Source organism: Duganella sp. (assembly GCF_039595735.1).
In the GTDB taxonomy this organism is placed as follows: Bacteria; Pseudomonadota; Gammaproteobacteria; order Burkholderiales; family Burkholderiaceae_D; genus Rugamonas.
On sequence record NZ_JBCNLB010000003.1, the window covers coordinates 1 to 115,343 of the forward strand.

A 115,343-nucleotide genomic window follows, 5' to 3' on the forward strand; every position below is an offset into this window, starting at 1 on the left:
CGTCCGCGGCAAACGCCTCGACCAGCAAGCCGCCCGCGCCGAGGTCGGCGCCACCGTCGCCATCCAAGGTCAATTCATACAAACGGGTAGCGCTGGAAAACTGGGCCAGGGCGGTGGTGATTTGTTCGATCAGCGCGGTGCTCATGATTCGGCAGCAGTTTTCACCGCCACCGGCTGCTGTTTGCACTCAGGTTCCTTGCGGGCGGTGGTCGCGCACAGGTGCTCGCGGCACTGGGCGGCGCCGGCGTCGTTCATCCGGCTGCATTGCTTGAGCTGGTAGGCCGGCGTCGATGGTTCCTTGGATGGTTTGGCGGACTGGACGTGGGTCATCAGCGCGGCCAGCAGGGCAACATCATTATCCTGCGGCGCTTTCGGCTTGGTCTCGGCCTTCTTCGCCACTTGCACGGGCTTTCTGGCTGGCTTCTCCGCTTTCTTGTGCTCCGCCAGCTTAGGCTTGGCCGGCGCCGCGTGCGGTTTTTCCAGCGCGGCGGTCAGCTCATCTTTCGGCGGTTTGGGCGGCGTGTCGTTCAGCACTTCCTTCAGGGAGCGGGTATCGTTGATCGGCACGCTGACGGCGGTGGTTTCTTCAACGATGGTGGCGGCCGGGGCCACAGCAGGTGCTGCCGCAGCCACCACTGCACGCTCTGCGGCCGGCGCAACGGCGTGGCTGGCTGGCGGCAAGCTCAGCGGCGGATTGGATTCCAGACTGAGCCAGGCAATCACGCCCGCGCCCAGAGCCAGCGCACCGACGATGGCGCCTCGCAGCGCCAGTTTATTGCGTCCACGCTTCTTGGCCGTCGCGGCCGCGGCGGCCGGATGGCGCTCCAACCCGTCCAGAATGCTGGGCCGGGCGGCATCGGCCTGTGGTTCCGCCGACAGCAGACTCGGGCGACCACTGGACGATGGGCGTTTTTCTTCACCTTGCAAAATTAGCTCCCTTATTAATTTCGCATCACTTTACGACATTCAAAGAAATCATGCCGCACGGCTAGTTTCAATCGTGCGCAGGCTTGTCATAACTCTAATATATACTCCAAAGCAATGCTTTTTAGACATTTAATGACTTTGAGGGCAATGTGTTCCTACTGGCGGTAACTCTGTATTTCTTGCTGGCTTGCCTCATCAGTTGGATGGTGCTGTTCCCGTCCGGGCGCGAGTTTGTGCTGGCTGCGCTGGCCGGCGCCGGCGCGCGCCTGCAGCAGAAACTGGGGCGCGCCGCCGAACGTCAGCGCAGCGGCATCGATGCGCTGCGCCGCTCGGGCAATGCCACCGCCGGCAGTCTGCGCGACTTTTTTGGCGAGCACTATCTGCTGTGTCTGGGCGGTCTCGCGCTGCTGTGCCTGCCGCCTTTGGCCGCATTCCTGCTGGCTGGCAAACCGACGTTGAACGGTTACGAAGCCTCCACCCGCGAGGTCAACACGCAGGTGGCCGGACTGTTGGCCGGCGAGCAGCTGGTGCCGCCGCCTGCCCTGCCGCCGCTGGTGTTCACCACTGCCGAAGTCCAGCTGGAGCGCCCGATGCTGGTATCGGCCAGCCGTGACTGGGCGCTGCTGGACAGCGTCTACGCGCAGCGGCTGCTGATGGCCTTCCGCATCATGAAAGAAAAATATGGCTATGAGATGGCGCTGCTGGAAGGCTACCGCAGCCCCGAGCGCCAGAACACGCTGGCCGCGATGGGTTCGGGCGTGACCAATGCCGCTGCCTTCCAGAGCTGGCATCAGTACGGTCTGGCCGCCGACTGCGCTTTCCTGCGCGACGGCAAGCTGGTGATTTCGGAGCGCGACCCTTGGGCCATGCGCGGCTATCAGCTGTACGGCGAGGTTGCCGAGTCGCTCGGCCTGACCTGGGGCGGGCGCTGGAAGATGATGGATTTCGGGCACACGGAACTGCGCCGGCCCGGCGTGATGAAACAATAGGAGAACATGGAGTGATGCTCTGGTTGCGTAATATAGCCCTGACCACCGCCGCGTTCGGCGGCAGTTGGGGCGGCGCGATCTGGTTCTGGCGCGAGACCAACCGCATGCCGGCCACCAGTGAACTGGTACTGTACCTGCTGGTACTGCCGGTGCTGCTGCTATCGTCCTGGTGGCTGGCGCGCAAGGCGTGGGCGCGCGTGACCGCGCCAGCGACGCCGGCGGCGCCGGACGCCGCTGCGGGCACTGGCGCGCAGGCTGCCGACGCCAATGCCCATGCGCCTTTGCCGCCGGGCCTGACCATCGCCGCCAGCGCTGTGCGCGCGCCGCATGGCAGCAGCGTGGCCGAATTGCGCGCAGCGCTGGCCGCCAATCAGGCGCGTCCCAGCCTGGATCGTGAGCTGTACGATGACGACGGCTATCCCATCCTCAGCGCCCGCATGCCGGACGCCGGCGATGCCGCGCTGCGCGAAGAACTCGACCTGTGGCGCCGCGCGCGCCAGCTGGACGATCCGCGCTTCGACCTGGCGCAATGGCGCGCCCTCGCCGCCGCCAGCGCCGTGACGGCGGAACTGGCGGCGCAAGCCACCATGCACGCCGACTTGAGCGCGTGGGAAGAACAACAGCAAGCGCGCCAGCAAGGCCGTCTCGCACCGAATGCAGTCGTCGCGCCAGCGCCGCCGCCGCTGCATCTGCTGCCGCTTTGGGCCGAGGACTTCAAGCCGCAGCAGCGCGAACTCGCAGCACAATGGCTGCGGCATGTCGCCATCGAAGCGGGCTGGCCGCAAGCGCTGCTCGCGCCGGTCGCGCAAACCGTTGGCGCCACACCGGCTGACAGCGAGGCGGGCGCCGTGCTGGCCGCCCTGCTACAGCAATGCGGCGACGCTGCGCGCCCTTGTCTCGCGCTGCTGGTGGCTGCTGGCTCGCATTTGAGCGATGCCGCCATCAGCCGCCTGTCCAATCAAAACGCGCTGTACACCGCCAGCAGCCCGCAAGGCCGCATTCCCGGCGAAGGCGCGGCCGGCGTGCTGCTGGCCGATGCCAGCACTGCCACGGCACTTGGCGTTGAAGGCGCTGTGCTGCAAGCCCTGCACCAGGGTCGCCGCCACGCTTCCGCCGACGAAGTCCGTCGCGATACCGATTCCTGCCTGACCGACGCTGTCCACCACGCGCTGCAAGCAGCGCAAGTGAACGGCGACGCCATTGCCCTGGTGGCCGCCGACACCGGCCACCGCACCAGCCGTGTCACCGAGTTAATGCACGTGGTTACAGCCGCCGCGCCGCAACTCGATCCCGGCGCGGATGTCATCAGTGTCGGCGCCAGCTGCGGCAGCTGCGGCGCCGTCACCTGGCTGACCGCGCTGGCCGTGGCCGGCGCCGAAGCGCAGGAACGTGCAGCACCGGTGCTCTGCATCAGCAACGAAGATCCTTACCGCCGCTACGCCGCGCTCCTGCGCCCGGCGCATGCGGCCTGACACACTTTAGTAACCGAGTCCTATCATGATGCAAAAATTCTGGCTGTTTCTGACCCAACGCCGCACGCTGATTGTCATCGGCTGGCTGGCGTTTGCCGCGCTGCTCTTCGTCACCAGCGCCCTGCTGCAGTGGCCCGCTTCCGTGCCGTGGACGGTGCTGGTGGTGGCGCTGCTGTTTGGCGCCGCCGTCTGGTACTGGCGTTACCGCAAGACCCAGCGCGCCGCCGGCCACCTGGGCGACATGCTGGAACAGCAGGCCAACAAGCCGGTGAAAGCGGATCCGGCCACGCGCCAGGAAACCGAGGCGCTGCGCACGCGCATGCTGGAAGCCATCGGCACCATCAAGAATTCCAAGCTGGGTCAGACCTCCGGCAACGCCGCGTTGTACGAACTGCCGTGGTACATGATCATCGGGAATCCGGCGGCGGGCAAAAGTACGGCCATCGCCAGCTCCGGCCTGCAGTTCCCCTTCGCGGACAGCAAAATCGTGCAAGGCGTGGGCGGCACCCGCAACTGCGACTGGTTCTTCACCACCGACGGCATCCTGCTTGATACCGCCGGCCGTTACTCGGTGGTCGATGACGACCGCGCCGAGTGGTTCGGGTTCCTCGACCTGCTGAAAAAATACCGCAAGAAGGCGCCGATCAACGGCATCATCATCGCCGTCAGCGTGGCGGAGCTGACGCGCAACCGGCCGGAGTTCGCCATCAATCTGGCCAAGAACCTGCGCCAGCGTGTGCAGGAACTGACCGAGCGCCTGGAAGTGCACGCGCCGGTCTACGTGCTGTTCACCAAGGCCGACCTGATCACCGGCTTCAACGAATTTTTCCAGGACGCCGAGCGCGGTGAGCGCGACAAGGTCTGGGGCGCCACCCTGCCCTACAGCCGCAATACCAGCGGCGAGGAAGTGCTGAACCAGTTCGACGCCCGCTTCGACGAGTTGTACGAGGGTCTGAAGGACCTGAGCGCGGCCAACATGGCGCTGCAATGGCGCGAGCGCATGCCGCCCGGCGTGTTCACCTTCCCGCTGGAATTCAGCTCGGTCAAGCCATCGCTGCGCACCTTCATCGCCACGCTGTTTGAAGAAAACCCGTTCCAGTTCAAGCCTGTATTCCGCGGCTTCTACTTCACCAGCGCGCTGCAGGAAGGCGAAACCGTGTCCGCCTCGTCGCAACGCGTGGCGCAGCGCTTCGACTTGCAACTGAAACCGTCCGAGCACGAGGAAGCCCACCAGCAGCAAGGCTACTTCCTGCTTAACCTGTTCCGCAAAGTGATCTTCGCGGACAAGGATCTGGTGGCGCAATACGCCAGCCCGGCCAAGATGCGCATGCGCTATATCGCCTTCTTCGCCGCCACGGCCTTTGCCGGCCTGGCGCTGGCCGGCTGGAGCTGGTCCTACATGAACAACCGCCAGTTGGTGGCCAATGTGCAGGCGGACCTGGACCAGGCCATCAAGGTGCAGGAAAAATCCATGGATCTGCAATCGCGCTTTGCCGCGCTGGAGATCCTGCAGGACCGCATCGAGCAGCTGGATAAATATGAAGAGGACCGGCCGTTGTCGCTGAGTCTTGGCCTGTACCAGGGCACGCTGCTCGATCGCAAGCTGCGCGAGGAATACTTCAACGGTGTGCGCGAAGTGATGCTCAAGCCCGTCGGCCAGACGCTGGAAGCCTTCCTTGCGGAAGTCAACAACAACGCCGCGCAGCTGCAGCCGATGTCCCGCCCGGTGAGCGCCTCCCCCGGCAGCACCTCGGTACCGCCTAACGCCACGCGGGACGAGGCAGCGGCAGCCATCAACAACAGCGCGCAGCAATTCAAGGATGCGTCGCCGACCGATGCCGAAGATGCCTACAATGCGCTGAAGACCTACCTGATGCTGGGCGATAAATCGCGCGCCGAAGCCGGCCACCTCAACGACCAGATCACCCGCTACTGGCGCGTGTGGCTGGACACCAACCGTGGCAGCATGCCGCGCGAGCAGCTGATCCGCAGCGCCGAGCGCATGATTTCGTTCTACCTCGCGCAGGTCAACGACACTTCGTGGCCGCAGATCGACAACCGCCTGACGCTGGTCGACCAGACCCGCGACAACCTGCGCCGCGTGGTGCGTGGCATGCCGGCGCGTGAACGCGTGTATGCCGACGTCAAGGCGCGCGCCGCTACCCGCTTCCCGGCGGTGACGGTGGCCTCCATTGTGGGCGATCAGGACAAGGAGCTGGTGCTGGGCAGCTACGCCGTACCGGGCAGCTTTACCCGCGCCGCCTGGCAGGGCTTCGTGCAGGACGCCTTCCGCGAAGCGGCCAATCGCGAGCTGCAAAGCGCGGACTGGGTGCTGAAAACCTCGTCCAAGGATGATCTGACGCTGGAAGGCAGCCCGGAACAAATCCAGAAATCGCTGGTGGACCTGTACAAGAACGACTACGCGCGTGAATGGCAGAAGTTCGTGCAGGGCGTGACGGTACGTGATCTGTCCAGCTTCGACCAGGCCGCAAATGCCATGAACCGCTTGGGCGATCCGCAAACTTCGCCGTTGAACAAGCTGATGAACAGCGTCTACGAGCAAACCTCGTGGGACAATCCGTCGCTGCTGGACGCCGGCCTGCAACGCGCCCAGCGCGGCGTGGCCGGCTGGTTCAAGGAGACCATCCTGCGCCAGAAACCGTCGCAGGTGAATATCAACGTCAGCGGCGGCAGCGTGCAGAACGCCGCCCTGCCGCTCGGTCCCGTGGGCCGCGAGTTCTCCGGTGTGGCGCGCCTGGTGGTGGCCAAGGACAAGGATGCGTCGCTGATGCGCGGCTACATGGAGCAGTTGGCCAAGCTGCGCGGCCGCTTCAACCAGATCAAGAACCAGGGCGATCCCGGCCCCGGCGCCAAACAGCTGATGCAGCAAACGCTGGATGGCAGCGGCTCCGAGCTGGCCGACGCGCTGAAATACGTGGACGAGCAAATGCTGACCGGGATGACCGATGCGCAGAAAGCCGCCATCCGTCCGCTGCTGGTGCGTCCGCTGATCCAGAGCTTTGCCGTGATCGTGCAGCCGACCGAGGTGGAGATCAACAAGGTGTGGGCGGCGCAGGTGCTGCAACCATTCCGCCAGACCCTGGCCATGAAATATCCGTTCGCCACCGAGTCCAAGGCGGAAGCCAGCAACGCCGAAATCGGCGTGGTGTTCGGCCCGGATGGCGCCATCGCCAAGTTCTTCAACACCACGCTTGGTCCGCTGGTGGTGCGCCGTGGCGACACGGTCAGCGCGCGCACCTGGGCCAACATGGGCATCAACCTGGCGCCACCGGTGGTGGCCAGCTTCCCTGGCTGGGTTGCGCCGCTGGCCGCCAATGGCGTCGCCAATGCGGCAGCTTCCAGCGGCGGCGAAGGCCAGACCAACTTCGATTTGCAGGCGTTGGGCGCGGTCAGTGCGACCGAATTCACCATCGAGATCGATGGCCAGGCCCTGCGCTGGCGCGGCCAGCCGCAGCCTTGGGTGCACATGGCGTGGCCGAATCCTGCCGGCGTACCGGGCGCGAAGATCACCGCCATTACACCGGAAGGCCGCAGCGTGGTGATCTTCAACGAGCCGGGTCACTTCGGCCTGAAGAAAATGATCGATGCGGCCAAGCGCAAACGCAAGGACAATGGCGCGTTCGAGCTGACCTGGGATAACGCCGGCGTGGCGGTGACGGCCAACCTGAAAATCGTCGGCACCACGGCGCCGCCGGTGCAGGCACAAGCTGCGCCGGCATCGGCCGGCTTCAAGCGACTGCGCCTGCCGGACATGGTGACGGTCGCCGCGCCGCAACCCGCACCCGCGCTGGCCGATCCGGCCACGCCTGCCGCCCCGGCAGCAGTGCCGTCCACGCTTGGCGCGGCGCCGGCCGCGCCCGCACCAGGCAACGCCGCAGGGACGCCAAGGCCGGCAACGGGTACAGCGCCAGGCGCGGTCGCACCGGGCACGCCTGCGCCAGTCCGCCCGCCAACACCGCCATCCGGCCCGGCCCCGGCCACCATGCCGGTGCCGCCAGCCACGAACCCAATCCGCACCGCAGGAGCACAACCATGAGCCGCGGCGCCACCACAGCCAACATCGGCTACTTCGGCAAGGTGCCGGGACGCGGCGACTTCGTCAAAGGCGGCGACAGCCCCGCCCTCATCAAGGTCCTGGATGACTGGCTGGCCCAGGCCATGGACCTGATGAGCGCCGACGCCCGCTGGAAGCTCAATTACGACGCCGTCGCGCCGCTGCACTTCGCCTTCGTCGGCCCACGCCGCCGACATGCGATCGCTGGCCACATCGTCGCCAGCAGCGACCAATCGTCGCGCCGCTTCCCCTTCCTGATGACCAGCAGCGTGGAAGTGCCGGAACCATCGACCTTCGTCGCCAGCGCGCCGATGGTGTTCAACCGCCTGTGGAACCGGCTGGCGACGCTGAGCACCAGCGTGGTCGCCGCCGGCGATCCCACTGTGCCGCTGCAACTGGCGGCCAGCGAGGCGATCGAACTGGATCTGCGCAGCGCTGCCTATCAGGCCAGCTTCGACGACTTCCTTGAACTGCAAACCGTCGGCGGCCTGGATGCCATGTTGGCGCAGGCCGGCTTCAAAGGCTCGTCGCGGCAAGTCCTGCTGGCATTGGGCATGCTGCTGCAGCCGGTATTGGCCAGCAGTTCCAGCCGCCTCGATAAAACCCTGCTGCTGCCGCTGCCGCAAGACCCGATGTACCGCAACCTGGTGGCCTCGTTCTGGCTGCAGCTGATCACGCCTTTCCTGGCGCGCGCCGACTTTGAACTAGCGCTGTTCCTCACGCGCCTGCACGAACAACCGGTGCTGCTGGTGGGCTTCAGCGGCGCCTCGCCGGCAACGCTGCACGGCATCATGGACCCGCACGCGGCGCAGGACCGGCAAATCGCGTTTGAACAACTGGACTGGGTGGAAGAACAAGCGGACAGCGACTACGCCGTCAAAAAGCTATCGACCTACTTGTCGCAACCTTCCCTGTCACTCAAATCCGCGCTGGACTCGGTCAGCGCGGCATTTATCGGAACTTGAATCATGCGTACTCTCATTTTTACCAGTTTGCTGCTGGCAGCCGGCGCCGCAAGCGCACAGGCCAACGCACCGCAACCGGGTCAGGTGCTGGCTGCCGGCACCCTGCCCGATGAGGCCAGCAAAGCCGCCGTGCTGGCCAAGCTGCGCGAAGTCTACGGCGCCGACAAGGTGGTGGACCAGATCTCGATCGACAAGGTGGCCACGCCAGCCAACTGGAACAGCTACGTGCAAAAGCTGATCACGCCGGATCTGAAGCAGATCAGCCGCGGCCAGCTCAAGATCGACGGCAGCACCGTCAGCCTACGCGGCGAAGTGGGCAACGAGGCGGTACGCCAACGTATCGCCAGCAATATCGCCACCAGCCTGAATCCGACCTACACGGTCAATAACGGCTTGCGCGTCTCGGCCGCCGATCAGGGCGTGCTGGATAGCGCGCTGGCCAACCGCATCGTCGAATTCGAAAGCGGAAAAGCGGAGCTGACGCCAACCGGCAAAGCCATTCTCGATGAAATGGTGGTGGCCCTGCGCAAGCTGAATAACCGCAAGGTCGATATCATCGGTCACACCGACAGCGCCGGCCTGCGCGCCACCAACCAGGGACTGAGCCAGGCGCGCGCGGAGGCGGTCAAAGCCTATCTGGCCAGCCATGGCATCAACGGCGACCTGCTGACGGCCAGCGGCCAGGGACCGGACCGGCCTATCGCCAGCAACGACACCGCTGAAGGCCGAGCGCGCAACCGCCGCATCGAATTCCGCATGGCGCAGTAAGAGGACACTATGTATTCCGCACAAGAGCTTTTAGAACCGATTTCCGACAGCCAGCCCGCTGGCAGCGACCTGTCCTTTTCCCCTGAACTGGACGCTATCGCGCAGGCGCGCAAGTTTGACGATCCATCGCTGGACCAGGGCGAATGGGTGACTGAATTGAAGGAGGCCGACTGGCCATTCGTGGTTGACCGCTGCGCGCATTTGCTGAAAACCGCCAGCAAGGATTTGCGTCTGGGCGTCTGGCTGACCGAGGCCGGCGCACGCGTGCACCAACTACGCGGGCTGGGCGAAGGCTATCTGCTGCTGGCCGGTCTGTGCGACCAGTATTGGGATCGCGGCTTGTACCCGCAGGCGGAGGATGGCGACAACGACCAGCGCATCGGCAACCTGAGCTGGATACTGGCGCGCACGCCGGCGCTGGTGCGCGAGATCGGCCTGACCGAGAACGGCGACTATTCCACCATCGACTTTGAAGAAGCGCGCAAGCGTGCATCCAGCGGCGACGAAGCCCTGCAGAACCGCGCGCCACGGCTGGCGGATCTGGAAACCGCGAAACGCAATAACTCGACCCAGTTCGCGTCGACGTTCCGCGCCGATGCGCAGTTCTGCATCGAGGCGCTGGAACAGCTGGAGCGCGTGGCTGACGCCCACCTGGGCAATGACAGTCCCGGCTTCGCCGCTGCGCGAGACGCGGTGAAATCGATGCTGCACGTGATGCCGGCGCCGCAGCAGGCGGCCGGCAGCGCGAACGCCCATGGCAATGCAGGCGCAGGCGCCACTAACGCTGGAGCTTGGGGAGCGGACGGCCAGACTGCGGGCGGCGGGACTGGCCAAACCGGTGGCGCAGCCGACGGATATGGTACGCTGGGTGGCGCGGCGCTGGGTCAACCGGGCGTCATCAGCAATCGCGCGCAAGCGGTAGCGCAGTTGCGGGCGGTGGCGGAATTTTTCCGTCGCAGCGAGCCGCACAGCCCTGCATCCTACTTTGCCGACAAAGCCGCGGCGGCGGCGGAACAAGACCTGCACACATGGCTGCGTTCTGTCGTCAAAGACCAGGCCTCGCTGGCGCACATCGAAGAACTGTTAGGCGTTCCGCCAACGGAATAGCCGTCATTTGAAAGAGCTGTCCATGCGTTTGTCTGTCTTCTGGCTGGTATGTATTCTGTTGATCAGCAGTGTTACGGCAAATGCCCAAATTTGGCAGCCGGCACAGGGGCAGATTCAGGTTGCGATCTGGCCCGGGGCGGTGCCCGACGCGATATCGGCTTCGAAGGCTGAATCGCTTGCTTTTGCTGAAGGTCACGGAGGATGGGCGCAGGTCCGTGATGTCAGCCAGCCTACCATGACGGTGTACGCGCCCAAAGGCGAGAATACCGGTGCGGCGGTCGTGGTATTCCCCGGCGGCGGTTTCAAGGTCCTGGCCATGGATCTGGAGGGCTCTGAAATATGCGACTGGCTCACCTCACGCGGCATTACCTGCGTGCTGCTCAAGTATCGCGTCCCGAAAGGGAACCACTACTGGGACGAGAAATGCCAATGCCACGTCACGCCGAAGATTCCACGTGCGTTGCAGGACGCGCAAAGAACCATTCGGCTGGTCCGTTCGAAGGCAAGTGAACTGAATATCGATGCCGGTAAAATCGGCGTGATCGGGTTCTCTGCGGGCGGCTATCTGGTTGCCCAGACCAGCAATATTTTTACGTTGACTTACAAGCCTGTCGATGCGATCGACAAGTTAAGCAGCCGCCCTGACTTTGCCATTGCGCTTTACCCCGGCCACCTGTGCCGCGCTGGCGGCACGCTCGATCGCAGCATTCACGTCACGAAGCAAACGCCGCCGACATTCCTTTTGCAGGCCTGGAATGACCCCGTCGATCCAGTCTGCAATAGCACGCTCTACGCACAGGCACTTGATCAAGCAGGCGTGCCGGCCGAGGTTCATCTCTTTGCCAAAGGCGGGCACGCTTTCGGTCTGAGGGACAAGGAGCACCCTGTTTCGGCATGGCCAACGCTGGTTGAAAACTGGCTCAAGGAGATCGGAGTCCTGCCAACTCCGATTCCCTGATCGCCCGCTGCCGAGGCTTATTTGACGGTGTACTTGAACTGGCCCTGCTTGTTGGCGCTCACCTTGATCTTGCTGATCGCCGCGCCTTCCGCCATGCGCGCCAGGACCGACTCCGCGATCTCCGGCAGCAGCGTGCCGTTCAAGATGTTGTCCACGTTGCGGGCGCCAGAATCCACCTCCGTGCAGCGCGCCAGCACCGCTTCCACCAGCGCTTCGTCGTAGCTGAATTCCGCTTTGTGATTGACGGAGATGCGGCGCTCGATCTTGCCCAGTTTGAGCTTGATGATCTCCACCAGCACATCGTCCGGAATCGGATAGAACGGAATCACTTTCAAGCGACCCAGGAAGGCTGGCTTGAATTGCTTCATCAGCGCTGGACGGATCAGCTGTTCCAGTTCTTCCACTGACGGCAGTTCTTCCGGTGATTTGTTCAGGCAGGCCTGCATCATCGTGCCCGAAGCGACGTTGGAGGTGAGGATGATGATGGTGTTCTTGAAGTCGATCTCGCGCCCTTCCGCGTCGTCCATCACGCCCTTGTCAAAGACCTGGAAGAACAGCTCCATCACGTCCGGGTGGGCTTTCTCGACTTCATCCAGCAGCACCACGCTATAAGGATTGCGGCGCACGGCTTCGGTCAACACGCCGCCTTCGCCGTAGCCCACGTAACCCGGCGGCGAGCCTTTCAGGCCCGAGACGCTGTGCGCCTCCTGGTACTCGCTCATGTTGATGGTGATGAGTTTTCGTTCGCCGCCGTACAGCGTATCGGCCAGCGCCAATGCGGTCTCGGTCTTGCCGATACCGGACGGGCCGACGAACAGGAAAACGCCTTTCGGTTTGTTCGGGTCGTCCAGGTTGGCGCGCGACGTGCGCACGCGCTGCGCCACCGCTTCAATGGCATGCGGCTGGCCCAGCACGCGCTGCTCCAGGCTCTCCGTCAGGCGCAGCACGGTCTTGATTTCGTCCTTGACCATTTTGCCGAGCGGGATGCCAGTCCAGCCGGCGACGATCTCCGCCACCACGTGGCCATCCACCTGTACCGGCACCATTGGCGTTTCGCCTTGCAGTTCGCGCAGCTCGGCCACCATGGCTTGAATATCGCGGCTTTGGCCGCCACGCGGGCTGCCCTCCGCAGCCTCGCCGCCTTCCGCCGGCGCCACCGCGGCTGCGCGGGCGGCAATGATCTCGGCAGTCAGCGCTTTCTCGCGCTCCCAGCGTTCCGACAGCGCCTTAAGCTGCTCATCCGCCGAAGCGCGCGACTCGCGCAACTCTTGCAGGCGCGCGGTCGGTGCGGCCCCGCCTTCGGCCTGCTCGCGCTCCAGCGCTGCCGCCTCGGCGTCGATGCGCTCGATCTGGCGCGAGAGCGACTCGATGCGGGCCGGTGTCGCGTTCTGTCCCAGCGCCACCTTGGCGCACGCCGTATCCAGCACGCTGATCGCCTTGTCCGGCAGCTGACGCCCCATGATGTAGCGATGCGACAGGCGCACCGCCTCGGTGATGGCCTCGTCGTACACCCGCACGCCAAAGTGCTTTTCCATCAGTGGCGCCATGCCGCGCAACATGGCGCACGCCAGCTCCTCGCTCGGCTCTTCCACTTTCACGACCTGGAAGCGGCGCGCCAGGGCGGCGTCTTTTTCAAAATACTTCTTGTACTCGCCCCAGGTGGTGGCGGCGATGGTACGCAATTCTCCGCGCGCCAAGGCAGGCTTGAGCAGGTTGGCAGCATCGTTCTGGCCTGCCTGACCACCGGCGCCGATCATGGTGTGTGCCTCGTCGATGAACAGGATGATCGCGTGCGGGCTTTTCTTCACCTCGTCGATGACGTTCTTCAGGCGGTTTTCAAATTCGCCCTTGACGCTGGCACCGGCCTGCAGCAAACCCATGTCCAGCGTGTGAATCTCCACGCCCTTCAGCACATCCGGCACGTCGTTCTGCGCGATGCGCAGCGCCAGGCCCTCCACGACGGCGGTCTTGCCGACGCCGGCCTCGCCGGTCAGGATAGGATTGTTCTGGCGGCGGCGCATCAGAATATCGATGGCCTGGCGAATTTCCAGATCGCGGCCGATCACAGGATCGACCTTGCCGTCGCGCGCGCGCTGCGTCAGGTTGGTGGTGAACTGGTCCAGTGCAGGCGTCTTGCTGGCGGCGCGCGCTTGCAGTTCACCGACCGGATCGCCCCCCTCGCCCGCTGCCGCAGCCGGCTTGGCCACCGGCGTTTCCTCCGAGCCCGCAGTGATCTTGTCCAGATTGTGCTTGATCTGTTCCAGGTCAAAGCGCGCAAACAGCTTGGAGCTGCGTGCCGCCAGCTGCGACAACTCGGTATCCGTCAGCAGCGCCTGCAGCAGATGGCCGCTTCGGATCTGCGCCTGGGTATCGTCCTGCAAATCCAGCGAGGCAATCAGCCAGGCATTTTCAAACAGCTTGGGCAAGCGCGCCGAGAACACCGGCGTGCGCGTATTGCCGTTCTTGAAGCGCCCCACTTCCGCGCGCAGATCGGCCTCCAGCTGGCTGATGCTGATGTCGCACTGGCGCGCGATGACCGCCACGTCGCTCTTGGGCTGCTCCAGCAGCGCCAGGAACAAATGTTCGATGTCGACCTCATACTGGCCCAGCGACACGCACAGGCTGGCAGCGCGCGTGGCGGCGGCGCGGCTGGTGTCGTTCAATTTGCCGATCAGCGTTTTCAGATTGATGCTCATATTGTTATCCTTTTTATGATGTGTGTATCTCGTAGCGGACATCGCTGCGGTCGTGCCGCTGCGCCTCGGTCACCAGGAAACTGTCCCAGCCCAGGCGCCCGCCGCAGCAGTCTTCATCCAGCCGCGCGCCCTGCACGTCTTCGGCGCGCAGCACCAGCTGCACCTCATATTCCAGCGACACGCCGGTGAACATGGTCAACATGCTCTCCAGGGCGCGCGCCGCTTTCCCGCCGGGCAGGAAGGATTCGTAGCCTTCCAGGTCCAGCGGGCCTATCACCAGCCGCATGCGCAGATCGCGCTGCCACACGCGCGCGCCGGCCATGGCGCCGCCGCCCAGCACCGCGTTGGCCATGCCCAGCATGGTCTGCTGGCCGTCCGGGACGTCATACCAGGCGCCGATGAACTGCTCGGCGCGCACCGGCTGACAGAAATACTCCGACAGCACGCGCGCGATCTGCACCGCCGATGCCGGCCGCTGGCGCATGGCGGTGGCAAAGTACGCCACCGATTCATCCAGCACGCCGTCGCCGCCATCCGACAGGCGCCTGCGCAACGACGGGTTATGCATGCCTGCCAGCGACAACAGCAGCGGCAGGAATTCATCCTTGCCGCGCACCTGATACTTCAGCTCCAGCCGGTACTTGCGCCACGCCTCGTAGAACAGCGCCAGCGCGCGGTTGGAAAAGGTATCAAGGAAGGCACGCGGCCCCTCGTCCTTCTGATACAGCGTGTGCGCGGCGATGCGCTCGGTGTAGTGCGCCGGCAGCGTGCCGCTGCTGCCCAAAAAGCCCATGAAGGCCGGCGTGATGCGGATGTAACGCAGCTGCGCCGACTTCAGGGCCTCGCCAAGGCTACGCGCATCGGTGGCCATGTCACGCGGCTCCGGCTGCAGCGTTTCCAGCTGGCTGGCCGGGAAGCTGAGCGAGGTCGAATTCTGGAAGCGCAGAAAGTTGGCCACCGCGCCCTCGTCCGGCACACCATGCCGCTTGAGCCACAGCTCCAGCATGCGCACGGCCTGGAAGTATTCGAAACGCTGCGGCTGGGCGAACAGGCGCTCGATTACAGCAGGCTCAAATCGCCGCTTCGTGGCAAGCATCGCAGCAGTTCCTCTCCGTTTTTATTCGATTTGATGACCAGCTGCGTGAAGCTGTTGGCGTGCACGTACAGCCCAAGGAAGCGCTCGACGATCTGCGCAAAGGCGTGAATGCCGCTGCCCACGAAGGCTTCCTCGTCCACCGTCAGCGTCACCTCGACGCCGCGCACCAGACAGGCGAAGGGATTCCCCGGCAGCCAGGTGTTGGCAGCCTTGCGCGACACGGCGACGATGCCGCCGATCTGCCGCTGCGACGCTGGTGAACGCGGCAGGTCGTACAGCGTGAGCATCTCACGGAAAGCGTCGATGCCACCGCCGGTCAGCGACAGATGGTTGAGCGACAGGTGCGAAATCAAACGCCAGTGCGCACCACGTCCGCGGGCGAAGCGGTACGACGGCGTCGGCTTGCGCAGGAAGCTGATGGCACGCACGCTCGAACCGCCTTCCAGGAACAGATCGCCGCCGCGCATGCCGTAGGTCAGCGAGGCTGGCAGGTCGCGGTTGGTGCAGGTCAGTTCCAGGCTCAGAGTATCGGTTTCCACCTCGGCCGGGTCGAAGTCGATATCGACGATGGAAATCTGCGTTTCGTAGCCGGGACTTTTCTCGGCGATGTCCTCGTCGCGCCGCGCGACCCAGTAGTGGCCATGCTTTTCCGGCGTCTGGCCGTGGCGCAGCGAGTAAAACGGGCGGAATTCCTGCACCGATTCGCCCTGCGGCGTTTGCCGCACCAGCTTGACCGACTCGATCGACTGCACCGCATAGGCAAACGCCCGGCGCGCATCGGCCAGCACCGGATAGCTGGCGCTGGCATGGGTCAGGCGTATCGGCTCGCCACGCTGGCGGAACAGGTTGACCACCGGCGTGCAGCCCAGCAGCACGTTGTTGGTGCTGAGCGTGGCCAGCATGCGCGCCAGGTCGGAATCGGTGCGCATGCCGGACAGCGCCAGATGCAGCGTGACCGACCTGCAACCCACCGGCAGCGCGCCGCTCATGGCATGCAGGTCAATGTCGAAGAAGTTGAATTTTTCAGGAAAGCAGAAATACTCGGTCAGCAAACGGTAGGCCGTGTGCGAGCGGGCCGAAAAATCGATCAGCGCTTCATCCTCGCCAAAGCCCGCCGGCGACACCGGGATCTTGTGCAACTGGCTCCAGCGGCCATTGCCGTCGGCTTCCACGTAGGCGGCCAGCGCGCGCGTGAACAGCGCATCGCGCAGCGCGGCGCAGAACGAGGGCTCGCCGTCGATGAACACGCGCAGCTTGCCGAGGCCCAGTTGCGCCAGCGTCACCTGCTCCGCCGTGCACGACAAGGTCAGGCTGATGCTGGAGGTGGCTTGCGGCGGCGGACGCACCGCTTCCGGCGCGGAGATGATGGGTGCAAAGCTGGCGCCATCCAGCGCCAGCGGCGCCACCGTCACTGGATAAGCGGTGCGGAAGGTACAGGTGGCGCCGCGCACCGGGCGCGTGGTCAGCTGCGTGCCGCGCGCGATTTCGCTTGCGGTGGTCAGCTGCGCGGCGGCGCCGCTGAAGTCCATGCGCGCGATCGAGCACGATGGAAAAGGCCGCAGGTAGTGCGGGTACAGCACTTCAAACAGCGCTTCGGTAAATTCGGGATAATCGTCATCGAGCCGCTTGGCGATGCGGGAATTCAGCAGCGCGAAGGACTCGATCATGCGTTCGATGTGCGGGTCTTCGCACACCTCGCCGCCGATCAGCAAGCGGCCGGCGATTTTAGGATAGCGCTCCGAGAACTCGCGCGAATAGCGACGCAGGAATCCCAGTTCACGCTCGTAGTACGGCAGTAGTTGTTCCAATTTCTCAAACTCCCAGCGGCGTCGGGGTCAGGCGGCGCGCCTTGCTGATGGTGTAATGCAGGCTTGAGGGCTGCAGGACTGCGTCAAAATTGACAGGTTCATGAGCGCTGTGGACCACCAGCAGCGCCGTTATAGCGAAGTTCAAACGGTTGACGGCGTCCGCCCGCAGCTCCAGCGACGCCTGCACATTGCGCAGGCGCGGCTCGTGGCGGGCGATTGCCTTTTCCAGGCTGCGGCAGATGAAAGCACGATCGTCTGTGCTCGACAGCGACAGGCCGGCAAAGTCATTCAGGCCGTAAGTCGCGATCGACCGGCCGCATTCCGGAAAACGTTTCAGGAGATCCTCCGGGATCACGGCCCGCGTGTTCAGCAGCGCTTCCAGGTCGCGCGCCACCGAATCCTTCAAGTCCTCAATGGACAAGCGCGACACCGCGCCGCTGTTGCCGTTGCTGCCGTTGGGTGGCCCGTCCATCAGACGGTCGAACAAACCCGGAGTAAATCCCTTCATTGCAAATTAAGCCGTCTTGTTGGAGGCCAGATCCCAGCCGCCGGAGGTGTTGCCGCCCGAACCGCCGCCCACTTTCTGCTGGGTGTACTTCCACTTGACCTTCGAATATTTCAGGGCCACGTCTTCGGTCAGGATGTTGCCTGGTTCAACGGCTGGCGCCACGCTGGAGATCAGCACGTTTTCCAGTTCGATTTCGAAGTACTTCACGCGGTCGCCCTGGCCGTCGGCGCGCAGGAATTCCAGCTTGGCCTTAGGCAAGGTTTTGCCCGACGAGCAGTTTTGCAGCAGCAGCGGCGTGGCCAGGTCGGCCAGCTTGCTCACCACAATGTCTTTGTGCTCGGTGCGTTCAGCGGTGTGACCGCCGCCGGTCGACGCGGTGGCCGATTTCGGCTGCAGCACTTCCCACTGTACCGATTTCACTTCGATCCAGTCTTTGTGGGTGGTGTCTGCCGATTCGCCTTTGATGCCGTCGATTTGCAGGTAGACGTCGATTGCCATGGTATTCCTTTCAATGAAAAATAAAAAATAAAGCGAGTTACTTAAGTCTTGGTCGATGCTGGAAGCTCCGCGACCAAACGGAGGGAAACGGACAGCTCATCGAGCTGGAAGTGCGGACGCAGGAAGGACACCGCGCGGTACACGCCCGGACGGCCCGGCACTTCCGACACCTGCACCGACGCTTCGCGCAGCGGGAACTGCGCCTTCTGTTCCTGGCTGGCGTTATCGTCCAACAGCACGTACTGGGTCAGCCAGCGGTTCAGGAAGTCTTCCACGTTGGAGGCGGCGGCAAAGCTGCCGATTTTGTCGCGCATCATGGCCTTCATGTAGTGGGCGATGCGCGATACCGCGAAGATGTACTGCAGCTGGGCCGACAGCACGGCGTTGGCATTGGCGGCATCGTTGGCGTATTTTTTGGCCTTCTGGGCCGATTGCGCGCCGAAGAAGGCGGCGTAGTCGGTGTTTTTGCAATGGACCAGCGAGATGAAACCGAGGTCGCTCAGCTCTTTCTCGCGGCGGTCGGTGATGGCGATTTCGGTCGGGCACTTGAGCGCCACTTCGCCTTCGTCGGTCTTGAAGGTGTGGGTCGGCAGGTCTTCCACCAGGCCGCCGCCTTCCACGCCGCGGATCGCCGCGCACCAGCCGTAATCCTCAAAGGCCGCGGTCAGCTTGGTGCCGAAGGCGTAGGCGGCGTTACACCACAGGTATTTCTGGTGATCGGTGCCGTCCACGTCTTCCACGAAGTTGAAGCCCTCGACGGTGGCGCCATCGGCCGGGTTGAACGGCAGACGGCCCAGGAAGCGCGGCAGAGTCAGGCCGACGTAGCGCGAATCCTCGGACTCGCGGAACGACTTCCACTTGGCGTATTCCACCGTGTCGAACACTTTCGACAGGTCGCGCGGCTTGCCCAGCTCACTGTAGCTTTCCAGGCCGAACAGCTCCGGCGAGGCAGCGGTGATGAACGGCGCATGCGCGGCCGCGGCCACGTGCGACATCTGCTCGATGAAGTACATGTCTTCCGGCTGGCGGGTGATTTCGAAATCGCCAATCAGGGCGCCAAACGGCGCGCCGCCGAAGGTGCCGAATTCTTCTTCGTAGACCTTGCGGAACATGGTGCTCTGGTCGAATTCCAGCGCCGACTGGAAGTCCTTCACCAATTCCTTCTTGGTGGCGTTGAGCATCTTGATCTTCAGGTTCTGGCCGGTGGCGCTGTGCTTGACCAGATATTGCAGGCCGGTCCAGCTGCTTTCCAGCTTCTGGAACTCGGGCGCGTGCAGCACGGCCGACAGCTGGGCCGAAATCAGGCGGTCCAGTTCCGCCACGCGGGCGTCGATGGTCGCGGCCAGGTTGTCGGACACCACTACCGTGCCTTCCATCACCTGATTCACCAGTTCGGTGATCAGATCCTTGGCGCGGGCATGCTCGGTGCTCGACTTGGCGACCTTGCTCTGCTCGACGATCTGGTCCAGCAGCGCCACTTCGGTGGCGGCAGGAGCGCCGCCGGGAGTCAGTTGTGCGGACATGATCAGTCCTCCTTCTTGTCGGCGGTTTGCTGGCCCAGCACGGCCAGTTTCTCGGTGCTGTGCAGCACGTCGTTGAGGATGTCTTCCAGCTTGTCGTTGCCGGCCAGCTTGTTGCGCAGGTCGGCCAGCTTGGTGCGCGCCTCCAGCAGCTTGCGCAGCGGCTCAACCTGCTGCACCACCGCTTCCGGACGGAAGTCGTCCATCGACTTGAACTTCAGATCGACGGCAAACTCGCCGCCTTCCGCGCCCAGCTCGTTCTTCACGCGGAAGTTGGCGCGCGGCTCCACGCCCTTCAGCACCTCGTCGAAATTGTCGCGGTCGATGTTGACGAACTTGCGCTCCTTGAGGCGCTTCTGCTCGACTTCCGAATTGCCGCCGAAATCGCCCACCACGCCCATCACGAACGGCAGTTCCTTGTTCTCGATGGCGTCGCCGATCTCGACGTCGTAAGTCATTTGCACCCGTGGCGGGCGGATTTTCTGCAGTTTCTTCTGCACGCTGGAATTCTTGGACATGGCTATCCCCTCTTCGGTTATTTCAGGGCGCCGAACGGATCGGCGCTGGATTCTTCTTGCTGCCTGGCCTTGGCGGCCTTCTTGCCACTGGCCTTGCGCGCCGGCGTGGCGGCCTGCTGCACCGGCGCCGGGGCCGGCGGCACCAGCACGGTTTCGCCCAGGCTCTCGCGCAGCAGCTTGGCCAGGTCTTGCGACTCGGTGCGGATCGAACCGGACAGATTGTTCTGGCGGCTCAGGTCCGCCAGCGAACGGGTCGACAAGCGCAGGCCGCTGATGGCGATGATGCTGTTGGCCAGCGTGTCGTTGGGGTCGCGCACCAGCACTTCCTGGGCATTGACGATGGCTTCGCCGTACTGCCCGGCTTCGTAACGGGTCTGGGCAATGCTCAGCCACGGCGATTTGTCGGACGGATAGGCTTCCGCCGCCTGCTGCCACAGCTTCACGGCTTGTTCCTTCTGGCCGGTGCTGGACGCGGTGCCGGCCTGCGCCAGCATGGATTGGAGACTGGGCTTGGCGGCCACCGGTGGCGCCACGGGTGTGGTGGTACAGGCGCTCAGCGCTACCACCGAGACGATGGCTCCAGCCAGTTGCGCGGCCCGAGCAAAGGACAGTACGGTTGTCATGCTTACCTCAATTTCGATATCAAAAAAGAATACTTAAAAAACAATTTCTGCAACTGGGCGCCACGTTATCAGAAATTTATTATTGACCGCGTTCAATTGAACTCAACCGTGCGCACCCTTTAAAAAAAGAAATGTTATTGTTCTGCTACTTTCAAAAAAGGCATAGCAAATGAGCAGCAAAATTCTCTGGGGCGAGGGTCTGTTCCTCCGCCCGCAGCACTTCCAACAGCAGGACCGCTACCACGAGCAGCGCCTGCATCAGAGCGTGCTGGCGCTGCACCCTTATGCCTGGGGTGTGAACCAGTTGCAGGTCGACCGCGACGCGTTGGCCAACCACAGCCTGCGCGTGCTGGAGCTGTCGCTGCGCTTCCAGGACGGCGAGTTTTACGACGCGCCCGGCGCCGACGACCTGCCGGATGCGGTGGACCTGAGCCAGTTGCCGCAGTCGCAGCAAAGCGTCACCTACTACGCGGCGCTGCCGGCGTTCAAGCCGTTCGGCGGCAATTTCGGGGACAACGGCTCGGTGCGCTACCTGCAGCACAACCAGGACACGCCGGACCTGTACACCCACGCGGCGCCGGCCCAGCTGAGCTATCTGAAAAAAACCCTGCGGCTGGTGGCGGAATTTGAACCGCGCGACTCGTACACGCACTTCCCGCTGCTGCGCCTGCGCCGCGCGGCCACCGGCGGCTTTGAGCTGGACGCCGCCTTCGTGCCGCCCAGCCTGTCCGTGCGCAGCGCGCCGCTGCTGTTCCTGCAACTGCGCCGCCTGCTGGACGCGCTGCAGGCCAAGGTCAGCGCGCTGTACGGCCACCACCGCGAGCCGAGCAAGCACGTGATCGAATTCCGCTCGGGCGACATGTCCTCGTTCTGGCTGCTGCACACGGCCAGTTCGGCCTTCGCCTCGCTGACGCACTACTTCCAGCATCCGGCGCTGCATCCGGAACGGCTGTATGAACAGCTGCTGGGCCTGGCCGGCGCGCTGATGACCTTCTCCAAAAGCTGGAGCCTGGCCGACCTGCCGCCCTACTCGCACACCGATCCCGGCCCCGGCTTTGCCACCCTGCACCAGATCATCCGCGAGCTGCTGGACACCGTGATCTCGTCGCGCTACTTCGCCATTGCGCTGCGCGAGGTCAAGCCGTCCTACCACCACGGCATGCTCGACTCGGGCAAGATCGACGACAAAACCACCTTCTACATCGCGGTCTCGGCGGCCATGCCGGCCAGCGAACTGGTGGAGGTGGTGCCGCTGCGCTTCAAGGTCGGCGCGCCGGACGACGTCGACAAATTCGTGCTGTCGGCCATGCCGGGCGTGCGCCTGCAGCACGCGCCGCAGGTGCCGGCTGCGGTGCCGGTACGGCCCGACGCGCTGTACTTCTCGATCGAGGCCAAAGGCCAGATGTATGAGCGCATGCTGCAAGCGCAATCGATCTCCATCTATGTTCCCGGCGGCATACACGACCTGCAACTGGAGCTGGTCGCCGTCACATCCTGAGGTGTTGCACCATGAATACCGTTACCGCCCCCTCCCTGATCGGCGCCGCGCCGGCGCCTGCTGCCAGTCAGGCGCCGCAAACCCTGCTGGACCTGATGTATGACGGCTTCTACGCCTTGTTCATGCTCAAGAACGGCAACGGCCCGCAGGAAAACGCCGAGTTTGCGCACAAGATGACGCAGTTCCTCGACGATTTCGGCCGCGCCGCCCGCAAACATGGCGCCTCGCCCGACGATATCGACGCCGCCAAGTACGCCTTCTGCGCGGCGGTGGACGAAATCATCCTGCGCTCACCGTTCGCCATCCGCGACACCTGGGAACGCCGGCCGTTGCAACTGGCGCTGTTTGGCGAGCAGCTGGCCGGGGAAAACTTCTTCAACCGGCTGGAAGCGCTGCGCGCGCGCGGCAGCGCCCATCTGCAGGCGCTGGAAGTGTTCCATATGTGCCTGCTGCTGGGCTTCCAGGGCCGCTACATCCTGGAAGGATCGGAAAAGCTGAACTACCTGACTGCGCGTCTGGGCGATGAAATCGCCCATATGAAAGGCAAGCGCGGCGGTTTTGCCCCGCATGCGGAACGGCCCGACCAGGTGGTCCACAAGCTGCGCAGCGATCTACCGCTGTGGGTGCTGTGTTCCGTGTTCGGGCTGGTGTGCGTGCTGGGCTACATCGGCCTGCGTACCTCGCTGGACCGCAACACCGAGCAGCAGGTGGCGGCTTATAACGATGTCGTTAAATTGGCGCCGCGCCAGGCCAACCTGACCATCACCCTGCCGTAATGGATATCGCCTCGCTCATCCCCTCGGCACTGGGGCTGTTCGGCACCGGTCTGAGCCAGCACGCGCGCCTGCTGACGCTGGCCAGCGCGCAGGACGCGTCGCTGCCGGAAGCGCTGGTGCCTGAGCGCTTTTCCGGGCGCGAAGGCGTCAACGAACTGTATGCGTTTGAAGTGGACGCTCTCAGCACCTCCACCAATCTGGACCTGAATCAGTTCATCGGTGAGGAACTGACCGTCACCCTGCTGCAGGCCGACGGCAGCCGCCGCGCCTGGCACGGCATCTGCACCGAGGCCGCGTGGCTGGGCGCCGATGGCGGCACCGCGCGCTACCGCCTGCTGCTGGAACCGGCGCTGGCGCTGCTGCGGCTGCGGCGCGACAGCTACATCTTCCAGGACAAGAACGCACAGGACATCGTCACCGAACTGCTGGCTGATTACCCGCAGCTGCGCTTTGAATTCGACGTCACCCAAACGCTGGCACCGCGTGCGATTTGCACCCAGTACCGCGAAAGCGACCTGGAGTTTTTGCAACGTCTGTTGGCCTCGGAAGGCCTGAGCTGGCGTTTTGAACACGACCAGCCGGAGGCAGAATCTGCCGATGGCCAGGCCAAACACAAACTGGTGATCTTCGACAGCAAGGCCAAGGCGCCCGAGATGCCGGGCGGCGCCGAGATCCGCTTCCACGGCGTGCGCGCCACCGACAGCGCCGATGCCATCGACCAGTTCGCCGCGCGGCGGCAAGTGCAGGCCAATGCCGTCAGCATCAGCAGCTGGGACCCGGCGCAATTGCTGGCGCCGGGCGCCGAGCAGCTGTCCTCGCTGGATGCCGGCGAACTGCCGGCATTGGCCGTGTACGACGGCGGCGGCGAACGGATCGCCAGCGCCAGCGGCCAGCCCGAACAAATCAGCCAGCTGATGCTGCAAGCGCTGGAACTGGACAACAAGGTGTTCGAAGGCGAAGGCGCCGTGCGCCAACTGGCTGCCGGTCACGCCTTCACGCTGACCCAGCACGAGCGCTACGCCGGGGACAACCGCTTCACCGTGCTGTGGGTGCGGCACGAAGCGCGCAACAACGTGCCGTCGCAAGTGAAGAAACCCGGTGACCTCATCGAGGCCGGCACCTACCGCAACAGCTTTGGCTGCGTGCGCGAGGCGGTGGCCATCGTGCCGCGCGCGATCGCCGCACCGCAGGCGGCCACCGCACTGGGGCCGCAGACCGCCATCGTGGTCGGCGCACCGGGCGCGGTGGCGACTACCACGCGCGATCACCAGGTGCGCATCCAGTTTGCGTGGCAGCGCGGCCAGGGCGCCAATCCCGGCGGCATCGCCCACGACACCGACGCCAAGGGCAGCGCCCCCGGCGACGACAGCAGCGGCACCTGGGTGCGCGTGGCCGAGGCGCTGGCCGGCCCCAACTGGGGCTCGCAATTCACGCCGCGCATCGGCACCGAGGTGCTGGTCGATTTCATCGACAACGACATGGACCGGCCGCTGGTGGTGGCGCAGCTGTACACCGGCGCCGACCAGCCGCCGTATGCGGCCGGCGTGGAGTCGGGCGCCAATCACGGCGGCACGCTGTCCGGCATCCACAGCCACAACTTCGACGGCGGCGGCTACAACCAGTGGCAGCTGGACGACACGCCGGGCCAGGTGCGCACGCGGCTGGCAAGCAGCAGCGCGGCAACGCAGCTCAATCTCGGCTACCTGATTCATCAGGCGCCCTCCTCGTCGCAGCGCGGCGCCTATCGCGGCGCCGGCTTTGAACTGCGCACCGACGCCTGGGCCGTGGTGCGCGGCGCCGAGGGCGTGCTGCTGACCACCAGCGCGCGCGGCGCCCAAGGCAGCGGCGTGGCGTCGACGCAAATGGACGCGGCCGAAGCGGTCGGCGCGCTGCAGGCAGCGCAGGAACTGGGCAAGGTACTGGGCGACGTCGCCACCAAGCAGCAGGCGCTGACCAGCGCGGCTGCAGCCAAGGCGCAACAGGAACTGCTGTCGCACATCGATCCCAAGGATAAGGGCAAGCACGATGGCGCGGTCAACGGCCAGCAAGCGCATAAAGCGCAATCCGGCGCGCGCGATCTGGATGCGAGCAAGCCGGTGGAAAAATTTGCCGAGCCGCTGGTGCTGCTCGACGCGCCATCGAGCATCAACTGGGCCACGCCAGCATCGACCGTGCTGTTTGCGGGCGAGCAGCTGCACTGGACCTCGCAGGCCGACCTGCACATGACGGCGGCGCATACCCTGTCGTCGGTAGCGGCCAACGCGGCCGGCTACTTCAGCCAGAACGGCGGCATCCAGGCCATCGCCGCCAACGGCCCGGTGTCGCTGCAGGCGCATACCGACCAGCTGGAGATCTTGGCCGACAAAGAGGTCAAAGTCATCTCGGTCAACGACAGCATCGAGATCAAGGCCAACCAGAAAATCGTGCTGCAGGCCGGCCAATCTTCCATCACGCTCGACGGCGGCGACATCACCTTCGCCTGCCCCGGCAATTTCACGGTCAAGGGCGGGCAGCATGTGTTTGATGGTGCTGGCCGGCAGAGTGCCAACGTACCCGCGCTGCCGGGAGCGCTCGCGACACAAACCGACTGGATCGCACTGCACTATCTTGAGCCGGAAAGCGCGCTCGGCATCGCAGGCGCTGAATATGAAATTCATTTTGATGGCGGCTCAGTAGTCAATGGCAAGCTGGACGATCAGGGCAAAGCACGTCACGACAACGTAGAACACAAACCTGTGAAAAAAGTAGTCTATAAACCACGCACACCCGAAAAGGAAAAGCCAGCCCCTCCGTTGGAGGAACTGAGCAATGGCTGAAATTAATTCAACCCAGATGCGCGACGCGCTGGCCTGGGCCACCAATGACCGGGCCAAGGCCGAGGAACCCAGCACCAATCCCTTCGTCTGGTTCTGGGAGGCGATGCAGGGCGACTTCAACGAGGACCGTTCGACCGGCCAGTTAGTGATCGACGCTGCAATCTCCATGATTCCGCTAGTCGATCAGGTGTGCGACGTGCGCGACCTGATCGCCAATTGCAACAAACTGCGCAAGGACATCAAGGATACCTGGGCCTGGGTAGCGCTGGCACTGACGCTGATCGGCCTGTTTCCTACGCTCGGCTCACTGGTCAAGGGCGTGCTCAAAATCTTTTTCGGCTTCGTGCGCCGGCTGGGTGGCGACGCCATGATCAAGGCGGTCGAAATGGCCATGACCTGGGTCATCACGTTCCTGCGCCGGCGCGACGTGCAGAAATACCTGCGCCTGCATAAGGTCGATGAAGTCTTCAAATGGCTGGCGGTAGAGATCAAGGCCGTACGCGGCAAGGTCAATGTCGGCGCTTTACTGGCGGCCTTCGATCGCGGCATCAAGGTGCTCGAAGGTCTGGCCAACAAGGTATCTTACGTGCCGAAGATCGGCGCCAAGGCCAAGGCCGCTTTGGAGGAGATGCGCCACATCCGCCAAGTGGCGGACCAATACTTGGGTAAGGCGCTGAAGCCGGTGCAGGATGCACTCGACACCATCGTGATGCGACTGGAGCGCGAATCGCTCCAGCGCCAGCGCGGCATCCTCAATGCCAACAACATTCACTATCGCGGCGCACTGCCCGAGGCATCCGCAGTCACCCTGATGCGCAACGCCAAGCCGCCGCCGTCGTGGCTAAGCATCGGCAAGAATGCCGAGTTTCCACAACTAAAATACGCATCCTACAAAGCGCTGGTGGAATTCAAGGCCAAGCGAGGCTGGCCGATGCTGAGCCAGCAAAACGTCGAGTCGTTCGCCAGCCTGGTCGCGGCCGAGTTTAAGGGGCCGGCGCGCCTGTACCGCGTTCTCTCGCCTAACAGCCGCGCGATGAGCGATTGCTGGGTGACAGAGGAAGTGTTCAAACGATTGCAGGCGCAGGCCGATCCGCGCGCAGCATGGCGTAAGCACTTGGCGGTGTGGCCCGACTGGAACGTTAACGGTCAGTTCGTGGTGTACGACGTTAAGCCCGGCGAAACACTGAAGGTCTGGCGCGGCAAAGCTTCGACCCAGTTCAAGGACAATCTGCCGGATCGTCACCTGGAAGGTGGTTGGGAACAGATCGTCTTCAATGTTGCGCGCGCTGATCGCCGCAACGATACAATGCGCTACTACACGCTAAACGGCGGTAAAGCCAACCGACTGCAGAACGCCATCAGCCAGGATCAATACAATAAGCTGGGCAAGGCTGAGCAGCGCCGCTACGTCGGCATCCGCGAGTCCATCAACCACCCGAATATCAGCGGGCCTTTCGACACGGGCTGGGGCTACTCCGACTTTGGCGGCGCAGGCCTGGGCGAACGCATCGGCCTGCCTTCATTGCCGGGACAAACCACCAAAATGATCAAATGACTATGCAGAACGCACCGTTTCAACTGACCACCACGCAAAAAGAACAGGTGAGTCTGCTGTACCACTTCGCGTCGCTGGAATATCTGAAGGGATTGCAGCAACGCCTGCATGCGCTACTGGCTTCCATCGATCCCACATTGGACTTGGCCAAGCTGCAAAACCGGGACGAGTTGCTGGCCGATCCGCGCTGGGGCACGCGCAACACCGCCGATAACTGGGGCAACAATGGCTGGCCCTTCCTGGCCGACTTTGAATTGTCCATCGCCACCGATATTGCCAAACGCGCCTTTGAAAGCTACTCAGTGACCGGCGCCAATCAATGTGTACGCGGCCTGGCCGAATTATCGCTGGACTGGATGACCCCGGAGGAAGAGGATGACTTCCAGGCGCGCCTTGAGCAAATCTCGGTATATGCCGGCAACATCGACAGCACCATGTATCAACACGAGGCCAGCGGTCGCTGGGACGACTTCACGCTTACCGTCACCTTGCAGGAAATGCCCGAGGTGCTGCAATCTGCGCCAGCTTTGCGCTTGCGCCCCGACGTCATCGGCAACACCGGCCAGACGCCGGTGCGTACGGGTGTTTACCTGCCGCTGGATGATCCGCACGGCACGCCGCAGTTCTGCTGGACCGGACCACCAGCGGGCAAACTATTGGAGTGCAATACATTCAACGACCTCGGGTTGGCGGCACTGGCTGCGCTCGGGCGCCGCCAGCTGTGGCGGGATACGCGGGCGATGCAGGCATTCGCCCAGTCCCATGCCAAGGACCCGCGTCTGGCACAGGACCCTTTTCTTGCCGACAGCCTACCCGAGCCAGAGCTGACCCCCAGCCTGGTGGGGCGCCATGCCTTCACAACTCGGCCTTGCAGCTGGATTTATGTGGAGCAGCTGCACGGCCAGCCAATGGACTGGCAGGATAGTAGCGAGACGGCAACGCCAACCGGCGGCCCACGCGTGGACGCCGGCGCACCTTGCCCGCAAGCAGGCTACTACTTCACGCCTGCCAAGTCTGATTCTCGGCGCCATTTCGTTGTCGGTGAAACCATGCCGGAAGTTGGCGGCCAGTATGGCTACACCATCTGGCAATGGGATAGCAACCAGGAAGACACCAAATAGTTAAACGAGGATGGAGGCTACGCCGCGTCAAATTATCGAAGTAAATAGCATGGGTACACCATTAATACCGCACGATGAAACCATCAAGCATCAACGATGTCGTAAAGCTGCCATCTGAACTAGAGCGACAGCAAATTTTTTACTGGCTGAAGAAGCTCAGCTCACTCACCGCTTGGCGGCGTATTTTTGAATACTATCAAGCTTGGGCAGAGGTCACTGAAAAGAGCGTCCGTCAAGCCGATAATAACGGCATAGGTGATGACACGTCTCTCCCTTTGACCGAATATGCACTCATCCTGAAGTGTCTGGCTCACTGCGAAGAAGGAGTCATCCTTTTGTCCAAAGGCGACAAGCGCATCTTTAAGTTCGATTCGAACGGCGAATTTATCATGGCGATGCGAATGCTGACCCATTGGTCCCAGATGCTCCAACGCATTGAGCTGGGCGAAAATGGTATCAAAAAAGGCACTCCCTGCTGGGTGGATTTTTGCGAAGCGCTCACTGCACTCGCTGAAGCATGGGGCGAGTGCGGCCCGCAAATTCTTGAAGCACGTTACCTTGAAGACCCTGCCCCCACGTTGTATGGGCAGTGGCTTCAAAACGAACTTGCCAAGACCCCGTTTCCTGCACAGCTTGCGCCCGTTCCTGACCCGGTTGACAACGTTTTTGTCCGCACCGGCAAACAGCTGCCATGTTCGGGCATCTGGGAACCTGTCGGGATTCCCAAACCTTCTATACTCAACTTACTTACGCGCCCGCCGAAACCGCAACCACCTTTCGCTATCCAAGGCTGCATGAATTATCTACACGCCGGATCGAATGCGCCAAAGATGACTATAGTGGACCCCGAATTTGAGACGGTGGTTTAAGCTGTCGTCCGTGAAAGGATGATAGCGCATGAGTGAAGGCAAAAAACGCAGGGTGCACACGTCGGAGTTCAAAGCCAAGGTCGGCCTGGAGGCGGTACGCGGAGTGAAGACGGTGACGGAGATCGCGCAGGAGTACGGCGTGCATCCGGTGCTTGTCGGGCAGTGGAAAAAGGAGATCCTCGAAAACGCCGGGGCGCTGTTCGACGTCAAGCGCGGCCCCAAACCGGTCGATGAAAGCAGCCCGGAGGACAAGCTGTATGGCGAGATTGGGCGGCTGAAGATGCAGGTGGATTGGCTCAAAAAAAAGCTCGGGGAATGAGCCCGGCCGAACGGGTGCAGTGGATTGATCGCGGCGATGAGGTGCCGTTGGCGATGCAGTGCGAGCTAGCAGCCGTGCCGCGCTCCACGGTCTACCGGCGACTGGAAGCGGCAGCGCGCCAGCCATTGATAGACGAGGAAGATGGCCAGCTGCGGGCGCTGATCGACGAGGAGTACACCAATCGGCCGTTCTACGGTAGTCGGCGTATGGTGGTGTTTCTGCGCGGGCGAGGCCACCGCGTCAACCGTAAGCGCGTGCAGCGCCTGATGCGGGGGATGGGCCTGGCCGGCATGGCGCCGGGCCCCAACACGAGCAAGGCGCAGCCAGGGCACAAGGTCTATCCTTACCTGCTGCGCGGTGTGGCGGTAACGCGGCCCAACCAGGTGTGGTCGACGGATATCACGTACATCCGCCTGGCGAAGGGCTTTGCCTATCTGGTGGCGATCATCGACTGGTACAGCCGCAAGGTGCTGTCCTGGCGCATCAGCAACAGCATGGACGCCGCGTTCTGCGTGGACTGCCTGGAAGACGCTATACGTCACCATGGCAAGCCCGAGGTCTTCAATAGCGACCAGGGCTCACAGTTCACCAGCAGCGCCTTCACCGGTGTACTCAAACGTGAAGGCGTGGCGATCAGCATGGATGGGCGCAGACGGGCTTTGGACAACATCTTTGTGGAGCGCCTGTGGCGCAACGTGAAGTATGAGGATGTGTATTTGAAGGGCTACGCCAACATGGCCGAGTTGATGGTGGGGCTGGCGCAATACTTCGCGTTCTACAACGCCGAGCGCCCACATCAGGCATTGGGCTACGAGACGCCAGATCGGGTCTACAGCGCGGGTATCGGCGGCGGTGCGATGATCGTCGACAAATTCGGCGACGCAGACCAGAAGCTGCAAAAAATCAGCGGTACGGGGCAGCGCCGGGCAGCTGCGGAAGTGGAAACGGACACAGCTTAAATTAACCGGCTGAGTGTCTTGACTGACGGGTCCACTTTATTGGTCAGCGCACAGCGTGTCATCGACAAGGGTGGCGAGCACGTGCTGGTATTGAGCCGGAAGTCCGGGCCGTCGCCGTCCAAGCCGGCCGGGCGCGAGGAATATCACGAGCTGAACGCGGTGTACTACGGGCGCCAGGACGGACGCTGGAAAACCGAGTGGACCGTGCGCGATATGGTGGACTGCCCTACCCTGGATTCTGCCGCGGAATTCTTCACGAGCGCGGTCACCGTTACCGACCTGAATGGCGACGGCCGCAGCGAAGTCACCATTCCCTATCGCCTGTTTTGCAGTGGCGGCATCGATTACTCGACCGTTAAGGTGATCCTGCGCGAAGGCGGCACCAAGCTGGCGATACGCGGCGAACTGGAAATGTATCAAGCTGGCGGCAGGCCTGCCGTACAAGGTAAGAAGCAATACGATGCAGTGTTGGCTCAGCAGGCCAATAACGCGTATAAACAGCACCTGGACGCCGTCTGGGCGCGCATCAGGTTAATCCGAAAGTAAGATGAAACCATTTCTTGGAATTGCGCTGGTCTTGTTTGCCAGCCTGGCCGCAGCAGCGGATCAGGCGCAACAGGCAAGGCGGTTGCTGGAGCGTTTTCGCGTGACGCATGATGTCGCGGCCTTGAATCAGGCTATCGAGTTGGCGGCGCAATTGCCGAAGCCACAGGCTGGGGAGCAGCGCGCGCTGTGGCGTGCCATCGGCAGCGCTATCGATCACGAAATGCATCCTGAGGATGGCGATTTGCCGCAGTTGAACCTGGCGCCGCCGCCGGAGACTGGGCTGCCGGCTGGCGTGGCGCCGGATAGCATCAAGGATCCGGCGCTGCGTCAGGCTTACGAACGGGCGATTGAGGAAAACAAGCGCAAAGTTCAGCGTGCGCACTATCAGCATGCTCTACAATTGGCGCAGGAGCGCACCAGAGCGCTAATGTCCGAAAGCGAACAACGCTAACGTTCATTTTCGTACAGTTTGAAGCCGAAACCGGCGTGGCACGGGAGTTGCACTGAGCATTGCATTCACACTGCGGAGGTCACAACATGGCGGAACTCACACTGGGCGCGCGCGGCGCGGAACAAAGCATCGCGGTCGATATCAATGCCCGCGGGCAGATGGTCGGCGTTATCGAGGAGGATGATGGCCGTCAGCGCGCCATCCTGTACGACAAGCGGCCGATCGAGCTGGGCACGCTGGGCGGCAGCGACGGCTTCACCCGCGATATCAACAATGAAGGCGATGTAGTCGGCACAGCGCAGAATGCCAGCGGCTACTGGCGCGCCTTTGTGGTACGCCATGGCGAGCGGATGCAGGATCTCGGCACGCTGGGCGGCAACAGCAGCTACGGCGCCGCCATCAACGACCAAGGCCAGGTGGTCGGCTTTGCCGATACCAGCGACGGCTATTACCGCGCCTTCCTCAGCGATGGCGAGCATGCACCGCGCGATCTGGGCACCCTGGGCGGCAAGATCAGTTACGCGGCGGGCATCAACAACCTGGGCGACGTGGTCGGCACCGCCGCCCTGCCCGACGGCTATCGCCGCGCCTTTCTGTACAAGGATGGCAGCATGCAGGATATCGGCACGCTCGGTGGACGCTCCAGCAGCGCCAGCGCGATCAACGACAAGGGTGTGGTGGTGGGCGCGTCCGAAACACCGGCACGGCGCTGGCACGCCTTCGTCTGGGATCAGGGCAAGATGACCGATCTGGGCGCGCTGATCGGCTATGGCGACAGCTTTGCCACCGCCATCAACGACGCCGGTCATGTGGTGGGCAGCATCCGCGTTGGCGATGAGCGCCGCTCGTTTGTGTATCGCGATGGGAAAATGACCGTGCATCCGGGCGGGTACGGCCTGTACCTGGTCAACGCCATCAACAACCAGGAACTGGTGATCGGGGCCAAATACGCCGGCAAGAAATTCAGTGCCTCGACCATGATCTCCAGCCAGCCGGCAGTGGTCACGCACGGCGGTCAGGACCTGCTGACCATGATTGCCGTGGTGCTGATCGCCACCGCCGGCGTGGTGGTCTACCGCCGCCGCTATCGCGGTCTGCGGATCTCCAGCCTGGCCCTCTGAGACAAAAAAGCCCGCGCTCGGCGGGCTTGCTCGTCTCTGGCAAGGCCAGATCAGCTGCGGCGTTTGCGGCGCGCCGCCACACCCAGCAGGGCCAGGCCGCCGGCCAGCATGCCGTAGGTGGCTGGCTCAGGCACTGGCGCCATCGTGACGTTGATCACGCCGGAATAGCTGCCGCCGTTGGAAGTGCCGGACACCGTCAGGACCAGCGGGCCACTGATGTCGGGCACATAGACGCCACCCTGAGCGAACGGAACGCTGTTGATGATGCTGAACGGGGTGCCATTCAGATCCGCCGCGGTAAACAGAATCTGCAGGTTCGGATCGAAATGGCCCTGGCCGGTCAACGAGAAGTTGAGGAAGTAGGCCGACGCACTGCTGCCTGGCGCCAGGCCAGGTGTGAAGGTGAATACATCGGTAAAGCTGCCCAGAACCGGAGTATCACCAAACGAGGCGGTGAGGTGATTCGGCGTGGTCGGATTCAAGACAACCGTAAAGGCGGCTGCCGAGGCGACGAAAGAAGAGGCGGCCAATACAAGGCCCAATGCCAACGAGCGAAGTTTCATTTTATTGTCCGATCAGGATGTAGAAAAGAACAAGTCCACTATCAAATAAACAACATGCCAAGCATACAGGCTTATAAAATTGACATCAACAAATAATTTCCTATCCACATTCTAATTGCCATAGATCAGACCTATTTTCCGCCATAAAATTGCTGAGCACCAATAAAAACGGCATGCCGCAGCATGCCGTTTACCTGGCTCCGAAGTGCTTTACAGGGCCGAGAAGTCCAGCTTGACGCCGGAGGCGGCCTGGATCTGGTCCTTGGTCACGCCCGGCGCCAGCTCGGTCACTTTCAGGCCGGCTTCGGTTACTTCCATTACACCGAGGTCGGTGATGACCAGGTCCACCACGCCTACGCCGGTCAGTGGCAGGTCGCATTTCGGCAGCAGCTTGTGCGAGGTGGTGCCGTCCTTGGCGGTGGCCACGTGCTCCATCAGCACCACCACTTTTTTCACGCCGGCCACCAGGTCCATGGCGCCGCCCATGCCTTTGACCATTTTGCCCGGGATCATCCAGTTGGCCAGGTCGCCCTTTTCCGAGACCTGCATTGCGCCCAGGATCGCCAGGTTGATCTTGCCGCCGCGGATCATGCCAAACGAGTCGGCCGAGCTGAAGTAGGCGGCGCCCGGCAGCGCGGTCACGGTCTGCTTGCCGGCGTTGATCAGGTCGGCGTCGATTTCCTCTTCGGTCGGGAACGGGCCGATACCCAGCAGGCCGTTTTCCGACTGCAGGAACACTTCCATGCCCGAAGGGACGTAGTTGGCCACCAGGGTCGGCAAGCCAATGCCGAGGTTCACGTAGAAACCGTCTTGCAGTTCCTTGGCCGCGCGCGCGGCCATTTCATCACGAGTCCATGCCATAGTAATCTCCGTTATTCCTGGTTGGCGGCGCGGATGGTGCGCTGCTCGATGCGTTTTTCCGGCGTGGCGTTGACCACGATGCGATGCACGAAGATGCTGGGCAGGTGCACCTGGTCCGGGTCGATCTCGCCGGTTTCCACCAGTTGCTCGACTTCAACGATGCAGATCTTGCCGGCCATGGCGGCGTTCGGATTGAAGTTACGCGCGGTTTTGCGGAACACCAGGTTGCCGGCCTTGTCGGCCTTCCAGGCCTTGACCAGCGAGACATCGGCCACCAGGCTGCGTTCCATCACGTACTGCTCACCGTCGAATTCGCGGATTTCCTTGCCGTCGGCGACGATGGTGCCGACGCCGGTCTTGGTGAAGAAGGCCGGGATGCCGGCGCCGCCGGCGCGCAGCTTCTCGGCCAGCGTGCCTTGCGGGGTGAATTCCAGCTCCAGTTCGCCGGCCAGGTACTGGCGCGCGAATTCCTTGTTTTCACCGACGTAGGAAGCGATCATCTTCTTGATCTGGCGGGTTTCCAGCAGCTGGCCAAGGCCGAAACCATCGACGCCGGCGTTGTTGGAAATGGCGGTCAGGCCGGTGACGCCGGAATCGCGCAGCGCGCCGATCAGCGCCTCCGGGATGCCGCACAGGCCGAAGCCGCCGACGGCGATGGTTTGGCCGTTTTGGACCACGCCAGCCAAGGCACTGGCGGCGTCCGGATAGATCTTGTTCATAGGTGTCCCTTTATGATTTGTGTTGCGTGTGCATAGCCAACGTTGTTAAATGCGTTAGCAATACGGCGATCCAGCATAGAATACGCACATCAAAAGTTCAATACCGTAGAAATACCTGCCAGAACATATGAGCGTTCAGCCTGTCATTAATTATGAATCCATTTTCCTGCACGCGCCGGTCGGCATGTGCATCTCGGAAAACCGCATCATCCAGTCGTCCAACGAGGCGCTGGCCGCCATGTTTGGCTATACCCGGGCCGAGCTGGACGGCCTGTCATTTCGTGCCCTCTACCCAACGATGGATGAGTTCCTGCGCACCGGCGACCGCATCATTCCCATCATGAACGCCAAGGGCCGCTATTCGGACGAGCGCATCATGCGCCGCTCGAACGGCGAACTGTTCTGGTGCCACGTCACCGGCCACGCCATGCAATCCAGCGCACCGCTCGGCCCCGGCATCTGGACCTTTGAAGATGTCAGCGAAAAACGCCCGGTCACCGCCGAGCTGACGCCGCGCGAGCGCGAAATCGCCGCGCTGCTGGTGGAAGGCAAGACCAGCAAGACCATCGCCCGCCAGGTCGACCTCAGCCCGCGCACCGTGGAAATGCACCGCGCCAAGCTGATGCGCAAATTCTCGGCTGCCACCTCCTCGGAACTGGTGCACAAGCTGGTTGGCGTACAGCTCTGAGCCGCGCAGGCTCAGCATGGGTACCGGCTTTCGCCGGTACGACGCGCTTACATCGCGGTCATGCCGTCGTCGGCGCTGATCACGGCGCCGTTGATGAAGTTGGAGTCCTCGCCGGCCAGCAGCAACAGCAGGCCGTCCAGGTCTTCCGGTTTGCCGGGGCGCTTGCGCGGCAGCATCTCGATCAGCTTCTGGCCCTGCTCGGTGGCGAAATATTCTTCATTGATTTCGGTCGAAATATAGCCGGGGCAGATGGCGTTGGTGTTGATGCCATACTTGCCCCACTCCACCGCCATGGCCTTGGTCATCTGCACCACGCCGGCCTTACTCATGCAGTACACGCCGATCTGCGGCAGCACCCGCAAGCCGGCCACCGAGGCGATGTTGATGATGCGGTGCTTCTTGGTCGGATCGCCCTTGGCGCGCGCGATCATGCGCTTGGCGGTCTGCTGGGCAACAAAGAAAGCGCCGCGCAGATTGGTGTCCATCACGAAGTTGTAGTCTTCCGGCGTGACGTCCACCAGCCGCTGGGTGGTGGACACGCCCGAGTTGTTGACCAGGATGTCGATCGGCCCGGCCTCGGTCTCGGCGTGGGCAATGGCCGACTTGATGCTGGCGTAATCGGTCACGTCCAGGCTGACCACATGGGCGGCGCCGCCGTCGGCCTCGATCTCGGCGCGCAATTCCTTCAGGCGCTCGGTGCGGCGCGAGGCCAGCACCACCTGCGCCCCCGCCTGGGCCAGCACTTTGGCAAACCGGGCTCCCAGACCGCTGGAGGCGCCAGTGATCAGCGCAATTTTTCCCTCAAAGTTGACTTCGATGCCCACGGCGACTCCCTGATGTTGGTGATTAAATGTAATGATTACACAAATTCCCAGTATTAGATTGCGGTGTCTAATAATGTCGCGGAAAATGGCGTCAATCCAATCAAAAAAGAAGCACGTTCGTGCTAAAATTTTCTCATTCCTCACAATCACTATAACAACAGACTATGACTCAGCCACAAAACCTCGTAGAACAATATGGCCCGCGCGACGCGATGGAGTATGACGTCGTTATCGTCGGCGGCGGCCCCGCAGGCTTGTCGGCAGCGATCAAGATCAAGCAGCTGGCCGCCGAGAAAGGCCAGGAAGTGTCGGTCGTCGTGCTGGAAAAAGGCGGCGAGCTGGGCGCCCATATCCTGTCCGGCGCCGTGATGGACCCGCGCGCCCTGACCGAACTGATCCCGGACTGGAAAGAAAAAGGCGCGCCGCTGAACACCGCCGTCACCGAAGACCGCGTGCTGTTCCTGACCGAAACCAAGGCCTACAAGACCCCTAACCTGCTGCTGCCGAAGTGCTTTGAAAACCACGGCAACTATGTGATTTCGCTCGGTAACGTGGTGCGCTGGCTGGGTCAGCAGGCCGAGGCGCTGGGGGTGGAAATCTTCCCCGGCTTCGCTGCAGCCGAAGTGCTGTACAACGACGATGGCTCGGTCAAGGGTGTGGCGACCGGCAATATGGGCGTCAAGCGTGACGGCGAGGCGGGTCCGGACTTCCAGCTGGGCATGGAACTGCACGGTAAGTACACCCTGTTTGCCGAAGGCGCGCGCGGCCACCTGGGCAAGCAGCTGATCGCCAAGTACGACCTGAACAAGGGCAAAGACCCGCAATCCTACGGCATCGGGATTAAAGAGCTGTGGGAAATCGATCCGGCCAAGCACCAGCCCGGCCTGGTGATCCACACCACCGGCTGGCCGCTGGACAGCAAGACTTACGGCGGCTCCTTCCTGTACCACCTGGAAAACAACCAGGTGGTGGTCGGCTACGTGGTGGGCCTGAACTACGAGAATCCTTACCTGTCGCCGTACGAGGAATTCCAGCGCTACAAGACCCACCCGGAAATCCGCACCTTCTTTGAAGGCGCCAAGCGCATCTCCTACGGCGCGCGCGCGATTGCCGCCGGCGGCCTGCAATGCCTGCCGAAACTGGTGTTCCCGGGCGGCGCGCTGATCGGCTGCGACGCCGGCTTCCTGAACATGAGCCGCATCAAAGGTTCGCACGCCGCCATCAAATCCGGCATGCTGGCCGCCGTATCGGTGTTCGAGGCGCTGGGCGCCGGCCGCCAGGGCGACGAACTGGCCGCCTACCCGACCGCCTTCGAGCAATCCTGGCTGCACGAGGAACTGCATGTGGCGCGCAACGTCAAGCCATGGCTGAACAAGGGCCTGTACCTGGGTTCGGTGATGGCCGGCATCGACCAGATCATCTTCCGCGGCAAAGCGCCATGGACCCTGCACCACACGCACGCCGACCACGAATGCCTGAAACCGGCGTCGCAGTTCGCGCCGATTAATTACCCTAAACCGGATGGCAAGCTGACGTTCGACCGCCTGTCCTCGGTATTCATCTCGAATACCAACCACGCGGAAGACCAGCCGATCCACCTGACGCTGAAGAATCCGAGCGTGCCGGTGGACGTCAACCTGAAGCAGTATGCCGGTCCGGAAGCGCGCTACTGCCCGGCCGGGGTGTATGAATTTGTCAAGACCGACGACGGCGCCGACCGCCTGCAGATCAACGCCCAGAACTGCGTGCACTGCAAAACCTGCGATATCAAGGACCCGACCCAGAACATTGTCTGGATCACGCCGGAAGGCGGCGGCGGCCCGAACTATCCGAATATGTAAAAAAGCAACACTTTAAGCACAGCGCGGCGCCCCACCGCGCTGTTTCTTTTTTGGCCCAGGGCAGGAATTCTTGCCCCAGCCTGCCAATCGGCCCATAATCGGCGGGTGGAAACAGGCGGCAGAACGCTACTTTGCAGCTGAGTAAAAATTTTTTTTAGAAATTTCCACAAAGCATTTAATGTCCTTCCAGATACGGTCGTCTTGTACTTGGGAGAGCACAAAGGATCCGTTGCTCCGAACTGAATCCACCTACCAGGAGTTATTTCATGCTGAGCCTTCACACCAATTCTGCGGCCCTTTCCGCACAGAACTCGATCGGTCGCACCCAGTCGCAACTGTCGACTTCGCAGACCCGCCTGAGCACCGGCTTCCGTGTCAATTCGGCCATGGACGATGCTGCAGGCCTGCAAATCGCCACCCGTCTGAAAGCACAGACCAGCGGTATGGCCATGGCCATGCGCAACACCCAGAACTCGATCTCGATGCTGCAAACCGCCGAAGGCGCGTTTGACGAAGTGACCACCATGCTGACCCGCATGAAAGACCTGGCCACCCAGGCAGCTGACGCATCGTCGACCGCAAAAGACCAGGCCGCCCTGCAGTCGGAATTCGACGCGCTGGGTTCGGAACTGAACAACATCATGAAGAACTCCACCTTCGGCGGCGCCAAGCTGCTGGACGGCGGCACCATCGCTGCGGCCATGACCTTCCAGATCGGCGCCAGCAAGAGCGAAACCATGAGCATGGACCTGTCGGCCGCCATGACCACCCTGACCACCACCCTGGGCACCGTGAGCGCACGTTACGCTGCCGGCGGCGCCGCTGTGGGCACCGAAATCTCGGACGGTACCGACGGTACCGCCAGCGCCTCGAACGCTGCTGGCCAGACCGCTGCAAACAACACCATCGACACCATCTCGACCGCCATCGACCAGGTTGGCTCGGTACGTTCGTCGCTGGGTGCTACCGCCAACCGTCTGGACCACGTGTACAACAACCTGTCGAACATCTCGACCAACACCAAGGCCGCTACCGGCCGTATCATGGACACCGACTTCGCGACCGAATCGTCGAACATGACCTCGGCTCAGATGCTGCTGCAAGCCGGCACCGCGATGCTGAAGCAGTCGAACAGCACCTCGTCGCTGGTTATGTCCCTGCTGCAGTAATCGTAGTAATATCCGGACATGTCAACATGTCCGGGTTGCTAAAAGGGCCAACCGGAGCTTTTCGGTTGGCTTTTTTTATACACGCAAGATGAGAAAGCGAGCCTGATGGCTGTAGACCGTATCGGACCCACCTTGCGCCCCTGGGGCGTGCCGGACCGCCAGCCTGCGCAGCAGCCTGGCCCGGTGGCGCGCGCGCCCGGTGCCGACGGTCCGCTCGATATCGATTTCCCGGTCGGCCCGCTGCTGCCCGGCGGCCCCAATGGCACCGGCGGCCCGAATGCGGTGGGCGCCATCCTTGACGGCCCGGACCAGCAAACCCTGCCGCCTTCGCACGCCGAGGCGCTGGCCGCCGCCCTGGCCGACATGCCGGACGCCGGCGATCCGGCCGCGATGCGCCCCAACCAGGTGTTTTTATCGCGCCAGCTGGTCTGGCAGCCGCCCGACACCAGCGCCATGGCCGCCTCCTGGCAGGTGATGGTGCGTACCTATGGCGAACAGCGCGCCGCCTGGCTGGAGCAAGCCACCGGCCAGCATCTGCCGGCCAGCCTGTTCATGACCGACCACACGCCCTCCTCCATGCGCGACGGCCGCCCCGGCACGCCGCTGGTGACCGAGATGGAACCGTGGCGCTTTGCCGTCTACGCCTGGGGCGCCGAGCGGCTGGTGCTGAAAGTGGTGGTCAAGGATGACGAAGAGTACGACCGCAACCGCCGCCGCCGCACCCGCGTGGCGCTGCGGCTGGAACTGATGCTGCCCGGTGTCGGCCGGGTGGTGATCCAGATGGAACCGGCCAGCGGCAACGGCGTGGTGCTGGAGGTGGGCGCGGCGCAGACCGCCGCCATGCAGCACATGCGCGACATGCTGCCGCAACTGGCGACCGTGGTCAGCCGTGCCGGCCTGAGCATTCTGCGCTGCCGCCTGCGGCGCGAACTGCCCGCCTCCAGCGGCGAGCATTCCTATCCGAGCCGCCTGCACACCGCGGCCCTGACCCAGGCCCTGTTCCGCTCCATGGCCGAAGTGGCGGTGCTGCTGTCCACCCCCACCGTGCCGGACGACCTGTTCTCCGAGTCCGCATGACGGCCGAACGGCCGGCCCATCCCAGCTTCGCCCAGGCCTTTGCCTACTGGCTCAAACTCGGCTTCATCAGTTTTGGCGGCCCGGCCGGCCAGATCGCCATCATGCACCAGGAACTGGTGGAGCGGCGGCGCTGGATCTCCGAGCAGCGCTTCCTGCACGCCCTCAACTACTGCATGCTGCTGCCCGGTCCGGAAGCACAGCAGCTGGCCACCTACATCGGCTGGCTGCTGCACCGCACGCGCGGCGGCATCGCGGCCGGCGTGCTGTTCGTGCTGCCATCGCTATTCATTCTGATCGGCTTGTCGTGGCTGTACATGGCCTGGGGCAGCGTGCCGCTGGTGGCCGGCCTGTTCTACGGCATCAAGCCGGCGGTGACCGCGCTGGTGCTGCACGCCGCCTGGCGCGTCGGTTCGCGCGCGCTGCGCAACCGCTGGCAGTGGGCCGTGGCCGCGCTGGCGTTTGTCGCCATCTTCGCGCTGCAGGCGCCATTTCCGCTGATCGTGCTGGCGGCCGCCCTCACCGGCTGGCTGGCGCCGCAGCGCTTCCACAGCAGCGGCGGCCACGGCAAGGCCGGCGGCGCCCACCTGCCGGCGCTGATCGACGACGACACGCCGGCGCCAGCCCACGCCCGCTTTCGCTGGCCGCGCTTCTGGCTGGTGCTGGGTGCGCATCTGATCCTGTGGCTGGGGGCGATGGCGCTGCTGCTGGCCATGTTTGGCCAGCAAGGCGTGCTGGCGCAGATGGCCTGGTTCTTCAGCAAGGCTGCCATGCTGACCTTTGGCGGCGCCTACGCGGTGCTGCCGTACGTGTTCCAGGGCGCGGTCGAGCAACATCAGTGGCTGAGCGCGGCGCAGATGATGGACGGCCTGGCGCTGGGCGAAACCACGCCCGGGCCATTGATCATGGTGGTGTCGTATGTCGGCTTTGCCGGCGGCTGGAATACCGCCTTCCTCGGCCCGCACGCGCTGCTGCTGGCGGGGGCGCTGGCGGCAGCGGTGGTGACCTACTTCACCTTCCTGCCTTCGTTCCTGTTCATCCTGCTGGGCGGGCCGTTCATTGAATCGACCCACGGCAAGCTGCAATTTACCGCGCCGCTGACCGCTATCACGGCAGCGGTGGTGGGCGTGATCCTGAATCTGGCGCTGTTCTTTGCCTGGCACACCCTGTGGCCGGGCGGCTGGCAGGGGCGCTTTGAATGGCTGGCGGCACTGATCGCGCTGGCCGCCGCCGTGGCCCTGTTCCGCTACCAGCGCGGCGTGATCCCGGTCATCCTGGCCAGCGGCCTGGCCGGCCTGCTTAGCCTACTGTTCCAATAATGCTGACTTCGCGGTTCTCCGGGATCTCGTTGTAGGACAGCACATGCAGGCCGGGCGCAAACAGGCGCGCATAGCGCGCCAGCAGCGGACGGATCTGCGGCAGCACCAGCAACAGCGGCGGCGTCGCCTGCTGCTTCATCTGCTCGCGCGCCACCGGCATGTTGACCTGCAGCTGCGCCAGCAGATGCGGATCGATCGGATAGTTGTCCAGCACCACCTTGCCGCTCTGGCGCGCCTGGTTCAGCGAACCGAGCAGCATGTTTTCCAGGTCGCCGCCCAGATTGAAGGCCTGCATCTCGGTCTTCTGGCCAAACAGGCTGGTGACGATCTGACGGCGCAGCGCGCAGCGCACCTCGGCCGCCAGCAAAATCGGGTCCTTGGTGGTTTCCGAGCTGTCCACCAGGGTGGTGGCGATCGGCACGATGTCCTTCAGCGAGACGTTTTCCGCCAGCAGTACGCGGAACACGCGCAGCAGCTGGGTATGGGTCAGCGCCTTGTCCAGCGCGGCGGCCAGCTTGGGCGAGATGGCCGTCAGGCGCTCCATCAGCGCCGGCACGTCTTCATGGCGGAACAGCTCCGGCAGGTATTCGCGGATCAGCTTGGACAAGTGGGTGGCAATCGCGCTGGGCGCTTCCACCACCTGGTAGCCCAGGCCCAGCGCGTTGGCCTTTTCACTGGTTTCAATCCAGGTCACCGGCATGCCGTAGGCCGGCTCGATGCCGGGGATGCCGTCGATCTGGCCGTACACATTGGGCGAGGCGATCGCCATCAGGCGGTCGGCAAACACCTCGGCCTGCGCCACCACGCTGCCCGACAACAGCACCGAATACTGGGTCGGCTTCAGGCCCAGGTCGTCGCGCACGGCGATCGGCGGCAGCAGCAGGCCCATGGCTTCCGACAGGCTCTGGCGCACGCCCTTGACGCGCTTGGTCAGGGGCTCGCCGTGGGCTTTGTCGATCAGGCTGACCAGCTTGTAGCCGACCGCGATCTGCAGCGGCTGCACGGCCGGCAGGCTGTACCAGTCGAGCTCGGGCGCGCGGTCTTCGCGCAGCGCGGCCTCGATGGCGTCCAGATTGCTGGTCTCGGGCTTTTGCACCCGGTTCAGCAGTTTCCAGCCGACATAGGCCAGCACCAGCGCAAACGGACCGAACATCTGCCACGGCATGCCCGGCACCATGGCCAGCACGATCATCATGCCGGCCGCGCTGAACATCACCTGCGGCGAGGTCAGCACCTGGCTGCCCACCTGCTGTTCGAAGTCGCCGGAATCCGAGATACGGGTCACCAGAATGGCGGCCGCGGCCGATAGCAGCAGCGCCGGGATCTGCGCCACCAGGCCGTCACCGATGGTCAGCAGCGCGTATTGCTTGAAGGCGTCGCCAAACGACATGTCCTGCATCAGCGCGCCAATCGCCACGCCGCCGACCATGTTGATGATCAGAATCAGGATCGAGGCCACGGCATCGCCGCGCACGAACTTGGAGGCGCCGTCCATGGCGCCGTAGAAGTCAGCCTCGGAGGCCACTTCCAGGCGGCGCTGCTGGGCTTTTTCTTGATTGATGAGGCCGGCGTTGAGGTCGGCGTCAATCGCCATCTGCTTGCCCGGCAAGGCGTCCAGCGTGAAGCGCGCCGACACTTCCGAAATACGCTCGGCGCCCTTGGTCACCACCATGAAGTTGATGATCATCAGGATCACGAACACCACGATACCGACCACGTAGTTACCGCCCACCACCACATTACCGAAGGCCTCGATCACATGACCGGCGGCGGCCGTGCCCTCATGGCCGTGCAGCAGCACCACCCGGGTCGAGGCCACGTTCAGCGTCAGGCGCAGCATGGTGGTGGCCAGCAGCACGGTCGGGAACACCGAGAAGTCCAGCGGCCGGCGCACCGACACCGAGCCGAGGATCACAATCAGCGCCAGCACGATATTGAACGTGAACATCACGTCCAGCAATATCGGCGGCAGCGGCAGCATGATCATCGCCAGGATAATCAACAGGAATGCCGGGGTGGCAAACTTGTGTCGACGGATCTCCGCTAGCATCGTCTGTAAAAAATTCACTGCTTAACCTCGCTCATGGATGTGGGCACAACAACTTCTTTTGGACGTTCCGGTTCGGCCGCGCGCCGTCCGGTACGGAATGCCTGCAACTGCAGCACATAGTTCAGCACCTGCGAGACCGCCTGGTACAGCTGCACCGGGATCTGCTGGTTGACCTGGCTGGTGTTGTAGATGGCGCGCGCCAGCGGCGGCAGCTCCATCACTTCGATCTTGAATTCCAGCGCCAGCTGGCGGATGTACAGCGCCATCTCGTCGACGCCCTTGGCCACCACAAACGGCGCTTCCGCCTTGCTGAGGTCGTACTTGAGCGCGACCGCGTAGTGCTCCGGGTTGACGATCACCACGTCGGCGCTGGGCACGCTCTTGCGCGCGCTGCGCCGCGCCAGCGCGCGCTGCAGCTGGCGGATGCGGCCCTTGACCTCGGGCCGGCCCTCGGTCGACTTGTGTTCTTCCTTCAGATCCTGCTTGGACATGCGCTGGTTCTTGGCGAAGAACCAGGCCTGGGCCGGGACGTCGATCAGGGCGAAGATCACGAACACCGCCACCATCGCCATCAGGCCGTCCAGCATCAGGCCGGAGCCGTGCAGCATGGCCTGGCCGATCGGCATCAGCTGCAGCTGGGTGTAGTCGGCCACGCTGGAACGGGCCACGTGAATCAGCACGGCAATCAGCACGCCGGCCTTGCCGACCGAGATGGCCAGCTCGAACGCATGCTTGCCGCTGAACAGGCGGCCGATATTCGACATCGGGCTCATGCGCGACAGCTTGGGCTCCCAGTGCTTGGTCGAGACCACCCAGCCGCCCGGCACCATGGCGCCCAGCATGATGAACAGCGGCACCACGAACAGCGGCAGCACCATCTTGATCAGCAACACCATCGAGCTGCTGAACACGGTGGACATGGCGTTGTCGATGGCGCCGTCGCTGTCCAGCGGGGCAAAGCTCTGGTGGAAGATTTCATTGAATTCCATCAGGTAGCCGGGCAGCAGGTAGACAAACAGCTTGAGGCTGACCAGGATGCCGATCGCGGTGGACAGATCGCGCGAGCGGACCACCTGCCCTTCCTGGCGCGATTTCTTCAGCTTCTGTTGTGAAGCCTTCTCTGTTTTATCGCCAGTGCTGTCGTCAGCCATGGGCCACCTGCATCTGCTGGCGGATCAGCTCCAGCACCATATTGGTCATGCGCACGTAGTGCTCGGGGATGAAGCGCACCACCTGCGCCAGCATCAGCAGGCCAAAGATGGTGATCACGGAAAAGCCCAGCGCAAACAGGTTGAGGCTGGGCGCGACACGGTTCAGGAAGCCAAAGCCCAGCTGCACCACCAGCGTGGAAAACACCACCGGGATCGCCAGCAGCATGGCCGCCGAAAAGATCCAGGCGACGTTGTAGGCCACCGCCTCCAGCAGATGGTTGCCGAAACCCTGCCCCAGCGGCCAGGCCTTGAAGCTCTGGCCGATCACATTGGCAATCACCAAATGACCGTCGATGGCAAAGAACACGATGATGGCCAGGGTCGACAGCAACGCCGAGGTGACGTCGGACGATTGGCCGTTGAGCGGGTCGTTCATCACCGCCATCGACAAGCCCATCTGCGACGACACCATGAAGCCCAGCACGCCGATGACCGACATGGCAAAGTGAAACGCCAGCCCCAGCACGAAGCCGATGATGGCTTGCTCGATGGTGGCCACCACGCCGTGCAGCGAAAACGGGTTGATCGCGGCCGGTCCCCAGTCCACGCCGGACGTCAGCGGCAGCATCAGGATGGCCAGCACCAGCGCGATCAGGATACGCACCGTGGTCGGCGTGACCGCCTCGCCCAGCACCGGCGCGCCGATGAACATCGCCAGGATGCGGCAGAACGGCCACCAGACGGCGGTCAGCAGCGGCAGCAACTGGGCGAGGACGGGTTCCATGGCGGAAGGCTAGCCGACCAGGGTGGCGGCGCGGGTGAAGATGGAAACGCAGAAGTCCATCAGCAGGGTCGACATCCAGCGCCCGGCCAGGATGATGGCCAGCAGCGTGATCAGCAACCGCGGCAGGAAGCTCAGCGTCTGTTCATTGATCTGGGTGGCGGCCTGGAACAGCGCCACCAGCAGGCCGGTGATCAGGCCGGGCACCACCAGAATCACCACCAGCAGCATGACGATGTGCAGCGACTCAACCACCAGGTCGACGGCAATTTCAGGAGTCAGCATAGGGTGCGCCTTTTCAGTAGGCCTGCACGCTGGTCACCAGCGTATTGACGGTCAGGGTCCAGCCATCCACCAGCACAAACAGCAGCAGCTTGAACGGCAGCGAAATCACCAGCGGCGACAGCATCATCATGCCCATCGCCATCAGCACCGAAGACACCACCAGGTCGATCACCAGGAAGGGAATGAACAGCATGCAGCCGATCTGGAACGCGGTCTTCAGCTCGGACAGCACAAACGCCGCCAGCTTGACGGTGAAGGCGTGCTGCGACGGCTCGGTGATCTTGTCCTCGCCGGCCAGGTGGGCGATCTGCTGCAGCGCGGCCTTGCTGGTTTGCGCCAGCATGAAGCGCGAGACCGGCTTTTCAGCGATCTGCAGCGCGGTTTCCAGGCCAATCTTGTCCTGGTCGTAGGGTACGAAGGCGTCGCGCCAGATCTCGTTGCCGATCGGCCGCATCACCAGCAGGGTCAGGATCAGCGCCACCCCGGTGATTACCCGGTTGGGCAAGCCCTGCTGCAGGCCCAGCGCCTGGCGCAGCAGCGACAGCACGATCACGAAACGGGTGAAGCTGGTCATCATCATGACCATCACCGGGAGCAAGCCCAGCAACGTCATGATGATCAGGATTTGCATCTTGACCGTCAGTTCGGTCTTGGCCCCCGGCACCACGTTGGCCAGCAGGTCGACCGCGTGGGCCGGCATGGCCGCCAGCCCGAGGCCCAACAAGGCAGCCAGCGGCGCGCTCGCCAGCAGGCGCCGCCGCCACTGCGCATTCATGCTCCAGGTCATGGAGTCATCATGTCCAGATTCAGGCCGTCGAGGTCGATCACTTTGAGGCCGTAGTTTTCGCCCGCCACCACCACTTCGGCGCGGCCGATGGCAGTGCCGTTGACCTTGATCACCAGCGGCTCGCCGGCCAGCACGTCCAGTTCCACCACGCTGTCCGGACCGATGTTCATCAGGTCCTGCAGCGAGATGCGGGCCGACCCCACTTCCAGCGTCAAGGTCACCGGGATCTTGCGCATCATGGCTGGCAGGTCGCGGCGCGGCGTGGCGGCCGGGAGGTCGGTCAGCTCATTGCCGGGCTGGTCGATAATCATCTCTTCCGACAGGTCTTCCAGCAGGGCGTCGCTAGGGTTGGCTACGTTCATGTTCATCATTATTCGGCGTCTTCAAAAGAGGTTAAACAGAGTTTGCCTTTGTGCTCGGTGACCGCGGCCGTAAACAGGCGGGAATCTTCGAGCAAGACGTCTGCTCTGGACAGGCTGATCGGGATCACATCCCCCACCTGCAAATCGTACAGGGTGCCCAGCGTGACCTCCTTGCTGGCCAGGCGGCCGACCAGGCCGACCTGCAGGCGCTGGGCCAGCGGGGCCGCGGCCTTGGATTTCTTGCCGCTGTCGCGGTCGCGCAGCAGGCCGCGCAGCACGCTGGCCATCAGTTGCTTGTCGAGCGCAAACCAGAACTGGCCGGTGGCGCCGCCGGCGGTCTCGGCCACGGTGACCGTGATCACCCAGGTGCCCTTGGGCGGATGCGAGCCGGGCGCCGGCTTGAATTCGGTCTCGCCGCCCTCCTCGGCCTCCCCTTCGGCCAGGGCCGGCTTCTCGATCACCGGCAGGTTGAGTTCGATCCGGCCGGCCAGGGTGCCGGCCAACTGTTGCCCCAGCACCACAGCCAGCCGCTCCTCGGTGGCGGTCACGCGCACCGTGGCCTCGTCCACCACGGCCGGGGTATCGGCCTTGGCGCCGCTGCCATAGCGGTAATTGAGCACGCTGAGCAGCACCTTGCGCTCCAGCGAGAAGGCGATCTGGCCGGCCGGCGCGGCAAAACTGAGCCAGCGGCTGCGGATCTCGTTGCCTTCCAGGCGGCTGAACGCCACGTCCTGCACCGTGAAACCGCCCCAGTAACGGCGGTTCATGTTCAGGCGCATGGACTGCGCCAGATCGTCGCGCAACTGGGCCGCAAAGATCGGCAGCAGGTGTACCGGACGGCCCAGCAGGCTGGGGTCCAGCACTTGATGTTGCGTCTGTTTTGTCGTTGTCATGTGTTGGCCATGGCGGTTAATTCTTTCCCACTCCTCCATCATCGCACTATCCAGCTAAAAACTGGTTGTTTCCAGCGCAAAATTTGGTTTAGTGCTTAATCGTAACGTAAAGTGGGACGATCCCGGTAGCAGCATACCTCAAAATTCACATTATTGCTAATAAACAATATTCGACCAAATAATTTCCACTGGGATAAATAGCGCTTTACAAGAATGTTGCTAGCCGGTAAGCTTAAACCACTTGATCAGCAACTTTGATTACTTCAACAACCGGCGCTTAGTGAATGATTTATAACGACATTTGCCCAAAACAAATTGTTAAAACCGGCGTGATCACGTTTGGCACGACGATTTCTCCCGGTTAAGGTTTCGCGCCGCTCCAACTTTCCGCATCCCGCTTCCCGCCACCTGCTTACACTATCTTTTTTACAAGACTGTGACACGGCGCAACGGATGTGTAGCACGTTTGGTATCGCGCACCACAATATCTTCCACATGGGCTTGCTGCTTTTCGGCAATCTCGCTAAGGTAGTCATCTGGATTCAATGCAGCAAAAAAACGCGGCAAACACGGGGGTAGCACCATGAGCAACGGATTCTCCAGCCTGATTCAGGCCGACCTGGCTGCGCTGACCAGCGCAGCGCACAATATGGCCAACAGCGGCCAGCAGACCATCGCTGCCGCCAACCAGTACGGGGCCCACGAGCCCCAGGCCGCCTTCTCGTTCGCCCAGTCCATGCAAAGCGCCATCGACAAGGTCAACACCCAGGACGTCGAGGCCGGCCAGAAGATGGCGGACGTGGATTCCGGCAAGAGCGACGACCTGGTCGGCGCCATGCTGTCCAGCCAGGAAGCCAGCCTGTCCTTCTCGATGTTGATGCAAGTGCGCAACAAGGTGATGGGCGGCCTCGACGAACTTATCAAATTACCGCTGTAAGCCTCTGCGAAAGCATTCAACGTGATTAACACCATCAAGTCCGCCTTTGAGCGCTGGCGCGCCAATCCGTCGGCGGCTGCCCCGGCGCTGTCTCCCAACCTGCTGAAAACCCTGTACCCGCTGCTGATCCTGGCCATCGGCCTGACGGCGCTGGTGCTGATGTACATGTGGAGCAACCAGGCCAGCTACAAGCCGGTGTTTGGCGCGCGCGAAAAAGTGTCGGCGCCGGACATGATGAACGTGCTCGACACCGAACACATCCCCTACCGCGTCCACCCGGAGAGCGGCCAGGTGCTGGTGCCCGACTCCATGCTGGGCAAGGTGCGCATGCTGCTGGCCGCCAAGGGCGTGACCGCGCAGCTGCCGGCCGGGCTGGAGCTGATGGACAAGAACGACCCGCTGGGCGTGTCGCAGTTCGTGCAGGACGTGCGCTTCCGCCGCGGCCTGGAGGGCGAGCTGGCGCAATCGATCATGACGCTGGACGCGATCTCGCACGCGCGCGTGCACCTGTCGATCGCCAAGTCGACCTCGTTCGTGTCGTCGGACGGCGAGAAATCCTCGGCCTCGGTGGTGGTGCAGCTGAAACCGGGCCGCACGCTGGCGCCGGAAGCGATTGCCGCCGTGGTCAACATGGTGGCCGGCAGCGTGGCCAGCCTGGCGCCGGCGCGCGTCAGCCTGGTGGACCAGGCCGGCAACCTGCTGTCGGCCCATATCGACCTGGCCGACGGCTTTGACGCCGGCACCAGCGGCAACGACGCCAGCAAGCGCTACGCCGACGAGGTGAAAGCCAACATCAAGGGCCTGCTGGGTCCGGTGATTGGCGACGACAACTACCGCATGTCGGTGGCGGCCGCGGTCGACAACGACCGCGTCGAGGAAACCGTGGAAAAATACGGCGCCGACCCGAAAGTCACCAGCGAAGCCATGCGCGAAGAGCAGGACCGCAACCGCATGGTGATGGGCGTGCCGGGCACCCTGTCCAACCGTCCGCCGCCAGCCGCCGCCAATCCGGCCGCCGCCAACCAGCAGACCGCCGGCGGCGCCACCGACCCCAATACCGCGCCGGCCGATGGCACCGCGCGCAAGAACGCCACCACCCGCCAGTATGCGTATGACCGCAGCATCACCCAGACCAAGCGCAGCCGCGGCCGCCTGGAAAAACTGAGCGTGGCGGTGGTGCTGGCGCAAGCCGCCTCGCCCACCCCGAAGACCGGCTGGAGCGCAGCCGAAATCGCCAATATCGACAAGATCCTGCGCAACGGCCTGGGCATCAACGCCGAACGCGGCGACCAGCTGGTGGTGTCGGCCATGAACTTCCCAGCCAAGGCCGCTCCGGTGCAGTGGTGGGAAGAGCGCGACAACATCGTCGACATCAGCAAGTACGCGATCTATGCCGTGGCCGCCCTGCTTGGCTACCTGTTGCTGCTGCGTCCGATCATGCGCCTGATCACCGTGCGCTTCACCCCGGATCCGAAGGAAGCGGCGCGCATTGCCGCCGAACGCCGCGCCGCCGAGCAGGCCGCCGTGGCCGCCGCCAGGGAAGCCAAGGAAGCGGCCGCCAAGGAACAGGCTGCGCTGGCCGGCACCGCGGCGCCGGGCACACCGGGCGCCGCCCCGGCGCTGGGCGGCATGGCGGCCCAGCCGGGCATGCCGGTGGTGCCGCTGCTGGAAAACTACGATCTGCCACCGCCGGGCTCGGCAGTGGACGTGATGGTCGACCACCTGAAAGTGCTGGCCGCGAAGGAACCGGAACGCGTAGCCGAAGTCGTCAAACAATGGATGCAGAAAAATGGCCGAACTCAATAACATGGATGATGATGGCGGCGAATACGCCATCCCGACCAAGCTGACCCCGGTCGAGCAGGCCGCCATCGTGCTGCTCAGCATCGGCGAAGAGCCGGCCGCGGCCGTGCTGCGCTGCCTGTCGCGCGAGGAATTGCTGGAAGTGACGCAGGTGATGTCGCGCATGAGCGGCATCAAGGTGGAATCGGTCAAGAACGCGATGCAAAAGTTCTTCGACGATTACCGCGAGCAGTCGGGCGTGCATGGCGCCTCGCGCTCCTACCTGAAGCGCTCGCTGGACCTGGCGCTGGGCGGCGACCTCGCCAACACCGTGCTGAACAACATTTACGGCGATGAACTGCGGCCGAAGATGGCGCGCCTGCAGTGGGCCTCGCCCAAATGGCTGGCCGAGTACATTTCCAACGAGCACGTGCAGATGCAGGCGGTGTTTCTGGCCTTCCTGCCGGCCGCGCTGGCCGGCCAGATCATCGACGGCCTGCCGCAGGACAGCCGCGACCTGGTGCTGCTCAACCTGGCGCGCATGGAAGAAATCGACAGCGACCTGCTGAAGGAGCTGGACGAGCTGGTGGACCGCTGCCTGAGCTCCTTCGATTCGCAGGGCACCAGCGTGGAAGGCATCCGCCAGACCGCCGAGATCCTCAACCGCCTGCCGAGCAACCGCGCGCAGATGGTGGAACTGTTGCGCGCGCACGACCCGGAGGTGGTGTCCAAGATCGAACTGTCGATGTACGACTTCTTCATCCTTGGCAACCAGACCGAACAGGCCATCACCCGCATCCTGGAAGACGTGCCGCTGGAACAGTGGGCCATCGCGCTCAAGGGCGCCGACATTTCGGTGCGCGACGCCATCTTGAAAACGATGCCGAAACGTCAGGCCCAGGCTTTCGAGGACATGATGCGGCGCGCCGGACCGGTGCCGATGTCGCGCATCGAACAGACCCGTCAGGAAATCATGGCCACCGTCAAGGCGCTGGCCGACGCCGGCGAAGTCGAGATCCAGCTGTTTGCCGAACAGGTGGTGGAATGAAGCAATTCCGCGCTTACCGCTTCCCGCCGCTGGCGCAGTTCACCACCCAGCGCGCGGCCGCGGCCGCCGCCCAGGGCCATGGCCACGGCCATGGCGGCGATGGCGGCGCCCAGTGGGCGGCCTCGGTCAGCGAGGGCTTTGAACAAGGCCAGCGCGACGGTTACGAGATCGGCCTGGCGCGCGGTCAGGAAGACGGCTTCGAGGCCGGCCGCCTGGCCGGCCAGGAACAGGGCCGCGAGGAAGGCCGCCACGAAACCCTGGTGGCCTACGACCAGATGGCGCGCCCGGTGGACGCCATGCTGAAAAGCCTGAAGAAGCTGCGCTCCGACTACCGCGCCGCCCAGCGCAAGGAAGTGGTGGACCTGGTGGCCAAGGTGGCGCGCCAGGTGATCCGCGCCGAACTGGCCTTGCAGCCGGTGCAACTGATGGCCCTGGTGGAAGAAACCCTGGCCTCGATGCCGCCGACCCGCGATGAAATCGATGTCTACCTGAATCCGGAAGAGCTCAAGCGTATTGCCGAGCTCGATCCGAAGCGTTCCAAGCGCTGGAACCTGATCCCGGACGCCCGTCTGGAGGTGGGGGAATGCCGCATCAAGGCTGGCGATAATGAAGTCGATGCCGGCTGTCATCAACGGCTTGCGGCGGTCATGGAACAGGTCGATAATCAACTACAGATCGCCGACAGCGGCGATGAACCGGAGATCGAAGAGTGATCGCAGATGCCTTACGCAATCTGGAACTGGGTTCGGTACCCATGGCGACCCCGACGGGGCGCCTGGTGGGCGCGTCCGGTTTGTTGCTTGAGGCCGTGGGTTGCCCCTTGCACACCGGCCAGCGTTGCCAGATAGAGACAGTCAACGGCGAGTGGCTGGACGCGCAAGTGGTGGGTTTCCGCGACAAACTGTCGTTCCTGATGCCGTTCAAGAAAGCCGTGGGCCTGACCACCGGCGCCCGGGTGCTGCCCTCGCCGGAAAAAATCAGCCTGCAGATCGGCTCCGGCTGGCTGGGCCGCATGGTCAACGGGCTGGGCGAGCCGATTGACGGCCTGGGCAAGTTGAGCGGCGATTTCCCGCTCGACTCGCAGCCGCCGCGCATCCATCCGCTGAAGAAAAAACCGGTCACCGAGCCGCTTGACGTGGGCGTGCGCGCCATCAATTCCATGCTGACCCTGGGCAAGGGCCAACGGGTCGGCCTGATGGCCGGCTCCGGCGTCGGCAAGTCCGTGCTGCTGGGCCTGATGACCCGCCAGACCGTGGCCGACGTGGTGGTGGTGGGCCTGATCGGCGAGCGTTCGCGCGAGGTGCGCGAGTTTGTCGACATGTCGCTGGGCAAGGATGGTTTGCAGAAAGCCGTGCTGGTGATCGCGCCGGCCGACGAAAGCCCGCTGATGCGCGTCATGGCGACCGAACTGTGCCACTCGATCGCGGCGCACTACCGCGACCAGGGCAAGAACGTGCTGCTGCTGGTCGATTCGCTGACCCGCTACGCCATGGCGCTGCGCGAAGTGGCGCTGGCGCTGGGCGAGCCGCCGGCCACCAAGGGCTATCCGCCGTCGGTGTTTTCCAACCTGCCGCAACTGGTGGAATCGGCCGGCAACGGCGAAAACCAGTCTGGCAGCATGAGCGCCATCTACACCGTGCTGGCCGAGGGCGACGACCACCAGGACCCGGTGGTGGACACCGCGCGCGCGATTCTGGACGGCCACATCGTCATGACGCGCGAGCTGGCCGAGCGCGGCCACTACCCGGCGATCGATATTGCCGCCTCGATCAGCCGCTGCATGGCGCAGGTGATCGATCACGGCCACATGATGGCGGCGCGCGCGCTGAAAGCCAGCATGGCGCGCCACGAACGCGTGCGCGACCTGATTCCGCTGGGCGCCTATGTGCCCGGCGCCGACCCGATTACCGACAAGGCGGTGCAGCTGCACCCGAAAGTCGAGGACTTCCTGTGCCAGGGCACCAAGGAAGAAGCGCCGATCGCCCAGTGCATTGCCCAACTTGAAAAGCTGATGACATCATGAGCCAACAGAAAATCCGCAATCTGACCACCCTGGTGGCTCTGCGCAACACGGAAGTCGAGCGCCTGCAGACGGAAATGGCGGAAAAGGCCAGTGTGCGCGAGCGTTATCAGAAAAACCTCGAACGCCTGACCAGCCTGTACACCAACAGCGGCGCCAGTGGCAACCTGCACCCTGCCCTGGCCGGCAACTGCGGCGACTACAAGCAGGCGGTGATGGCGATGGCCGACAGCCACCGGCTCGACCTGCACATGCACGAGGCCGACATGGCGGTGTCGCAACAGGCGCTGAACAAGGCCTGGGCCAAGCGCGAAGTGATGGACATGGTGTTGACCAAGGAGCAAAAGGTCTACAACCAGCAAAAAAACGTCAAGGAACGCAAACAGCATGACGATCTGGCAACGCAACTGTGGCTGCGCGGCCAAAAATAAGCGCGTTACAAAATTTTGTTAGAAATATTTTCATACGGAAACGATTAAGGTCGCCCTATCTCGGGGTACACTTCACTTATCCTTTCCAGGAGCACGATCATGGCAACATCCGTCATCAGCAGCCCGACTTACGATCCGAAAACCACGGCCGAAGGCCTGGCCAACGCCTACGTGGCGGGCACCAAGGCCATCCTCGACAGCCGCGACGCCAAGGCGACCGCGACGGCCAAGGCGCTGACGACCCTGGGCTCGGCGCTGAGCGCCTTCCAGAGCACGATGGCCTCGCTGGCCAGCGGCACCAAGTCGGTCACCGCCAACTCGGCCACCTTCAGCAACACCGCGGTGGCCAGCGCCACCGCCAATTCGAAGGCTGTGGCCGGCACCTATTCGTTCTACGTCGAACAGCTGGCCACCGCCGGCCAGGTGTCGTACAACGTCAATGACAGCGTGGCCACCAACGCCGGCGCCATGAATGTGGTGCTGGCCGACGGTTCCACCTTCCAGGTCGACCTGGCCAATGCCGACAACAATATGGATGGCGTGCTGAGCGCCAAGGAAGTGGCGGCCGCCATCAACTCGGCGGCCACCAATAATTCGCGCGTGACCGCCTCCACCATGACGGTCAACGGCCAGACCAGGCTGGTGCTCACCTCCAGCCAGACCGGCGCCGACAATGCCGTCGCCTCGATCGACGTCAGCGGCCTGGGCGACGCCAATCTGCAGAACGCCCTGAGCGCCCAGACCGTCGTGCGCGCGGCCAGCAACGCCATCATCCACATTGGCGACGCCGCCGGCGAAGCGGTCGAGCAGGCCTCCAACACCTTCAAGGTGGTGGACGGGGTGGAATTCACCGTGACCCAGGCCCAGGCTGCGGGCGCCAGCCCGGTGACCATGACGGTGGCGGCCGACAAGAGCGGCACCGCCGCCAATGTGCAAGCCTTCATCACCGCCTATAACACCCTGCTGTCGACCATCAACACCCTGACCGCCGCCGGCGACCATACCGTGGTCGAGCCAACCGACGGCAGCGCGCCGGCGCCCACCGCGGCCGATGCGGCGTTCCATAACGATGCCGGCGTGATGACCTTGCGCGACCGCCTGAACGGGATACTGCGCAGCGCCACCGGCGGCCTGTCGCTGATCAGCTTTGGCATCAGCGCCGCCAAGGATGGTTCGCTGACGCTCGACAGCGATCGGCTGGACAAGGTGGCCGCCGCCAATCCCGGCGCGCTGGACAGTCTGTTCGGCCGCGCCGGCGTCGGCGTCGACAGCGGCGTGCTGGGCGCCATGAACAAGCTGACCAGCGCCTGGACCAACAGCGCCAACGGCTATATCGGCAGCCGCCGCACGGCGGTCGAGAAGGCCCAGGCCGACATCAGCGACCGCCAGACCGTGCTGACCAACCAGTTCAACAACGCCTACAAGCGGTATCTGGTGCAATTCACCACGCTGCAGCAGCTGCAGGCGTCGATGACCACCACCTCGAACATGTTTACCGCCCTGTTCTCAAGCGACAGCAATAGCTAACGTAACAACCCTGCACTTTTTTTGACCCGTACGGTGAATACCATGTTGAACCAGGAAGCCTATAGCAGTTACCACTCCACCAACCTCGACGCCCAGGTGGCCCGGGCCTCGCCGGTGGAACTCGTGCTGGTGCTGACCGACGGCCTGCTTGAGGAGCTGGCGCGTGCGCGCGGCCACATCGTCGGCAAGCGCTACGAGCTCAAGGCCAAGAGCCTGAACAAATGCACCGACATCATCAACGGCCTGTCGAGCTCGCTGGACTTCGACAACGGCGGCGAAGTGGTGGAAAACCTGGGCCGCCTGTACGACTATTGCGCCGGCCGCCTGTACACGGCCGGCGTCAGCCTCGACCCGACGATTATTGATGAAGTCACCACCCTGTTGACCACGATTAAAAAAGGATGGCTGGGCGTGCAGGCGAAAACCAATGGATAGGCAGCGCACCTTGCTGCAGATGGCGCAGAAAATGAGCGCCGCCATCGCTTCCGAGGACTGGAAGACGCTGGCGGCGATTAACACGTTAATGGGAACCGTGCTGCCGCAAATGGCGGCGCAAGGCCAGTGGAGCGGGGCCGAAAAGGCCGCCCTGTCGGCGCTGCGCCAGATGCACAACGAAGCAGTCAGACGCTGCAACCGCGCCACCGAGGAACTGGGGCAGCGCTTGCACGACATGCAGGCCAATCAGGAGGGCTGGCTGGCCTATGCCCTCGAAAACGAACAAGCAGAAAACGGAATCCAAGCATGACCACGACACTCTCCAGCGCAACGGCAGCGGCGCGCGCCGCGCAAGCCGAACTGACCGCCCCGGTGGCTGCCAACAATACCGCTGTCAGCAGCGGCAAGGGCAAGACTGGCGCCGCCAGGACGGCCGCCGACACCGGGAGTGACAGCAAGCCGGCCGCCAGGCCGGCGCCCGCCCCCGCCAGCCAGAACAACCAGAACAGCCCGGCCAGCCAGGCCAGCGCCGGCCGCCAGAGCGCGCCGGCCGCCAACCAGGCCGACGCCCGCGGCAGCGCCGACGCCGGCACCGCCGCTGCGGCTGCGGCCGCCGCTGCCGCCCAGGCCGCAGCCGACGCCGCACCGGTGGTGGCGCCGCTGTTCTCGCAGTTGCTGAACCTGGCCGACGTGGCCGCCAGCGACGACGGCAGCGACCACGCCGCCGACAGCGGCGACGCCAGCGGTTCCGGCACGGCCGCCGCCGGCAGCGTGCTGCCGGCCATGGTCAGCTCGCTGCTGAACGTTACGCCCGCGCCAGCCCCGGCCGCGCCTGCCGACAGCGCCGACAGCGCCAGCAGCGGCGTCGACGCCATCAGCGCCGCCGCCACCCTGAACACCAGCGCCACCCGCCTCAACCTGGCCGCCGCCAGCGTGGCCGTGACGCCGGCCGCGGCCAACGCCGGCGCCGTCGATGACGCCGCCGCCAACGCGGCAGTCCAGGCCACCGCTGCCGCAGCAGCAGCCACGGCCGCAGCGGCCACTGCGGCCGCCCAGGCCGGCGCCGCCCAAACCAACACCAGCACGCTGGCCGCCGTGGCCGCGCGCCAGTCCGAGACCGACGGCGCCGCCCCGGCCGGGCAACAGGCGCCGGTGGCCGCCGCCGACGCCGTGCCGCTGCCGGCCAACACCGCTGCCGCGCCGCTGCGCGAAGCCTGGGTCAACGGCGTGCGCATCGTCACCCGCGCCGCCGAGAACAGCACCTCCAGTGCCGCCGCCAACGGCGCCGCCAGCGCCAGCGCCACGGCGGTCATCGCCGGCGCCAAGAGCGACGAGCATGGCTTCACGCTCAACAGCAATGGCGCCAATGCCGCCACTGTGGCAGCCGCCGGCCAGGCCGGCGCCAGCGCCGCCAACGGCAGCAGCACGGTCACTCTGAGCGGCACACCGGAACAATGGCAGCAACCGCTGCGCCAGGCGCTGGGCGACCGCCTGCAGCTGCAATTGCAGCGCAACAGCGAGCAGGCGGTGATCCGCCTGGAACCGCCCAATATGGGCAGCATCGAGATTTCGATCCGCCACAGCGCCGGCGCGCTGCAGGTCAACCTGACGGCCAACAACAGCGAAGTGCTGCGCCAGCTCAACACCATCGGCGACAGCGTGCGCCAGGACTTGTCGACCCGCCAGTTCACCGACGTGGCGGTGACCGTATCGTCGTCGCGCGCCCAGGCGCAAGCCGACCAGGGCGGCCGCAATGGCCAGCAGCGTGGTCAGGACGATGGCCGCACGCCAGGCCGCGCCCTGAACGACGATGACAGCACCGCTACCTTTGCCATGACCGGGGAGTAATTCGCGCAATGAACAAAAAAGTCATCATCATTTTTGCCGCGGTGGCCGTGCTGGCCGCCGGGGTTGCCGGCGGCGCCGTCTGGTACATGTCCAGGGGCGGCGAGGACCACGCGACCGAGGAAAAAGACGCCAAGAAAAAGCCCAAGAAGGAAGAAAAGAAATCGGAACTGCCGCCCAAGTACCTGACTGTGGACAAGGTGGTGGTCATGCTCAAGCACGAGCCCAACGATACCGTCACGCATTACCTGTCGGCGGACCTGGTGGTGGCCACCGACGCCAAGCGCGAGAAGGAAACCAAGGAAAACCTGCCCATGCTGCGCAGCGTGGCGGTGAAAACCCTGTCCAACCTGCCGATGGCCAGCGCCCGTGTGATGACCATCGACCAGTTTGCCGCAGAACTGAACAAGGCCTTCGACCATGAGTTCGAACAGGAAGGCCGCGAAAAGCCGTTTGACGAAGTCATGATAGGCAAGCTCATTGTCGAGTAAGCCAAGGCAGCATGAACACAAGTGGAGCGGGCATGGGATACGTAGAGGAATTTGCCGAGACTTATGCCGAAAGCTACGGTGAGCACGGCGCAGCGCCGCTCACGCACAGCGTAGCCGACGAGCAAAAGCACCTGCTGGCGTATGCGCCACTGGTCAAGCGCATCGTGCGTCAGCTCAATTCGCAGATCGCCGGCGCCATCGACCGCGACGACATGGAACAGATCGGCCTGATGGGCCTGCTGGAAGCGCTGCGCCGTTACGGCGAGCCGGACGGCGCGTTTGGCAGCTATGCCAGCCTGCGCATCCGCGGCGCCATCCTGGATGAATTGCGGCGCCAGGACTGGCGCCCGCGCGCGGTGCGCCAGCAAAGCCACAAGCTGCGCGACGGCGTGCGCGCCCTGACCCGCAAGCTGGGGCGCGAACCGAGCGAGCACGAGATCATGGAAGCGCTGGCCCTGACGCCGGAAGGCTACCAGGCTTACCTGATGGATGAAAACGCCGAACTGATCGCCAGCTTCGATGAAGTCCTGCAGGAAAGCGTCAGCAACGACAGCGCGCCCAGCCCGGAAGACCAGCTGGTGGTGCGGCGCAGCCTGGAGCAGGCGCTGCGCGGGCTGGACGAGCGCGAACAGCGCGTGGTGCAGATGTACTACGAGTTCGAGCTGAGCTACAAGGAAATCGCCGCCGTGCTGGACCTGACCGACGCCCGCGTCTGTCAGCTCAACAAGGCGGCGCTCAACAAAATGAAAGCAGTACTGCAAAACGCCTGAAGCACGGCGCAATGCGGCCAGGGATTAGAAAAATGACGCGGAAAGGCGAATCATCATGCAGCAAATAGTCGGTCTCCTCATAGTTTTAGGCAGCGTCTTCGGCGGCTTCTTCATGATGGGCGGCGCCTTCCATCAGATCTGGCAGCCGATCGAGCTGATCGTGATCGCCGGCGCCGGCATCGGCGCGCTCGTGATCGGCAATCCCAGCCACGTGCTCAAGGAGATGATGACGCAGATTAAAAAAATCATCACCAAGAAAAAATACGACTCGGAATTCCAGCGCCAGTTGCTGCTGCTGATGTACGAACTGCTGCAGCTGGCCGCCGGCGGCCTGAAAGCGCTGGATGCCCACGTCGAAGCGCCCAAGGACAGCCCGCTGTTCCAGCGTTATCCGCGCGTGCTGGAAGAACCGAAACTGCTGGCCTTCATCGTCGACAACTTCCGCCTGATGGCGATGGGCAAGATCAACGCGCACGAGCTGGAAGGCGTGCTGGAGCAGGAACTGGAAGCCATCCACACCGAACTGGAGCAGCCGGCCAAGTCGCTTGGCAAGATCGGCGAGGCGATGCCGGGCTTCGGTATTCTGGCCGCCGTGCTGGGCATCGTGATCACCATGAACACCGTGAACGAAGGCGCCACCTCGGGCGAAATTGCCGAGCACGTGGGCGCGGCGATGGTGGGGACGTTCATCGGTATTTTCTTTTGCTACGGCCTGATCGACCCGCTGTGCAATATGATGAAGCAGCTGATCAACGCCGAAGCGTCCAACAAGGAAACCGTCAAGGTGGTGCTGGTCACCCACGTGGCCGGCAAGCCGCCGCTGCTGGCGATTGACGCCGGCCGCCGCCTGGTGGCGCTCAACATCAAGCCTAGTTTCGCCCAGCTGGAGCGCTGGATCAACGATCTGGAAGGCCGCGACAGCGCGCCGGCCGATGACAGCTCGCGTCGTGGAGGCCGTGGTGCTAAAGCCGCATGACAAGGGGCATGACCAGACCATCGTCAAGCGCGGTGGCGGCAAGCACAAGCACGACGACCACGGCGGCGCCTGGAAGGTAGCGTTTGCCGACTTTTGTCTGGCGCTGATGTGCCTGTTCCTGGTGCTGTGGCTGATGGCCGCCCGCAATACCGAAGCGCTGGAACAGGTGCTGACCGAGGCTGACGGCGCCAAGACCGACCAGGGCAAGGGCGTCATGCCGGAGCAGGTGGGCGGCCCGCGCGGCAGCCTGATCGACCGCTTCCCGATGCCGCACTTTGGCACCTCGGAGGCCGAGGGCAAACAAAAAGCCATGGCGGAAACCGCCGACGAGCCGGCCCAGCCCTCCTCCAAGGTCAAGTATGACAGCCCGGACGACCTGGCCGCGCTGTCGCGCGCGCTGACCAAGCTGAGCGCCGAGTTCGGCCTGTCCAGCAACCTGGAATCCATCGTCACGCCTTACGGCTTGCGCGTGATGCTGCACGACACCGACCGCCAGGGCATGTTCGTGCGCGGCAGCGCGGTGCCGACCGACAAGTTCCGCGCCCTGCTGCGCAAGATGGGGCCGCTGTTCCAGCAAATGGAAAACCAGATGCTGATCGTCGGCCACACCGATTCGCTGCAGTACGCCGACACCAGCTATGCCGCCTTCTCCAACTGGACGCTGTCGGCCAACCGCGCCATGTCGGCCCGCTCGCAGCTGCTGGCCGGCGGCATGAACCGCGAATCGGTGCTGCAGGTGGTGGGCATGGCCGACCGCGCCCCGCTCGATACCAAGCGGGCCGACGCCGGCGTCAACCGCCGCATAGAATTGCTGATATTGACCACGGCGCAGGCCAAGACCATTGCCACCATGTTTGGCATGCCGGATGCGACCGACCCGCTGATCCACGATGTCAACACCGCCCTGCCGGACGCCACGCTGCTGCAGCAGCTGCGCAGCAAGCTCGGCGGCGACAGTCCGCTGCGTGATCCGCGCCGCAACAAATAAGAGTTCGTATGGAAACCAAGCCAACACGAGGCACACGTATGAGAATTACGACTTCGACCCCGGACGGGATGGCCGTCCAGCGCGTGGCCGACAGCGCTCCGGTGGAAGCACCGGAAGCGCTGGCCGCGCCAGCCCCGGCGCCGCTGCAATCGGCAGTGCTGCAACCGGCCCTGCAAGCGATGCGCGAGATGCCGGAAATCGACCAGGAAAAAGTCGACATGCTGCGCGACGCCCTGGCCAAGGGCGAGCTGCCATTCGATCCCGGCAAGCTGGCCGGCCTGATCCAGCGCTTCCACGGGAGCGAGCAGTGAGCGCAGTCAGCCAACTGTCCCGCCAGGACGCCATGCGTCAGCTGCTGGCCGGGATTGCGGAAGATTTGCAGGCTTACCAGACCTTGCAGGACCTGTTGCAGCAACAATTCCAGGCCGCGCTGCGCCACAAGGCGGCCGAGCTGGCGCCGGTGGCGCAAGCCATTTCTGATCTGGTTGACATCATGCAGGCGCGCCGCGCCCTGCGCGTGGCGCTGGTACAACGCCTGGTGGGGCCGCAAGGCACCATGTTGCAGGCTTTTGCCTTGCTGAAAAATGCGGCACGGGAGAAAATGGAGGCGGACTGGAACACACTGGAACAGGCCGTTATCGCATGCAAGGCACTGAGCAAGCGCAATGGCGACCTGCTGGTCGAGCAATACAGCATCATGCAGCGCGTGCTGCATGGCGAGGAGCAGATTTATGCGCCAGCTTGATGGGGCGATGCAAGCCACCGCACCCACTGCCGCAACCGTATCGAACATGACTGCCAGCCGCCCGACCGCGGCGACTGGCGGCTTTGCCGCATCCGGCAGCTTTAACACCACCTTCCAGCAGGTGCAGGCCGACGTCGCCGCCTATATCGCGCGCGGCGACAGCGGCGTGCGCAGCGAGACCCAGCCCTCCTCGCAAGCGATGAGCCTGCAAGCCATGGCGCTGCGCAACCGCGCCGGCGGCGCCATCGAGGAAGACGGCAACGGCGTCGACAGCGCGCTGCAGCAGCAATTCCTGGCCTCGATCAAGCCCTGGGCCGAAGAAACCGCCGGCAAGCTGGGGGTGTCGCCGGAACTGGTGGCCGCGCACGCCGCGCTGGAATCGGGCTGGGGCAAGCAGCCGCTGAAGAACGGCGCCGCCAACGCCAACAACCTGTTTGGCGTCAAGGCCGGCGGCAACTGGCAGGGCGACGTGACGCTGGCCAGCACCACCGAATACGAACATGGCGCCATGCTGCGCAAGACCGAGCGTTTCCGCAGCTATCCCGACACCGCCAGCGCCTTCCGCGATTACGCCAGCCTGCTGAGCAGCAATCCGCGCTACGCGGCGGCCCTCAACACCGGCAGCGATGCGCGCGCCTTTGCCAGCGGACTGGCCAAGGCCGGCTATGCCACCGATCCCAACTATGCAGACAAGCTGAGCAAAGTGGCCGCGCAACTGCAACGCAGCGGCGGCCTAGCCGGCATCACTCCGACGGGGAATTAGCTGTGACCGGCGCCGAGACAGGTTCCACCGTGGCAGCGCCGGTGACGCGGGCGCGGATCACTGTGCCATTGGCATTGCGCACCCTCACCGTGTCGCCGCGGGCGCCGGCGTCCAGCGCCTCGCCGGCCATGCTGACTTCGATCTGCTCGCGGCGCGCGACGATGCGCACCGGTTCGCCCCGCTTGACCATGGTCGGCGAACTCAGCAAACCCTTGCGCAACACCTCCCCGGCACGCAGCGTGCGCTTGCCGCTCATGCCGACGGCGTCGGCCGGATCGCTGATGCTGTCGGCGATTGCCGAGATGTCGTGGCGCTCCAGCAACACATCTTCATCTGCCAGTACTTTCCCTGCAGCCAAGTCGCTTGCCATCACTGCAATGCGGGCCGAGACCTGGGCGCGCACGATGAACTCGTACCGCCAGCCGCCGGCGCCGGCGCAGGTGGCGATGAAACGCATGCGGCTGGGCAGCCGCGTATCGGCGCCCTGCACTGTCACCGCTTGGCTGCAAGCGGCCAGCGGCCTGGTTCCCGGCACCACCGTGACGGCATATTGCGGCTCGCTCAAGCCGGCCGCCTCGCCCCAACGCTCGATGTATTTGCGTGCAGCCGCTTCAACCAGACCGGGTACCTGCTCCGCCGCCACCGGCACCGGTGCAGAAAATACCGCAGAAAGTGGAATGCAAACCAGCAACACTCCGGCCGAAACAGTTACAATACATTTGTTGAACATGAGCAATACCTCTACTATGATGCGGGAGGTCATTCTACATGGCTCGACACGGTTTACAGCAACGTCTTCAACAGGGGAAGAACATGGGCATTAACTTCAAAGATGCGGCAGGCGTGCATGCCGACGCGCTGGCCCTGCGTGCCGAGCGCACGCGCATCCTGGCGGCCAACATCGCCAATGAGAACACGCCCGGCTTCCAGGCCCAGGACATGGATTTCAGTGCCACGCTGGCCAATGTGCAGGCGGTCGGCGAGGGCGACCTGGGCGACGGCGGCGACAGCGCGCTGATGTACCGCGTGCCCTACCACCCGACGCGCGACGGCAACACCGTCGAGATCGGCGTGGAGCAGGCGGCCTTCTCGCAGAACGCCACCGACTTTGCCACCAGCCTGACCTTCGTCAACATGAAACTCAAGGGCCTGGCGAAAGCCATCAACGGCCAGTAACACAGCGATAACCCAGCAGGAGCGCCAGCATGTCGTTCAAGAATATTTCAGAGATCGCCGGGTCGGCCATGGCGGCGCAATCGGTGCGCCTGAATACCATTGCCTCCAACCTGGCCAACGCCGATTCCGTGGCCGGCACCGAGGCCGACACCTACCGCGCGCGCAAGCCGGTGTTTGCCGCCGTCATGAGCGACGGCCCGGACGGCATGGCCAGCGCCGGCGGCAAGGTGCAGGTGCTGGACGTGGTGCAGTCGGACGAGCCGCTGCGCCAGGTGTACGAGCCAGGCAACCCGATGGCCAACGCCGAGGGCATGGTGTTCTACCCCAACGTCAACCAGGTGGCCGAGATGACCGACATGATGTCGGCCTCGCGCGCGTTTGAAACCAATGTCGAAGTGCTCGGCCGCATCCGCACGATGCAGCAATCCCTCCTTAAACTCGGTGAAGGCTAAGTCATGACCGTCAGTCTCCTCAACAACAACGGCAGCGGCACGTCCGGTTCGTCGAACAGCAGCATCATTGGCAACACCGCCAGCGAAACTTCGGACATGTTCACCAAGCTGCTGGTGGCGCAGATCCAGAACCAGGACCCGCTGTCGCCGACCGACCCGGCCCAGTTCGTCCAGCAGCTGACCCAGCTGTCGCAGACCGAGTCGCTGCAAAACCTGACCAACATCACCTCGGCCAGCGCCAGCGCGCTGTCCAGCCTGCAGGTGATGGCGCTCGGCGCCCAGGTCGGCTCCGACCTGCTGGTCAGCACCAAGAACGTGCAACTGGACGGCAGCACCAAGGTCAGCGGCCAGACCACGCTGGCGGCCAGCAGCAGCAAGACCACGCTGGTGCTGACCGGCGAGGATGGCGTGCGCCACGAGGTGGCGCTCGGCACGCAGCCGCCCGGCACGCTGCAGTTCAGCATCGACCCGGCCAAGCTGGGCCTGCCGGCCGGCAGCTACAGCGTGGCCGTCCAGACCAGCAGCAAGGAAACCCCGTCGATCGATATCCAGGGCCGCCTGAACAGCGTGCGCCTGCTGTCGAACGGCAGCGTACAGCTGAATGTCGCCAACATCGGCGACACCGGCTCCGACGCGATTACCGCATTTGCCGGCAAAGCCGCCACTCAAACTACGCTCTAAACCACAGGAAGGTATCCGCCATGAGTTTCGATATCGCATTGTCCGGCATCCAGGCCATCAACGATTCGCTGGACGTCACCAGCCACAACATCGCCAATGCCGGCACCTATGGCTACAAGGCCAGCCGCGCCAACTTCTCCACCCTGGTGGCCGGCACCCAGGTCACCGGCGTGAAGGTCGGCTCGACCACCCAGAACATCGGCCTGCAGGGCGGCATCCTGAGCACCGGCCGCGCGCTGGACGCCTCGATCAACGGCCGCGGCTTCTTCATCACCCGCAATGCCTCCACCAACGAGACCGAATACACCCGCGTCGGCATCTTTGACGCCTCCAAGGATGGCTTCCTGGTCGACGCCTCCGGCCGCAAGGTGCAGGGCTACCCGGTCAACAGCGCCACCGGCACGCTGGGCGCGCTGGGCGACGTCGCCATCCCGACCGGCGCCATCCCGGCCGTGGCTTCGGAAAAAGTCACCTACGTCGGCAACCTGTCGGCCGACTGGGAAGCGCCAAGCGCCGCCTGGGCCGCGCCAGCCACCGCCGCCGACGCGCCGGACACCGCCACCTTCAACATGTCCAAGGCCTCGGTCATCTACGACAGCCTGGGCGGCAAGCACACCCTGACCCAGTACTTCGCCCGCACCGGCGGCGGCAGCGGCGCCTCGACCCCGAACTCGGTCGACGTGCACTACGTGCTGGACGGCCTGGAAGTCGGCACCCCGACCACCATGACGTTTGACCCGGCCACCGGCCAGATGCTGACGCCCGATCCGGCCGCAGACGCCGGCAGCATCACCATCGGCTTGGCCGGCACCGCCACCTCCAACGGCGGCGTGCTGAACGACATCGTCATCAATTACACCGGCACCACCGGCTTCTCCGGCGAAGCCACCACCTCGACCAACAACGCCGACGGCTACGCTTCGGGCACCTACAGCGGCCTGACCCTGGGCGAGGACGGTTCGGTGATCGCCAGCTACACCAACGGCCAGAAGCAGACTGTCGGCCGTCTGGCGCTGGCCACCTTCCCGGACGAAGGCGCGCTGACCGCGGTCAGCGACACCAGCTGGGTGACCTCGATCGCTTCCGGCGAACCGCTGGTCAACGCCCCGGGCGTGGGCATGGGCGGCACCATCAACGTCAGCACGCTGGAACAGTCCAACGTCGACATCACCTCGGAACTGGTGGGCCTGATGACCTCGCAGCGCAACTACCAGGCCAACTCCAAGGTGATCCAGACCGAGTCGACCATGCTGCAATCGCTGATGCAGGCCATCTAAGGACCGCTGACACATGGACGCGCTGATCTACACCGCCATGAGCGGGGCCGAACGAGCCCTGCGCGGGCAACAGGTGCACGCCAACAACCTGGCCAACATCGACACCGGCGGCTTCCGCGCCAACATGGAGCTGTCCGCAGCCCAGGCCGTCAACGGCTATGGCTATGACGACCGCCACATGTCGCAGCTGCAGGCCAACGCCGTGTCGACCAAGCCGGGCACCATGAAAAGCACCGGCCGCGACCTCGACGTGGCGATTGCCGGCAACGGCTTCCTGACCGTGCAAAGCGCCGGCGGCGAAGCCTACACCCGCGCCGGCGCCATGGTGCTGGATGAAAACGGCACTCTGCGCGTCAACGGCGACGTGGTGCTGGGCGAAGGCGGCCCGATCACCCTGCCCGAGTACACCAAGATTGCCATCGGCAACGACGGCACCATCTCGATCCAGGCGCCGGGCACCACCACCATGCAGGTGATCGACAAGCTGCGCCTGGTGAAGGCGGAAGCGTCCGAACTGACCAAGAACACCCAGGGCCTGCTGGTGGCGCGCGACGGCAACCCGCTGGCCACCGATCCGACCGTGGTGCTGCGCCCCGGCCACCTGGAAGGGAGCAATGTCTCGGCGGTCGAGGAAATGGTGTCGGTCATGAGCCTGAACCGCACGTTTGAAGTCCAGATGAAATTGTATTCCGCCACCGATTCGATGGCGCAAGCCGGCAACCGCCTGATCAGCGGCAGCTAATCCACCACCACTACAGGGAGAAAACCATGAATCCAGCAATGTGGATCAGCAAAACCGGCGTGCAAGCCCAGGACCAGAAACTGCAGGCCATCGCCAACAACCTGGCCAACGCCAACACCGTCGGCTTCAAGCGCGACCGCGTGGTGTTCGAAGACCTGTTCTACTCGGTGGAACAGCAGCCCGGCGCCCAGCGCGCCGACAACAACACCCTGACCCCGTCCGGCGTGCAGCTGGGTAACGGCGTGCACATGGTGGGCACCCAGAAAGTGTTCACCCAGGGCGTGCTGCAAACCACCAGCCGCGAGCTGGACATTTCGGTGATGGGCAACGGCTTCCTGTCGGTGCGCCAGCCGGACGGCACCACCGCCTACACCCGCGCCGGCCAGCTGCAGGTCGACGCCAACGGCATCCTGGTCAACGCCAGCGGCCTGCCGCTGATTCCGCAGATCACCGTGCCGGCCAACGCCACCGCGCTGAGCATCGGCGAGGACGGCACCGTGTCGGCCAAGATCGCCGACAACGTCACGCCGCAGCAACTGGGCCAGCTGACCCTGACCTCCTTCATCAACCCGACCGGCCTGCTGGCCCTGGGGGAAAACCTGTTTGCCGAAACGCCGTCGTCGGGCACGCCGACCGAAGGCACGCCGGGCACCGCCCAGTGGGGCAAGATCAAGCAGGGCACGCTGGAAGGCTCCAACGTGCAGGTGGTGGAAGAGATGGTCGACATGATCGCTGCCCAGCGCACCTACGAGATGAACACCAAGGTACTGTCGGCGGCCGACAACATGCTGCAGTACCTGTCGCAGGCAGCACGCTGATGAAAACCGCACTGCCTGCCCTGCTCGCGCTGCTTGCGCTGGCCGGCTGTGCCTCGCTGCAGCCGCCGGCGGTGCGCCCCGGCCCATTGGACGAACCGCCCACCGTGGCGCGCAATACGGCGCCGCGCGGCGTCTCGGGCGGCGTGTTCAGCCCCGACCTGGGCATGTCGCTGACCTCGGACAGCCGCGCGTTCCGGGTGGGCGACATCGTCACCATCATCCTGCAGGAAACCACCCAGGCCAGCAAGAAGGCCGGCACCAGCTTCTCCAAGCAGTCGGCCGACAACATCAACGCGCCCAACCTGCTGGGCAAGACCTTCGGCAAGGCGGCGATCGGCCTGGGCGCGTCCAACAACTTTGCCGGCGATGCCACCAGCACCCAGCAAAACGCCCTGACCGGCGCCATCACCGTGATCGTGCAGGAAGTGCTGCCGAACGGCCTGCTGCGCGTGTCCGGCGAAAAAACCCTGACCCTGAACAACGGCGAAGAATTCGTGCGCCTGCGCGGCTACCTGCGCGCGGCCGATATCGACGCCGACAACCAGGTGTCGTCGCAACGCATTGCCAACGCCCGCATCGCCTACTCGGCGCAGGGCACGCTGGCCGACGCGCAGCAACCGGGCTGGCTGACGCGCTTCTTCAACGGCCCGCTGATGCCGTTCTAAGTTTAGATTGACACGGGTGACCCCATGAATTTCCGCAAGCTCCTCCTGGCCCTGCCCCTGGCGCTCTCGCTGGCCATGCCGGCGCACGCCGCGCAGGCGCTGCGCAACCTGGTCGCCATCGAAGGCGTGCGCGACAATCCGCTGGTGGGTTACGGCCTGGTGGTCGGCCTGAACGGCAGCGGCGACTCGACCCAGGTGAAATTTTCCAGCCAGTCGGTGATCAACATGCTCAAGCAGTTTGGCGTGAAAGTGCCGGACGGCACCGACGCCAAGTCGAAAAACGTCGCCACCGTGATGGTGTCGGCGGTGTTCCCGCCCGGCTACCGCAAGGGCCAGTCGATCGACGTGGTGGTGTCGTCGATGGGCGACGCCAAGAGCCTGCGCGGCGGCGCCCTGCTGCTGACCCCGCTGCGCGCGGCCGACGGCGAAGTGTACGCGCTGGCCCAGGGCAATGTGGTGGTGGGCGGCTTCAGCGCCCAGGGCAAGTCCGGTTCCTCGATCACGGTCAACACCCCGACTTCGGGCCGCATTCCGAGCGGCGCCAACATCGAACGTGAAATCCCCACCGATTTCACCACCAAGCCGACCGTGCGCCTGTCGCTGCGCCATCCGCACTTCCAGACCGCGATCAACATCGTCGACTCGATCAACAAGCGGTTTGGCGACATTGCCACCGCCAGCGACGCCACCAGCGTCGATGTGGTGGCGCCCGCCAACCCGACCCAGCGCGTGGCCTTCATGGCCAAGCTGGAAGCGATGAATATCGATGTGGGCGAAGATGCGCCGAAAGTGGTGTTCAACTCGCGCACCGGCACCGTGGTGATTGCCGAGGGCTTGCGCGTGCGCGCGGCCGCGGTCACCCACGGCTCGCTCAAGGTGGTGATTTCCGAATCGACCAAGGTCAGCCAGCCGAACGCGCTGGCCGGCGGCCAGACCGTGGCATCGCCGCAGTCGCAGGTGACCGCCGACCAGGGTCCGGCGCAAATGTTCAAGTGGCCGGCCGGCGCCAAGCTGCAATCGATCATCGACGTGGTCAACAGCCTGGGCGCCACCCCGGACGACATCATGGCCATCTTGCAGGCTCTCGACCAGGCTGGCGCCATCGAGGGCGAGCTGGTGGTGATTTAAGGACAGCCCATGGACAGCACCCGCTTCGACCCCACCCGCCTGCTGGCCAACGGCACCGCCGGCCAGCTGAGCAGCACCCACGTGGCGCCGCAGCCGGCCCAGGCCGGCGACACGGTGGACCCGCTGTACCGCGCCAAGGCCACCGAGGCCGCGGTCAAGTTCGAAAGTTTCTTCATCGGCCACATGCTGCACCAGATGCGCGCCGGCACCCGCGCGCTGGCCGCCGAGGACAGCCCGGGCAAAAGCCGCATCAACGATGACATGCTGGACATGGCCGACAACCTGGTGGCCGACCAGATGGCCGGCAAGCGCGCCTTTGGCGTGGCCGACGCCATCCTGCGCCAGCTGTTGCCGCCGGCCCAGCCGCCCGCGCCCGCCATGGCTGCCGGCAATGTTTCCGAATCGCAAAAAATTAACACGCCGCTTAATCAGCAGCAATAAACGGTCGCCCGTTACTGATATCGGACCGGTGGGGCGACGCCGCCACTGGCCCCACGGACTTCACCAGGAAAGACCCCGCTACAATGACCATCACCTACAACGCACTGTCGGGCGCCCTGGCCGCCCAGGCTGCCCTGAACACCGTCAGTCAGAATATTGCCAACTCGCAAACCAAGGGTTACACCCGCCAGGGCGTGTTGTTGCAGGCGACCGCTTCTGACCCCGGCACCAAGTCGGCCGGCAATGGCGTGCAGATCGGCTCGCTGTTGCGTTTCAGTGACTCCTACAAGTCGCAGCAGCTGTGGCGTTCCAACTCGGAGCTGGGCGCCCTGTCGCAGGTGCAGCCTTACCTGACCCAGATGGAAACGGTGATGAGCGACGACAAGTCGAGCCTGAGCTATGGCATCGACAACTTCTTCAAGGCGCTGAACGCGGCCGGCGTCGATCCGACCTCGACCCCGCTGCGCCAGCAGGTGATTACCGCCGCCGATTCCATGTCGCAGCAGTTCAACTCGATCTACAACGTCACCGCCGCCCAGGTGGTGTCGGTGCAGCAGCAACAGCAGGCCATCCTGCCGCAGCTGAACGAGTCGCTGGCCAGCATTGCCGCCCTCAACCAGCAGATCGTGGCGGTCAGCGGCGCCGGTACCAACACCTCGGCGCTGCAGGACAAGCGCGAGCAGCTGATCGACAGCGTGGCCTCGCAGGTCGGCGTGGAAGTGATCAACAACCCGGACGGCACCGCCAGCGTGTCGCTCAAGAGCGGCCAGCCGCTGGTGGTCAGCAATATGGCGGCCTCGCTGGATTACGTGACCACCTCGGGCGCCTCGACCCTGACCCTGACCTTTGCCAAGAGCAAGTTCAAGCTGGACGACACCAAGGTCGGCGGCCAGCTGGGCGGCCTCGGCAATTACAAGCAGAACACCCTGCTGCCGCTGCAAAAATCGATCTCCGAAATCGCCGGCCAGATGGCGCAAATGGTCAACGACCAGTTCAGCGCCGGCTTCAAGAGCGACGGCACGGCCGGCGAGCCGCTGCTGGAATTCAACCCATCCAGCGCCACCGGCCTGCTGCAGATTGCCGACGGCTTCCAGACCACCGACCTGGCCTTCTCCAGCGACGGCACCCCGGGCGACAGCGGCAACCTGCAAAAGCTGGTCGGCATCAAGGGCCAGCCGATCACCCTGACCAGCTTGGGCACGGTGCTGCTGGGCGACGCCGACACCCAGATCGTCGGCAAGCTGGGCATCGACAGCCAGCAAAACCAGTCGCAGCTGAAGACCGCCACCACCATCCGCACCCAGGCCGAGGATGACTGGAAATCGACCAGCGCGGTGAACACCGACGAGGAGGCCATCAACCTGGTGGAATTCCAGAATATGTACCAAGCGAACATGAAGGTGATTGCCGTGGCCAACACCCTGTTCGACTCGACGCTGCAAATGTTCGGTTAAGGAGAGCCTGAATGCGTATCGCCACCAGCCAGTTCCAGGCCACCATGAACCGCGGCCTGCAAGACAACCAGAGCGCGCTCGCCTCGCTGACCGCGCGCATGGCCAGCGGCAAGAAGCTGCAAGTGCCGTCGGACGATCCGGTCACCGCGGTGCGCCTGTCGCGCCTGACGCGCGAGGAAGCCATTGTCGGCCAGTACCGCGACAATATCGCCGCCATCAAGATCCGCCTGTCGACCAACGAGACCTATCTGCAGTCGATGGTCAACGACATCACCCAAAGCCACGACCTGCTGGTGTGGGCCGCCGACGCCAGCAACACCGGCGACGACCTGAAGTCGATGACCACCACCATGACCTCGCTGCGCGACAGCCTCTTTTACTCCGCCAACGAGAAGGACCAGGAAGGCCGCTACATCTTTTCCGGCACCCTGACCAACACCCAGGCCATCACCTACGACGCCAACGCCCCGGTCGGCTCGCGCTACACCTTTACCGGCAACACCAGCCAGCAAAAGTCGGTGGTGGGCAACGGCATCACCCAGACCGTCAACGTCGACGTCTCCGGGCTGGAAACGCTGCTGAACCAGATGGACAGCACCATCAATGAGCTGCAGCAGCCTGGCATCACGCCAGCCACGCCATCGCTGCGTGCGGCGATCACCGCCAATATGGACGGCGCCAGCAGCACGCTGGATCTGATCGCATCCAAGATCGCCGACTTCGGCGGCGCGCAAAACGTCATGGAAACCCTGGATGGCAACCATGCCAACGTCAGCCTGTCGAACAAGACCGCCCTGCTCGACCTCGGCTCGCTGGACATGGGCGAAGCCGCCACCGAACTGAACGGCTACAACCTGGCGCTGCAAGCCTCGTACAAGGCTTACTCCAAGATCACCAATCTGTCGCTGTTCAACGTCCTGTAACCTTTTAGCTCGGCCAGCGTATGCAAATCACATCCACCTCCACACCCCAGGTCATTGTCCCCGGCGCCAATGCCGGCAATGCCAGCGCGGTGGATGGCACCGCGCTCGGCCTGAACGGCGAAAACGCCGCCACGCAGACGCCGGTCACGCCGACGCCCAACTCGGCGGCGCCGCTGCGCCGTGGCCTGAACAATTGGGACCAGCCGCTGCAGGGCGACATTTCCGGCGCCCAGCAGGCGCTCGATTTCCTGGAACAAAGCGCGGCCCAGCTGCGCAACCTCAAGGCTGACCTGAGCGCCCGCCTGGCCAACCGCCAGCGTGCCGACGGCACGCTGGAAGCGCGCGTGCGCCAGTTCAGCAACAGCTGGCGCAACCGCAGCAACGCTTCCGGCGGCACGCTGGACGCCCAGCTCAAATTCAGCAGCAAGGGCACCACTACCAGCTTCACCGTGCGCGGCATGAACCTGGCCAATTTGCGCAACGGCGGCCGCGAGGTGCTGGCGATTTCCGTCGGCGGCGGCCAGAATGTGCGTTCGGTGGTGCTGGAGCCCGGCCTGTCGGACGCCCAGATCGCCCAGCGCTTTGACGAGGCGCTGGCGCCGGCCGGCGTGCGCGCGCAAATCAGCGATGACGGCCAGCTGACCTTTTCCACCACCGAAGCGCAGTGGAGCAATGTGCGCGACACCATTGCCGTGCAAGGCAACGGCATCCGCTTCCCGACCGGCCAGCTGAACCGTGTGAAAGCCGAAGCCGCGGCGCCGGAAGTCGATCCGGACAGCTGGAACACCGCCGACCTGGACGGCATCCGCAGCACCCTGCAGCAAGTGGTGCAGGCGCTGGCCAAGGTGGAAGCCTCGATCGCCTCGGTGCATCAGGCGCTGGCGCAAGTGGCCGCACGGGTGCGCAACGCGGCGCCCTCGGCCAGCGCCAACGGCATGGACCAGGTGGCGCAGAATTTCGTGTCCACCACCCGCCAGCCCGGCTACCAGTCGCTGCTGTCGATCACCTCGGCCCTGGCCGGCATCAGCCGCGAACGCGTGATTTCGCTGCTGCGCCTGCGCTAATTCAGCAGGCTGACGCCGCGCTGCGCCAGCGCGGCCAGTTCCGGCGCCGGCAGCGCGCCGGCATACGCATAGCCCTGGGCATAATCGCAGCCAGCCATGGCCAGCAAGCCGCTTTGCGCTGCCGTTTCCACGCCCTCCGCCACCACCCGCAAACCCAGCTTGTGGGCCATCACAATCAAGGCTTCGCACATGGCCAGATCGCCGCTGTCGTTGGCCAGGTGCTGGATGAAGCTGCGGTCCAGCTTGAGCAGGTCGATGCCAAAATGCTTGAGGTGGGACAGCGAGGAATAACCGGTGCCGAAATTATCCAGCGCCACCTGCAAGCCCATTTCGCGCAGTTCGCGCAGGCGCTCGCTGACGTGGCCGGCGCCGTCCAGCAGCGCGCCCTCGGTAATTTCCAGTACGATGCTGCGCGGCGGCAGGCCCAGCCTTGCAGCCAGCTGCAGCCAGTCGACGTACAGCGCGGTGGCGCCGCGCAGCTGGGCCGGCGACTGGTTGATGCTGACCTGGAAGCCGCTGCCCAGCTCATCCTGCCAGCGGCGCGCCTGCTGGGCGGCCTGGCGGAACACCCAGTCGCCAATTTCCAGCATCATGCCGCCGGATTCGGCAAACGGCAGGAATTCCGCCGGCGCCAGCAGGCCGCGCTGCGGATGGCGCCAGCGCAGCAGGGCTTCGGCCCGTTCGACCTTGCCGGTCTGCAGATTGACGATGGGCTGGTAGTGCAGCTCCAGCTGCTCCTGCGCCAGCGCCGCGCGCAAGTCCAGCGTCACCTGCTGACGCGCCTGCGCGGCCAGTTGCAGGTCGGCGGTGAAATAGCTGTAGCGGTTGCGGCCGCCCTGCTTGGCGGCGTACATGGCCTGATCGGCGCAGCGCAGCAAGTCTTCCGGCGTGCCGGCGTCATCCGGGAACAGGGCGATGCCGACGCTGCCCGAGATCGACGGCTGCGCGCCTTCCAGCTGGATCGGCCGGGCCAGCAGCGCCAGCACGCCCTGGGCGATGCGGTCGATGCTGTCCGCCTGCGCCAGTCCCGGCAGGATGACGGTGAACTCGTCGCCGCCCAGGCGCGCCACGGTATCGCTGCTGCGTACGCACAGGCCGATGCGGTGCGCCGCTTCCACCAGCACGCGGTCGCCCTGCTGGTGGCCCAGCGTGTCGTTGACTTGCTTGAAGTCGTCCAGATCGATGAACAGCAGCGCCAGCCGGGTATTGTCGCGCCGCGCCTTCTTGATTTCCTGGCCCAGCCGGTCCTGGAACATGTGGCGGTTGGGCAGCGCGGTCAGCTCGTCGAAATTGGCCTGGTGCCAGATCAGGTCGGCCGAGGCGCGGCTGGCGGTGACATCGGTCACCAGCGCCAGCGCGCCGCGGTAGCTGCCGTCGGCGTCAAAGATGGGATTGGTGGCCAGCGTGGCCCACAGCTCGCTGCCATCCTTGCGCAGGAACTTGAATTCGTGGCGCTCGGACACGCCCTGCTGGCGGCGCGCGATATTGCGTTCGAGGATGATGCGGCCCTCCTCGTCCATGAACGCCATCAGCGGCTGCTCCAGCATTTCCTCGATGCTGTAGCCCAGCATCTGCGCCATCTTCGGATTGACAAAGCTGGTGCGGGCGGCGGCATCGATTTCCCAGATGCCTTCCTCGGCGTTGTGGACGATGCGGCGGAAGCGCTCCTCGCTGCGCTCCAGCACCGGCAGCTTGCCTTCGGCCGGCTCCAGCACCACGCGGATGGCCTGGCCGCTGCTGTCGACGCTGGCGCGCAGCGAGACCGGGAAGCCCTGCTGGTTGCGGTGGCGCTGCATCTGCAGGTTGCACTGCTCGGCCTGCGCGGTGTTGATGGCGCGCCGCAGGAAGCGGTCGAAATCGTCGTGGAAGCGCGGCGCCACGAACTGGCGGAATGGCAGCCGCCCGGCATCGCCGCGCTGCAGGCCCAGCAAGTCGGCCCCCACCACGTTCATCTGCAAGATGGTGGAGTCAAACGCCAGCACGAAATAGCCGACCGGCGCCAGCAGGTAAATATCATTGAAATAGGCTTGCTCGGCGCTGGTGGCGGCATCGGCGTAAGTCGCCATCGCGGCCTGTTCGGCAAGGACCGCGAGCCCGGGCAGCTCAGTGTGCATAGTCTTATCCATACACCCCCTACAGTGATGTTTTCAGACTAACATTTCGTGCCGGCGATGTCGAGCGTCAGCCTTACCGTGAGTGGTGCGCGCGGTTCAAGCGTTGTTCCGCGCGCCGTTGCAGCGCTTCAAACAGCAAACTCAGCAGCCAGTAGATGGCGGCCGCGGCCAGATACAGCGGCAGCGGCTGGAAGGTGGTGGCAATCACTTCCTTGGTCGACAGCATCAGCTCGGTCAGGGTGATGACCGACACCAGCGAGGTATCCTTGATCAGGCTGATCAGCGTGTTGCTCATGGCCGGCACCGCCACCCGCAGCGCTTGCGGCAGCACCACGTAGTACAGCGTCGACCAATAGCCCAGGCCGAGGCTGTAGCTGGCCGCCCACTGGCCCTGGCTGATCGAGGCGATGGCGCCGCGCAGGCTTTCAGACAGGAAGGCGCCGGAGTTCAGGCTGAGCGCCAGGATGCCGGCCGTCACCGGCGTGAATTCAATGCCGACGCTGGGCAGGCCGTAGTAAATCACGAACATCTGCACCAGCAGCGGGGTGCCGCGCATCAGGCTGACATAAACGCTGGCCGGCCATGCCAGCAGGCGGTAGGGCAGCAGGCGCAGCACCGCCACCGGGAAGCCGATCAGCAGACCGCCGATCATGGCGGCCAGCGCAAACAGCACCGTGTAGCCGGCGCCGCGCAGCATCACCGGCGCGGCTTCGCGCAGCAGCTCCAGCCACGCCATCGCTTACGGCGCCTTGCTGACGTCAACCCCAAACCATTTCACGGAAATGGCTTTCAGGCTGCCGTCGGCGGCCGCATCGCTCAGCGCCTTGTTGAGCGCCTGCTTGAACCCGGGATTGCCCTTCTTGAATGGAATGCCCATGCGCTCGACCGCGCCCACCTGCGCGCCAGCCTTGATCGGCAGTTTGGAGATCTTCAGCAGATAGGCCGACATCAGGCTGTCGTTGAGTGCGGCGTCGATGCGGCCGGAAGCCAGATCGGCCATGGTGTCCGGCGCGGCCGCGTAACTGCGCACGTCGATGCCCGGCACCGCCCTGGCTTGCTGCTCGTAGACGCTGCCCTGCCCCACGCCCAGCTTCTTGCCCTTGAGGTCGGTCAGCGCCTTGTAGCTGGCGGTGTCGTTGTTGCGCACGATCAGCTGCGGCATCGAGTAGATGTAGGGCTGGGAGAAATCGAAGGCCTGCTCGCGCTTGGGATTGATGCCCACCTGGGAAATGATCACATCATATTTGTTGGCGGCCAGCCCGGCCAGGATGCTGGCCCACTCGCTGCTGACGAATTCCACCTTCAGGCCCAGCTTGCTGGCCAGCAGCCTGGCGACATCGACGTCGTAGCCGGCCAGCGCGCCGTTTTTTTCCTTGTAATTGAATGGCGGATAAGTGCCTTCCAGCGCCACCTTGAGCGTGCCGCGCGCCTTGACGGTGGCCAGCAGGTCAGCCGCCGTGGCGGGCAAGGCCAGCGCGGCGGCCAGCACGATGAGGAAATGACGTTTCAGCATGAAGCTCCTTGTTACCACGCGCCCATGCGGCGGCGCAGTCCGAAATTGTGGCCGACGACCAGGATGGAACTGGCGATCAGGCCGCTCAGTCCGATCATCAACTGTACCAGCTTATCGTCCGGCAGGACCCACAGCCGGCCCGGCGGCGCTTCCTGCAGGCGCGCGGCGGCCATGATCAGGGGCGCCACCCATTCCGCTTCCGGCGTAACATCCAGAACCAGCGCCCCATCCTGGGTGGTCTGCATGTAGATCTCGCCGCCTTCGGCCAGTGTGAAGCAGACGCCATAGCCGGTTTCATGTTTGCCGATGTGCTGCTGCAAAGCCTGGTTATGCTCTTCTATCCACAGGTCGACATCGGCGGGCGTTTCCAGTCCACTCCACGGCACCGGCTTGAAACGCGGCGGTTCATTGGGGTCTTGCATAACTATCCTGTTGGCTGACTAAGCCGCCAGTGTAAACGAACGGAGGACAAACCATGAAGCACAAAAATTACGTCTCGGAGTTTGAGCAGTTCCTGAACGGCTACCTGAACCAGCACCCGGATATCGGGCGCGACCAGCTGATGGGCTGGCGCATCTGGTGGGAGCGCCCGCCCGTGCCGCCGCAGGAACTGACGCGCGAGCAGGCCTCGCACCTGCCGCGCTCATCCTATTACTACGACTAGCCTTTCCAGGTGCGCTGCAGGCCGGTATCGGCGTGGATCCAGCCGCCTCGCGGGCCGGCGCGGTAATAGAAGCCGACGCCGCCCTGGCGGAAGCTCTTGACCAGCCCGCCCAGCACTTCCGCGTTCAGATTGGCGATGCGGATATCGGCGGCGCGGCCGACCATGTGCAGCGACTGGCGCGCGGCCGGCACGCCGGCTTCGCGCAGTTTCTGGTTGGAGGCCGGGGTGCGGTAGCCAGACAGGATTTCCAGCGGCGCGTCAATGCCGTAGCGCTGCACGAACGCTTGCGTGCCCCACAGGGTTTCGAACAGCTTGGGATCGATGTTGCGGGTCTCGTTGCCGCCATTGACGTCGCGCATCAAGTGACACAAGTCCTGGTACGCCGATTCAATGATTTCGCCGTCCTTCCAGTACAGCAGCTTGGCGCGCTCCTTGCTGGCCGGCCGCACCACCTCGATGGTGCGCGGCCGCAGCCAGAATTCCAGGTCCAGCGCCTGGGCGTCAAAGATGTCCGGCGGCGGCTCCATCATGCCGCCGCCACTGCCGGACGGCGCCGATTGTTCGGAAGCATGCGCCATGCTGCTGGCTGCGGCCGGCGCCGGCGCCGGCTTTGCTGCTGGATGAGCAATGCTGCTGTGCCGCATCGGCACGCTGGAAGCGCAGCCGATCAGCGGCACCGACAAGAAGCTGGCTGCCGTCAGCCCTAGAAATTCCCTGCGCGATGCCATAAGTCTACCCGTACCGTAAAAAGCAATATTGTTACTATAGCCTATGCGGAGGGAAAGAAAAACCGTCCTAACTTTCGTTTAAGAAATGATACAACTGCCTGACTGATACAGGAATTGTGTATCAGAAACGTTTATGTCCCCAGTGATATTCTCACGGCTTATGGCTGGCATTCCAACAATAAAGTATTCATATATGATGCGGCGCGGTATAGTTCATCCATCGAATAAATGTTTTCCCGTTGAACTTACTTACTGGAGCCCATCATGATCATCCGTTCTATCGCCGCCATCGCCCTGATTTCCCTGTCGACCATCAACCCAGCCAGCGCCGCCGCTCCTGCCGGCCGCCTGAACAACGCTGACTGCGACGTGCCGAACTACCGCACCTCGTGGCAAGACGAAGAACTGTCGGGCAACGTCAAGCTGGCTGTGCTGGTGGACGCCAAAGGCAACGTGCAAGAAACCAAAGTGATCTCGTCGAGCGGCTCGCTGGCCCTGGACAAAGCTTCGCAGCGCGCCAGCACCAGCTGCAAATTCAAGCCAGCCAGCAACGGCGCCGAGCCAGTCTGGGCACAAGTGCAATACAACTGGGTGCTGAACTAATCTGGCAGCTCAAGCGGCTTGCCGCGCCGGCGCTTGCAAGAGCGTGGCGCGCGGCTCGTCCAGCAGATACCCCTGCACCTGCAATGGCACACCTGCGGCCGCGCTCAGTTCGCGCAAGGCCGACAGGTGTTGCGGCGTTTCCAGCCGCTTGAACACCACCTCCACCTTGGCCGCAGCGCAACGCTGCAGCAACTGCTCCAGGCCAGCCTTATCCTGCAATTCCCGCGCGTCCAGCTTGAACACATCCGGCCGCAAACGCTCCAGCACGCCCAGACCATCGCGCGCACTGTTCACATTGACGGCAAAGCGGAAGCCATTGCGCCGATAGTTATCCGACACATAGTTCAACAGCCAGCCCTGCTGCGGCGTGGCGGCCGGCAATTGCAGCACCACCCGTTCCAGCGGCAATTCCAGCGCATCCAGTATGCGGCGGAAAGCGTGGCCGTGGTTGCTGCTGACCGCGCTCAGCAGGCGGTCATGCACATTCAGGTACAGATCGGCATGGGTAGTGCCGGCCTGACGGAAGAAATTTATCGAATGCAGCATGCGGCACAGCCGGTCCAGCTCGATCGATTCATCGTCGCTGGCGGCGTGATCGAGCAGCTTCCACAGCGACAGGCCCTGGTCCTGTGCCGATACGCTGCGCGCCAGACCTTCATAAGCCAGCACCGCGCCGCTGTCCAGCGCGCGGATAGGCTGGAACGCACTGCTCATGGTGCAATTGAAAAACCGCCCTTGCGCCTTGCCCTCGTGATCGAGCCAGATGCTGGAAGCAGCGCCGGTGGCGTCGGATAGACGCGCCAGATACTTTTGCAGGATGGGGAATGACATGGAACTCCTCTAGGGGTACTGACAATGTCGACAGCGTATTCGCGCAGCCGCGAAAGCAGAACGAATGCTTTCAGCTATGGATATGCCAAAACATTCGTTCCGCCCCGGCAGTGGCGCCGCTATCGTGAGGTCATCGTTTAACTATGCCGTGACACCATGTGCCAATTACTCGCGATGAGCAGCAACAAACCCGCCGCCGTGGACTTTTCCTTTGCCGGCTTTGCCGAACGCGGCGGCCGCACCGGTGAACATAAGGATGGCTGGGGCATCGCCCTGCACACGCCCACCGGCTGCCGCCTGTACACCGATTACCTGCCCTCGATCCACTCGCCGCTGGCGGCGCAGTTCAAGCAAAACCCGATCAAGGCGCGCAGCGTGGTGGCCCACATCCGCAAGGCCACCCAGGGCCGCGCCTCGCTGGAGAACAGCCATCCCTTCACGCGTGAGCTATGGGGCCAGACCTGGTCTTTCGCCCACAACGGCGACCTGAAACTGTTCGATCCCAATCCCAGCCTGTACGCGCCATGGGGCGACACTGACAGCGAGCGCGCCTTCTGTCATTTGCTGTCCGGGCTGGCGCTGCGCTTTGAACAGCCGCCGCCGCGCCACCTGCTGTACGCGGCGCTGGAGACCCTGGCCGGCGAGATTGCCGACTACGGCAGCTTCAATTTCATCCTGTCGAATGGCGACCTGCTGTTCGCCCATTGCAGCACCGAGCTGCACCTGGTGGTGCGTGAATATCCGTTCTCGGTGGCGCACCTGATCGATTGCGACCTCAGCATCGACTTCAGCCGCCACAACCATCTGGACGACCGCATCGCCGTGATCGCCACCCAGCCGCTCACCTCCAACGAGCATTGGACGCGCTTTGCCGCTGGCGAGCTGAAGTTGTTCGCCGGTGGCGTGGAGGTGGGATCGGTGCCGGAGCGGCAGGAGAGCTTGCGGGTAGCGTATTAGGCGGAATTGCAGTTGCAGAATTTTTTGCGCTTGGGCGCATTCGGGCAGGTGGCGTCTTCATCCAGCTGCTTCCAGAAGAACACCGTCTCCACACCATACGGCGAGCGCACCTTGCCGGCATCGGTGTAGCCGCGCTGGGCAAAGAAGTCCTTGCCGCTGGCCGTGCTGTGCAGCTGCAGCGCTTTCACGCCCCAGCTGCAGGCCTGCTCCTCCACCCTGGTCAGCAGCGCCTTGCCGATGCCCCGGCGTTGCGCCTCCGGCAGCAGATAGCACAGCGCCAGCTTGCCGGCGCCGGTGAGCAAGGCGACGCCGACGACAGCGCCTTCGCTGAGCGCGACCAGCGAATAATTGGTGGGCGAGCTGAACCAGTTCGCCACCATCTGCGGAGTTTTATTGCCTAGCCACGCATCAAGGATGGCGGGATCGTTCTTATGATCCAACTCGCAGCATTCCTTGATCGAACGGCGCAATACATTGCACGCTGCCTCCGCATCCGTCGAAGCAGCAATACGAATTTCAAGACTCATGTACGCTCACAAAACATTACTAAGGGCGACTATACACCAAGCTGGATAAGGCCGTCGGATGCTGCCAGACTAGAGCGCGCCTCCTTGTTTGCCCACTAATGTTTTCAAAAATCCATATGCGTTTTCTAGTGAACTTCTAAGCATATAACGAAAAATTCGTATCTTTTCCGGGCGAAATTTTACACCATGGACGCCTGTTATTACGAAAGCTCATTATGACCACTAAAAATACTGCTCGCCGCGTTGTCATCTCCTCGTTCCTGGCCGCGTCGGCCGTCCTGCTGGGCCTGCCGATGCAGGCGCATGCCGCCGATACCGTGCTGCTGAACGCGGCCTACGACGTCACCCGCGAACTGTTCAAGGAAATCAATCCGGCCTTCAGCGCCCAGTGGAAGAAGACCACCGGCGAGAGCGTGGATGTGAACCAGTCGCACGGCGGCTCGTCCAAGCAGGCGCGCTCGGTGGCGGACGGCATGGAAGCGGCGATCGTGACCATGAACCAGGCCAACGACATCGACATCCTGGTCGAGCGCGGCGTGGTGGCGGAGGATTGGGCCAAGAAATTCCCGAACAACTCGTCGCCGTTCTACTCGACCATGGTGTTCCTGACCCGCAAGGGCAATCCCAAGCAGATCAAGGACTGGGGCGACCTGGCCAAGCCGGGCGTGAAAGTCATCATTCCGCATCCTAAGACGTCCGGCAACGGCCGCTACACCTATCTGGCGGCCTGGGGTTCGGTGGTCAAGAAAGGCGGCAACGAAGCGCAGGCGCGCGACCTGGTCGGCAAGATCTTCAAGAACGTGCCGGTGCTGGACGCCGGCGGCCGCGGCGCCACCACCACCTTCACCCAGCGAGAGATCGGCGACGTGCTGGTGACCTTTGAAAACGAGGTAAACCTGGTGCGCGAAGAATTTGGCGACAAATTCGACGTGGTCTACCCGTCGATCTCCATCCTGGCCGAATCGCCGGTGGCGGTGGTGGACAAGGTGGTCGACAAGCGCAACCTGCGCAAGCAGGCCACCGGCTATGTCAACTTCCTGTACAGCGAAGCAGGCCAGGAGATCATCGCCAAGCACTCGCTGCGCCCACGCTCGGAGAAAGCCTTCAAGAAGTACAACGCCAACTTCAAGCAAGTCAATCTGTTCACCATCGATGACGTGTTTGGCGGCTGGAAGGCAGCCCAGGCCAAGCACTTTGCCGACGGCGGCGAATTCGACAAGATTTATAACAAATAACAATATTCAAAAGCATTCGTTCTCAAATGGCCATCGTGGCCGTAATCTGGAACCGTCGTAATCAACCCAGACAGAGGAAGCACGATGGCCATTTCTGAAATTAATGTACGCAACCAATTCCGTGGCAAGATCAAGGAAATCATCTTTGGCCCGGTCGTTTCGGAAGTCGATGTGGAAACCCAGCACGGTATCGTCACCTCGGTGATTACCTCGCGCTCGATCCAGGACCTGGACCTGAAAGTCGGCAGCGAAGTGATCGCCCTAGTGAAATCCACCGAGGTGTCCATCGCCAAGATCGGCAACTGATCAAGCCCCGTCCCGGCTGCCGCCGCGGCCGGTGCACGGAAAAAAGCCCTGGGCGCCCCCGTCCCAGGGCTTTTTTTGTTTCTAATCCGATACTTACGTACAATAGACGAGAAGCGACTTTAATGTTATTGTCTATCCTTAGAGAATATTGCCGTATAGCTAGACTTTTTACGCGCGCCACGTCCCCCAGACGTGTCCGATAGACTCCTTTTCCCTTTTTGATTACCGATATGCTCAAGAAAATTGTTGCTGTATTGCTGACGTCGTTTACCGCGGCCGCCTTTGCCGCCGTACCGCTCGGCTCGCAGTCGGTGCTGGTGGTCGAAGACGACACCGGCAAAGTACTGCTGGAAAAGAACGCCAACGCCCAGGTGCCGATCGCCTCGCTGACCAAGCTGATGACCGCCATGGTGGTGCTGGATGCCAAACAAGACATGAACGAAAAGATCGCCATCGATCGTTCCGACGTGGACATGCTGAAACACAGCGCCTCGCGCGTACCGGTCGGCGCCGAGATTTCGCGCGGCGATGTGTTGCAGCTGGCGCTGATGTCGTCAGACAACCGCGCCGCTGCCTCGCTAGGCCGGACCTATCCTGGCGGCATGCCAGCTTTCCGTGCGGCAGTCAAATCCAAGATCCGCGCACTCGGCTTGACCCAGACCGTGATCGAGGAGCCGACCGGTTTGTCGCCGCATAATATGTCCACCGCAACCGAACTGGTCAAGATTGCAACGGCCGCCTCGGCCTATCCGGACATCCGCCGCATCACCACCGACACCAAGGATGTGATCAACATCAAGGGCCGCAAGGTCGAGTACCACAACACCAACCGCCTGGTGGGCGCCAAGGGCTGGGATGTCGGCTTGTCCAAGACCGGCTACACCGAAGAAGCTGGCCGCTGCCTGATCATGCGTTTCCGGACCGGTGGCAAGAACAACACCCTGGTGCTGCTGAACGCCGGCGCCAGCTCGGTGCGCAACATGGATGCGGTCAAGATCCGCCGCCTGATTGCCGGCCCGGATGAGAAACCAAAAGTCATGAAAGCTTCGGCCAAGAGCAAGAAGAAAGCCGTCAAGCAAAGCAAACGCACGCGCCGCGCGATGTAAGCAGCGCAATCGTGCCGCTCACAAGCCGGACCCGAGGGTCCGGCTTTTTTACGTCTGCAGCCCGCATTCCGCCGTGGCCACGCGCCAGAAATTGGTTCCAACATGCTAATTTTTAGCTTAAATTGGACAAAGAAAAGGCCGCGCCGGGTGGGCGCGGCCTGACGGCGCAGGCTAGCTGCCGAGCAAATCACGCAGGCCGCTGGCGCGTTGCGTGCGCTGGCCGATGGCGTCCAGCAGCACCTGGCCGTTCGGCGTCAGTAACGTAAAGTAGTCGCGGGCGCGGGTAATGCCGGTGTAGATCAGTTCCCGGGCCAGCATGCCGCCGCCCTCTTTCGGCAGCACCATGGCGGTATGCAGGAACTCCGAACCTTGCGATTTATGCACGGTCATGGCAAACGCGGTTTCGACGTTTCTTAATCTTGTGGCAAGCACGCTGCGCACGGTTTCGCCTTCGGAGAAGTACACGCGCAAGGCGCCCGGACGCGCCGGATCGGGCAGGGTCAGGCCGATATCGCCGTTGAATACCCCGGTCGCGTAGTCGTTGCGTGTGACCATGACCGGGCGGCCGACATACCATTCGCCGCTGCGCTTGAGCAAACCCGCTGATTGCAATCTTTGCTCAATTACATCGTTCAAGCCGGAGACGCCCCACTCGCCTTCGCGCACGGCACACAAAATCCGGAAGCTTTCAAAGCTTCTCAGAATAGCAAGTCGTATGATGTCATCGGGCTCCAGCGGCATATTCTTAATTAATTGCAAATACCCACGATAGCCCGACAAGGCCAGTTGCAGCAGGTCGGCTGACTGCGCGAGGTCGGTCCACACCACTTTTCCATCTTGCCCGGAACGCAGTATTTCAACCGCCCGCGCCGCGTCGCCAGCGTTCACCGCCAACGCCAGCGCCCCGATCGGTCCGCCGAAACGCCGGCTTTCACGCAACATCACGGTCTGCTGGGCAATCGGTCCGCCGTGGCCGGCAAAGTGGTCGGGAATCTGCTGGCCGCTGCTGGCATGTACATATGACAAGGTTTCAGGCAGGTATTCTCCCGCCTCGGCGTTGTGGCACAGGTCGCCCAACACGGCGCCCGCCTCTACCGAGGCCAGCTGGTCTTTGTCGCCCAGCAAGATCAGCGTCGCCGTCTGCGGCAAGGCGGCCAGCAGCGCTGACATCATTTCCAGGTGAATCATGGACGCTTCATCAACAATCAGCACATCGACGTCCAGCTGGTTGCCGGCGTGGTGCTGGAAGGCGCGCGTGTCCGGCCGCGCCCCGAGCAGGCTGTGCAGCGTGCGCGCCGCGCCCATGCGGGCGGCAAGTTCGCGCAGCGGCAAGGCTGCGCCGACTTTTTCCGCCAGTTCGTCCAGCGCGACGTCGATCGATTGCTTGAGGCGCGCGGCCGCCTTGCCGGTCGGTGCCGCCAGCGCCACCCGCAAGCCAGCCTGGCGCTGGCCGGCGGTGGCGAACAGCAAGGCCAGCAGGCGCGCCACGGTATAGGTCTTGCCGGTGCCGGGGCCGCCGGTGATGATGCCCAGCTTGCCACGCATGGCTACCGCGCAGGCGATTTTTTGCCAGTCGACGCCACCGCCGCGCGGCGCGTGCGGGAACAGAATGTCCAGCCAGCGGCGGATGTCGGCGGTTTCCGCGTCCGCGTCAGCCGCCAGCACCCCGCCCAGGGCGCGCGCCCGCACCGCGCCGGCCACGTGGGTTTCGTCTTGCCAGTAGCGGCGCAGGTAGAGGCGGTCGCCATCCAGCACCAGCGGCTGATGGATATCGTCGCCGCCGACTGGCCACACCTGGCGGCAATCGGCCAGCAGCGCGCGCCAGTCTGCCACGCTGTCCGGCCAGGGATCGACCGTGGCGCGCAGGTCGCGCCATTCGTCGCCGCTCCAGCCGAGCAGCGCGGCCGGATCGGCGTTCAATTCACTCAACAGCAGGCAGCTGTGGCCGCGCCCTTCCAGCTCGGACAGCAGCACGCACGCCGCCATCAGCTGCGGCGGGCTGTCGCCCACCGAGGCGATGAAGCGGGCGAAGGCGCCGCTCAGGCGGCGCAGCTGGCCGGCCTCGGTCAGCGCATCGACTTGCGCGAAAAATGCTTCACTCATGAGATACACCCAGCAGGCGGTCCAGCCCGTCCAGTAATTCAGGATCCGGCTCGATCCGGTAACAACCGCGCGTTTGCGCGTTGCCGATGCCGCGCAAGAACATGAAGATGGCGCCACCCAGCTGTTCGGCCGGGTCGTAGGCGTCCCCCAGGCGGCTTTGCAGCAACCGGTGCAGCGCCAGCATATAGATGGCGCCCTGGATATCGTAGCGATGCTCGGCCATGGCGCCGATCAGCGCCGGCTCGTGATAGGCCGCATCGCCGCCGCCCAGCGCATTCGATTTGTAGTCCAGCACCCAATAGCGGCCTTCGTGTTCGAACACCAGATCGCAGAAGCCTTTCAGCATGCCGTGCAGTTCACGCTCCGGCAGCGCGGGACGGGAAGCGCCGCCCAGCAGATGCGCAGCACACAACCGGTCCAGCGCCCCCGTGCCCAGCCGCTCGCTGGGGAACCAGAACTCCATCTCCGGCAGCGGCGCGGCGATATGGCTCAGCGGCGCGTTCAGATACGGCAGCGGCGTGCTGGCGATTTCGCGCAGCCAGGCCAGCGTGTCGTCCAGGCGATTGGCCCAGCCGGCGCGCTCCACGCGGCGCGTCAAACGCGATTCGAACGTCTCGTGATCAACGATGGCAAAGCCCTCCTGCCCCATCCACTCCAGTTGCTCGTGCAGGAAGTTGCCGGGCACCGAGCCACGCGGGAAGCGGTGCCACGGCGCGTCTTCCACCCGCGTGGGCTGAACCATGGCCGGCAGATCTGCGCCTTCCAGCAGCTTTTCCTGCTGGGCGTCGCGCGGCACCGGGCCGGCGGCGCTGATGGTGCCGGTAGGGCCGGTGCGGCGCGCCAGCGAGCTGAAACTGCCGACCGACCAGTCACGCTCGAAATGCCCGCCGTAATGCTGGGTATCCAGCAACGGCGGGCGTTGTTCGACGCGGTTCAGGCGCGTCGGCGTCTGGGTGTTCATCGGCAGCGTGGTGATGCCAATGGCAGCGCAGCCCTGACAGGCGTGCTGCCAGCGTTCCATCATCAGGTCCGATGGCAGCGGCACACCGCCAGTCAGCAGATAACCGAGCGCCGATTCGTGCAGCGTGTTGTCGCCGGCCTTGCGCGCCGACAGCGCCGTCACGCCCAGCCACAGGAAGTGGCGCGCGCGCGTCAACGCCACGTACATCAGGCGCAGGTCTTCCTGCAGGCGCGCCCGCTCCACCAGTTCCATCGCGGTGTCGGTCAGCGCCATGTCGATGCGGCGCACGCCGTCGTCGTCGCTGAATTCAAAGAAGCTGCGGTTGCGCCGCTCCACCTTGCGTGCGGTGACGGCAAACGGCAGGTACACCAGCGGATACTCCAGGCCCTTGGACTTGTGGACCGTGACCACCTTCACCAGCTCCGCATCGCTTTCCAGCCGCAGCACGCGCTCGTCGCCGGCGCCCTCGCCGCCTTCGATCTGCTCCGCCAGCCAGCGGATCAGCGCCTGTTCGCCATCCAGCTGGCGGCTGGCCGATTGCAGCAATTCGGCCAGGTGCAGCAGATTGGTCAGACGGCGCTCGCCGCCGACCTGCTGCAGCAGGGCCGCCGGCAGCTGCAGCTCGTGGATGAAGCGGCGCAGCATGGCCAGCACGCCCTGCCGCTGCCAGACGATGTGCAATGCCTTCAATTGCTCGACGCGTTCTTCCCACGCCAGTTCGTCCGACGACAGTCGCGCCAGTTCGGCCAGCGGCAGGCCGGCGGTGCGGGTGGCAAAGGCGGCGCGCGCCAGTGCGCCATCGAGCGGGTTGGCGACCGCCGACAACCAGCGCAGCACGTCGGCCGCTTCCTCGCTGTCGGTGACGGAGTCCTTGTCGGACAGGTAGACGCTCGGCACGCCGCGCCGTTGCAGCGCACGGCGGATAGCGGCGGCCTCCTTGCGGTCGCGCACCAGTACCGCGATATCGGCCGGCTGCAGCCGCACGAAGCCATGGTCGCCGCCCTCAAAGCCGGTGCGTTCGTCGTTCAGGCGCGCCACGATGTCTTCGGCGCAGTAGTGGGCGAAGAATTCGCGGTAGCTGTCGGCCTTCAGGTCCTGCGCCGCGCTGCAGGCGATCATCAGCGCTGGCGCATCTCCGGCCGCATCGACCATGCGTTCCTTGCGGCCCTTGGCGCCGACCGCTTCAAACGGCAGCTGGTTTTCCTGCGTGACGATGTCGCGGAAGCGGAAGGCGCCGCGCGGAAAGCCGCTTTCAGCGTACATGAACAGGTGGTTGACCGCCTCCACCACCGGTTTGGTCGAGCGATAGTTGGTGCCCAGCTGATAGTGGCGGCCGGCGGTGGCGCGGCGCGCCGACAGGTAGCTGTGGATGTCGGCGCCGCGGAAGCCGTAGATCGACTGCTTGGGGTCGCCGATCAGGAACAGGCCGGTGTCCGGGTCGTTGTCGGCCACGCGATACAGCTGGTTGAAGATCTGGTACTGGTTGGGTGCCGTGTCCTGGAATTCATCCACCAGCGCCACCGGATACTGATCGGTGATGCGCTTGCGCAGCGCGGCGCCGTTCTCGCCTTGCAGCGCGGCGTTCAGGCGGTCCAGCATGTCGGCAAAGCCGAACTGGCGGCTGCGCTTTTTCAGTTCGGCCATGCGGTCGGCCACCGCTGCCGCCGCGTGGCGGTATAGCGCGTGCGACAACGGCTCGATCTCTGCCAACGCCCGCTTCAGCGGCTGGGTGGCGTCGAAATCGTCCGGCACCACGGTGCTGAAGTTTTTCGCGAAGGCGTCTTCCAGGCCTTCCGGCGTCAGACGATTCCAGGCCGTGTCCGAAATGTCCGGCATGACGCTGGCCGGGTTTTGCGACCACTCGCGCAGGCCATTGAACCAGGCGATCAACGAATCGGGGCGCATCTTGTTGCCGTTGAAGCACTTGGGGTCGGCCGCGCGGTGCTGGGCGATCCACTGCTCCATGCGCGTGGCGCGCTCGTACCAGCCGGCCTTGAGCTGGGCCAGCTGCGCCTGCTGCTCGCGCTGCACGCTGGCGATCAGGACGCCCAGCGGCTCGGCGCGTCCGGCCGCTTCACCAATGATGTCGGCGCGCCTGACCAGTTCACGGATGGAGGACTTCAGGGCGCCAACGTCGCTCCAGCAGGACAGCAGCGCTTCCAGCGAGGCGGCGTTCAGCGGATAAACCTGCTGACGCCAGTAGTCGTGGGCGGCGTCTTCGAACAGGGCCTGCTCGTCGCTCACCAGTTCTTCGTCAAACAGGCTGCCGCTGTCGAAGGCGTGCTCACGCAGCATGCGCTGGCACCAGGCGTCGATGGTGAAGATGGCCGCTTCGTCCATCGTTTCGGCGGCCAGTTGCAGGCGGTGCGCGGCCTGCTGCTGGGCGCTGTGGTCGGGATAGGATTCCAGCAGCGCATCCAGATAGTCGTCGCGCTGCTCGCGTTGCTCGTGCGTGCGGAAGTAGGCTGCCGCCTCCACCAGCCGCTCGCGCACGCGGTTGGACAGCTCGCGCGTGGCGGCGCGGGTGAAGGTCATCACCAGAATGTCGGCCGGCAGCAGCGGGCGCTTGTAGGCATGCTCGCCGCCATGGCCCAGCACCAGCCGCACGTACAGCGCGGCGATGGTCCAGGTCTTGCCGGTACCGGCGCTGGCTTCGATCAGGCGCGAGCCGTGCAGCGGGAAAGTCAGCGGGGCGAGTTGATTGGCGTTGTTCATTGCGCGCCCTCGCTCTCGATCTGCTCTATCGTCAGATAGTGTTCCATCCATTCCGCCAGCGGGCCATACAGGGCGCGCGATACATCGTCAAAATCCGGCTCGGTGCTGAGCGCCGCAAAATCCGGCCACAGGCGCGCCAGGCACAGGTCTTCATTTTCGCCATTGACGTCGAAGCCGCCGTCGTAGACCGCACGCGGATCGCCGTCCTGCACCAGCGCCAGCGCGGTCTTGCAGGCGGTCGGCAGCGGACGGTTCATGCCGTCGCGCCACAGGCAGACCAATTCGCGCAAGGCTTCCTGCGCCATCTCCGGCGGCAGCGGCTTCATGGTGACGATGGCGTCGCGCGCGACCAGGTAGCCGGTGACCTGCATGCCGGTGGCGGATACCGCCAGCTGGCGCAGCCACATCGCAATCAGCTTGTCGCCGCGCGGCTTGCCCTGCTTGTCGGCCACGCGCGAGGACATCTGCGCCAGCCACACGGTCTCATTGCCGTTGCTGCGCAGCTGGTCGATCCAGTCGTCCAGCGGCACACCGGCCAGCACCAGATTCAACGCCACCTTGGGCGCCGCCAGCTCGTAGTGCTGGCGCAAGGTGAGCCATGCGCAGCGCACCGGCACCAGTGCCTGCACCAGCTGGTGCTGGTACTGCTGGCCGATCAGCCCAATCGGCAGCACGCCTTCGCGCGCCAAGCGTTCGGCGCGCTGGGTCAGCTTATCGTAGACCTGGTCGATTTCTTCCGGCGTGTCGGCGTCGTCCAGCAGCGTGTCTTCCAGCAGATAGCGTTTCAGCGCGTTGAGCGAGAAGGGTTCCTCGTCTTCGCCCACCAGCGCGGCTTCGCCAAACATCACGCCCAGGCGCTGGCGGAAAAAGAAGCGCACCGGCTGGCGCAGGAAGTTGTGCAGTTGCCCCAGCTTGAGGCGGAATTTGTCGTCGATGTCGAACGGCGGCAGTTCGGTGGCTTCACCGGCCGCCGCTTCTTCGCCATGCGCCTCGCGCCATTCGCGGGCATAGGTCAACAGGCCGCCGGCCTCAAAATAGCGGCGGCTGAACGGTTGCAGCGCGTGCTCGGTGGTGCGCGCGTGCAGGTCCAGATCCCAGCCGTTGACCAAATAATCGCGCAACTGCGACACCAGCACCGATGGCGGCTGCTCACTGTTGTCGCGCACATTGCGCCCCACCCAGCTGATATACAGCTTGTCGCGCGCGGCCAGCACGGCCTCCAGCATCAGGTAGCGGTCGTCGTCGCGGCGCGAGCGGTCGCCGGGGCGGGCCATGCCCGGCTGCGCCAACAGGTCAAAGTCGGCTTTCGGTGCGCGGCGCGGGAAGTCGCCGTCGTTCATGCCGAGCAGGCAGACCACGCGGAACGGCACCGCGCGCATCGGCATCAGGGTGCAGAAGGTGACGCCGCCGGAGACGAATTGGTGGTTCAGCGTCGGCTCATCCATCAATCCCAGCCAGGCTTCGCGCAGCACGGCCAGCGGCACCGCTTCTTCGTAGCCGGCGCCTTCGCAGGTGTCCAGCCATTTGTTCAGGGCGTCGTCCAGCAGCGCCAGGGTGAGGCGGTCGCCCTCCTCGCTGGATTTGAAGAAGGCCGCCAGCAGCGCGCGCGCCTGCACGCCCCATTCGGCCGGCGAACGCGCTTCGGCCAGCACGGCGCGCCAGTGCAGCAGCGCTTCCACCAGCTGCGCCAGCGAGCCGGCCAGCGCGGCATCCAGCCCCCCGACTTCCGCATAAGGTTCGATGCCGGCGAAGCTGGATGCCGTGCCGCTGGCGTAACCGAGCAGCATGCGGCGCACGCCGAAGATCCAGGCATTCTGTTCGCCGGCCGGGCCGAGTCCCAGGCCGCTGCGGTGCTGCTGGTCCAGGCCCCAGCGCACGCCGGCGCCTTCGATCCAGCGGCCCAGCGTCGGCAGGTCGTCTTCATGCAGCCCGAAACGCGCGGCCAGCGCCGGCACATCCAGCAGGTCGCGCACCTCGCTTTGGCGGCAGCGCTGCTGCGGCAGGCGCAGCAGCCATTCCAGCGCCACCAGCAGCGGATTGACACTGCGGTCGTTGACGTCGCCGATTTCAAACGGGATGTAGCGCGGGTCGCTGCGGCGGTATTGCGCAAACACGGCGTGGATGGCGGCCGAGAAGGTGTCGATGTCAGGCACCATCACCACCACGTCGCGCGGGCGCAGCGGACGGCTACCCTGCCCGGCGTCCGCGAACATTTGCAGCAGCTGGTCGTGCAACACTTCCACTTCGCGCTGCACGCTATGGGTGACGTGGAATTCGATCGAGCGGTCATCGTCCGGCGGCGGCAGGTGCGGGTGTTCGGACAGCGGCAGCAGTTCGCGGACGGCGGCCTGCACCTGCGTCAGCAGCGTATCGCCGTCGCCTTCGCTGAACAGGTCGACACGCAGCGGCGCGGCGTCGTCTTCGCTGGCGGCGGCCGCGGCTTGCGCGGCTTCGTCAAATTCGTCCAGCATGCGCACGAAGTCGCGGCCCTGCCGCCCCCAGCTGGCCAGCAGCGGGTGGCTGTGCGCATGCAGTTCCTCCAGCGGAATCTGGCCCAGGTCCTGGCCGTTGCGCAGCTGCTGGCGACGGTGCGCGCTGCGCAGCAGGTCGCGCCCTTCGATGATGTCGCCCCAGTAGTACTGGCAGGGATTCGGCACCGCCAGCAGCACCTGCGTGTGGCGCGCCAGCGAGGCCAGCGCCTGCAAGGTCTGAAACGGCAGCGCCGAAACGCCAAAGATCACCACCCGGCGCGGCAGGCGGCCCAGTGGTGCTTCGCCGGCGGCAATGGCGCGCACGAATTCGGTATGGACGGTGGCGCGGCCAAGGCCGCGCTCGTGCGGCTCGACGTCGTCGATCACGGCGCGCCACAACTGCGCCTGCCAGCGCTGGTCGTCCGGCAGCGGCGTGGCTTCGCCGCGCGCATTGCGCAGCTGGTCGCGGCCGGCGGCCCAGTCGTCCAGCCAGTCGGCACGGTAGACCTGGTACTGGTCGAACAAGTCGGCCAGGCGTTCGGCCAGTTGCAGCCGGCGCTCGGCCTCGCCATCGGCCAGGAAGTGGCGCAGCGGCGTGAAGACCGGATCAGCCAGCAAAGTCGGCAGGAGGCGCATCAGGCGCCAGGTCAACGGGCCCTTGTCGAAGGCGGAGATGGGCGGCACGCGCTCGCGTCCCAGCATGCCGCGGTAGGCGTCCCACAGAAAGCGCGCCGGCAGCGCCACACGGGCGGCGGCGCAGATGCCGTTTTCCTCGGCCAGGGCAATTTTCAGCCATTCGGCCACGCCGTTGGACTGGACCAGAAAGATTTCCGACTCCAGCGCCCCCAGCGGGTGGCTGCGCAGCCATTGGAAGACGGCGGCGCGCAGCTGTTCCATCTGATTGCCGTGCAAAATCAGCAGGCCGGGGGTGATGCCAGGGTGCATAGGGCTCTTTGTGGTGATCGAAGCCGTATTATCGCTCTAGCCCGGGGCGTATGCCAGCAGTTCCTGCGCGATGTGCTGGTCCAGCAGGTCCAGCATGGCGTGCAGTTCGGCCACCAGCCGTTTGGCGTTGCCGGCGTCCGGGTCTTTGCGGACCTGCTCCAGCGCGTAGCACAGGTTCCCGAACTGCATGACGCCCACCGCGCGCGCGGCCGATTTGGTGCGGTGGCCCAGTTCGGACAGCTGGACCAGATCTCCACGCGCCAGCGCGGCATCGATTTCGACCAGGCTATCGCGCGCGGAGCTCAGGAATAGCAGCGCGTACTTGCGCATCTTGTCCGGCTTGCCGCCGAACGTCTCCGCCAGCGCGGCCACGTCGAACAGTTCGGCTGGCGCGGCGCTGGCCGGCGCTGGCGCGCTGACTGGCGACGGTGCCGCGCCAGCGGGCGGCAGCGACGCCGGCGCGGCGGCAGGCGCCGACGGCGCCATCTGGCGCGGCACGAACACCGGCGGCGACGGCAGCACGCTCAGGCCCTGCGGCGCCGAGAAGTACGACGGCGGCGGCGGCGCCGGCTTGCGCGTGATACTGCCGGCCGTGCGCGTGCGTTGGCTCATCCACTTGGCCAGCATGTTGAACAGCAGCTTGGGCGCGATCGGCTTGGTGACAAATTCGTCCATTCCCGCGTCCAGGCAGCGCTGCTGGTCGTCGCGGCCGGCGTTGGCGGTCATGGCGATGATCAGGGTGGCCGCCAATTTCGGATGCGCGCGGATCAGGCGCGTGGCCTCATAGCCATCCATCACCGGCATCTGCACGTCCATCAGCACGCAATCAAAGCGCTCCTTGAGCAGCAGGTCGATGGCTTCCTTGCCGTTATTCGCCACGCACACCGTGGCGCCGGCATCCTCCAGCAGCTCCTGCCCGACCTGCTGGCTGAAGGTGTTGTCCTCCACCAGCAGGATGGCGGCGCCGCGTATGCTGTCCAGCACATCCGGCTGCACCGATTCGTCATTCGGCTGCAGGAAGCGCACGCCCTTGGCCAGGCGCGCGGTGAACCAGAAGGTGCTGCCCTCGCCCGGCTTGCTCTCGACGCCGACGCCGCCGCCCATCAGTTCCGCCAGCTGCTTGCTGATCACCAGCCCCAGCCCGGTGCCGCCGTAGCGCCGCGTGGTCGAGCTGTCGGCCTGGTGGAAAGACTGGAACAGCTTGGCCACCTGCTCGGGCGTCATGCCGATGCCATGGTCCACCACTTCGAAACGCACCATGATGTGGGTGTCGCGCTCCTCCAGCGGCCGCGCGCGGATGATCACCTTGCCGTTTTCAGAGAACTTGATGGCGTTGCCGGCAAAGTTGAGCAGCACCTGCTCCAGCCGCAGCGGATCGCCGCGCAGCTGATGCGACAGGCCGGGCCAGATCTCGTACACCAGTTCCAGGCCCTTGGCATGGGCGCTCTCGCCCAGCTGGCTGGAGATGTTCGCCAGCAGGGTGTCGAGCGTAAAGTCCAGCACCTCCAGGTCCATCTTGCCGGCTTCGATCTTGGAGAAGTCGAGAATGTCGTTGATGATGCCCAGCAGATGCTGGCCCGAGTGGTAAATCTTCTGCAGGTAATCGCGCTGCTTGGGATGGGTGACCGACTTCAGCGCCAGGTGCGCCATGCCGATGATGGAGTTCATCGGCGTGCGGATCTCATGACTCATATTCGACAGGAAGTCGCTCTTGGCCTGGTTGGCCGCATCGGCTTCCTCCTTCAGCTTGTGCAGGGCCGTGACGTCGGTGGCCAGGCCGATCACCGCGGTGAACGAGCGTCCCAGCTCGACCGGCACCTTGACGGTCCACAGATGCTGCAGCACGCCATCGCGGCCGACAAACTGCACCTCGCCGGAGCGCTTGACGCCGTCGGCAAACACCGGCCGTTCCAGCGCCCACTGGGCGTCCGCCGCCTGATCCGGCATCAGCTCGCGATCCAGCTTGCCGACGATCTCGTGGGCCGGCAATCCCATGCACTCGGCCATGCGCGCGTTGACGTAGAGGTAGCGGCGATTCTGGTCCTTCATGTAGACATGGGCATCGACGTTGTTGAGCACCGTGTCCAGCAACAGCCCCTGCTTGATGGCGCGCCGGCGCGAGGCGTACAGCACGAACACATAGCTGTACAGCAGCAGCGTGCCGGCAAAGCCGGTCAGCGCGGCGATCCACGGGAAGTACAGGTCAAAGCTGGTCAGCAGCGCCTCCTTGCGGACCTGGAACTGCGCCTTCCACAAGCTGCCGTTGAAGTCGATCGGCAGCACCGTTTCAAAGATCTGCTCCCGCTCGGCGGCCGGCAGCGGCGTGGCCACCATGGCGCCGGTGTCGTTGAACAGCAGACGGTCGGTCTGCTCGATCACCAGGCGGCGCTGCTCGACGTCGGTGCTGCCGTCGGCGTACAGCGTCAGGTGCACCTGGCGCACGGTCATTTCATCGATGGCGCCCTGCACCAGCCTGGGGATGCTGAAACCAGCGCCGACCGAGCCGAGATAGGCCGCGCGGCGCTCGGCCACGGTGCCGGTCGGCATGCCGCGGCGGTACACCGGCAGGCGCACGCCCAGGCCGAAATGCGGCGTCGGCAGGCGCACCACAATCGGCTGGCCGGAAGACGCCACCTGGCCGCTGTCGCGCGAGGCGGCCAGCATGCGCGCCACCGCCGGGTTGGCGGCAAGATCGACGCCGTGGCGCTCGGACAGCATGGCGGCCGGCTCCAGATAGGTCAGCACCGCATACTGGTCGCGGCGGCCGGGCGGCGTGATGTCGAAGTCGGGATAGCCCTCGGCGCGCACGGCGGCCACAAAGGCGTCACGCTGGGCGTCGCTTACCACCGGCGCCCAGTTGAGCGCCTCGATGGCCGGGAAATAGCGCGGAATATCGAGGCTGGCGACGTACTGGGTGAACTGCCGGCGCGAAATCTGGTCCGAGGTCTGGAACAAGGCGGCCAGTCCGCGCGTGAGGTCGGAATACGATTTGATCCTGGCCGAGATGCCATACTGGGTGCTGCGCGCCAGATTTTCAAAGCGCTGGCCGGCATCGTCGTCGACCGTGCGGGCCGCCGCGCTGTACAGCAGCGCACCGACGCCGGCCGCCAAGGCGCAGCCCACGCCCCAGAAAATCAGGCGTGTTTTGGTGACCGCTTTTCTCCGGTTAGCTGTTTTCAGCATACGGCATCACTCGGCAAGGAATATTTTGCATCACAGCAGGATACTATTAATGCTGCTCGGGAACCAGTGCAAGAATTGGTGAGAATTTGGCGACTACGCGGCCTCAATCGTGCGCACAGGAAAATTTAGTTTCGATAATATCTTAAGGTTTGGAAAAGCTGGAAGCCGAGTTATTAAAACGATAAAATAGAGTCATCTTTTTCCGTCCAAAACAGTCACCAGCCACCGTGCAAATCCCAAAAGTTCTCCTCGTCAACGACGACCAGCCCAGCCTGTATGCGCTGGAAACCCTGCTGCTCGACGCTGCCGACCCACATTTATATGAAGTGATTACTGCCGCCTCCGGCAAGGAAGCGTTGCGCCAGGTGCTGCTGCACGAGTTTGCCGTGATCCTGCTGGACGTCAGCATGCCGGGCATGGACGGCTTTGAAACTGCCGAGGCCATCCATTCGCATCCGCGCTCGGCCGGCACGCCGATCATCTTCATCACCGCCCACTACGCTGACGAGCTGAACCGCCTCAAGGCCTACCAGCATGGCGCCGTCGACTACTTGTTCACGCCGGTGATCCCGCAAATCCTGCAGGCCAAGGTGGACGTGTTTGTCGAGATGGCCAAGAAAAACATGCAGTTGCGCATCAAGACCGAGGAACTGGCGCGCCTCAACCAGGACTTGCGGGTGCAGCGCCTGCAGGATCTGGAACGCATCAACGCCGAGCTGGAACTGGAGGTCAAGGAGCGCAAGCAGGCCGAGCAGCGCGCGCATGACCTGTCCACGCGCGACGCCCTGACCAATCTGCTGAACCGCCGCGCCCTGATCCAGCAGCTGGAGCATGCGGTGGCCACCTCGGACCGCAGCGGCGTCGGCTTCGCGCTGTTGTTCCTCGACCTCGACAAATTCAAGCCGATCAACGATACCTACGGCCACGAGGCCGGCGACGAGCTGCTGCGCCAGGTGGCGGCGCGGCTGACCGCGGCGGTGCGGGTGGCCGACATCGTGGCGCGCCTGGGCGGCGACGAATTCGTGGTGCTGATCGAGGGGAAGTCGGCTTCGGCCAACGCCGCGCGCGTGGCGCGCAAGATCGAGATGGCCTGCGCCCTGCCCTTCGAGATCGGCGTCCACCGGCTGAAGACGGCGGCCAGCATTGGCATCGCCCTGTATCCGCAGGACGGCCCGAATGCCCAGGCGCTGATGAAAAACGCCGATACCGCCATGTACCACGCCAAGCAGAATGCCGCCATGCCGGTGCAGTTCTTCCACGAGGCGCTGAATGTGCGCGAGCGCGAACGCGAGCGCTGGACGCTGGAATTGCGCAAGGCCCTGGCGGCCGGCCAGCTGGAGCTGCGCTACGAACCGCAGGTGGACCTGAACAGCGGGCGCGTGATCGCCGCCGAGGCGCTGCTGTACTGGCGCCATCCGATGCACGGGGCGCTGGAAGCGGCGCAGTTCCTGCCGCAGGTGCAGGAACGCGCGCTGCTGGACCGGGTGGACGCCTGGGTGGTGGCGCAGTGCTGCTCGCAGGTCTCGCTGTGGCAAAGCCTGAGCGCCAGCGCGCACAGCATGCAGGCGCCGCCGCTGTGCATCTGGCTGAACCTGGCGACACCGCAGCTGCACGCCGAACTGCTGCAGATGCTGCTGCCGGCCATGCGCAAGCACGGGCTGGCGCCGGGCAGCATCGGCATCGAACTCAGTGAAAAACTGCTGCTGGGCGCCAGCGAGCCGCTGGCGCAGTTGCTGACGCAGATGCAGACCGCCGGCGTGCGCCTGGCGCTGGACGATTTCGGCAGCGCGCGCTCCTCGCTGGCGGCCTGCAAGCGCTGGCAGCTCAACACCCTGAAGATCGACCGCAGCTTCGTGCACGGCATCGGCAACGACGAAGGCGGCACCGACATCGTGGCGGCCGTGATCCACCTGGCGCGCGCCCTGTCGATGCGGGTGGTGGCGCTGGGCGTGGAGACCCGCCAGCAGCTGGAAGTGCTGCAGGAACTGGGCTGCCACACCTGTCAGGGCCCGCTGTTTTATCCGCCGCTGCCGGCGGCCGGCCTGCTGGAGCAAACCAGCGGCGATGCCAATCTCAACACACCTACCCTCCTAAGCAATGAGGAATAAGCCATGAACGATATGACCGACCTGGGTGAACAACTGGACGCGAAAGTGCTGCTGTCTACGCTGATGGCGCTGAAAAAAGGCGACTTTTCAGTGCGCATGCCCTCCGACTGGATAGGCATGGCGGGCAAAATTGCTGACACGCTGAATGACATCATCGATACCAAGGCACGCATGGTGCGCGAGGTGACCGAGGTCAGTCGCGTGGTGGGTCGCGAGGGGCGATTGACGCAACGGGCCGAGATGCCGCATGCGGCCGGCGGCTGGGCCACCATCATCAGCTCGGTCAACACCCTGATCGATGACCTGGTGCGGCCGACTTCCGAAATGGCGCGCGTGATCGGCGCGGTGGCGAAAGGCGACCTGTCGCAGACCATGGCGCTGGAAGTGGACGGCCACCCGCTGAAGGGCCAGTACCTGCGCGCGGCGATGACCGCCAACACCATGGTGGAACAGCTGTCCTCGTTCTCCTCCGAAGTGACGCGCGTGGCGCGCGAGGTCGGTACGGAGGGCAAGCTGGGCGGCCAGGCGCAGGTGAAAGGCGTGGCCGGCACCTGGAAGGACTTGACCGACTCGGTGAACTCGATGGCGGGTAACCTGACCTCGCAGGTGCGTAACATCGCGGAGGTGACCACGGCGGTGGCCAACGGCGACTTGTCGAAGAAGATCACAGTGGACGTGCGCGGCGAGATCCTGCAGCTGAAGGACACCATCAACGTGATGGTGGACCAGTTGCGCTCCTTCGCATCCGAGGTGACGCGCGTGGCGCGTGAGGTGGGCACCGAGGGCAAGCTGGGCGGCCAGGCGTATGTGCCGGGCGTGGGCGGCACCTGGAAGGACTTGACCGATAACGTGAACTTCATGGCGTCCAATCTGACCGGCCAGGTGCGTAACATCGCGGCGGTGACGACGGCGGTGGCCAATGGCGACTTGTCGAAGAAGATTACGGTGGACGTGAAGGGTGAGATTCTGGAACTGAAAAACACCATCAACGTGATGGTGGACCAGTTGTCCTCCTTCGCATCCGAGGTGACGCGGGTGGCGCGCGAGGTGGGCACCGAGGGCAAGCTGGGCGGCCAGGCGCAGGTGAAAGGCGTGGCCGGCACCTGGAAGGACTTGACCGACTCGGTGAACTCGATGGCGGGTAACCTGACGGGCCAGGTGCGCAACATCGCGGACGTGACCACGGCGGTGGCCAACGGCGACTTGTCGAAGAAGATCACGGTGGACGTGAAAGGCGAGATTCTGGAGCTGAAAAACACCATCAACGTGATGGTCGACCAGTTGAACTCATTTGCATCCGAGGTGACGCGCGTGGCGCGTGAGGTGGGTACCGAGGGCAAGCTGGGCGGCCAGGCCAATGTGTCCGGCGTGGCCGGCACCTGGAAAGACCTGACCGACAACGTGAACTTCATGGCGTCCAATCTGACGGGCCAGGTGCGCAACATCGCGGACGTGACCACGGCGGTGGCGAATGGCGACCTGTCGAAAAAGATTACGGTGGACGTGAAGGGCGAGATTCTGGAGCTGAAAAACACCATCAACGTGATGGTGGACCAGCTGTCCTCCTTTGCATCCGAGGTGACCCGCGTGGCGCGTGAGGTGGGTACGGAAGGTAAGCTGGGCGGCCAGGCCTACGTGCCGGGCGTGGGCGGCACCTGGAAGGACTTGACCGACAACGTGAACTTCATGGCGTCCAACCTGACGGGCCAGGTGCGTAACATCGCGGCGGTGACGACGGCGGTGGCGCGCGGCGACTTGTCCAAGAAAATTACGGTGGACGTGAAGGGCGAGATCCTGGAACTGAAAGACACCATCAACGTGATGGTGGACCAGCTGTCCTCCTTCGCCTCCGAGGTGACCCGTGTGGCGCGCGAGGTGGGTACGGAAGGTAAGCTGGGCGGCCAGGCCAACGTGTCCGGCGTGGCCGGCACCTGGAAGGACTTGACCGAAAACGTCAACCAGCTGGCGGCCAACCTGACCAACCAGGTGCGCGCGATTGCCGAAGTGGCGACCGCCGTGACGCGCGGCGACTTGTCGCGTTCCATCCAGGTGGAAGCGCGCGGCGAGGTGTCCTACCTGAAGGACAACATCAATGAGATGATCCGTAACCTGAAGGACACCACGCTGAAGAACGCGCAGCAGGACTGGCTGAAGACCAACCTGGCGCGCTTCACCCGTCTGCTGCAGGGCCAGCGCGACCTGCAGGCGGTGACCAAGCTGATTCTGTCCGAGCTGGCGCCGCTGGTGTCGGCGCACCACGGCGTGTTCTACATGATGGATTCGCAGGAGGCCGACGCCCGCCTGCGCATGATCGCCAGCTATGGTTACCGCTCCAGCCGCAAGCTGCCGACCTCCTTCCTGCCGGGCGAAGGCCTGGTGGGCCAGTGCGCGCTGGAGAAGGTGCGCATCTGGCTGACCGACGTGCCGCGTGATTACATCGTGGTGTCGTCCGGCCTGGGCGCGGCGCCGCCGACCAATATCGTGGTGCTGCCGATCCTGTTCGAGCAGCAGGTGAAGGCGGTGATCGAGATCGCCTCGCTGGACCGCTTCACCGAAACCCACCTGTCCTTCCTGGACCAGCTGATGGAATCGATCGGCGTGGTGCTGAACACCATCGAGGCAAACAGCCGTACCGAGTCGCTGCTGACGCAGTCGCAGTCGCTGGCGCAGGAACTGCAGCAGACCAACCAGGAGCTGGCGGAAAAAGCCCGTCTGCTGTCCGAGCAGAATATCGAGGTGGAACGGAAAAACCGCGAGGTGGAGCAGGCCAAACTGGCGCTGGAAGAGAAAGCCACCCAGCTGGCGCTGTCGTCGAAATATAAATCCGAGTTCCTGGCGAATATGTCGCACGAGCTGCGCACGCCACTGAACTCGCTGCTGATTCTGGCGCAGCAGCTGGGCGACAACCCGGACGGCAACCTGTCCAACAAGCAGGTGGAATTCGCCAAGACCATCCACGGCTCGGGCTCCGACCTGCTGACGCTGATTAACGATATTCTGGACCTGTCGAAGATCGAATCCGGTACCGTCACCCTGGACATCTCCGAGTACCGCTTCCAGAATCTGCGCAACTACGTCGACCGCACCTTCCGCCACATGGCGGAGGCCAAGCACCTCGGCTTCTATGTGGAGCTGAAGGACAGCCTGCCGACGGCCATGATGACCGACACCACGCGCCTGCAGCAGGTGCTGAAAAACCTGCTGTCGAACGCCTTCAAGTTCACCACCCATGGCCAGGTGTCGCTGGTCATCAGTCTGGTGAACAGCGGCTTCACCAGCGACCACCCCAACCTGCTGCACGCCGATGCGGTGCTGTCGTTTGCGGTGAGCGACACCGGCGTCGGCATCGCCGCCGACAAGCTGCAGCTGATCTTTGAAGCGTTCCAGCAGGCCGACGGTTCGACCGCGCGCAAGTACGGCGGCACCGGCCTGGGTCTGTCGATTTCGCGCGAGCTGGCGCGCCTGCTGGGCGGCGAGATCCGGGTGGAGTCGGTGGTCGGCAGCGGTTCGACCTTTACCCTGTTCCTGCCGTATAACCGCGCCGGCTTCATCAATTATGAAACCGTGCGCGCGCCGCAGGTGCGGATGCCAACGCCGGCACCGCAGGTGGTGTACACGCCGCCGCACCCGGAGCAAGAAGTGGTCAGCAACCTGCATGAGATCGAGGTGGAGCTGGACGAATACAGCAGCAGCGACGACCGCGGACTGGTGGCGCCAGGCGATCCGTCGGTCCTGATCATCGAGGACGACGAGCGCTTCTCGCAGATTGTGCTGGGCTTTGCGCGCGAAAAAAACTTCAAGGGCATCGTCACCATGCAGGGCGATTCGGCGTTGAGCCTGGCGCGTGATTATCTGCCGTCGGCGATCTTCCTCGATCTCGACCTGCCGGATATCGACGGCTTCACGGTGCTGGACCGCCTGAAGCGCGACCCAAGCACGCGCCACATTCCAGTGCACGTGATGTCCAGCCTGCGCGAGCGCGAACGCGCGCTGCGCCTGGGCGCCATCTCCTACCTGAACAAACCAATCAGCAAGGAAGTCTTGCAGGAGGAATTCAGCCGCATCCAGAAGTTCCTGTTGGGCGGCAAGCGCAGCCTGCTGGTGGTGGATGACGAGCAGGCGCAACGCGACGCCATCATTGCGCTGATTGGCGACGTCGATATTCATATCGTCGCGGTGGAAACCGGGCAGGCCGCGCTGGACGCCCTGCGCGAGCAGCACTTCGACTGCGTGGTGCTGGATCTGACGCTGCCCGACATCAGCGGCTTCGATCTGCTGGACATCATCGGCAAGGATGAATCGCTGCGCGATGTGCCGATCGTGATCAATACCGCCAAGGACCTGAACCGCAAGGAGGTGGCCAAGCTGAAGCGCTATGCCAAGACGATCGTGATCAAGGATGCGCGTTCGCCGGAGCGGCTGCTGGACGAGACGGCGCTGTTCCTGCACCGCTCCCAGGCCAGCCTGCCGGAGGCGCAGCGCCGCATGCTGGAGGAGATCCACGCGGCCGAAGGCGGACTGGCCGGACGCAAGGTGCTGATCGTCGACGATGACCTGCGCAATATCTTTGCCCTGTCCTCGCTGCTTGAGCGCCAGCAGATGCAGGTGCTGTTTGCCGAGAACGGGCGCGATGGCATCGAGGTGCTGGAGCGCGATCCGACCATCGAGATCGTCCTGATGGACATCATGATGCCGGAGATGGACGGCTACGACACCATGCGCGCGATCCGGCGCATTCCGAAGTTCAAGTCGCTGCCGATCATCACGCTGACGGCCAAGGCGATGAAGGGCGACCGCGATAAATGTATCGCGGCCGGGGCGTCGGACTACATCACCAAGCCGGTGGACGTGGCGCAGCTGCTGTCGCTGATGCGCGTGTGGTTGCACTGATGTCGTCGATCTTCGCCTCCATCAAGGCCGCCCTGACCGGCGCCGCGCCGCCAGCCGGCGACGGCGAGGCCAGGCCGCCGGACGACAGCCCGCCGGAAGGCACCGCACCCGCTGCTGCAGGCGGCGCGCCGCTGATCGTCTCGGCCGGCAGCGCGGGGCGGCGGCACTCGCCGTCCTCGGTCGAGGAACTGGAACTGGAGCTGCTGCTGGAGGCGCTGTTCCAATGCCACGGCTACGACTTCCGCGGCTACGACCGCGCCGTGGTGGCGCGCAAGGTGCAGGCGTTGCGCGGGGAGCTGGGCCTGGCCACCATCTCGGCCCTGCAGTCGCGCATCCTGCACGACGACCAGGCCTACAACGCCCTGCTGCGCGCCTTGTACGTCACGCCAGCGCTGATGTTTGACAACGCGCTGGAAGTGTCGATGCTGCGTCTGTCGCTGGGCGTCTGCCTGCACGGCGCCGCCCTGCCGCGCGTCTGGCTGGCCGACTGCGCCGGCGCCCAGCAGGCGTGGACGCTGGCCATCCTGCTGGCGCAGGAACAGCTGGCGCCGCGCACCGAAATCTATGCCACCGTGGCCAGCGACGCCATGCTGGCCGAAGCCCAGCAAGCCAGCCTGCCGATGGCGCGCCTGGGCGAGCTGCAGGCCAACTATGTGCGCAGCGGCGGCATTGGCAAGCTGATTGACTACTTCGAGGTCAGTGCCGACGGCCTGCACGCGGTGCTCAAGCCGCAGCTGAGCAGCCGCATCACCTGGGCGCAATACAACCTGGTCACCGATGCCTCATTCAACGAATTCCAGATGATCCTCGGCCAGCGTGCCCTGCCCGACTTTGGCCCGGCGCTGCGCAGGCGCGTGCTGCAGCTGTTTGATGACAGCCTGGCGCCGTTCGGCACGCTGGCGCTGGATCGGCCGCTGGACGAGCACGACCCGCTGGCGCGCCATTACAAACCCCTGCTGGCGCACCAGTCCTGGTACAAGCGCGTGGCATGACAGCGTCATTCCCGCGCAGGCGGTAATCCATGTCGCGCTGGCCGGCATGCGGCCTATGGATTCCCGCTGCGCGGGAATGACGGCAGCTATGCGGCCGCCGCGCTGGGCCGTTCGGCCATCCGGTCGCGCCAGGCCTGCAGATGCGGCATGCCCTCCTGGCCGGGCCGGAACCGCAGCAGGCCACGGGCAAACTCCAGCGCGCAAAACGCCGTGATGTCGGCGATGGTGAAGCGCTGCCCGGCCACAAACGGCTGCGCGGCCAGCACCTGATCCAGCCAGCGCGCAGTCTCGCGCATCTTTTCGCCCTGTGCCGCGCCGTATTCGGGAAACTGCGGCTGCTCCAGCGCCGCCAGGCCGGGATGCGTGTGGCGGATGCAGTTGGCGATGCCATAGAACAGGTGCAGTTCCACCCGCCGGTCAGCCATTTCGATGAAGGCGCATTCGTCGTAGCCCTCACCCATCAGGTTGGGCTCCGGCGCATAACCTTCCAGCCAGCTGCAGATGGCGCGCGTTTCGCACAGGATGCGGCCATCGTCCAGCTCCAGCGCCGGCACCCGCCCGAACGGATTGCGCGCCAGGTAGTCGGCGCTGCGGTGCTGGCCGGCGCCCAGGTCGATGTTCACCTGCTCGATGCCAGTCAGGCCTTTTTCGGCGATGAACATGGCCACGCGGCGCGGATTCGGCGCGCGCAGGGAAGTATAGAATTTCATCGCGATTGCCCCGTCTCCAGCATGGTGCGCACGGTGGCCGGATCGGCGCGTTCGGCGCGCGGCGGCAGGATGATCCCGCGCTGCACCGCCGGCCGTGCGGCGATCGCCGCCAGCCAGCGCTGCAGGTGCGGCAGGTCGTCCACCGTCACGCCCGACCAGTTATGCGTATGCACCCAGGCCCAGTTGGCGATATCGGCGATCGAATATTCGCCGGCCAGGTATTCGTGGTGCGCCAGGTGCGCATCCAGCACCCGGAACAGCCGCTTGCTCTCGCCCTGATAGCGGTCGATGGCCGGCTGGATCTTCTCCGGGAAATAGCGGTGAAACACATTGGCTTGTCCCATCATCGGGCCGATGCCGCCCATCTGGAACATCAGCCATTGCAGCACGCGCGAGCGGCCCTTGAAATCGGTCGGCATCAACTCGTGGGTTTTCTCCGCCAGGTAGATCAGGATGGCGCCCGATTCAAACACGGCGAAGTTGTCCTCGCTGCGGTCGACGATGGCCGGAATGCGGCCGTTGGGGTTAATCGCCAGGAACCACGGTTGCTTTTGCTCGCCGGCCGACAGGTCCAGCGCGTGCAGCGTGTAGGTCAGCTCCAGCTCTTCCAGCGCGATCGAGATTTTGTGGCCGTTGGGCGTGGCCGCGGTGTACAGATCAATCATGTCTCAGCCTTTTGTAGTGGTGGGCGTGGCCAAATCATAATCCCATTTGGGGTTTGACAGCGCATGCGCTTCGCCGTAGATTGCACGCTTGCCCACGAGGCTCCTCACTATAAAAAGGATAAGCATGCAACGCAGTCTGATTTCGCTCGCCGTGATGGCGATGCTGGGCATGTCCGCCGGCGCCCCTGCCCTGGCCGCCGCGCCTGCCGCCAAAACCGCGCAGGTCACCACCCAATTGCCGCGCAACGCCGTGCCGACCCATTACGCGGTCTCGCTCACTCCCGATGCGGCCAGCAGCACTTTCAGCGCCAGTGTCACCATCGCGCTGGAGGTCAGGCAGCCCACCAGCAGCCTGACGCTCAACGCCGCCGACCTCAAATTCAGCGCGGCCGCCATCAGCGCCGGTCCGGGCCAGGCGGCGCAGGCGGCCAGCAAGATCGACGTCAATGCGCAAAAGCAGACTGCCACCTTCCACTTTGCCGCAGCGCTCAAGCCGGGCAGCTACCAGCTCAAGCTCGATTACACCGGGGCGATCGGCAACCAGCCGTTTGGCCTGTTCTCGCTCGACTATGACAACGGCGGCGCCAGGAAACGCGCGCTGTACACGCAGTTCGAGGCGGCCGACGCGCGCCGCATGATTCCATCCTGGGATGAGCCATTCTACAAGGCCACCTTCGCGCTGGAGGCCACCATCCCATCAGGACAGACGGCGGTATCCAATATGCCGGTTGCTTCCAGCACGCGGCTGGCCGATGGCCGCCAGCTGGTGCGCTTTGCCACCACACCGCGCATGTCGACCTACCTGCTGTTCTTTGGCCTGGGCGAGTTTGATCGCGCCACCGCCGTGGAAGATGGCGTGGAACTGGGCGTGGTGACGCAGAAAGGCGCGCTGGCGCAGGCGCAGTTCGCGCTCGACACCTCGCGCGCGGTGCTGAAGGAGTACAACGATTACTTCGGCGTCAAGTATCCGCTGCCCAAGCTGGACAACATCGCCGCGCCCGGCCGCAGCCAGTCGTTCGGCGCGATGGAAAACTGGGGCGCGATCTTTACCTTCGAATTCGGCATGCTGCTCGATCCGCGCACCGCCACCCAGGCGGATCGGCAAACCACTTTCGTGTTTGCCGCGCACGAGATCGCCCACCAGTGGTTTGGCGATCTGGTCACCATGTCGTGGTGGGACGATCTGTGGCTGAACGAAGGTTTCGCCTCATGGATGGAGTCGCGCACCACCGCCCGCCTGCATCCGGAATGGAACTGGCCGCTGCGCGCGGTCACCACGCGCGAGACGGCGATGGAACGCGACGCGCTGGCCACCACCCACGCGGTGGTACAGCGCATCAGCAACGTCGATCAGGCCAGCCAGGCGTTCGACGACATCACCTACCAGAAAGGCGAATCGGTCATCCGCATGCTGGAGCACTACGTGGGCGAAGATGCATGGCGCGCCGGCGTGCGCAGCTACATGGCAAAGCATGCGTATGGCAACACGGTGTCCAACGATTTGTGGCGCGAGATCGAACAGGCCGCGCACAAGCCGGTGACGGCGATCGCGCATGACTTCACGCTGCAGCCGGGCGTGCCGCTGATCCGCGTGGCCGATGCGGTGTGCAAGAACGGCAAGACCACGCTGCGCCTGACGCAGGGCGAATACAGCAAGGATCAGGAGAACAAGCAGCCCTTGCGCTGGCGCGTGCCGGTGGTGGCGCAGACGGTTGGCGGCGCGGCCGCGCGCACTGTGGTCAGCGGCGGCAAGGCCACGCTGACGCTGCCCGGCTGCGGCCCGGTGCTGGCCAATGCCGGCCAGGGCGGCTACTACCGCGTGCAGTACGCGCCGCCGGCGTTTGCCGCGTTGGCCGAGAGCTTCGCCGCGCTGCCGGCCATCGATCAACTGGGCCTGCTGGCCGATAGTTGGGCGCTTGGCCTGTCGGGGCAAGCGCCGGCGGCCGGCTTCCTGGAGCTGGCCAGCCGCACCCCGCTGAACGCGGCGCCAGAGGTGTGGGAACGCATCGCCCAGGTGCTGGCCGGCCTGCGCGACCATTATGAAGACCAGCCGGAACAGCGCGCCGCGCTGGACCGCTTTGCCCGCGCGCGTCTGGCGCCGGTGCTGGCCCGCATCGGCTGGGATGCGGCCGCGGATGAAGCGGCGCCGGTGGCCAATCTGCGCGAGACGCTGATCAGTGCACTGGGCAAGGTGGGCGACCCGGCCGTGATTGCGGAAGCGCGCCGCCGCTACGCCGCCTCGGCCACCGATGCCAGCGCGCTGCCGGCCGCGCTGCGGCGCCCGGTGCTGATGGTGATTGCCGCCAGCGCCGATGCCGCCACGTGGGAACAGTTGCACGCCACGGCCAAGGCGGAGCAATCGAATATGACGCGCATCGAGCTGTACCAGTTGCTGGCGTCCGCGCGCGACAAGGCGCTGGCACAGCGCGCGCTGGCGCTGGCGCTGACCGACGAACCGGGCGCCACCCTGAGCGCGGCCATGATCAGCAGCGTGGCGGTGCGCCATCCGGACCTGGCCTTCGATTTCGCCCAGGCCCACTATGCGCAGGTGGAGAGCAAGGTGGAAGGCGGTTCGCGCAGCCGTTACTTCGCTGCGCTCGGCAAGCACTCGGCCGATCCGGCCATGATCGGCAAGCTGCGGGCGTACGCCAGACAGCGCTTGGCGGCCGATGCGCAGGGCGACGCCAAAACCGCCATCGCCGCGGTCGAGTATCGCATCAAGGTGCGCAGCAAGCGCCTGCCGCAGATCGACGCGTGGCTGGCGCAGCACGCCGGCTAGGCAAAAAAAAACCAGCATCATCGTGAGATGGTGCTGGTCGCAAAACGCTCGAGAGCGTGGGGATGTGCGGTGGTCCGGCGACGATGCTGTCGACTGGACGAAATTTGTGCCGGGCTTGATCGGTCCGGCAACCGGGCGCCGGGCTTAACCTTGCGCTATGGGTGCTACTTTGCCACCGATCGGCAAGGGCAGGCTTAGGACTTCATTAAGGAAGCTGAAAGAATGGAGAGTGCGCAGATGGTGCCGGTGTTTCAGGCCACCGGCCAGCCTGCTGAGCTATGCTCTGTGGTGTTCCGCATCGTCTTGGATGCGGGGCCGGGCAGAACACGCTGTCGCCAGCGCAAGCGATAATAATTGGACAATATGACGGCCAAATGACGCATCGACAAATCACTTTCGCGGCCCTCGCCTTGTGCGCGCTGGCCGCCTGCTCGCCGCTGCCGCCGCCGGCAGCGCAGCCCGCGCAGACGGCGCAGCCCGCACCGGCCGCTGCGGCGAAGCCGGTCATGCCGGCCGCTGCGCCGGCGCCAACGCAGGCTGCGGATGCCGGCCCGCTGCTGCGGATCGACAGCGCGCGCTCGCTGATCGTGGTCACCGTGCGGCGCGGCGGCGTGCTGGCGCGGCTCGGGCACGATCACGTGGTGGCCAGCCACGCCATCAGCGGCACGGTCGCGCCGCGCCAAAACCGCGCCGATTTCACGTTCCGGCTGGACGAGATGAAAGTCGATGAAGCAGACCTGCGTCAGATCGCGGGCCTGGACCGGCAGCCCTCGGCCGACGCCATCGCCGGCACCCGCCACAACATGCTGACCAAGGTGCTGGACGCCGAGCGCTATCCGCTGGTGCGCGTGCACGCCGAGCGCGGCGCGCCCGGCCAGCCGCTGCAGGTGGCGATCACCCTGCACGGCGTGACGCGCACGCTGGCGCTGCCGGTGACGCTGCGCGAAGAACATGGCGTCATCACCGTCACCGGGACAACCACATTGAAACAGACGGATTTCGGCCTGACGCCCTTCTCGGTCATGGCTGGCGCCATGGCGGTGCAGGACCAGATGGAAGTGCGCTTCGAGCTGAGCGCCCGATAAAAAAAAGCCCGCGGCACTTGGTAAGGCGCGGGCTAAAGGTTTCAAATCGGGAGAGACTTGAAAGAGCAGAGACAGTATCTCCTCCACGCATGACGCCATGATGACATGGACGCTGCCGAACACACTTTTTTTAGCGCGCGATGATCAGGCGCAGGCCGAGGCCGACGAAGATGGCGCCGGCCACGCGGTCCATCCATTTGCCGGCGCTGGGCGTGCGGTTGATCCACGCGCCCACCGCACCGGAAAAATAGCCCAGCAAGCCAAACAGCACAATCGCCTGCGCGGTGAACAGCAGGCCCAGTTGCGCCGTCTGCCAGCCGGCGTCGCCGCGCTCGGCCACCACGAACTGCGGCAGGAAGGACAGGAAGAACAGCACCACCTTGGGGTTGATGGCGTTGGCAAACAGGCCCTTGGTGAACAGCTTGCCCAGACTTTCATCCGGCAAGGCGGCGCCCTCCACGCGCGCACCGCCACGGCTGCGCAGTGCGCCGTAGCCGAGCCAGATCAGATATGCTCCCCCGAGCACCTTCAAGGCGCCGAAGGCCAGCGGCGAGGCTTTGATCAGCGCGCCCACGCCCAGCGTGGCCAGCACGGTGTGACTCAGGCAGCCCAGCGCGCAGCCGAGGCCAAACATCATGCCCTGGCGCCGCCCGCGCGACATGCCCACGCTGAGCACCATCAGGTTGTCGGGGCCGGGCGAAATGGTGATCAGCAGCGCGGCGCTGAGAAATCCTATGAATTGTTCGGGTGAGATTAACAAGATGGTTTCCTGAGGTGCAAAGCCGCCATCATACCAAATCGTTAATTTCTCGTTTAAAATGGCTGTTACCACCTTTTACGGATAGCCGGCGCACGGAACCCTGATGAGTAAAGCGAGCACGATCCACCGCCTCAGCGCGCACCTGCCCCGCTTTGCTTTGCTTCTGCTGCTGGCCGCATGGGCGCTGTGGGTGGCGCCGGCGCGGGCGCAGGCCATCGCCCTCACCAGCACCAGCATCGACCTGGCCAAGGCCGGCCAGCTGTATGCCGACCGCGGCGAGCCCTATCCGATCAACGCCGCCGGCCTGCCTGCCATGCTGGCGCGCCTGCAGCCGGCGCCGCGCGTCGATCTGCTGGGCGGCAGCTACTGGCTGTATGCGGAGCTGCGCAACGACAGCCGCCAGCCGCAGTGGGTGATCGATCCGAACGACACGCTGATCGACATGGTCGATATCCAGGTCTACGGCGAGGATGGCAGCATCCACCAGATGCTGACCGGCTACCGCCAGCCGCACTCCTACCTGCTACACTACGGCAAGGACATCGACCTGCAGCCGGGCCAGCGCTATCATGTGCTGATCCGCTTCTCCAGCCCTTACTACGCGCGCACGCCGGTATTCTCGGTGCTGCCGCGCAGCGCCTACCAGCAGCTGGTGGCCAGGGAGAATGTGCTGATTATCGGTTCGACCGGCGCGCTGCTGGCGCTGACGGTGTTCAACTTCTTCATCTACTCGATCACGCGCGAGCGCTCCTCGCTGTACTACTCGCTGTATGTGCTGTGCTATGCGGTGGCGTGGGGCATGACCTTCCACCTGTCGGCCGATCTGTTTGGCTGGCACGAGCTGCACTGGCACTACGTGCCGTTCTTCCTGTTGCCGGTATTGAGCACGCTGTTCTACACCACCTTCCTGCGCCTGAAGGACCAGGCGCCGCGCCTGTATGCGCTGAGCCGCGTCAACATCGTGCTGCCGCTGGTGACGCTGCCCAGCTGCTTCCTGTTCCTCAGCTATGCCCACACCATTGCCACCGTGGTGATCACCATCTGGATGACCATGGCGCTGGTGACCGGCATTCTGGTCTGGCGGCGCGGCTACCACCCGGCGCGCTTCTTTGTGCTGGGCTTTGTGGCGCTGATGATCCCGGGCCTGCTGATCCTGCCGGCCAATCTCGGGCTGATACCGGCCGTGGTGGCCAACGCCCAGCTGTTCACGCTGCTCGGCGGCACGCTGGATGGGGTGCTGCTGGCGTTTGCGCTGGCCGACCAGATCCGCCTGCTGCGCAACAACCTGGAACAGCGCGTCAACGAGCGCACCGCCGAGCTGACCGAGGCCAAGGAGCACGCGGAAGTGGTCAGCCGCCACCGCATCGACTTCCTGTCGGCCATGAGCCACGACATCCGCACGCCGCTGGCCGGGGTGATCGGCATGATCAAGTTCGCCCTGCGCGACCAGTCGGTGCGCGGCCGCACCGAGGAGTATCTGCGCATCGGCCTGCAGAACAGCGAGTCGCTGCTGGCCATCCTCAACGACATCCTGGACTTTTCCAAGATCGACGCCGGCCGCCTGTCGATCGAAACCGTCGACTTCGACCTGATCACGCTGATCGACGACGCGGTCGGCATCCTGCAGCAGCAGGCCGACGCCAAGAGCCTGCTGCTGCGCTACGAACTGGCGCCGGACCTGCCGCGCTATGTGCGCGGCGACCCCACGCGCCTGCGCCAGATCCTGCTTAACCTGCTGGGCAACGCCATCAAGTTCACCGACCGCGGCGAAGTGCGGCTGGAGGTGTCGGCGCTGCAGACCGCCAACGGCCGCACCAGCGTCAGTTTCGATGTCAGCGACACCGGTCCCGGCATCCCGGCCGAAACGCTGCCACGGCTGTTCCAGAAATTCGAGCAGGCCGACCACTCCACCACGCGCCGCTACGGCGGCACCGGCCTGGGACTGGCCATCTGCAAGGAGCTGGTGGAGCTGATGGGCGGTTCGATCGCGGCCGCAAGCCGGGTTGGCGCCGGCTCCACTTTCAGCTTCACGCTGCCGCTGCTGCCGGGCAGCGCGCCGGCCGCCGATCCGGCCGCACTGCCGCGCAAGGAGCACCACGCCTACCGCCTGCGCGTGCTGTGTGCGGAAGACGTGCGCACCAACCAGATCATCGTCAGCACCCTGCTGGAGGGCATGGGGCACGACATCCGCATCGTGGAAAACGGCCTGCAGGCGCTGCACGCGCTGAGCAGCGCCGCCTACGATCTGGTGCTGATGGACGGCCGCATGCCGATGATGGACGGCGAACAGGCCGCGCGCCTGATCCGCGCCGGCGGCGGCGAGGATTACCGGGTGCTCGATCCCGACATCCCGATCATCGCGCTGACCGCCAACGCCAGCGACCATGACCGCGCGCGCTATCTGGCGGTCGGCATGGACGGCTTCCTCAGCAAGCCGGTCGACGAGCGCCTGCTGTACGACCAGGTGGCAAAGGTGATCGCCCAGCACCTGAGCCGCGGCCGTCCGCTGCGCCCGGCCAATGCGACGCGGCTGGCGGCCGAGCGCCTGGCGGCGCTGGACCAGCAGTTTGGCGTGGCCGCGCCGGCGGCAGCGGCCGACACGGTGCAGATCATGCCGCTGGCCGGGATGTCGCACAAACATATGCAGCGCATCACCCAGGCCTTCCTGGACGAGGCGCCGCGCCGGCTGGAGACGGCGCGCGCGGCGGTCATGGCCGGCAACAGCGGCGCGGCGGCGGCCGCCATCCACGCGCTCAAGGGCAGCGCCGGCTACCTTAACTCGTCCCAGCTGCATACCCTGTGCCACGCCATGGAGGCGGCCGCCAACGCCGGCGATCTGGGCCAAGTGACCGGCATGCTGCCGGCGGTGGAGGCGGTGCTGGACAAGGCCTGCGCCGACCTGCGCGCGGCCGCGGCCTAGGCCGCGCCAGCAGAGTTGGCGGTTTTCCGCCACAATGGTGGACTCGCTCTTGCATCGGACCTTCTATGAATACTCCTGACTGCGCGCTGGCGGCGCGCGACGGCCTGCCGCCCGATGCGCGGCGCCTGGCCATGCTGTCGGTGGCCATCGGCGTCGGCATGGCCTCGCTCGACACCGCCATCGCCAACACCGCTCTGCCGGCGATTGCCGACCAGCTGCACACCACGCCGGCGGCCTCGGTATGGATCGTCAACGTCTACCAACTGGCGATGGTGGCCACCCTGCTGCCGTTTGCCGCGCTGGGCGAGGTGATCGGCTACCGGCGCGTGTGCATCTTCGGCCTGGCGCTGTTCACCGCCGCCTCGCTGGCCTGCGCGCTGGCGTGGTCGCTGCCTTCGCTGGTGGTGGCGCGCCTGTTCCAGGGCATCGGCGGCGCCGCCATGATGGGCGTGAACACCGCCATGGTGCGCACCATCTTCCCGGCGCGCCTGCACGGCCACGGCTTCGGCCTGAATTCGCTGGTGGTGGCGGTGGCGTTTGCGGTCGGCCCGACGGCGGCCTCGCTGATCCTGGCGGTCGCCAGCTGGCCATGGCTGTTTGCCATCAATGTGCCGCTGGGCGTGGCGGCGGTGCTGCTGGCGCGCCGCGCCCTGCCGCACACGGCGCGCGCCAGCCACCGCATCGACGCTCCCACCGCCATCCTCAACGCGCTGGCGTTCGGCATGCTGATCCTCACCTTTGGCGAGGGCGCGCACCAGCAAAGCTGGCACACGCTGCTGCCGGAGCTGATCGCCACCGTGCTCTTGTTTGCCCTGCTGCTGCGCCGCCAGGCCGGCCACGCCGCGCCAATGCTGCCGGTGGACCTGTTCCGGCGCCCTTTGTTCACGCTGTCGGCGCTGACCGCGGTGTGCACCTTTGCCGCCCAGGGCCTGGCGTTTGTCTCGCTGCCGTTCTACTTCGAGCACACGCTGGGGCGCTCGCCGATCGAGACCGGCTTCCTGATGACGCCGTGGGCGGTGCTGGTGGCGGTGATGGCGCCGATCGCCGGCCGCCTGAGCGACCGCTATCCGCCCGGCGCGCTGGGCGGCATCGGCCTGGCCCTGCTGTCGTCCGGACTGGTGGCGATGCTGATGCTGCCGCCGCAGCCGGCCGCGTTCGACATCGGCTGGCGCATGGCCTGGTGCGGCATCGGCTTTGGCTTCTTCCAGGCGCCCAACCTGAAAGCCATCATGGGCAGCGCGCCGGCCAGCCGTGCGGGCGGCGCCAGCGGCATCGTCGCCACCGCGCGCCTGCTGGGGCAAGCCACCGGCGCGGCGCTGGTGGCGTATTGCTTCACGCTGTCGGCCACGCGCGGCACCGCGTATGCGCTGGTGCTGGCGGCGGTGTTTGCCGGCGTCGCCAGCGTGGCCAGCTTCGCGCGGCTGGCGGTTACTTCGGCCGCGCCGGCCTGACTGCGGCATCGGGCTTGCTGAGCCGCCCCTGGCGCAACTGGCCGACGGCTGCCGCCACCGCCAGCGCGACGTTGCGCACCTCCTGCAGGAAAGCCTCATCCTGATCCAGCACTGCATGGCTGTTGGCGTAGGACTCGTAATAGCCCAGATAGCGGTCCAGCGCCGACTGCTGGCCGGCGTCAATCAATCCCATCCAGCTCAACCAGTCGGCCAGGTTGCGGCGCAGGCTTTCGGCGCCGGCGACGTCGCCATGCACCACCAGGCCGTAGGTACGGCCGGCCAGGTGCTTGGGATAGTCCCAGCCGGCCAGTTCCAGCGCCTTGGCTTCAGCCGCCTTCTTGCCGTGGGTGCGGGTGGGATCGGGATTGCCGCCGTCCGCGCACACCAGGCGGTCGATCATCAGTTTGAGCGGCGACGGCGCCTGGTACCAGTACACCGGCGTCAGGATGATGATGCCGTGCGCGGCCACCCATTTTTCATAAATCTCCGCCATCCAGTCATTGGTCTGGCGTTCGG

At 64.4% G+C, this 115,343-nt stretch carries 100 protein-coding genes (1 of these 100 running past the window's edge); 64 read left to right on the forward strand and 36 right to left on the reverse strand.

The features are described 5' to 3' along the window. Positions 1–141: 141 nt before the first annotated feature. Positions 142–927: a hypothetical protein gene (locus ABDW57_RS07455; protein WP_343729578.1), complete on the reverse strand. Its 786-nt coding sequence runs from the start codon at positions 925–927 to the stop codon at positions 142–144. 149 nt (positions 928–1,076) lie between these two features. Between ABDW57_RS07455 and ABDW57_RS07460 the strand changes: the two genes are divergently transcribed. From ABDW57_RS07460 to ABDW57_RS07490, 7 genes are read left to right on the forward strand one after another with little or no spacing between them, the layout of a single operon-like run. Beyond that, positions 1,077–1,916: a M15 family metallopeptidase gene (locus ABDW57_RS07460; protein ID WP_343729579.1), complete on the forward strand. Its 840-nt coding sequence runs from the start codon at positions 1,077–1,079 to the stop codon at positions 1,914–1,916. Between the two features lie 14 nt (positions 1,917–1,930). Next, positions 1,931–3,388, forward strand: a complete 1,458-nt coding sequence (locus tag ABDW57_RS07465; RefSeq protein WP_343730002.1) for a hypothetical protein — start codon at positions 1,931–1,933, stop codon at positions 3,386–3,388. A gap of 28 nt (positions 3,389–3,416) precedes the next feature. Beyond that, a complete protein-coding gene (gene tssM, locus ABDW57_RS07470; protein WP_343730003.1) occupies positions 3,417–7,445 on the forward strand; it encodes a type VI secretion system membrane subunit TssM in 4,029 nt (1,342 codons plus the stop codon). Then, entirely contained in the window at positions 7,442–8,428 is a 987-nt protein-coding gene (tagF, locus tag ABDW57_RS07475) for a type VI secretion system-associated protein TagF (protein WP_343729580.1), read from the forward strand. The genes tssM and tagF overlap by 4 nt, the downstream gene beginning before the upstream one ends. Before the next feature lie 3 nt (positions 8,429–8,431). After that, a complete protein-coding gene (locus tag ABDW57_RS07480) occupies positions 8,432–9,196 on the forward strand; it encodes an OmpA family protein (RefSeq protein WP_343729581.1) in 765 nt (254 codons plus the stop codon). A 9-nt stretch (positions 9,197–9,205) separates the two neighbouring features. Further along, positions 9,206–10,303: a type VI secretion system protein TssA gene (gene tssA / locus ABDW57_RS07485; protein WP_343729582.1), complete on the forward strand. Its 1,098-nt coding sequence runs from the start codon at positions 9,206–9,208 to the stop codon at positions 10,301–10,303. Between the two features lie 22 nt (positions 10,304–10,325). After that, positions 10,326–11,261 (forward strand): alpha/beta hydrolase, encoded by a 936-nt coding sequence (locus tag ABDW57_RS07490; protein ID WP_343729583.1) that lies wholly within the window; start codon positions 10,326–10,328, stop codon positions 11,259–11,261. A gap of 17 nt (positions 11,262–11,278) precedes the next feature. On the opposite strand, the gene tssH is transcribed toward ABDW57_RS07490, so the two are convergent. The 8 genes from tssH to ABDW57_RS07530 are packed head-to-tail and all read right to left on the reverse strand — an operon-like array spanning position 11,279 to position 20,528. Next, positions 11,279–13,957 (reverse strand): type VI secretion system ATPase TssH, encoded by a 2,679-nt coding sequence (gene tssH / locus ABDW57_RS07495; RefSeq protein WP_343729584.1) that lies wholly within the window; start codon positions 13,955–13,957, stop codon positions 11,279–11,281. A 13-nt stretch (positions 13,958–13,970) separates the two neighbouring features. Further along, positions 13,971–15,053 (reverse strand): type VI secretion system baseplate subunit TssG, encoded by a 1,083-nt coding sequence (gene tssG, locus ABDW57_RS07500; protein ID WP_343729585.1) that lies wholly within the window; start codon positions 15,051–15,053, stop codon positions 13,971–13,973. Then, the gene (tssF, locus tag ABDW57_RS07505) at positions 15,017–16,861 is read right to left on the reverse strand and encodes a type VI secretion system baseplate subunit TssF (RefSeq protein ID WP_343729586.1); all 1,845 of its coding nucleotides are present in this window, start codon (positions 16,859–16,861) and stop codon (positions 15,017–15,019) included. Before tssF ends, tssG begins: the two co-directional genes overlap by 37 nt. A gap of 4 nt (positions 16,862–16,865) precedes the next feature. Then, positions 16,866–17,369, reverse strand: a complete 504-nt coding sequence (gene tssE, locus ABDW57_RS07510; RefSeq protein ID WP_092271855.1) for a type VI secretion system baseplate subunit TssE — start codon at positions 17,367–17,369, stop codon at positions 16,866–16,868. Between the two features lie 6 nt (positions 17,370–17,375). Next, positions 17,376–17,867: a type VI secretion system tube protein Hcp gene (locus ABDW57_RS07515; protein WP_343729587.1), complete on the reverse strand. Its 492-nt coding sequence runs from the start codon at positions 17,865–17,867 to the stop codon at positions 17,376–17,378. Between the two features lie 41 nt (positions 17,868–17,908). Then, the gene (gene tssC / locus ABDW57_RS07520) at positions 17,909–19,390 is read right to left on the reverse strand and encodes a type VI secretion system contractile sheath large subunit (RefSeq protein WP_343729588.1); all 1,482 of its coding nucleotides are present in this window, start codon (positions 19,388–19,390) and stop codon (positions 17,909–17,911) included. Positions 19,391–19,392: 2 nt separating this feature from the next. Next, entirely contained in the window at positions 19,393–19,905 is a 513-nt protein-coding gene (gene tssB / locus ABDW57_RS07525) for a type VI secretion system contractile sheath small subunit (protein ID WP_343729589.1), read from the reverse strand. Positions 19,906–19,922: 17 nt separating this feature from the next. Further along, a complete protein-coding gene (locus ABDW57_RS07530; protein ID WP_343729590.1) occupies positions 19,923–20,528 on the reverse strand; it encodes a hypothetical protein in 606 nt (201 codons plus the stop codon). Positions 20,529–20,697: 169 nt separating this feature from the next. Between ABDW57_RS07530 and tssK the strand changes: the two genes are divergently transcribed. The 10 genes from tssK (at position 20,698) to ABDW57_RS07580 (ending at position 32,559) form a co-directional block, all read left to right on the forward strand. Beyond that, on the forward strand, positions 20,698–22,026 hold the full coding sequence (gene tssK, locus ABDW57_RS07535; protein ID WP_343729591.1) for a type VI secretion system baseplate subunit TssK: 1,329 nt from the start codon (positions 20,698–20,700) through the stop codon (positions 22,024–22,026). 11 nt (positions 22,027–22,037) lie between these two features. Next, entirely contained in the window at positions 22,038–22,802 is a 765-nt protein-coding gene (gene icmH, locus ABDW57_RS07540; protein ID WP_343729592.1) for a type IVB secretion system protein IcmH/DotU, read from the forward strand. After that, positions 22,802–25,618: a type VI secretion system Vgr family protein gene (locus ABDW57_RS07545; protein ID WP_343729593.1), complete on the forward strand. Its 2,817-nt coding sequence runs from the start codon at positions 22,802–22,804 to the stop codon at positions 25,616–25,618. The genes icmH and ABDW57_RS07545 overlap by 1 nt, the downstream gene beginning before the upstream one ends. Then, positions 25,611–27,173, forward strand: a complete 1,563-nt coding sequence (locus tag ABDW57_RS07550; protein WP_343729594.1) for a hypothetical protein — start codon at positions 25,611–25,613, stop codon at positions 27,171–27,173. The genes ABDW57_RS07545 and ABDW57_RS07550 overlap by 8 nt, the downstream gene beginning before the upstream one ends. A gap of 2 nt (positions 27,174–27,175) precedes the next feature. Continuing rightward, positions 27,176–28,294 carry a hypothetical protein gene (locus ABDW57_RS07555; protein WP_343729595.1) on the forward strand — a complete coding sequence of 373 codons (1,119 nt, stop codon included), beginning with the start codon at positions 27,176–27,178 and terminating at the stop codon, positions 28,292–28,294. A gap of 74 nt (positions 28,295–28,368) precedes the next feature. Further along, positions 28,369–29,163 carry an Imm71 family immunity protein gene (locus ABDW57_RS07560; protein ID WP_343729596.1) on the forward strand — a complete coding sequence of 265 codons (795 nt, stop codon included), beginning with the start codon at positions 28,369–28,371 and terminating at the stop codon, positions 29,161–29,163. Positions 29,164–29,191: 28 nt separating this feature from the next. After that, positions 29,192–30,441, forward strand: a protein-coding gene (locus ABDW57_RS07565) for an IS3 family transposase (RefSeq protein ID WP_343729597.1) whose coding sequence is annotated in 2 segments (ribosomal slippage) — positions 29,192–29,477 and positions 29,477–30,441 — 1,251 coding nt in all. Because the reading frame shifts where the segments join, the coding sequence is not laid out codon by codon here. Between the two features lie 18 nt (positions 30,442–30,459). Then, on the forward strand, positions 30,460–30,987 hold the full coding sequence (locus ABDW57_RS07570) for a hypothetical protein (protein WP_343729598.1): 528 nt from the start codon (positions 30,460–30,462) through the stop codon (positions 30,985–30,987). Between the two features lie 31 nt (positions 30,988–31,018). Further along, positions 31,019–31,438: a hypothetical protein gene (locus ABDW57_RS07575; protein WP_343729599.1), complete on the forward strand. Its 420-nt coding sequence runs from the start codon at positions 31,019–31,021 to the stop codon at positions 31,436–31,438. Between the two features lie 86 nt (positions 31,439–31,524). Further along, positions 31,525–32,559, forward strand: a complete 1,035-nt coding sequence (locus tag ABDW57_RS07580; protein WP_343729600.1) for an HAF repeat-containing protein — start codon at positions 31,525–31,527, stop codon at positions 32,557–32,559. 50 nt (positions 32,560–32,609) lie between these two features. Here the strand turns inward: ABDW57_RS07580 and ABDW57_RS07585 are convergent, their stop codons facing one another. The 3 genes from ABDW57_RS07585 to ABDW57_RS07595 all read right to left on the reverse strand — a co-directional run bounded on the left by ABDW57_RS07585 (position 32,610) and on the right by ABDW57_RS07595 (position 34,702). Continuing rightward, the gene (locus tag ABDW57_RS07585) at positions 32,610–33,122 is read right to left on the reverse strand and encodes an FxDxF family PEP-CTERM protein (protein WP_343729601.1); all 513 of its coding nucleotides are present in this window, start codon (positions 33,120–33,122) and stop codon (positions 32,610–32,612) included. 210 nt (positions 33,123–33,332) lie between these two features. Beyond that, a complete protein-coding gene (locus ABDW57_RS07590; RefSeq protein ID WP_343729602.1) occupies positions 33,333–33,983 on the reverse strand; it encodes a CoA transferase subunit B in 651 nt (216 codons plus the stop codon). Between the two features lie 11 nt (positions 33,984–33,994). Then, complete coding sequence (locus ABDW57_RS07595) at positions 33,995–34,702, reverse strand: CoA transferase subunit A (RefSeq protein WP_343729603.1); 708 nt, start codon at positions 34,700–34,702, stop codon at positions 33,995–33,997. A 127-nt stretch (positions 34,703–34,829) separates the two neighbouring features. Between ABDW57_RS07595 and ABDW57_RS07600 the strand changes: the two genes are divergently transcribed. Next, positions 34,830–35,390, forward strand: coding sequence for a LuxR C-terminal-related transcriptional regulator (locus tag ABDW57_RS07600; protein ID WP_343729604.1), 561 nt, complete (start codon positions 34,830–34,832; stop codon positions 35,388–35,390). 47 nt (positions 35,391–35,437) lie between these two features. Here the strand turns inward: ABDW57_RS07600 and ABDW57_RS07605 are convergent, their stop codons facing one another. After that, positions 35,438–36,214, reverse strand: coding sequence for an SDR family oxidoreductase (locus tag ABDW57_RS07605; RefSeq protein ID WP_176649693.1), 777 nt, complete (start codon positions 36,212–36,214; stop codon positions 35,438–35,440). A gap of 164 nt (positions 36,215–36,378) precedes the next feature. On the opposite strand from ABDW57_RS07605, the gene ABDW57_RS07610 reads away from it, so the two are divergent. From ABDW57_RS07610 to chrA, 4 genes are all read left to right on the forward strand, one after another. Beyond that, on the forward strand, positions 36,379–38,055 hold the full coding sequence (locus ABDW57_RS07610; RefSeq protein WP_343729605.1) for an electron transfer flavoprotein-ubiquinone oxidoreductase: 1,677 nt from the start codon (positions 36,379–36,381) through the stop codon (positions 38,053–38,055). A 266-nt stretch (positions 38,056–38,321) separates the two neighbouring features. Continuing rightward, positions 38,322–39,224, forward strand: a complete 903-nt coding sequence (locus ABDW57_RS07615) for a flagellin (RefSeq protein ID WP_343729606.1) — start codon at positions 38,322–38,324, stop codon at positions 39,222–39,224. A 105-nt stretch (positions 39,225–39,329) separates the two neighbouring features. After that, positions 39,330–40,301: a hypothetical protein gene (locus ABDW57_RS07620; protein WP_343729607.1), complete on the forward strand. Its 972-nt coding sequence runs from the start codon at positions 39,330–39,332 to the stop codon at positions 40,299–40,301. Next, positions 40,298–41,617 (forward strand): chromate efflux transporter, encoded by a 1,320-nt coding sequence (chrA, locus tag ABDW57_RS07625; protein ID WP_343729608.1) that lies wholly within the window; start codon positions 40,298–40,300, stop codon positions 41,615–41,617. The genes ABDW57_RS07620 and chrA overlap by 4 nt, the downstream gene beginning before the upstream one ends. On the opposite strand, the gene ABDW57_RS07630 is transcribed toward chrA, so the two are convergent. From ABDW57_RS07630 to ABDW57_RS07660, 7 genes are read right to left on the reverse strand one after another with little or no spacing between them, the layout of a single operon-like run. Then, complete coding sequence (locus tag ABDW57_RS07630) at positions 41,598–43,685, reverse strand: flagellar biosynthesis protein FlhA (RefSeq protein ID WP_343729609.1); 2,088 nt, start codon at positions 43,683–43,685, stop codon at positions 41,598–41,600. The two genes, chrA and ABDW57_RS07630, sit on opposite strands and share 20 nt — an antisense overlap. Continuing rightward, positions 43,682–44,818, reverse strand: a complete 1,137-nt coding sequence (locus ABDW57_RS07635) for a flagellar type III secretion system protein FlhB (protein WP_343729610.1) — start codon at positions 44,816–44,818, stop codon at positions 43,682–43,684. Before ABDW57_RS07635 ends, ABDW57_RS07630 begins: the two co-directional genes overlap by 4 nt. Beyond that, positions 44,811–45,602 (reverse strand): flagellar biosynthetic protein FliR, encoded by a 792-nt coding sequence (fliR, locus tag ABDW57_RS07640; RefSeq protein WP_343729611.1) that lies wholly within the window; start codon positions 45,600–45,602, stop codon positions 44,811–44,813. Before fliR ends, ABDW57_RS07635 begins: the two co-directional genes overlap by 8 nt. Positions 45,603–45,611: 9 nt before the next feature. After that, a complete protein-coding gene (gene fliQ, locus ABDW57_RS07645; RefSeq protein ID WP_176649685.1) occupies positions 45,612–45,884 on the reverse strand; it encodes a flagellar biosynthesis protein FliQ in 273 nt (90 codons plus the stop codon). Positions 45,885–45,897: 13 nt separating this feature from the next. After that, entirely contained in the window at positions 45,898–46,671 is a 774-nt protein-coding gene (fliP, locus tag ABDW57_RS07650; RefSeq protein WP_343729612.1) for a flagellar type III secretion system pore protein FliP, read from the reverse strand. Continuing rightward, positions 46,668–47,039, reverse strand: coding sequence for a FliM/FliN family flagellar motor switch protein (locus ABDW57_RS07655; protein WP_343730004.1), 372 nt, complete (start codon positions 47,037–47,039; stop codon positions 46,668–46,670). The genes fliP and ABDW57_RS07655 overlap by 4 nt, the downstream gene beginning before the upstream one ends. Positions 47,040–47,041: 2 nt before the next feature. Then, a complete protein-coding gene (locus ABDW57_RS07660) occupies positions 47,042–47,926 on the reverse strand; it encodes a FliM/FliN family flagellar motor switch protein (RefSeq protein WP_343729613.1) in 885 nt (294 codons plus the stop codon). 583 nt (positions 47,927–48,509) lie between these two features. Between ABDW57_RS07660 and ABDW57_RS07665 the strand changes: the two genes are divergently transcribed. From ABDW57_RS07665 to ABDW57_RS07745, 17 genes are all read left to right on the forward strand, one after another. Further along, positions 48,510–48,863 carry a flagellar hook-basal body complex protein FliE gene (locus ABDW57_RS07665; RefSeq protein ID WP_343729614.1) on the forward strand — a complete coding sequence of 118 codons (354 nt, stop codon included), beginning with the start codon at positions 48,510–48,512 and terminating at the stop codon, positions 48,861–48,863. Between the two features lie 21 nt (positions 48,864–48,884). Beyond that, on the forward strand, positions 48,885–50,669 hold the full coding sequence (fliF, locus tag ABDW57_RS07670; RefSeq protein WP_343729615.1) for a flagellar basal-body MS-ring/collar protein FliF: 1,785 nt from the start codon (positions 48,885–48,887) through the stop codon (positions 50,667–50,669). Then, positions 50,653–51,693, forward strand: coding sequence for a flagellar motor switch protein FliG (locus ABDW57_RS07675; RefSeq protein ID WP_343729616.1), 1,041 nt, complete (start codon positions 50,653–50,655; stop codon positions 51,691–51,693). Before fliF ends, ABDW57_RS07675 begins: the two co-directional genes overlap by 17 nt. Next, complete coding sequence (fliH, locus tag ABDW57_RS07680) at positions 51,690–52,406, forward strand: flagellar assembly protein FliH (RefSeq protein ID WP_343729617.1); 717 nt, start codon at positions 51,690–51,692, stop codon at positions 52,404–52,406. The genes ABDW57_RS07675 and fliH overlap by 4 nt, the downstream gene beginning before the upstream one ends. After that, positions 52,403–53,716 (forward strand): flagellar protein export ATPase FliI, encoded by a 1,314-nt coding sequence (fliI, locus tag ABDW57_RS07685; protein WP_343729618.1) that lies wholly within the window; start codon positions 52,403–52,405, stop codon positions 53,714–53,716. The genes fliH and fliI overlap by 4 nt, the downstream gene beginning before the upstream one ends. Beyond that, positions 53,713–54,144 carry a flagellar export protein FliJ gene (gene fliJ, locus ABDW57_RS07690; RefSeq protein ID WP_343729619.1) on the forward strand — a complete coding sequence of 144 codons (432 nt, stop codon included), beginning with the start codon at positions 53,713–53,715 and terminating at the stop codon, positions 54,142–54,144. The genes fliI and fliJ overlap by 4 nt, the downstream gene beginning before the upstream one ends. 99 nt (positions 54,145–54,243) lie before the next feature. Beyond that, a complete protein-coding gene (gene fliD, locus ABDW57_RS07695) occupies positions 54,244–55,671 on the forward strand; it encodes a flagellar filament capping protein FliD (RefSeq protein ID WP_343729620.1) in 1,428 nt (475 codons plus the stop codon). Between the two features lie 42 nt (positions 55,672–55,713). Continuing rightward, positions 55,714–56,106: a flagellar export chaperone FliS gene (gene fliS, locus ABDW57_RS07700; protein ID WP_343729621.1), complete on the forward strand. Its 393-nt coding sequence runs from the start codon at positions 55,714–55,716 to the stop codon at positions 56,104–56,106. Continuing rightward, a complete protein-coding gene (locus tag ABDW57_RS07705) occupies positions 56,099–56,416 on the forward strand; it encodes a hypothetical protein (protein ID WP_343729622.1) in 318 nt (105 codons plus the stop codon). Before fliS ends, ABDW57_RS07705 begins: the two co-directional genes overlap by 8 nt. After that, positions 56,413–57,954 carry a flagellar hook-length control protein FliK gene (locus ABDW57_RS07710; protein ID WP_343729623.1) on the forward strand — a complete coding sequence of 514 codons (1,542 nt, stop codon included), beginning with the start codon at positions 56,413–56,415 and terminating at the stop codon, positions 57,952–57,954. The genes ABDW57_RS07705 and ABDW57_RS07710 overlap by 4 nt, the downstream gene beginning before the upstream one ends. A gap of 8 nt (positions 57,955–57,962) precedes the next feature. Beyond that, positions 57,963–58,442: a flagellar basal body-associated FliL family protein gene (locus tag ABDW57_RS07715; protein ID WP_343729624.1), complete on the forward strand. Its 480-nt coding sequence runs from the start codon at positions 57,963–57,965 to the stop codon at positions 58,440–58,442. Positions 58,443–58,474: 32 nt separating this feature from the next. Then, positions 58,475–59,212, forward strand: a complete 738-nt coding sequence (locus ABDW57_RS07720; protein ID WP_343729625.1) for a FliA/WhiG family RNA polymerase sigma factor — start codon at positions 58,475–58,477, stop codon at positions 59,210–59,212. Positions 59,213–59,267: 55 nt separating this feature from the next. Then, positions 59,268–60,188 (forward strand): flagellar motor stator protein MotA, encoded by a 921-nt coding sequence (motA, locus tag ABDW57_RS07725; protein ID WP_343729626.1) that lies wholly within the window; start codon positions 59,268–59,270, stop codon positions 60,186–60,188. Next, positions 60,145–61,176, forward strand: a complete 1,032-nt coding sequence (locus tag ABDW57_RS07730) for a flagellar motor protein MotB (protein WP_343729627.1) — start codon at positions 60,145–60,147, stop codon at positions 61,174–61,176. The genes motA and ABDW57_RS07730 overlap by 44 nt, the downstream gene beginning before the upstream one ends. 38 nt (positions 61,177–61,214) lie before the next feature. Next, positions 61,215–61,487, forward strand: a complete 273-nt coding sequence (locus ABDW57_RS07735) for a flagellar biosynthesis anti-sigma factor FlgM (RefSeq protein WP_343729628.1) — start codon at positions 61,215–61,217, stop codon at positions 61,485–61,487. Then, complete coding sequence (gene flgN, locus ABDW57_RS07740) at positions 61,484–61,921, forward strand: flagellar export chaperone FlgN (protein ID WP_343729629.1); 438 nt, start codon at positions 61,484–61,486, stop codon at positions 61,919–61,921. Before ABDW57_RS07735 ends, flgN begins: the two co-directional genes overlap by 4 nt. Continuing rightward, complete coding sequence (locus ABDW57_RS07745; protein WP_343729630.1) at positions 61,908–62,684, forward strand: glucosaminidase domain-containing protein; 777 nt, start codon at positions 61,908–61,910, stop codon at positions 62,682–62,684. The genes flgN and ABDW57_RS07745 overlap by 14 nt, the downstream gene beginning before the upstream one ends. On the opposite strand, the gene flgA is transcribed toward ABDW57_RS07745, so the two are convergent. Continuing rightward, the gene (gene flgA / locus ABDW57_RS07750) at positions 62,665–63,378 is read right to left on the reverse strand and encodes a flagellar basal body P-ring formation chaperone FlgA (RefSeq protein WP_343729631.1); all 714 of its coding nucleotides are present in this window, start codon (positions 63,376–63,378) and stop codon (positions 62,665–62,667) included. The genes ABDW57_RS07745 and flgA overlap by 20 nt on opposite strands. Positions 63,379–63,497: 119 nt before the next feature. Between flgA and flgB the strand changes: the two genes are divergently transcribed. The 12 genes from flgB to ABDW57_RS07810 all read left to right on the forward strand — a co-directional run bounded on the left by flgB (position 63,498) and on the right by ABDW57_RS07810 (position 73,505). Beyond that, positions 63,498–63,860 carry a flagellar basal body rod protein FlgB gene (gene flgB / locus ABDW57_RS07755; protein ID WP_343729632.1) on the forward strand — a complete coding sequence of 121 codons (363 nt, stop codon included), beginning with the start codon at positions 63,498–63,500 and terminating at the stop codon, positions 63,858–63,860. A gap of 29 nt (positions 63,861–63,889) precedes the next feature. Next, entirely contained in the window at positions 63,890–64,312 is a 423-nt protein-coding gene (gene flgC, locus ABDW57_RS07760; protein ID WP_343729633.1) for a flagellar basal body rod protein FlgC, read from the forward strand. Between the two features lie 3 nt (positions 64,313–64,315). Further along, complete coding sequence (locus ABDW57_RS07765; protein ID WP_343729634.1) at positions 64,316–64,993, forward strand: flagellar hook capping FlgD N-terminal domain-containing protein; 678 nt, start codon at positions 64,316–64,318, stop codon at positions 64,991–64,993. Between the two features lie 20 nt (positions 64,994–65,013). After that, positions 65,014–66,270 carry a flagellar hook protein FlgE gene (locus tag ABDW57_RS07770; RefSeq protein ID WP_343729635.1) on the forward strand — a complete coding sequence of 419 codons (1,257 nt, stop codon included), beginning with the start codon at positions 65,014–65,016 and terminating at the stop codon, positions 66,268–66,270. 13 nt (positions 66,271–66,283) lie between these two features. Then, positions 66,284–67,012: a flagellar basal body rod protein FlgF gene (locus ABDW57_RS07775; RefSeq protein ID WP_343729636.1), complete on the forward strand. Its 729-nt coding sequence runs from the start codon at positions 66,284–66,286 to the stop codon at positions 67,010–67,012. A 26-nt stretch (positions 67,013–67,038) separates the two neighbouring features. Next, positions 67,039–67,830: a flagellar basal-body rod protein FlgG gene (flgG, locus tag ABDW57_RS07780; RefSeq protein ID WP_176649660.1), complete on the forward strand. Its 792-nt coding sequence runs from the start codon at positions 67,039–67,041 to the stop codon at positions 67,828–67,830. Beyond that, the gene (gene flgH, locus ABDW57_RS07785) at positions 67,830–68,495 is read left to right on the forward strand and encodes a flagellar basal body L-ring protein FlgH (protein WP_343729637.1); all 666 of its coding nucleotides are present in this window, start codon (positions 67,830–67,832) and stop codon (positions 68,493–68,495) included. The genes flgG and flgH overlap by 1 nt, the downstream gene beginning before the upstream one ends. 24 nt (positions 68,496–68,519) lie before the next feature. Then, positions 68,520–69,623 (forward strand): flagellar basal body P-ring protein FlgI, encoded by a 1,104-nt coding sequence (locus ABDW57_RS07790; RefSeq protein ID WP_343729638.1) that lies wholly within the window; start codon positions 68,520–68,522, stop codon positions 69,621–69,623. Positions 69,624–69,632: 9 nt separating this feature from the next. After that, complete coding sequence (locus ABDW57_RS07795) at positions 69,633–70,064, forward strand: hypothetical protein (protein ID WP_343729639.1); 432 nt, start codon at positions 69,633–69,635, stop codon at positions 70,062–70,064. Between the two features lie 83 nt (positions 70,065–70,147). Beyond that, positions 70,148–71,518, forward strand: coding sequence for a flagellar hook-associated protein FlgK (flgK, locus tag ABDW57_RS07800; protein ID WP_343729640.1), 1,371 nt, complete (start codon positions 70,148–70,150; stop codon positions 71,516–71,518). 11 nt (positions 71,519–71,529) lie between these two features. Beyond that, positions 71,530–72,441, forward strand: coding sequence for a flagellar hook-associated protein FlgL (gene flgL / locus ABDW57_RS07805; protein WP_343729641.1), 912 nt, complete (start codon positions 71,530–71,532; stop codon positions 72,439–72,441). 20 nt (positions 72,442–72,461) lie between these two features. Further along, a complete protein-coding gene (locus tag ABDW57_RS07810) occupies positions 72,462–73,505 on the forward strand; it encodes a hypothetical protein (RefSeq protein WP_343729642.1) in 1,044 nt (347 codons plus the stop codon). Here the strand turns inward: ABDW57_RS07810 and ABDW57_RS07815 are convergent. The 4 genes from ABDW57_RS07815 to ABDW57_RS07830 all read right to left on the reverse strand — a co-directional run bounded on the left by ABDW57_RS07815 (position 73,502) and on the right by ABDW57_RS07830 (position 77,554). Continuing rightward, positions 73,502–75,619: an EAL domain-containing protein gene (locus ABDW57_RS07815; protein WP_343729643.1), complete on the reverse strand. Its 2,118-nt coding sequence runs from the start codon at positions 75,617–75,619 to the stop codon at positions 73,502–73,504. The genes ABDW57_RS07810 and ABDW57_RS07815 overlap by 4 nt on opposite strands. 73 nt (positions 75,620–75,692) lie before the next feature. Then, positions 75,693–76,355 (reverse strand): amino acid ABC transporter permease, encoded by a 663-nt coding sequence (locus ABDW57_RS07820; RefSeq protein ID WP_343729644.1) that lies wholly within the window; start codon positions 76,353–76,355, stop codon positions 75,693–75,695. A 3-nt stretch (positions 76,356–76,358) separates the two neighbouring features. Beyond that, positions 76,359–77,132 (reverse strand): transporter substrate-binding domain-containing protein, encoded by a 774-nt coding sequence (locus tag ABDW57_RS07825; protein WP_343729645.1) that lies wholly within the window; start codon positions 77,130–77,132, stop codon positions 76,359–76,361. 11 nt (positions 77,133–77,143) lie between these two features. Next, the gene (locus tag ABDW57_RS07830; protein ID WP_343729646.1) at positions 77,144–77,554 is read right to left on the reverse strand and encodes a hypothetical protein; all 411 of its coding nucleotides are present in this window, start codon (positions 77,552–77,554) and stop codon (positions 77,144–77,146) included. Positions 77,555–77,607: 53 nt separating this feature from the next. Between ABDW57_RS07830 and ABDW57_RS07835 the strand changes: the two genes are divergently transcribed. Then, positions 77,608–77,796 (forward strand): DUF3460 family protein, encoded by a 189-nt coding sequence (locus ABDW57_RS07835; RefSeq protein ID WP_343729647.1) that lies wholly within the window; start codon positions 77,608–77,610, stop codon positions 77,794–77,796. On the opposite strand, the gene ABDW57_RS07840 is transcribed toward ABDW57_RS07835, so the two are convergent. Beyond that, positions 77,793–78,524, reverse strand: a complete 732-nt coding sequence (locus ABDW57_RS07840) for a DUF882 domain-containing protein (protein WP_343729648.1) — start codon at positions 78,522–78,524, stop codon at positions 77,793–77,795. The two genes, ABDW57_RS07835 and ABDW57_RS07840, sit on opposite strands and share 4 nt — an antisense overlap. 264 nt (positions 78,525–78,788) lie before the next feature. Here ABDW57_RS07840 and ABDW57_RS07845 point away from each other — a divergent pair, with 264 nt between their 5' ends. Next, positions 78,789–79,127 (forward strand): energy transducer TonB, encoded by a 339-nt coding sequence (locus tag ABDW57_RS07845; RefSeq protein ID WP_176649649.1) that lies wholly within the window; start codon positions 78,789–78,791, stop codon positions 79,125–79,127. Positions 79,128–79,136: 9 nt separating this feature from the next. On the opposite strand, the gene ABDW57_RS07850 is transcribed toward ABDW57_RS07845, so the two are convergent. Next, a complete protein-coding gene (locus ABDW57_RS07850) occupies positions 79,137–79,958 on the reverse strand; it encodes an EAL domain-containing protein (protein WP_343729649.1) in 822 nt (273 codons plus the stop codon). 156 nt (positions 79,959–80,114) lie between these two features. On the opposite strand from ABDW57_RS07850, the gene ABDW57_RS07855 reads away from it, so the two are divergent. Continuing rightward, positions 80,115–80,915 (forward strand): class II glutamine amidotransferase, encoded by an 801-nt coding sequence (locus tag ABDW57_RS07855; protein WP_343729650.1) that lies wholly within the window; start codon positions 80,115–80,117, stop codon positions 80,913–80,915. Here the strand turns inward: ABDW57_RS07855 and ABDW57_RS07860 are convergent. After that, positions 80,912–81,442, reverse strand: a complete 531-nt coding sequence (locus tag ABDW57_RS07860; RefSeq protein ID WP_343729651.1) for a GNAT family N-acetyltransferase — start codon at positions 81,440–81,442, stop codon at positions 80,912–80,914. The two genes, ABDW57_RS07855 and ABDW57_RS07860, sit on opposite strands and share 4 nt — an antisense overlap. 215 nt (positions 81,443–81,657) lie before the next feature. On the opposite strand from ABDW57_RS07860, the gene ABDW57_RS07865 reads away from it, so the two are divergent. The 3 genes from ABDW57_RS07865 to ABDW57_RS07875 all read left to right on the forward strand — a co-directional run bounded on the left by ABDW57_RS07865 (position 81,658) and on the right by ABDW57_RS07875 (position 84,089). Further along, positions 81,658–82,677, forward strand: coding sequence for a sulfate ABC transporter substrate-binding protein (locus ABDW57_RS07865; protein WP_343729652.1), 1,020 nt, complete (start codon positions 81,658–81,660; stop codon positions 82,675–82,677). A gap of 84 nt (positions 82,678–82,761) precedes the next feature. Next, entirely contained in the window at positions 82,762–82,983 is a 222-nt protein-coding gene (locus ABDW57_RS07870; protein WP_090178885.1) for a TOBE domain-containing protein, read from the forward strand. Positions 82,984–83,213: 230 nt separating this feature from the next. After that, positions 83,214–84,089, forward strand: coding sequence for a serine hydrolase (locus ABDW57_RS07875; protein ID WP_343729653.1), 876 nt, complete (start codon positions 83,214–83,216; stop codon positions 84,087–84,089). Between the two features lie 171 nt (positions 84,090–84,260). Here ABDW57_RS07875 and recD read toward each other — a convergent pair whose 3' ends face one another. The 4 genes from recD to ABDW57_RS07895 are packed head-to-tail and all read right to left on the reverse strand — an operon-like array spanning position 84,261 to position 96,467. Further along, complete coding sequence (recD, locus tag ABDW57_RS07880) at positions 84,261–86,192, reverse strand: exodeoxyribonuclease V subunit alpha (RefSeq protein ID WP_343729654.1); 1,932 nt, start codon at positions 86,190–86,192, stop codon at positions 84,261–84,263. After that, positions 86,185–89,868: an exodeoxyribonuclease V subunit beta gene (gene recB, locus ABDW57_RS07885; protein ID WP_343729655.1), complete on the reverse strand. Its 3,684-nt coding sequence runs from the start codon at positions 89,866–89,868 to the stop codon at positions 86,185–86,187. Before recB ends, recD begins: the two co-directional genes overlap by 8 nt. Beyond that, positions 89,865–93,284, reverse strand: a complete 3,420-nt coding sequence (gene recC, locus ABDW57_RS07890; protein ID WP_343729656.1) for an exodeoxyribonuclease V subunit gamma — start codon at positions 93,282–93,284, stop codon at positions 89,865–89,867. Before recC ends, recB begins: the two co-directional genes overlap by 4 nt. Positions 93,285–93,320: 36 nt before the next feature. Next, positions 93,321–96,467: a CHASE domain-containing protein gene (locus ABDW57_RS07895; RefSeq protein WP_343729657.1), complete on the reverse strand. Its 3,147-nt coding sequence runs from the start codon at positions 96,465–96,467 to the stop codon at positions 93,321–93,323. A gap of 227 nt (positions 96,468–96,694) precedes the next feature. Here ABDW57_RS07895 and ABDW57_RS07900 point away from each other — a divergent pair, with 227 nt between their 5' ends. Genes ABDW57_RS07900 through ABDW57_RS07910 form a run of 3 tightly spaced genes read left to right on the forward strand, consistent with a single transcriptional unit; the run spans position 96,695 to position 104,457 of the window. Next, complete coding sequence (locus tag ABDW57_RS07900; protein ID WP_343729658.1) at positions 96,695–98,575, forward strand: EAL domain-containing protein; 1,881 nt, start codon at positions 96,695–96,697, stop codon at positions 98,573–98,575. A gap of 3 nt (positions 98,576–98,578) precedes the next feature. After that, the gene (locus ABDW57_RS07905) at positions 98,579–103,465 is read left to right on the forward strand and encodes a HAMP domain-containing protein (protein WP_343729659.1); all 4,887 of its coding nucleotides are present in this window, start codon (positions 98,579–98,581) and stop codon (positions 103,463–103,465) included. Next, positions 103,453–104,457, forward strand: coding sequence for a CheR family methyltransferase (locus tag ABDW57_RS07910; protein ID WP_343729660.1), 1,005 nt, complete (start codon positions 103,453–103,455; stop codon positions 104,455–104,457). The genes ABDW57_RS07905 and ABDW57_RS07910 overlap by 13 nt, the downstream gene beginning before the upstream one ends. Before the next feature lie 86 nt (positions 104,458–104,543). On the opposite strand, the gene ABDW57_RS07915 is transcribed toward ABDW57_RS07910, so the two are convergent. Both ABDW57_RS07915 and ABDW57_RS07920 read right to left on the reverse strand, forming a co-directional pair. Next, complete coding sequence (locus ABDW57_RS07915; RefSeq protein ID WP_343729661.1) at positions 104,544–105,167, reverse strand: glutathione S-transferase family protein; 624 nt, start codon at positions 105,165–105,167, stop codon at positions 104,544–104,546. Continuing rightward, positions 105,164–105,832, reverse strand: a complete 669-nt coding sequence (locus ABDW57_RS07920; protein WP_343729662.1) for a glutathione S-transferase N-terminal domain-containing protein — start codon at positions 105,830–105,832, stop codon at positions 105,164–105,166. The genes ABDW57_RS07915 and ABDW57_RS07920 overlap by 4 nt, the downstream gene beginning before the upstream one ends. 124 nt (positions 105,833–105,956) lie before the next feature. On the opposite strand from ABDW57_RS07920, the gene ABDW57_RS07925 reads away from it, so the two are divergent. Next, positions 105,957–108,611: a M1 family metallopeptidase gene (locus tag ABDW57_RS07925; protein ID WP_343729663.1), complete on the forward strand. Its 2,655-nt coding sequence runs from the start codon at positions 105,957–105,959 to the stop codon at positions 108,609–108,611. Positions 108,612–108,985: 374 nt separating this feature from the next. After that, positions 108,986–109,696 carry a YceI family protein gene (locus tag ABDW57_RS07930; protein WP_343729664.1) on the forward strand — a complete coding sequence of 237 codons (711 nt, stop codon included), beginning with the start codon at positions 108,986–108,988 and terminating at the stop codon, positions 109,694–109,696. Between the two features lie 130 nt (positions 109,697–109,826). Here ABDW57_RS07930 and ABDW57_RS07935 read toward each other — a convergent pair whose 3' ends face one another. Further along, positions 109,827–110,456, reverse strand: coding sequence for a LysE family translocator (locus ABDW57_RS07935; RefSeq protein WP_343729665.1), 630 nt, complete (start codon positions 110,454–110,456; stop codon positions 109,827–109,829). 103 nt (positions 110,457–110,559) lie between these two features. Between ABDW57_RS07935 and ABDW57_RS07940 the strand changes: the two genes are divergently transcribed. Both ABDW57_RS07940 and ABDW57_RS07945 read left to right on the forward strand, forming a co-directional pair. Then, positions 110,560–113,376 (forward strand): ATP-binding protein, encoded by a 2,817-nt coding sequence (locus ABDW57_RS07940; RefSeq protein ID WP_343729666.1) that lies wholly within the window; start codon positions 110,560–110,562, stop codon positions 113,374–113,376. 65 nt (positions 113,377–113,441) lie between these two features. Continuing rightward, entirely contained in the window at positions 113,442–114,827 is a 1,386-nt protein-coding gene (locus tag ABDW57_RS07945) for an MFS transporter (protein WP_343729667.1), read from the forward strand. On the opposite strand, the gene ABDW57_RS07950 is transcribed toward ABDW57_RS07945, so the two are convergent. After that, on the reverse strand, positions 114,805–115,343 hold the 3' portion of the coding sequence (locus ABDW57_RS07950) for a flavodoxin family protein (RefSeq protein WP_343729668.1). Its footprint extends 532 nt past the window's final position; only the last 539 of its 1,071 coding nucleotides appear in the window; its start codon lies off the right edge, out of view; the stop codon is at positions 114,805–114,807. The genes ABDW57_RS07945 and ABDW57_RS07950 overlap by 23 nt on opposite strands.

What these genes read in the sequence shown, in the direction of transcription:
- ABDW57_RS07580 (WP_343729600.1), top strand. Translation starts at nt 31,525, where the DNA reads ATGGCGGAACTCACACTGGGCGCGCGCGGCGCGGAACAAAGCATCGCG.
- ABDW57_RS07465 (WP_343730002.1), top strand. Translation starts at nt 1,931, where the DNA reads ATGCTCTGGTTGCGTAATATAGCCCTGACCACCGCCGCGTTCGGCGGC.
- ABDW57_RS07660 (WP_343729613.1), bottom strand. Translation starts at nt 47,926, where the DNA reads ATGACAACGACAAAACAGACGCAACATCAAGTGCTGGACCCCAGCCTG.
- ABDW57_RS07480 (WP_343729581.1), top strand. Translation starts at nt 8,432, where the DNA reads ATGCGTACTCTCATTTTTACCAGTTTGCTGCTGGCAGCCGGCGCCGCA.
- ABDW57_RS07775 (WP_343729636.1), top strand. Translation starts at nt 66,284, where the DNA reads ATGGACGCGCTGATCTACACCGCCATGAGCGGGGCCGAACGAGCCCTG.
- ABDW57_RS07585 (WP_343729601.1), bottom strand. Translation starts at nt 33,122, where the DNA reads ATGAAACTTCGCTCGTTGGCATTGGGCCTTGTATTGGCCGCCTCTTCT.
- ABDW57_RS07920 (WP_343729662.1), bottom strand. Translation starts at nt 105,832, where the DNA reads ATGATTGATCTGTACACCGCGGCCACGCCCAACGGCCACAAAATCTCG.
- ABDW57_RS07850 (WP_343729649.1), bottom strand. Translation starts at nt 79,958, where the DNA reads ATGTCATTCCCCATCCTGCAAAAGTATCTGGCGCGTCTATCCGACGCC.
- ABDW57_RS07620 (WP_343729607.1), top strand. Translation starts at nt 39,330, where the DNA reads ATGGCTGTAGACCGTATCGGACCCACCTTGCGCCCCTGGGGCGTGCCG.
- recC (WP_343729656.1), bottom strand. Translation starts at nt 93,284, where the DNA reads ATGCACCCTGGCATCACCCCCGGCCTGCTGATTTTGCACGGCAATCAG.
- ABDW57_RS07530 (WP_343729590.1), bottom strand. Translation starts at nt 20,528, where the DNA reads ATGACAACCGTACTGTCCTTTGCTCGGGCCGCGCAACTGGCTGGAGCC.
- recD (WP_343729654.1), bottom strand. Translation starts at nt 86,192, where the DNA reads ATGAGTGAAGCATTTTTCGCGCAAGTCGATGCGCTGACCGAGGCCGGC.
- ABDW57_RS07730 (WP_343729627.1), top strand. Translation starts at nt 60,145, where the DNA reads ATGACAGCTCGCGTCGTGGAGGCCGTGGTGCTAAAGCCGCATGACAAG.
- ABDW57_RS07865 (WP_343729652.1), top strand. Translation starts at nt 81,658, where the DNA reads ATGACCACTAAAAATACTGCTCGCCGCGTTGTCATCTCCTCGTTCCTG.
- ABDW57_RS07855 (WP_343729650.1), top strand. Translation starts at nt 80,115, where the DNA reads ATGTGCCAATTACTCGCGATGAGCAGCAACAAACCCGCCGCCGTGGAC.
- ABDW57_RS07490 (WP_343729583.1), top strand. Translation starts at nt 10,326, where the DNA reads ATGCGTTTGTCTGTCTTCTGGCTGGTATGTATTCTGTTGATCAGCAGT.
- icmH (WP_343729592.1), top strand. Translation starts at nt 22,038, where the DNA reads ATGAATACCGTTACCGCCCCCTCCCTGATCGGCGCCGCGCCGGCGCCT.
- tssM (WP_343730003.1), top strand. Translation starts at nt 3,417, where the DNA reads ATGCAAAAATTCTGGCTGTTTCTGACCCAACGCCGCACGCTGATTGTC.
- fliR (WP_343729611.1), bottom strand. Translation starts at nt 45,602, where the DNA reads ATGGAACCCGTCCTCGCCCAGTTGCTGCCGCTGCTGACCGCCGTCTGG.
- flgK (WP_343729640.1), top strand. Translation starts at nt 70,148, where the DNA reads ATGACCATCACCTACAACGCACTGTCGGGCGCCCTGGCCGCCCAGGCT.
- flgH (WP_343729637.1), top strand. Translation starts at nt 67,830, where the DNA reads ATGAAAACCGCACTGCCTGCCCTGCTCGCGCTGCTTGCGCTGGCCGGC.
- ABDW57_RS07745 (WP_343729630.1), top strand. Translation starts at nt 61,908, where the DNA reads ATGCGCCAGCTTGATGGGGCGATGCAAGCCACCGCACCCACTGCCGCA.
- ABDW57_RS07545 (WP_343729593.1), top strand. Translation starts at nt 22,802, where the DNA reads ATGGATATCGCCTCGCTCATCCCCTCGGCACTGGGGCTGTTCGGCACC.
- fliP (WP_343729612.1), bottom strand. Translation starts at nt 46,671, where the DNA reads ATGACCTGGAGCATGAATGCGCAGTGGCGGCGGCGCCTGCTGGCGAGC.
- ABDW57_RS07790 (WP_343729638.1), top strand. Translation starts at nt 68,520, where the DNA reads ATGAATTTCCGCAAGCTCCTCCTGGCCCTGCCCCTGGCGCTCTCGCTG.
- tssH (WP_343729584.1), bottom strand. Translation starts at nt 13,957, where the DNA reads ATGAGCATCAATCTGAAAACGCTGATCGGCAAATTGAACGACACCAGC.
- fliH (WP_343729617.1), top strand. Translation starts at nt 51,690, where the DNA reads ATGAAGCAATTCCGCGCTTACCGCTTCCCGCCGCTGGCGCAGTTCACC.
- ABDW57_RS07515 (WP_343729587.1), bottom strand. Translation starts at nt 17,867, where the DNA reads ATGGCAATCGACGTCTACCTGCAAATCGACGGCATCAAAGGCGAATCG.
- fliD (WP_343729620.1), top strand. Translation starts at nt 54,244, where the DNA reads ATGGCAACATCCGTCATCAGCAGCCCGACTTACGATCCGAAAACCACG.
- ABDW57_RS07945 (WP_343729667.1), top strand. Translation starts at nt 113,442, where the DNA reads ATGAATACTCCTGACTGCGCGCTGGCGGCGCGCGACGGCCTGCCGCCC.
- ABDW57_RS07590 (WP_343729602.1), bottom strand. Translation starts at nt 33,983, where the DNA reads ATGGCATGGACTCGTGATGAAATGGCCGCGCGCGCGGCCAAGGAACTG.
- ABDW57_RS07930 (WP_343729664.1), top strand. Translation starts at nt 108,986, where the DNA reads ATGACGCATCGACAAATCACTTTCGCGGCCCTCGCCTTGTGCGCGCTG.
- tssK (WP_343729591.1), top strand. Translation starts at nt 20,698, where the DNA reads ATGAGCAGCAAAATTCTCTGGGGCGAGGGTCTGTTCCTCCGCCCGCAG.
- ABDW57_RS07735 (WP_343729628.1), top strand. Translation starts at nt 61,215, where the DNA reads ATGAGAATTACGACTTCGACCCCGGACGGGATGGCCGTCCAGCGCGTG.
- fliQ (WP_176649685.1), bottom strand. Translation starts at nt 45,884, where the DNA reads ATGCTGACTCCTGAAATTGCCGTCGACCTGGTGGTTGAGTCGCTGCAC.
- fliS (WP_343729621.1), top strand. Translation starts at nt 55,714, where the DNA reads ATGTTGAACCAGGAAGCCTATAGCAGTTACCACTCCACCAACCTCGAC.
- ABDW57_RS07710 (WP_343729623.1), top strand. Translation starts at nt 56,413, where the DNA reads ATGACCACGACACTCTCCAGCGCAACGGCAGCGGCGCGCGCCGCGCAA.
- tssE (WP_092271855.1), bottom strand. Translation starts at nt 17,369, where the DNA reads ATGAAGGGATTTACTCCGGGTTTGTTCGACCGTCTGATGGACGGGCCA.
- ABDW57_RS07915 (WP_343729661.1), bottom strand. Translation starts at nt 105,167, where the DNA reads ATGAAATTCTATACTTCCCTGCGCGCGCCGAATCCGCGCCGCGTGGCC.
- ABDW57_RS07940 (WP_343729666.1), top strand. Translation starts at nt 110,560, where the DNA reads ATGAGTAAAGCGAGCACGATCCACCGCCTCAGCGCGCACCTGCCCCGC.
- ABDW57_RS07765 (WP_343729634.1), top strand. Translation starts at nt 64,316, where the DNA reads ATGACCGTCAGTCTCCTCAACAACAACGGCAGCGGCACGTCCGGTTCG.
- ABDW57_RS07770 (WP_343729635.1), top strand. Translation starts at nt 65,014, where the DNA reads ATGAGTTTCGATATCGCATTGTCCGGCATCCAGGCCATCAACGATTCG.
- ABDW57_RS07830 (WP_343729646.1), bottom strand. Translation starts at nt 77,554, where the DNA reads ATGCAAGACCCCAATGAACCGCCGCGTTTCAAGCCGGTGCCGTGGAGT.
- flgG (WP_176649660.1), top strand. Translation starts at nt 67,039, where the DNA reads ATGAATCCAGCAATGTGGATCAGCAAAACCGGCGTGCAAGCCCAGGAC.
- ABDW57_RS07825 (WP_343729645.1), bottom strand. Translation starts at nt 77,132, where the DNA reads ATGCTGAAACGTCATTTCCTCATCGTGCTGGCCGCCGCGCTGGCCTTG.
- ABDW57_RS07675 (WP_343729616.1), top strand. Translation starts at nt 50,653, where the DNA reads ATGGCCGAACTCAATAACATGGATGATGATGGCGGCGAATACGCCATC.
- tssG (WP_343729585.1), bottom strand. Translation starts at nt 15,053, where the DNA reads ATGCTTGCCACGAAGCGGCGATTTGAGCCTGCTGTAATCGAGCGCCTG.
- tssC (WP_343729588.1), bottom strand. Translation starts at nt 19,390, where the DNA reads ATGTCCGCACAACTGACTCCCGGCGGCGCTCCTGCCGCCACCGAAGTG.
- fliJ (WP_343729619.1), top strand. Translation starts at nt 53,713, where the DNA reads ATGAGCCAACAGAAAATCCGCAATCTGACCACCCTGGTGGCTCTGCGC.
- ABDW57_RS07550 (WP_343729594.1), top strand. Translation starts at nt 25,611, where the DNA reads ATGGCTGAAATTAATTCAACCCAGATGCGCGACGCGCTGGCCTGGGCC.
- ABDW57_RS07905 (WP_343729659.1), top strand. Translation starts at nt 98,579, where the DNA reads ATGAACGATATGACCGACCTGGGTGAACAACTGGACGCGAAAGTGCTG.
- ABDW57_RS07860 (WP_343729651.1), bottom strand. Translation starts at nt 81,442, where the DNA reads ATGAGTCTTGAAATTCGTATTGCTGCTTCGACGGATGCGGAGGCAGCG.
- ABDW57_RS07815 (WP_343729643.1), bottom strand. Translation starts at nt 75,619, where the DNA reads ATGCACACTGAGCTGCCCGGGCTCGCGGTCCTTGCCGAACAGGCCGCG.
- ABDW57_RS07925 (WP_343729663.1), top strand. Translation starts at nt 105,957, where the DNA reads ATGCAACGCAGTCTGATTTCGCTCGCCGTGATGGCGATGCTGGGCATG.
- ABDW57_RS07560 (WP_343729596.1), top strand. Translation starts at nt 28,369, where the DNA reads ATGAAACCATCAAGCATCAACGATGTCGTAAAGCTGCCATCTGAACTA.
- ABDW57_RS07840 (WP_343729648.1), bottom strand. Translation starts at nt 78,524, where the DNA reads ATGGCATCGCGCAGGGAATTTCTAGGGCTGACGGCAGCCAGCTTCTTG.
- ABDW57_RS07720 (WP_343729625.1), top strand. Translation starts at nt 58,475, where the DNA reads ATGGGATACGTAGAGGAATTTGCCGAGACTTATGCCGAAAGCTACGGT.
- recB (WP_343729655.1), bottom strand. Translation starts at nt 89,868, where the DNA reads ATGAACAACGCCAATCAACTCGCCCCGCTGACTTTCCCGCTGCACGGC.
- ABDW57_RS07845 (WP_176649649.1), top strand. Translation starts at nt 78,789, where the DNA reads ATGATCATCCGTTCTATCGCCGCCATCGCCCTGATTTCCCTGTCGACC.
- ABDW57_RS07595 (WP_343729603.1), bottom strand. Translation starts at nt 34,702, where the DNA reads ATGAACAAGATCTATCCGGACGCCGCCAGTGCCTTGGCTGGCGTGGTC.
- ABDW57_RS07705 (WP_343729622.1), top strand. Translation starts at nt 56,099, where the DNA reads ATGGATAGGCAGCGCACCTTGCTGCAGATGGCGCAGAAAATGAGCGCC.
- motA (WP_343729626.1), top strand. Translation starts at nt 59,268, where the DNA reads ATGCAGCAAATAGTCGGTCTCCTCATAGTTTTAGGCAGCGTCTTCGGC.
- ABDW57_RS07875 (WP_343729653.1), top strand. Translation starts at nt 83,214, where the DNA reads ATGCTCAAGAAAATTGTTGCTGTATTGCTGACGTCGTTTACCGCGGCC.
- ABDW57_RS07610 (WP_343729605.1), top strand. Translation starts at nt 36,379, where the DNA reads ATGACTCAGCCACAAAACCTCGTAGAACAATATGGCCCGCGCGACGCG.
- ABDW57_RS07895 (WP_343729657.1), bottom strand. Translation starts at nt 96,467, where the DNA reads ATGCTGAAAACAGCTAACCGGAGAAAAGCGGTCACCAAAACACGCCTG.
- ABDW57_RS07600 (WP_343729604.1), top strand. Translation starts at nt 34,830, where the DNA reads ATGAGCGTTCAGCCTGTCATTAATTATGAATCCATTTTCCTGCACGCG.
- flgB (WP_343729632.1), top strand. Translation starts at nt 63,498, where the DNA reads ATGGGCATTAACTTCAAAGATGCGGCAGGCGTGCATGCCGACGCGCTG.
- ABDW57_RS07810 (WP_343729642.1), top strand. Translation starts at nt 72,462, where the DNA reads ATGCAAATCACATCCACCTCCACACCCCAGGTCATTGTCCCCGGCGCC.
- ABDW57_RS07615 (WP_343729606.1), top strand. Translation starts at nt 38,322, where the DNA reads ATGCTGAGCCTTCACACCAATTCTGCGGCCCTTTCCGCACAGAACTCG.
- tssB (WP_343729589.1), bottom strand. Translation starts at nt 19,905, where the DNA reads ATGTCCAAGAATTCCAGCGTGCAGAAGAAACTGCAGAAAATCCGCCCG.
- ABDW57_RS07555 (WP_343729595.1), top strand. Translation starts at nt 27,176, where the DNA reads ATGCAGAACGCACCGTTTCAACTGACCACCACGCAAAAAGAACAGGTG.
- ABDW57_RS07635 (WP_343729610.1), bottom strand. Translation starts at nt 44,818, where the DNA reads ATGGCTGACGACAGCACTGGCGATAAAACAGAGAAGGCTTCACAACAG.
- ABDW57_RS07655 (WP_343730004.1), bottom strand. Translation starts at nt 47,039, where the DNA reads ATGAACATGAACGTAGCCAACCCTAGCGACGCCCTGCTGGAAGACCTG.
- ABDW57_RS07835 (WP_343729647.1), top strand. Translation starts at nt 77,608, where the DNA reads ATGAAGCACAAAAATTACGTCTCGGAGTTTGAGCAGTTCCTGAACGGC.
- flgC (WP_343729633.1), top strand. Translation starts at nt 63,890, where the DNA reads ATGTCGTTCAAGAATATTTCAGAGATCGCCGGGTCGGCCATGGCGGCG.
- ABDW57_RS07715 (WP_343729624.1), top strand. Translation starts at nt 57,963, where the DNA reads ATGAACAAAAAAGTCATCATCATTTTTGCCGCGGTGGCCGTGCTGGCC.
- tagF (WP_343729580.1), top strand. Translation starts at nt 7,442, where the DNA reads ATGAGCCGCGGCGCCACCACAGCCAACATCGGCTACTTCGGCAAGGTG.
- ABDW57_RS07665 (WP_343729614.1), top strand. Translation starts at nt 48,510, where the DNA reads ATGAGCAACGGATTCTCCAGCCTGATTCAGGCCGACCTGGCTGCGCTG.
- tssA (WP_343729582.1), top strand. Translation starts at nt 9,206, where the DNA reads ATGTATTCCGCACAAGAGCTTTTAGAACCGATTTCCGACAGCCAGCCC.
- chrA (WP_343729608.1), top strand. Translation starts at nt 40,298, where the DNA reads ATGACGGCCGAACGGCCGGCCCATCCCAGCTTCGCCCAGGCCTTTGCC.
- ABDW57_RS07870 (WP_090178885.1), top strand. Translation starts at nt 82,762, where the DNA reads ATGGCCATTTCTGAAATTAATGTACGCAACCAATTCCGTGGCAAGATC.
- flgL (WP_343729641.1), top strand. Translation starts at nt 71,530, where the DNA reads ATGCGTATCGCCACCAGCCAGTTCCAGGCCACCATGAACCGCGGCCTG.
- ABDW57_RS07820 (WP_343729644.1), bottom strand. Translation starts at nt 76,355, where the DNA reads ATGGCGTGGCTGGAGCTGCTGCGCGAAGCCGCGCCGGTGATGCTGCGC.
- ABDW57_RS07795 (WP_343729639.1), top strand. Translation starts at nt 69,633, where the DNA reads ATGGACAGCACCCGCTTCGACCCCACCCGCCTGCTGGCCAACGGCACC.